The 115343-nt window shown below is 39.2% G+C and carries 107 protein-coding genes and 1 other RNA gene (1 of these 108 running past the window's edge); 68 read left to right on the forward strand and 40 right to left on the reverse strand.

Annotated elements, in window-relative coordinates; genetic code table 11:
• The first annotated feature begins 277 nt into the window (after positions 1 to 277).
• The 3 genes from cadB to pdxY all read left to right on the forward strand — a co-directional run bounded on the left by cadB (position 278) and on the right by pdxY (position 4814).
• Positions 278 to 1612, forward strand: coding sequence for a cadaverine/lysine antiporter (cadB, locus tag A6E03_RS03495; RefSeq protein WP_065593958.1), 1335 nt, complete (start codon positions 278 to 280; stop codon positions 1610 to 1612).
• A gap of 117 nt (positions 1613 to 1729) precedes the next feature.
• Positions 1730 to 3868 (forward strand): lysine decarboxylase CadA, encoded by a 2139-nt coding sequence (locus tag A6E03_RS03500; protein WP_065593957.1) that lies wholly within the window; start codon positions 1730 to 1732, stop codon positions 3866 to 3868.
• Between the two features lie 76 nt (positions 3869 to 3944).
• A complete protein-coding gene (gene pdxY, locus A6E03_RS03505) occupies positions 3945 to 4814 on the forward strand; it encodes a pyridoxal kinase PdxY (RefSeq protein WP_065593956.1) in 870 nt (289 codons plus the stop codon).
• A 96-nt stretch (positions 4815 to 4910) separates the two neighbouring features.
• On the opposite strand, the gene A6E03_RS03510 is transcribed toward pdxY, so the two are convergent.
• Together A6E03_RS03510 and A6E03_RS03515 are read right to left on the reverse strand one after the other, a co-directional pair.
• Complete coding sequence (locus tag A6E03_RS03510) at positions 4911 to 5984, reverse strand: hypothetical protein (RefSeq protein ID WP_065600178.1); 1074 nt, start codon at positions 5982 to 5984, stop codon at positions 4911 to 4913.
• The gene (locus A6E03_RS03515) at positions 5984 to 7033 is read right to left on the reverse strand and encodes a hypothetical protein (protein WP_065593954.1); all 1050 of its coding nucleotides are present in this window, start codon (positions 7031 to 7033) and stop codon (positions 5984 to 5986) included. Before A6E03_RS03515 ends, A6E03_RS03510 begins: the two co-directional genes overlap by 1 nt.
• Positions 7034 to 7440: 407 nt before the next feature.
• Between A6E03_RS03515 and A6E03_RS03520 the strand changes: the two genes are divergently transcribed.
• From A6E03_RS03520 to A6E03_RS03545, 6 genes are all read left to right on the forward strand, one after another.
• On the forward strand, positions 7441 to 8070 hold the full coding sequence (locus A6E03_RS03520; protein ID WP_065593953.1) for a magnesium transporter: 630 nt from the start codon (positions 7441 to 7443) through the stop codon (positions 8068 to 8070).
• A 209-nt stretch (positions 8071 to 8279) separates the two neighbouring features.
• Positions 8280 to 8828: an RNA polymerase sigma factor SigZ gene (gene sigZ / locus A6E03_RS03525; RefSeq protein ID WP_065600179.1), complete on the forward strand. Its 549-nt coding sequence runs from the start codon at positions 8280 to 8282 to the stop codon at positions 8826 to 8828.
• A 156-nt stretch (positions 8829 to 8984) separates the two neighbouring features.
• Positions 8985 to 10583: a glutamate--cysteine ligase gene (gene gshA, locus A6E03_RS03530; protein WP_065600180.1), complete on the forward strand. Its 1599-nt coding sequence runs from the start codon at positions 8985 to 8987 to the stop codon at positions 10581 to 10583.
• 4 nt (positions 10584 to 10587) lie between these two features.
• A complete protein-coding gene (locus A6E03_RS03535; RefSeq protein ID WP_065600181.1) occupies positions 10588 to 12387 on the forward strand; it encodes an ABC transporter ATP-binding protein in 1800 nt (599 codons plus the stop codon).
• Positions 12380 to 14197, forward strand: coding sequence for an ABC transporter ATP-binding protein (locus A6E03_RS03540; protein ID WP_065600182.1), 1818 nt, complete (start codon positions 12380 to 12382; stop codon positions 14195 to 14197). The genes A6E03_RS03535 and A6E03_RS03540 overlap by 8 nt, the downstream gene beginning before the upstream one ends.
• Positions 14198 to 14222: 25 nt before the next feature.
• Positions 14223 to 15683: a glutathione synthase gene (locus tag A6E03_RS03545; RefSeq protein ID WP_065600183.1), complete on the forward strand. Its 1461-nt coding sequence runs from the start codon at positions 14223 to 14225 to the stop codon at positions 15681 to 15683.
• Positions 15684 to 15863: 180 nt separating this feature from the next.
• Here the strand turns inward: A6E03_RS03545 and ssrA are convergent.
• Together ssrA and smpB are read right to left on the reverse strand one after the other, a co-directional pair.
• Positions 15864 to 16230: a transfer-messenger RNA gene (gene ssrA / locus A6E03_RS03550) on the reverse strand.
• Between the two features lie 73 nt (positions 16231 to 16303).
• The gene (gene smpB / locus A6E03_RS03555) at positions 16304 to 16789 is read right to left on the reverse strand and encodes an SsrA-binding protein SmpB (RefSeq protein ID WP_012550958.1); all 486 of its coding nucleotides are present in this window, start codon (positions 16787 to 16789) and stop codon (positions 16304 to 16306) included.
• A 99-nt stretch (positions 16790 to 16888) separates the two neighbouring features.
• Here smpB and A6E03_RS03560 point away from each other — a divergent pair, with 99 nt between their 5' ends.
• Together A6E03_RS03560 and A6E03_RS03565 are read left to right on the forward strand one after the other, a co-directional pair.
• Positions 16889 to 17329: an SRPBCC family protein gene (locus A6E03_RS03560; protein WP_065593946.1), complete on the forward strand. Its 441-nt coding sequence runs from the start codon at positions 16889 to 16891 to the stop codon at positions 17327 to 17329.
• The gene (locus A6E03_RS03565) at positions 17313 to 17624 is read left to right on the forward strand and encodes an RnfH family protein (RefSeq protein WP_065593945.1); all 312 of its coding nucleotides are present in this window, start codon (positions 17313 to 17315) and stop codon (positions 17622 to 17624) included. The genes A6E03_RS03560 and A6E03_RS03565 overlap by 17 nt, the downstream gene beginning before the upstream one ends.
• A gap of 76 nt (positions 17625 to 17700) precedes the next feature.
• Here A6E03_RS03565 and bamE read toward each other — a convergent pair whose 3' ends face one another.
• The 3 genes from bamE to nadK all read right to left on the reverse strand — a co-directional run bounded on the left by bamE (position 17701) and on the right by nadK (position 20949).
• Entirely contained in the window at positions 17701 to 18057 is a 357-nt protein-coding gene (bamE, locus tag A6E03_RS03570) for an outer membrane protein assembly factor BamE (RefSeq protein ID WP_065593944.1), read from the reverse strand.
• Positions 18058 to 18271: 214 nt separating this feature from the next.
• Positions 18272 to 19939 (reverse strand): DNA repair protein RecN, encoded by a 1668-nt coding sequence (gene recN / locus A6E03_RS03575; protein ID WP_065593943.1) that lies wholly within the window; start codon positions 19937 to 19939, stop codon positions 18272 to 18274.
• Between the two features lie 125 nt (positions 19940 to 20064).
• Positions 20065 to 20949, reverse strand: coding sequence for an NAD(+) kinase (gene nadK, locus A6E03_RS03580; protein WP_065593942.1), 885 nt, complete (start codon positions 20947 to 20949; stop codon positions 20065 to 20067).
• A gap of 176 nt (positions 20950 to 21125) precedes the next feature.
• Here nadK and grpE point away from each other — a divergent pair, with 176 nt between their 5' ends.
• From grpE to dnaJ, 4 genes are all read left to right on the forward strand, one after another.
• A complete protein-coding gene (grpE, locus tag A6E03_RS03585; protein ID WP_065593941.1) occupies positions 21126 to 21710 on the forward strand; it encodes a nucleotide exchange factor GrpE in 585 nt (194 codons plus the stop codon).
• Between the two features lie 218 nt (positions 21711 to 21928).
• On the forward strand, positions 21929 to 22888 hold the full coding sequence (locus tag A6E03_RS03590; protein ID WP_065600184.1) for a hypothetical protein: 960 nt from the start codon (positions 21929 to 21931) through the stop codon (positions 22886 to 22888).
• A 219-nt stretch (positions 22889 to 23107) separates the two neighbouring features.
• Positions 23108 to 25009 carry a molecular chaperone DnaK gene (gene dnaK, locus A6E03_RS03595; RefSeq protein ID WP_065600185.1) on the forward strand — a complete coding sequence of 634 codons (1902 nt, stop codon included), beginning with the start codon at positions 23108 to 23110 and terminating at the stop codon, positions 25007 to 25009.
• 499 nt (positions 25010 to 25508) lie between these two features.
• The gene (gene dnaJ, locus A6E03_RS03600) at positions 25509 to 26654 is read left to right on the forward strand and encodes a molecular chaperone DnaJ (RefSeq protein WP_065594244.1); all 1146 of its coding nucleotides are present in this window, start codon (positions 25509 to 25511) and stop codon (positions 26652 to 26654) included.
• Between the two features lie 66 nt (positions 26655 to 26720).
• On the opposite strand, the gene A6E03_RS03605 is transcribed toward dnaJ, so the two are convergent.
• From A6E03_RS03605 to A6E03_RS03620, 4 genes are all read right to left on the reverse strand, one after another.
• Positions 26721 to 27950, reverse strand: a complete 1230-nt coding sequence (locus A6E03_RS03605; protein ID WP_065600233.1) for a carbohydrate porin — start codon at positions 27948 to 27950, stop codon at positions 26721 to 26723.
• Between the two features lie 67 nt (positions 27951 to 28017).
• Positions 28018 to 28644: a DUF3299 domain-containing protein gene (locus A6E03_RS03610; RefSeq protein ID WP_060991698.1), complete on the reverse strand. Its 627-nt coding sequence runs from the start codon at positions 28642 to 28644 to the stop codon at positions 28018 to 28020.
• A gap of 59 nt (positions 28645 to 28703) precedes the next feature.
• A complete protein-coding gene (locus A6E03_RS03615) occupies positions 28704 to 30083 on the reverse strand; it encodes an amidohydrolase family protein (protein WP_065600186.1) in 1380 nt (459 codons plus the stop codon).
• 202 nt (positions 30084 to 30285) lie between these two features.
• On the reverse strand, positions 30286 to 31308 hold the full coding sequence (locus A6E03_RS03620) for an AraC family transcriptional regulator (protein ID WP_083201831.1): 1023 nt from the start codon (positions 31306 to 31308) through the stop codon (positions 30286 to 30288).
• A gap of 178 nt (positions 31309 to 31486) precedes the next feature.
• Here A6E03_RS03620 and A6E03_RS03625 point away from each other — a divergent pair, with 178 nt between their 5' ends.
• Positions 31487 to 32548: a DUF3541 domain-containing protein gene (locus A6E03_RS03625; RefSeq protein WP_255310580.1), complete on the forward strand. Its 1062-nt coding sequence runs from the start codon at positions 31487 to 31489 to the stop codon at positions 32546 to 32548.
• A gap of 86 nt (positions 32549 to 32634) precedes the next feature.
• On the opposite strand, the gene A6E03_RS03630 is transcribed toward A6E03_RS03625, so the two are convergent.
• From A6E03_RS03630 to rdgC, 3 genes are all read right to left on the reverse strand, one after another.
• Positions 32635 to 32889, reverse strand: coding sequence for a YfhL family 4Fe-4S dicluster ferredoxin (locus A6E03_RS03630; RefSeq protein ID WP_065600188.1), 255 nt, complete (start codon positions 32887 to 32889; stop codon positions 32635 to 32637).
• On the reverse strand, positions 32889 to 34280 hold the full coding sequence (gene yegQ / locus A6E03_RS03635; protein WP_065600189.1) for a tRNA 5-hydroxyuridine modification protein YegQ: 1392 nt from the start codon (positions 34278 to 34280) through the stop codon (positions 32889 to 32891). Before yegQ ends, A6E03_RS03630 begins: the two co-directional genes overlap by 1 nt.
• Positions 34281 to 34522: 242 nt before the next feature.
• Positions 34523 to 35434: a recombination-associated protein RdgC gene (rdgC, locus tag A6E03_RS03640; protein ID WP_176703445.1), complete on the reverse strand. Its 912-nt coding sequence runs from the start codon at positions 35432 to 35434 to the stop codon at positions 34523 to 34525.
• Between the two features lie 213 nt (positions 35435 to 35647).
• Between rdgC and phoB the strand changes: the two genes are divergently transcribed.
• From phoB to A6E03_RS03680, 8 genes are all read left to right on the forward strand, one after another.
• Entirely contained in the window at positions 35648 to 36340 is a 693-nt protein-coding gene (gene phoB / locus A6E03_RS03645; protein ID WP_065593935.1) for a phosphate regulon transcriptional regulator PhoB, read from the forward strand.
• A 28-nt stretch (positions 36341 to 36368) separates the two neighbouring features.
• On the forward strand, positions 36369 to 37667 hold the full coding sequence (gene phoR, locus A6E03_RS03650) for a phosphate regulon sensor histidine kinase PhoR (RefSeq protein ID WP_065593934.1): 1299 nt from the start codon (positions 36369 to 36371) through the stop codon (positions 37665 to 37667).
• Between the two features lie 58 nt (positions 37668 to 37725).
• Positions 37726 to 38664: a PstS family phosphate ABC transporter substrate-binding protein gene (locus A6E03_RS03655; protein WP_255310576.1), complete on the forward strand. Its 939-nt coding sequence runs from the start codon at positions 37726 to 37728 to the stop codon at positions 38662 to 38664.
• A gap of 73 nt (positions 38665 to 38737) precedes the next feature.
• The gene (locus A6E03_RS03660) at positions 38738 to 40951 is read left to right on the forward strand and encodes an ABC transporter permease subunit (RefSeq protein ID WP_065600192.1); all 2214 of its coding nucleotides are present in this window, start codon (positions 38738 to 38740) and stop codon (positions 40949 to 40951) included.
• A 24-nt stretch (positions 40952 to 40975) separates the two neighbouring features.
• Positions 40976 to 42499 carry a phosphate ABC transporter permease PstA gene (gene pstA / locus A6E03_RS03665; protein ID WP_065600193.1) on the forward strand — a complete coding sequence of 508 codons (1524 nt, stop codon included), beginning with the start codon at positions 40976 to 40978 and terminating at the stop codon, positions 42497 to 42499.
• 4 nt (positions 42500 to 42503) lie between these two features.
• On the forward strand, positions 42504 to 43322 hold the full coding sequence (pstB, locus tag A6E03_RS03670) for a phosphate ABC transporter ATP-binding protein PstB (protein ID WP_065600194.1): 819 nt from the start codon (positions 42504 to 42506) through the stop codon (positions 43320 to 43322).
• Positions 43323 to 43361: 39 nt separating this feature from the next.
• The gene (phoU, locus tag A6E03_RS03675; protein ID WP_065593929.1) at positions 43362 to 44060 is read left to right on the forward strand and encodes a phosphate signaling complex protein PhoU; all 699 of its coding nucleotides are present in this window, start codon (positions 43362 to 43364) and stop codon (positions 44058 to 44060) included.
• Between the two features lie 188 nt (positions 44061 to 44248).
• Entirely contained in the window at positions 44249 to 44809 is a 561-nt protein-coding gene (locus A6E03_RS03680; RefSeq protein ID WP_065600195.1) for a VC2662 family protein, read from the forward strand.
• Positions 44810 to 45096: 287 nt separating this feature from the next.
• Here the strand turns inward: A6E03_RS03680 and A6E03_RS03685 are convergent, their stop codons facing one another.
• The 3 genes from A6E03_RS03685 to A6E03_RS03695 all read right to left on the reverse strand — a co-directional run bounded on the left by A6E03_RS03685 (position 45097) and on the right by A6E03_RS03695 (position 47944).
• Positions 45097 to 45732 carry a hypothetical protein gene (locus A6E03_RS03685; RefSeq protein ID WP_065600196.1) on the reverse strand — a complete coding sequence of 212 codons (636 nt, stop codon included), beginning with the start codon at positions 45730 to 45732 and terminating at the stop codon, positions 45097 to 45099.
• Positions 45733 to 45814: 82 nt separating this feature from the next.
• A complete protein-coding gene (locus A6E03_RS20420) occupies positions 45815 to 46834 on the reverse strand; it encodes a hypothetical protein (RefSeq protein ID WP_065593926.1) in 1020 nt (339 codons plus the stop codon).
• A 186-nt stretch (positions 46835 to 47020) separates the two neighbouring features.
• Positions 47021 to 47944, reverse strand: a complete 924-nt coding sequence (locus A6E03_RS03695; RefSeq protein WP_065593925.1) for a LysR family transcriptional regulator — start codon at positions 47942 to 47944, stop codon at positions 47021 to 47023.
• A gap of 132 nt (positions 47945 to 48076) precedes the next feature.
• Here A6E03_RS03695 and A6E03_RS03700 point away from each other — a divergent pair, with 132 nt between their 5' ends.
• Positions 48077 to 48715: an AcfA family outer membrane beta-barrel protein gene (locus A6E03_RS03700; protein WP_065600197.1), complete on the forward strand. Its 639-nt coding sequence runs from the start codon at positions 48077 to 48079 to the stop codon at positions 48713 to 48715.
• Between the two features lie 40 nt (positions 48716 to 48755).
• Entirely contained in the window at positions 48756 to 49121 is a 366-nt protein-coding gene (locus A6E03_RS03705; protein ID WP_065593923.1) for a YgiW/YdeI family stress tolerance OB fold protein, read from the forward strand.
• 70 nt (positions 49122 to 49191) lie between these two features.
• Here A6E03_RS03705 and A6E03_RS03710 read toward each other — a convergent pair whose 3' ends face one another.
• Both A6E03_RS03710 and A6E03_RS03715 read right to left on the reverse strand, forming a co-directional pair.
• The gene (locus tag A6E03_RS03710) at positions 49192 to 49935 is read right to left on the reverse strand and encodes a copper homeostasis protein CutC (protein ID WP_065593922.1); all 744 of its coding nucleotides are present in this window, start codon (positions 49933 to 49935) and stop codon (positions 49192 to 49194) included.
• Between the two features lie 251 nt (positions 49936 to 50186).
• Positions 50187 to 50795: a peroxiredoxin C gene (locus A6E03_RS03715; RefSeq protein ID WP_065593921.1), complete on the reverse strand. Its 609-nt coding sequence runs from the start codon at positions 50793 to 50795 to the stop codon at positions 50187 to 50189.
• A gap of 130 nt (positions 50796 to 50925) precedes the next feature.
• Here A6E03_RS03715 and A6E03_RS03720 point away from each other — a divergent pair, with 130 nt between their 5' ends.
• The 3 genes from A6E03_RS03720 (at position 50926) to aceA (ending at position 55347) form a co-directional block, all read left to right on the forward strand.
• Positions 50926 to 51825, forward strand: a complete 900-nt coding sequence (locus A6E03_RS03720; RefSeq protein WP_065593920.1) for a hydrogen peroxide-inducible genes activator — start codon at positions 50926 to 50928, stop codon at positions 51823 to 51825.
• A 574-nt stretch (positions 51826 to 52399) separates the two neighbouring features.
• Complete coding sequence (aceB, locus tag A6E03_RS03725) at positions 52400 to 54004, forward strand: malate synthase A (protein ID WP_065593919.1); 1605 nt, start codon at positions 52400 to 52402, stop codon at positions 54002 to 54004.
• A gap of 14 nt (positions 54005 to 54018) precedes the next feature.
• Complete coding sequence (gene aceA / locus A6E03_RS03730) at positions 54019 to 55347, forward strand: isocitrate lyase (RefSeq protein ID WP_065593918.1); 1329 nt, start codon at positions 54019 to 54021, stop codon at positions 55345 to 55347.
• A 107-nt stretch (positions 55348 to 55454) separates the two neighbouring features.
• Here aceA and A6E03_RS03735 read toward each other — a convergent pair whose 3' ends face one another.
• A complete protein-coding gene (locus tag A6E03_RS03735) occupies positions 55455 to 55898 on the reverse strand; it encodes a CBS domain-containing protein (RefSeq protein ID WP_065593917.1) in 444 nt (147 codons plus the stop codon).
• A 244-nt stretch (positions 55899 to 56142) separates the two neighbouring features.
• On the opposite strand from A6E03_RS03735, the gene queA reads away from it, so the two are divergent.
• The 5 genes from queA to secF all read left to right on the forward strand — a co-directional run bounded on the left by queA (position 56143) and on the right by secF (position 61813).
• Positions 56143 to 57195: a tRNA preQ1(34) S-adenosylmethionine ribosyltransferase-isomerase QueA gene (gene queA, locus A6E03_RS03740; RefSeq protein ID WP_065593916.1), complete on the forward strand. Its 1053-nt coding sequence runs from the start codon at positions 56143 to 56145 to the stop codon at positions 57193 to 57195.
• Positions 57196 to 57383: 188 nt separating this feature from the next.
• Positions 57384 to 58511, forward strand: a complete 1128-nt coding sequence (gene tgt / locus A6E03_RS03745; protein WP_065593915.1) for a tRNA guanosine(34) transglycosylase Tgt — start codon at positions 57384 to 57386, stop codon at positions 58509 to 58511.
• 95 nt (positions 58512 to 58606) lie between these two features.
• Positions 58607 to 58939, forward strand: a complete 333-nt coding sequence (gene yajC / locus A6E03_RS03750; RefSeq protein WP_060991670.1) for a preprotein translocase subunit YajC — start codon at positions 58607 to 58609, stop codon at positions 58937 to 58939.
• A 53-nt stretch (positions 58940 to 58992) separates the two neighbouring features.
• On the forward strand, positions 58993 to 60849 hold the full coding sequence (gene secD, locus A6E03_RS03755) for a protein translocase subunit SecD (RefSeq protein WP_083190363.1): 1857 nt from the start codon (positions 58993 to 58995) through the stop codon (positions 60847 to 60849).
• A gap of 13 nt (positions 60850 to 60862) precedes the next feature.
• Complete coding sequence (gene secF, locus A6E03_RS03760; RefSeq protein WP_065593913.1) at positions 60863 to 61813, forward strand: protein translocase subunit SecF; 951 nt, start codon at positions 60863 to 60865, stop codon at positions 61811 to 61813.
• A gap of 73 nt (positions 61814 to 61886) precedes the next feature.
• On the opposite strand, the gene A6E03_RS03765 is transcribed toward secF, so the two are convergent.
• The 3 genes from A6E03_RS03765 to map all read right to left on the reverse strand — a co-directional run bounded on the left by A6E03_RS03765 (position 61887) and on the right by map (position 65895).
• A complete protein-coding gene (locus A6E03_RS03765; protein WP_065600198.1) occupies positions 61887 to 62267 on the reverse strand; it encodes a DUF3461 family protein in 381 nt (126 codons plus the stop codon).
• 123 nt (positions 62268 to 62390) lie between these two features.
• Entirely contained in the window at positions 62391 to 65012 is a 2622-nt protein-coding gene (gene glnD, locus A6E03_RS03770; protein WP_065600199.1) for a bifunctional uridylyltransferase/uridylyl-removing protein GlnD, read from the reverse strand.
• Between the two features lie 55 nt (positions 65013 to 65067).
• The gene (map, locus tag A6E03_RS03775; RefSeq protein WP_065600200.1) at positions 65068 to 65895 is read right to left on the reverse strand and encodes a type I methionyl aminopeptidase; all 828 of its coding nucleotides are present in this window, start codon (positions 65893 to 65895) and stop codon (positions 65068 to 65070) included.
• Positions 65896 to 66262: 367 nt separating this feature from the next.
• Between map and rpsB the strand changes: the two genes are divergently transcribed.
• The 21 genes from rpsB to A6E03_RS03880 all read left to right on the forward strand — a co-directional run bounded on the left by rpsB (position 66263) and on the right by A6E03_RS03880 (position 88880).
• Positions 66263 to 66994, forward strand: coding sequence for a 30S ribosomal protein S2 (gene rpsB, locus A6E03_RS03780; protein ID WP_065593909.1), 732 nt, complete (start codon positions 66263 to 66265; stop codon positions 66992 to 66994).
• A 133-nt stretch (positions 66995 to 67127) separates the two neighbouring features.
• Positions 67128 to 67976: a translation elongation factor Ts gene (gene tsf, locus A6E03_RS03785; protein ID WP_065593908.1), complete on the forward strand. Its 849-nt coding sequence runs from the start codon at positions 67128 to 67130 to the stop codon at positions 67974 to 67976.
• A gap of 184 nt (positions 67977 to 68160) precedes the next feature.
• Complete coding sequence (gene pyrH, locus A6E03_RS03790) at positions 68161 to 68892, forward strand: UMP kinase (RefSeq protein WP_065593907.1); 732 nt, start codon at positions 68161 to 68163, stop codon at positions 68890 to 68892.
• 35 nt (positions 68893 to 68927) lie between these two features.
• Positions 68928 to 69485, forward strand: coding sequence for a ribosome recycling factor (gene frr, locus A6E03_RS03795; protein ID WP_065593906.1), 558 nt, complete (start codon positions 68928 to 68930; stop codon positions 69483 to 69485).
• Between the two features lie 123 nt (positions 69486 to 69608).
• Positions 69609 to 70382, forward strand: a complete 774-nt coding sequence (locus tag A6E03_RS03800) for an isoprenyl transferase (RefSeq protein WP_065593905.1) — start codon at positions 69609 to 69611, stop codon at positions 70380 to 70382.
• A 3-nt stretch (positions 70383 to 70385) separates the two neighbouring features.
• Positions 70386 to 71225: a phosphatidate cytidylyltransferase gene (locus A6E03_RS03805; RefSeq protein ID WP_065593904.1), complete on the forward strand. Its 840-nt coding sequence runs from the start codon at positions 70386 to 70388 to the stop codon at positions 71223 to 71225.
• A gap of 101 nt (positions 71226 to 71326) precedes the next feature.
• Positions 71327 to 72529 carry a 1-deoxy-D-xylulose-5-phosphate reductoisomerase gene (ispC, locus tag A6E03_RS03810; RefSeq protein ID WP_065593903.1) on the forward strand — a complete coding sequence of 401 codons (1203 nt, stop codon included), beginning with the start codon at positions 71327 to 71329 and terminating at the stop codon, positions 72527 to 72529.
• Positions 72530 to 72531: 2 nt separating this feature from the next.
• Positions 72532 to 73890, forward strand: coding sequence for a sigma E protease regulator RseP (rseP, locus tag A6E03_RS03815; RefSeq protein WP_065593902.1), 1359 nt, complete (start codon positions 72532 to 72534; stop codon positions 73888 to 73890).
• 29 nt (positions 73891 to 73919) lie between these two features.
• Positions 73920 to 76349 carry an outer membrane protein assembly factor BamA gene (bamA, locus tag A6E03_RS03820; RefSeq protein ID WP_065593901.1) on the forward strand — a complete coding sequence of 810 codons (2430 nt, stop codon included), beginning with the start codon at positions 73920 to 73922 and terminating at the stop codon, positions 76347 to 76349.
• A 73-nt stretch (positions 76350 to 76422) separates the two neighbouring features.
• A complete protein-coding gene (locus tag A6E03_RS03825; RefSeq protein WP_065593900.1) occupies positions 76423 to 76938 on the forward strand; it encodes an OmpH family outer membrane protein in 516 nt (171 codons plus the stop codon).
• 8 nt (positions 76939 to 76946) lie between these two features.
• Complete coding sequence (gene lpxD / locus A6E03_RS03830; protein WP_065593899.1) at positions 76947 to 77966, forward strand: UDP-3-O-(3-hydroxymyristoyl)glucosamine N-acyltransferase; 1020 nt, start codon at positions 76947 to 76949, stop codon at positions 77964 to 77966.
• 127 nt (positions 77967 to 78093) lie between these two features.
• On the forward strand, positions 78094 to 78546 hold the full coding sequence (fabZ, locus tag A6E03_RS03835) for a 3-hydroxyacyl-ACP dehydratase FabZ (RefSeq protein WP_065593898.1): 453 nt from the start codon (positions 78094 to 78096) through the stop codon (positions 78544 to 78546).
• Positions 78547 to 78548: 2 nt separating this feature from the next.
• Complete coding sequence (lpxA, locus tag A6E03_RS03840) at positions 78549 to 79337, forward strand: acyl-ACP--UDP-N-acetylglucosamine O-acyltransferase (protein ID WP_065593897.1); 789 nt, start codon at positions 78549 to 78551, stop codon at positions 79335 to 79337.
• Between the two features lie 102 nt (positions 79338 to 79439).
• Entirely contained in the window at positions 79440 to 80600 is a 1161-nt protein-coding gene (gene lpxB, locus A6E03_RS03845; RefSeq protein ID WP_065593896.1) for a lipid-A-disaccharide synthase, read from the forward strand.
• Between the two features lie 4 nt (positions 80601 to 80604).
• A complete protein-coding gene (rnhB, locus tag A6E03_RS03850; protein WP_065593895.1) occupies positions 80605 to 81228 on the forward strand; it encodes a ribonuclease HII in 624 nt (207 codons plus the stop codon).
• Positions 81228 to 84707, forward strand: a complete 3480-nt coding sequence (dnaE, locus tag A6E03_RS03855) for a DNA polymerase III subunit alpha (protein WP_065593894.1) — start codon at positions 81228 to 81230, stop codon at positions 84705 to 84707. The genes rnhB and dnaE overlap by 1 nt, the downstream gene beginning before the upstream one ends.
• 51 nt (positions 84708 to 84758) lie before the next feature.
• On the forward strand, positions 84759 to 85718 hold the full coding sequence (accA, locus tag A6E03_RS03860; RefSeq protein ID WP_065593893.1) for an acetyl-CoA carboxylase carboxyl transferase subunit alpha: 960 nt from the start codon (positions 84759 to 84761) through the stop codon (positions 85716 to 85718).
• 73 nt (positions 85719 to 85791) lie between these two features.
• Positions 85792 to 87123, forward strand: a complete 1332-nt coding sequence (tilS, locus tag A6E03_RS03865; protein WP_065600201.1) for a tRNA lysidine(34) synthetase TilS — start codon at positions 85792 to 85794, stop codon at positions 87121 to 87123.
• A 58-nt stretch (positions 87124 to 87181) separates the two neighbouring features.
• Complete coding sequence (locus tag A6E03_RS03870; RefSeq protein ID WP_065593891.1) at positions 87182 to 87493, forward strand: cytochrome c; 312 nt, start codon at positions 87182 to 87184, stop codon at positions 87491 to 87493.
• A gap of 92 nt (positions 87494 to 87585) precedes the next feature.
• On the forward strand, positions 87586 to 87924 hold the full coding sequence (glnB, locus tag A6E03_RS03875) for a nitrogen regulatory protein P-II (RefSeq protein ID WP_065593890.1): 339 nt from the start codon (positions 87586 to 87588) through the stop codon (positions 87922 to 87924).
• 89 nt (positions 87925 to 88013) lie between these two features.
• Positions 88014 to 88880 (forward strand): endonuclease/exonuclease/phosphatase family protein, encoded by an 867-nt coding sequence (locus tag A6E03_RS03880; RefSeq protein ID WP_065593889.1) that lies wholly within the window; start codon positions 88014 to 88016, stop codon positions 88878 to 88880.
• Here the strand turns inward: A6E03_RS03880 and A6E03_RS03885 are convergent.
• The 3 genes from A6E03_RS03885 to gloB form a co-directional block, all read right to left on the reverse strand.
• A complete protein-coding gene (locus tag A6E03_RS03885) occupies positions 88861 to 89553 on the reverse strand; it encodes a YIP1 family protein (RefSeq protein WP_065600202.1) in 693 nt (230 codons plus the stop codon). The two genes, A6E03_RS03880 and A6E03_RS03885, sit on opposite strands and share 20 nt — an antisense overlap.
• Positions 89550 to 91097, reverse strand: a complete 1548-nt coding sequence (locus A6E03_RS03890) for a LysM peptidoglycan-binding domain-containing protein (protein ID WP_065600203.1) — start codon at positions 91095 to 91097, stop codon at positions 89550 to 89552. Before A6E03_RS03890 ends, A6E03_RS03885 begins: the two co-directional genes overlap by 4 nt.
• A 112-nt stretch (positions 91098 to 91209) precedes the next feature.
• Positions 91210 to 91968, reverse strand: a complete 759-nt coding sequence (gene gloB / locus A6E03_RS03895) for a hydroxyacylglutathione hydrolase (RefSeq protein WP_065593886.1) — start codon at positions 91966 to 91968, stop codon at positions 91210 to 91212.
• 44 nt (positions 91969 to 92012) lie between these two features.
• On the opposite strand from gloB, the gene A6E03_RS03900 reads away from it, so the two are divergent.
• Positions 92013 to 92753, forward strand: coding sequence for a methyltransferase domain-containing protein (locus A6E03_RS03900; RefSeq protein ID WP_176703446.1), 741 nt, complete (start codon positions 92013 to 92015; stop codon positions 92751 to 92753).
• Between the two features lie 15 nt (positions 92754 to 92768).
• On the opposite strand, the gene rnhA is transcribed toward A6E03_RS03900, so the two are convergent.
• Positions 92769 to 93242 (reverse strand): ribonuclease HI, encoded by a 474-nt coding sequence (gene rnhA / locus A6E03_RS03905; protein WP_105055290.1) that lies wholly within the window; start codon positions 93240 to 93242, stop codon positions 92769 to 92771.
• A 37-nt stretch (positions 93243 to 93279) separates the two neighbouring features.
• Between rnhA and dnaQ the strand changes: the two genes are divergently transcribed.
• From dnaQ to A6E03_RS03920, 3 genes are all read left to right on the forward strand, one after another.
• Entirely contained in the window at positions 93280 to 94008 is a 729-nt protein-coding gene (dnaQ, locus tag A6E03_RS03910) for a DNA polymerase III subunit epsilon (protein WP_065593884.1), read from the forward strand.
• 9 nt (positions 94009 to 94017) lie between these two features.
• Complete coding sequence (locus tag A6E03_RS03915) at positions 94018 to 95280, forward strand: TIGR03503 family protein (RefSeq protein ID WP_065600204.1); 1263 nt, start codon at positions 94018 to 94020, stop codon at positions 95278 to 95280.
• Positions 95281 to 95454: 174 nt separating this feature from the next.
• Positions 95455 to 95643: a hypothetical protein gene (locus A6E03_RS03920; protein ID WP_065600205.1), complete on the forward strand. Its 189-nt coding sequence runs from the start codon at positions 95455 to 95457 to the stop codon at positions 95641 to 95643.
• Positions 95644 to 95707: 64 nt separating this feature from the next.
• Here A6E03_RS03920 and fadE read toward each other — a convergent pair whose 3' ends face one another.
• Positions 95708 to 98155, reverse strand: a complete 2448-nt coding sequence (fadE, locus tag A6E03_RS03925; RefSeq protein WP_065593881.1) for an acyl-CoA dehydrogenase FadE — start codon at positions 98153 to 98155, stop codon at positions 95708 to 95710.
• Positions 98156 to 98509: 354 nt separating this feature from the next.
• On the opposite strand from fadE, the gene lpcA reads away from it, so the two are divergent.
• Positions 98510 to 99091 (forward strand): D-sedoheptulose 7-phosphate isomerase, encoded by a 582-nt coding sequence (lpcA, locus tag A6E03_RS03930; protein ID WP_045102705.1) that lies wholly within the window; start codon positions 98510 to 98512, stop codon positions 99089 to 99091.
• A gap of 75 nt (positions 99092 to 99166) precedes the next feature.
• Entirely contained in the window at positions 99167 to 99994 is an 828-nt protein-coding gene (locus A6E03_RS03935) for a class II glutamine amidotransferase (protein ID WP_065593879.1), read from the forward strand.
• 50 nt (positions 99995 to 100044) lie between these two features.
• Here the strand turns inward: A6E03_RS03935 and purN are convergent, their stop codons facing one another.
• Both purN and purM read right to left on the reverse strand, forming a co-directional pair.
• Positions 100045 to 100683, reverse strand: a complete 639-nt coding sequence (gene purN / locus A6E03_RS03940; protein WP_176703447.1) for a phosphoribosylglycinamide formyltransferase — start codon at positions 100681 to 100683, stop codon at positions 100045 to 100047.
• 130 nt (positions 100684 to 100813) lie between these two features.
• Entirely contained in the window at positions 100814 to 101854 is a 1041-nt protein-coding gene (purM, locus tag A6E03_RS03945) for a phosphoribosylformylglycinamidine cyclo-ligase (protein ID WP_065593877.1), read from the reverse strand.
• 225 nt (positions 101855 to 102079) lie between these two features.
• On the opposite strand from purM, the gene upp reads away from it, so the two are divergent.
• On the forward strand, positions 102080 to 102706 hold the full coding sequence (gene upp, locus A6E03_RS03950; RefSeq protein WP_012550882.1) for a uracil phosphoribosyltransferase: 627 nt from the start codon (positions 102080 to 102082) through the stop codon (positions 102704 to 102706).
• Between the two features lie 106 nt (positions 102707 to 102812).
• Here the strand turns inward: upp and A6E03_RS03955 are convergent, their stop codons facing one another.
• Positions 102813 to 104063 (reverse strand): uracil-xanthine permease family protein, encoded by a 1251-nt coding sequence (locus A6E03_RS03955; RefSeq protein ID WP_083190364.1) that lies wholly within the window; start codon positions 104061 to 104063, stop codon positions 102813 to 102815.
• Between the two features lie 205 nt (positions 104064 to 104268).
• Here A6E03_RS03955 and A6E03_RS03960 point away from each other — a divergent pair, with 205 nt between their 5' ends.
• The gene (locus A6E03_RS03960; protein WP_065600207.1) at positions 104269 to 105429 is read left to right on the forward strand and encodes a DUF2066 domain-containing protein; all 1161 of its coding nucleotides are present in this window, start codon (positions 104269 to 104271) and stop codon (positions 105427 to 105429) included.
• Between the two features lie 54 nt (positions 105430 to 105483).
• Here the strand turns inward: A6E03_RS03960 and A6E03_RS03965 are convergent, their stop codons facing one another.
• From A6E03_RS03965 to A6E03_RS03975, 3 genes are read right to left on the reverse strand one after another with little or no spacing between them, the layout of a single operon-like run.
• Positions 105484 to 105918, reverse strand: coding sequence for a DUF2069 domain-containing protein (locus tag A6E03_RS03965; RefSeq protein ID WP_065600208.1), 435 nt, complete (start codon positions 105916 to 105918; stop codon positions 105484 to 105486).
• A gap of 20 nt (positions 105919 to 105938) precedes the next feature.
• Positions 105939 to 106289 carry an arsenate reductase (glutaredoxin) gene (arsC, locus tag A6E03_RS03970; protein WP_065600209.1) on the reverse strand — a complete coding sequence of 117 codons (351 nt, stop codon included), beginning with the start codon at positions 106287 to 106289 and terminating at the stop codon, positions 105939 to 105941.
• Between the two features lie 15 nt (positions 106290 to 106304).
• A complete protein-coding gene (locus tag A6E03_RS03975; RefSeq protein WP_065593873.1) occupies positions 106305 to 107759 on the reverse strand; it encodes a M48 family metallopeptidase in 1455 nt (484 codons plus the stop codon).
• Between the two features lie 161 nt (positions 107760 to 107920).
• On the opposite strand from A6E03_RS03975, the gene A6E03_RS03980 reads away from it, so the two are divergent.
• Positions 107921 to 108142 (forward strand): sulfurtransferase TusA family protein, encoded by a 222-nt coding sequence (locus A6E03_RS03980; protein WP_065593872.1) that lies wholly within the window; start codon positions 107921 to 107923, stop codon positions 108140 to 108142.
• A gap of 8 nt (positions 108143 to 108150) precedes the next feature.
• Positions 108151 to 109218 (forward strand): AI-2E family transporter, encoded by a 1068-nt coding sequence (locus A6E03_RS03985; protein ID WP_065600210.1) that lies wholly within the window; start codon positions 108151 to 108153, stop codon positions 109216 to 109218.
• An 88-nt stretch (positions 109219 to 109306) separates the two neighbouring features.
• On the opposite strand, the gene bcp is transcribed toward A6E03_RS03985, so the two are convergent.
• Both bcp and A6E03_RS03995 read right to left on the reverse strand, forming a co-directional pair.
• Positions 109307 to 109774: a thioredoxin-dependent thiol peroxidase gene (gene bcp / locus A6E03_RS03990; protein WP_176703448.1), complete on the reverse strand. Its 468-nt coding sequence runs from the start codon at positions 109772 to 109774 to the stop codon at positions 109307 to 109309.
• A gap of 32 nt (positions 109775 to 109806) precedes the next feature.
• Positions 109807 to 110340 (reverse strand): glycine cleavage system protein R, encoded by a 534-nt coding sequence (locus tag A6E03_RS03995; protein ID WP_065600211.1) that lies wholly within the window; start codon positions 110338 to 110340, stop codon positions 109807 to 109809.
• Positions 110341 to 110614: 274 nt separating this feature from the next.
• On the opposite strand from A6E03_RS03995, the gene dapA reads away from it, so the two are divergent.
• Together dapA and bamC are read left to right on the forward strand one after the other, a co-directional pair.
• Positions 110615 to 111496, forward strand: a complete 882-nt coding sequence (gene dapA, locus A6E03_RS04000) for a 4-hydroxy-tetrahydrodipicolinate synthase (protein ID WP_065593868.1) — start codon at positions 110615 to 110617, stop codon at positions 111494 to 111496.
• A gap of 11 nt (positions 111497 to 111507) precedes the next feature.
• Positions 111508 to 112560, forward strand: a complete 1053-nt coding sequence (gene bamC / locus A6E03_RS04005) for an outer membrane protein assembly factor BamC (RefSeq protein ID WP_065593867.1) — start codon at positions 111508 to 111510, stop codon at positions 112558 to 112560.
• 49 nt (positions 112561 to 112609) lie between these two features.
• On the opposite strand, the gene A6E03_RS04010 is transcribed toward bamC, so the two are convergent.
• The 4 genes from A6E03_RS04010 to A6E03_RS04025 are packed head-to-tail and all read right to left on the reverse strand — an operon-like array spanning position 112610 to position 115089.
• Positions 112610 to 112828 carry a DUF2897 family protein gene (locus A6E03_RS04010; RefSeq protein WP_065600212.1) on the reverse strand — a complete coding sequence of 73 codons (219 nt, stop codon included), beginning with the start codon at positions 112826 to 112828 and terminating at the stop codon, positions 112610 to 112612.
• Positions 112829 to 112830: 2 nt separating this feature from the next.
• Positions 112831 to 113499: a M15 family metallopeptidase gene (locus A6E03_RS04015; protein WP_065600213.1), complete on the reverse strand. Its 669-nt coding sequence runs from the start codon at positions 113497 to 113499 to the stop codon at positions 112831 to 112833.
• Positions 113500 to 113557: 58 nt separating this feature from the next.
• Complete coding sequence (dapE, locus tag A6E03_RS04020) at positions 113558 to 114691, reverse strand: succinyl-diaminopimelate desuccinylase (protein ID WP_065600214.1); 1134 nt, start codon at positions 114689 to 114691, stop codon at positions 113558 to 113560.
• Between the two features lie 50 nt (positions 114692 to 114741).
• The gene (locus tag A6E03_RS04025; RefSeq protein ID WP_065594242.1) at positions 114742 to 115089 is read right to left on the reverse strand and encodes an ArsC family reductase; all 348 of its coding nucleotides are present in this window, start codon (positions 115087 to 115089) and stop codon (positions 114742 to 114744) included.
• A 189-nt stretch (positions 115090 to 115278) separates the two neighbouring features.
• Between A6E03_RS04025 and A6E03_RS04030 the strand changes: the two genes are divergently transcribed.
• Positions 115279 to 115343, forward strand: the 5' end (the start) of a protein-coding gene (locus A6E03_RS04030; RefSeq protein ID WP_065593863.1) for a type VI secretion system PAAR protein. It continues 220 nt past the right edge of the window; 65 of the gene's 285 nt are visible here — the first part of the coding sequence; its start codon is at positions 115279 to 115281; its stop codon lies beyond the right edge, outside the window.

Raw genomic sequence — 115343 nt, forward strand, 5'->3', positions numbered from 1 at the left:
AAATAATTAACGTAATGATAATTAAGTATTTTTTAAATTGTAGTTTGCGTTTTTTACTTTGCATCCTTATTTTTTTTATCATTATTTTATTGATAATTTTATCCTTATTTTTTTTCCATTCTTTGGGCGTAACCTTCATCTCAACATTCAAGCGAGATGTTGTTTATTTACCCCGATAGAGTTTGCATGACCTGTCCAGATAACACCTTGCCCCTTTAAATAAATAATTTCGTATTACGGGCTTAAATTGGTCCATTCGATAATTCCTGGAGATGTTATGGAATCGAATACAAAGAAAATTGGCTTAATAGCCTGTACGGGTGTTGTTGCCGGCAACATGATGGGGAGTGGTATTGCACTATTACCTTCTTCATTAGCAGCGGTTGGTTCAGTATCAATTTTTAGTTGGATTATCTGTTTAGTTGGTGCATTAAGTTTGGCGTTTGTTTTTGCCCGCTTAGCAACAAAGAATCCACAAGAAGGTGGCCCTATTGCTTATGCTGGTGAAGTATCTCCTGTATTTGGTTTCCAAACGGGTGTTCTTTACTACCACGCAAACTGGATTGGTAACTTAGCAATCGCCATTACTGGTGTTTCTTACTTATCTGTTTTCTTCCCTGCTTTGAATGACCCTATCCCTGCAGCTGCCGCGACGATTGCATCAGTATGGTTATTTACCCTAGTTAACTTACTAGGTGGTAGCTGGGTTAGTCGTCTTTGTACATTAGGTTTAGGTCTTATCCTTATTCCGGTTGTTGGTACAGGGGTTGCTGGTTGGACTCACTTCGATCCTGCTTTATATAGCCAAAACTGGAATGTCTCTTCAGGTACAAGTAGCCACGCTGTTATTAGTGCTGTGCTTATCTGTTTATGGTCGTTTGTTGGTGTTGAATCAGCAGCGGTATCATCTGGTATGGTTAAAAACCCAAAACGCACGGTTCCTCTAGCAACAATGCTTGGTACTGCGATTGCGGGTGTGATTTATATCCTATCAACTCAAGTAATCAGCGGTATGTTCCCAGCAGCAGAAGTGGCAGCATCAGGCGCACCATTTGCAATGGCGACCACTGAAATCTTCGGTAGCTGGTCAGCGCCATTTGTTGCTGCATTTACTGCTTTAGCATGTTTCACATCACTGGGTTCTTGGATGATGTTGGTTGGTGAAGCCGGCAAGCGTGCTGCTCACGATGGTAACTTCCCTAAAATTTACGGTGAAGTTGATAAAAACGGTGTAGCGAAAAAAGGCCTTGTACTTGCGTCGCTAAAAATGACAGCGCTAATGATTGTATTGACCGTATTCAGCTCTCAATCAGCACATACTGCTGACTTATTTAATCAGTTAACGACTGATGCCGTACTACTAACAATGCTTCCTTACTTCTATTCAAGCATTAACTTAATTCGATTCGAAGGTATGACAACACGCAGTGGCTTCACCATGTTCTTCTCTGGTATTGCTTGTGTGTTCTGCATGATTGCTCTTGCTGGTGCAGAAGGCGCAACACTGACTGCAACCTTCATCGTGTCACTTGTTATCTTAATGTTCTACGCAAAAAAAATGGGCTTGAAACAATCTGAGCAACACATCAGCACTGAAGCTACTGCCCATTAATATCACTCGATAGCGTGAACACGTAACGCTACCAACTTAATAAATTTACCCTCAGGCGCTCCACTACCTCACCATCAAAAAGATGGGGAGCGCCTTGTTTCGTCTTGGAGATATAAAATGAATATTTTTGCTATCCTAAACCACTCAGGTGTTTTCTTTAAAGAAGAGCCAGTACGCGAATTACATGCTTCTTTAGAAAAAGCAGGCTACAAAGTAGTTTACCCAGTAGACGCGCAAGATTTATACAAAATGGTCGAAATGAACCCACGAATTTGTGGTGTGTTATTTGACTGGGATAAATACTCACTAGACCTATGTACTGAAATTAATACCCTGAATGAAAAATTGCCTTTGTACGCATTTGCAAACCAACATTCAACATTAGACATTTCATTAACTGATTTACGTCTAAATCTTCATTTCTTCGAATATGCCCTAGACATGGCTGACGATATCGCGTTGAAAATCAATCAAGCGACCGAAGAATATAAAGACCAAATCATGCCTCCTTTTACTAAAGCGTTATTTAAATACGTTGAAGAAGGTAAATATACATTCTGTACTCCGGGTCACATGGGCGGCACCGCTTTCCAAAAAAGCCCTGCAGGCAGCATCTTCTATGATTTCTACGGTCCAAACGCATTTAAAGCGGATGTATCAATCTCAATGCCTGAACTAGGTTCATTGCTTGATCACTCAGGTCCCCATAAAGAAGCAGAAGAGTACATCGCTCGTACTTTTAATGCGGACAGCTCTTACATCGTAACGAACGGTACGTCTACCTCAAACAAAATTGTAGGTATGTTCTCTGCACCAGCAGGCAGCACTGTACTTATTGACCGTAACTGTCATAAATCTCTGACTCACATGATGATGATGAGTGATGTAACGCCTATTTACTTCCGTCCAACGCGTAACGCTTACGGCATCTTAGGTGGCATTCCACAAAGTGAATTCACTCGTGAAGTGATTGAGCAAAAAGTAGCAGCAACACCAAACGCAACAATGCCGGGTTATGCAGTTATTACTAACTCAACTTACGATGGTCTGTTGTACAACACTCAATACATCAAAGAAACGCTAGAAACTAAATTCATTCACTTCGACAGTGCTTGGGTTCCTTACACTAACTTCAACTCTATTTACGAAGGTAAATGTGGTATGAGTGGTGAAGCGATGCCAGGTAAAGTGTTCTATGAAACACAATCAACTCATAAATTATTGGCTGCGTTCTCTCAAGCATCAATGATCCACGTAAAAGGTGAGTTTGATAAAGAGTCGTTCAATGAAGCCTTTATGATGCACACATCAACATCACCTCAATACGGTATTGTTGCATCAACTGAAACCGCTGCGGCAATGATGCGTGGTAATACAGGTAAGAAACTGATCCAAGACTCAATTGATCGTGCGATTCGTTTCCGTAAAGAGATCAAACGTCTACAAGGCGAAAGTGAGAGCTGGTTCTTTGATGTATGGCAACCAGAAAACATCGATACAACAGAATGTTGGAAACTGGATCCTAAAGATACATGGCATGGTTTTAAAGACATCGATGATGACCACATGTACCTTGACCCAATCAAAGTAACGCTATTAACTCCAGGAATGAACGAAAATAGCGAAATGAGCGAAACAGGTATTCCTGCTTCTATTGTTGCTAAATACTTAGATGAACACGGTATCGTAGTCGAGAAAACAGGTCCATATAACCTATTGTTCTTATTCTCTATCGGTATTGATAAATCAAAAGCGATGCAACTGCTTCGTTCATTAACTGACTTTAAACGCGGTTTTGATCTAAACTTAACAGTGAAAAACTTCCTTCCTTCACTGTACAGAGAAGATCCAAGCTTCTACGAAGGCATGCGCATTCAAGAACTGGCACAAGGCATTCACGATCTAACTCGTCAATACCGTTTACCAGAACTGATGTTCAAAGCGTTTGATGTATTACCTGAACTAAAAGTAACACCACACGCAGCATGGCAAGAAGAGCTACGCGGTAATGTGGAAGAAGTGAAACTGGAAGAAATGGTTGGTCGCGTAAGTGCCAATATGATCCTTCCTTATCCTCCAGGTGTTCCACTAGTACTTCCTGGTGAAATGGTAACAACAGAGTCTCGTCCAGTACTTGATTTCTTAGAGATGCTATGTGCAATCGGTGCTCATTACCCAGGTTTTGAAACGGATATTCACGGTGTATATGCTCAAAAAGATGGCAGTTACACAGTGAAAGTATTAAAAGAAGATTAAGCCCTAGGGTTTTAAAGGATTATCGTTTATTTTAGGGCATGGAAGCCCTTACTCTACTTTAAATTATGGTGATGTTATGAAACGTATTCTTTCCATTCAGTCTCATGTTGTATTTGGTTGCGCAGGCAACAGTGCTGCGGTTTTTCCAATGCGACGAATGGGGATGGAAGTGTGGCCTATCAACACGGTACAGTTTTCAAATCACACGCAATATCAACAAGGCTGGAAGGGCATTGCAATGCCTGCTGGTCACATATCAGATTTAGTTGATGGTTTATCAGCAATTGAAGCAACTCACGTTTGTGATGCGGTATTAAGTGGTTACTTAGGATCAGCAGCGCAAGGTGAAGAAATCATCACAGCGGTACAGAAAATTAAACAAGACAATCCAAACGCAATTTACTTTTGTGATCCAGTAATGGGACACCCAGAAAAAGGCTGCATTGTTGCACCAGAAGTGGAAGTGTTTTTTAAAGAATCTGCATTAGCATCAGCGGATATTATTGCGCCAAACTTACTTGAATTAGAAAGTTTATCTGGCATGACTATCAACACCTTAGAGCAAGTGATTGAAGCGAATAATCAACTGCTTGAAAAAGGCGTTAAGATGGTAGTGGTAAAACACTTAAGTCGTGCGGGAATTAAAAAAGATCGTTTTGAAATGCTATTAACCACCAAAGAAGGCAGTTACCACGTTTCTCGTCCTTTATATGACTTTGATGCTAAGCGTCAGCCAGTAGGGGCAGGAGATTTAATTAGTGGCGTGATGCTTGCCAATTTAATGGCGGGTTACTCTCCAATTGATGCGTTTGAACGTACCAATGCTGCGGTTGATTCAGTAATGCAAGAAACCTTCAATCGTGGTGCGTATGAACTGCAACTTATCGCATCTCAAGAGCATTTCAATACGCCAGAAATCACGGTAAAAGCAGAGAAAGTCGCTTAATTACGCGAAGAAAAACAAGCAATAATACTCTACAATAAGTAAAAAATGCATGAGCCCGTTATTCTTTTCATTAAAGAATAACGGGCTTTTTTCGTTTTATTGCTGAGCAATGTCGTTTAAAAATTGAAGGCGCTCTTTTTCTTGTTCTGACATTTGATAGGGTTCATCACTTAAGCTTGAAATATCAAAAGATAAAATTGGGAAAACAGGTTTTCGGCTTGTGCCATAACGTGTTTTCTCTCCAGGAAAGTCAGACATTTTCTCAACCGTGATATTTCGCAGCTCAAACTCTGCTACATCATTTTTAAGCACTGAACTATGTGCTTTTAGTTGAAAGACAGCATCACCTTGTGAGAGTTTCCCTTTATTTGTTAAGGAAGCAATCGGCTTTCCATCTTGTTGAAATAAGTTGGCTCTAATTCGGTAGTTACCCGACTCTTTCACTTCAATGTTCAGCGGTAATATCATATCGCTTCCCGCAGAGTAGGGCGGCTCTATTGAGTTAACATAAGCCACTGGATTTGAAAATTGAATATCCGTAGTGAGCGTATCTTTACCATCTAAAAAAGAGATTACCGCTTTAATTCTAATCTCTTGAGGCCACTCTTTTTTAGGTGAAAACTCAGTAGTTAACTCTTGTGTGTATTGAGTTGTGAGAGTTTTTCGAGTTTCTGGGTCTAATAGCTCATACTCGATATGATCAACTGCGAGCTCTGAATTAAGAGTGACAGTAATAGACTCAGGGTAAGAAAATCGATATTTATCTAAAGAGAGGGAAGCTTTATGAGAACCATCTAACACAGGGATCTTAACTTCACTGAAATGATTGGGTTCAAGATAACTTTTATCGTTAGAAAGCAGTGGCGTTGAGTAAGAAGGATAAATAATATCTGCGGCGTAAGCTTTAGATAATAAGGCAAATTGTTTGGTTAACTCTTGTGGGAAAGCCTGAGGTATCTCATCTTGTTCTTGTGGAGGTGTAAGGTCTGTTTTTGTTTGCACTACTTCTTTTTTTAATTGCCTTTCTGAAGCTGTTTTTATTTTTTGGTGAGCTTTTACTGAAGGATGATCTCCTGCCATTGTTGGGGCTGAGTTATCCTGCATTATCCAATGAAAAGTGGTGGCTGAAGTCATCAACAACGCACCAATAAATAAAGCATTCTTATTCATCACAATAAATCACTAACCAGTTCAGACATGGTTTCATTTTTTGAGTTATCAACGTACCGATATGTATTGCCGCTTAACCAATAAGTAGAATCTGTCGTACTTACTTTAATGATTGTACCATCGAGCAGTGTTTTTTGTTGGCTTACTGCCGTTACTTTACCTTGATGTTTTGTGCCTATTAATCCGCTATGGCTGTAATCATCCCCCATTAATAGTGGGTAATGATAAGGCATAAAATTAGTCACCGCTTGTGGTTGGTTTTTTATTTCCCCATCAAAAGCGAGAGTTGTTGAACAGCTTGTAAATGAGCCAGATTGACTTGAACCACAAGAAGAATGACTTGATACCACGCCATCATCTTTCCCCGGTAAGAATCCACTGGTTGATCCTAAATAGTCACTGCCTTTACCGACAAAGCGAATGCGAGGAATACGGTTATCAGGTAAAGGGGCTAATTGGCGTGCATTGGTAATTTTTAAATCATTAAGTACGCCGGTATTTCCTGCACTAGGTGTTTCACCTAGCCATAATGACATTGCATATTTTAGCGGAGCATTTAATACGCCACTGCCTTCTGAGATATTAATCGCCATATCACCCAGCTCAGAACCACCGCCTGCACCAGCAAAATCAAAGGTCGCAATAATATTAAGAGGAGCTAACCCCGCATTGGTCAGCCAGTTTTCTTGATTGTCTAACAAATAGCGAGCGACCAGATCTCCAGTAGAATGAGTCACTAAAATACAGCCATTTTGACAGGTGTTATTTTCAGAAAGAGCTTTTAATTTTGGCCATACGTAATCGCTTGAAATTCTTCCTGCAACACGTTCGTGAGAAGGCCAGTCGATACGCTCATCGGCTTTAGCTAACCAAAAATCTTGCCAATAGGTTTTTCCATCAGCAACAACCGTATCATGATTGGGCTTGGTTTGAAGTTGACCTGCTTGAAAGCCGTGGATCAAGATTATTGGGTGTTCACCTAATGCAGCCAAACTAGAAAAAGAAGTCATAGCAGTAATGAATAAAAATAGACGTGAAAATAATTTCATAAGAGTTGGCTCTTTTTTAGTAATTATATTTATAGGGTAATTGCTCAACTAAACTTTCGCAAATAGGGATATCGATTGCGTTCTCATTTATGAGGTAGTGCGCATTGGTTTCTGATTATTTAATCAATTTATGGTCATTTTAATGATTTTTGCTGTATTTATCTCTGAATGTAAATGAAGAACATATTTGAAATACCTGCTTACACACCGCAATGGTATCTCTTTCTATTATTTGGTAAAATCCGCCCGTCTTTGAATGCAGTTTCGCTGCTATCCATTAACCCATCTTGTTTATACAAGGAAGCACATCATGAACACAAGTAAACAGGAACCCCCAAGTTGGTGGTTTAACTCTTTTTCTACATGATGATCTGAGGGTGATATGTCTTCAGATCTGGAGACGTATTATGGAATTTGTACAACAAAAAACAGACACCGAACATATTAAAACATCAGAAAATATGCATAAAGGTTCTGGTGTTGAAGATAGTAATATCAGCATAAAAAATGCATCAATTGGCGTGCTTTATAAGAAGCGCGTATTTTGGTTAGTACTGCTTGTTTTTGGTAATGTATTCTCAGGGGCAGGTATCGCTTACTTTGAAGAGATCATTACCTCTTATGTTACGTTGGTTTTTTTCTTACCTTTATTAATTGATAGCGGTGGTAACGCCGGATCTCAATCTGCAACCTTAATGGTTCGAGCGTTAGCTACCGGTGATATAAAACCAAATGACTGGGGTAAAATGCTTGGCAGAGAAGTATTTGTCGCTCTAGGGCTTGGTTTGAGTATGGCTGCTGCCGTTTACCTTTTAGGTTTATATCGCGGTGGCTATGAGGTTGCGATGGTGGTTGGCTTAAGCATGATAGCGATTGTGCTTATAGGTAGCTTAATTGGCACTATACTTCCTTTTGGTTTACATAAGCTCAATTTAGATCCCGCTTCTGCGAGTGCCCCAATGATTACCTCTATCGCTGATATTTCCGGCGTATTAATTTATTTTGCTATTGCTTCTGCGGTATTAGAGATAGGCTAACCACTCTCTTATTTAAAAATATTCGCTCATTGATGAATGGATTAAGACGTTAAAAAGCCCAATATCACTTTTGATGTTGGGCTTTTTTCCTATATAAGGTGTTATCGATTACAATGAGCTATCGGTAAGTATTTTATTTTGTATCAGTTCTAAAATTTGATTTTTCCTTTAGTGGTTAAACATATTCACTTATTTGAGGTTCCGTTTTTATGTTGTCAGAATGGCAAAATCACAAAGCGCAATTGCGTAATTACGTTTACAAACGAGTGGATGATGCAAGTGCGGTAGATGACATACTTCAAGATGTGTATATAAAAGCTAGCAGCAATTTGCATCAATTAAAATCTCAAGGTAGCTTGAAAGGATGGTTATATAAAATTGCCTACAACACGATCATGGATTTTTATCGTGATAAGTTGCCGTATGATGAGTTACCGGAAGATTTAGTCGCAGAAGATGAAGATACTGTAGAGGAGGCTCGTAAAGAATTGGCCGAATGTATACGCCCTTTAATTGATGACCTCCCAGAAAAATACAGTATTCCTTTGCGTTTAGCTGAACTAGAAGGGGTTCCTCAACAAGAGATTGCTGATAAGTTAGGGTTATCCTTGTCGGGGGCAAAAAGTCGAATTCAACGAGGTCGTGCTAAATTTCGCGAAAACTTAATGACCTGTTGTGATTTTGAACTCAATGATGGAGGATCTGTCACTGGCTACTCTTCTAAAAAAGGAAAAAGTTGTTCTTCGCAATTAAAATAATACGGCTCCTTTCCTGAAAATAAACGGTAAATAGTCACTCTATTTTCCGTTTATTTTATCCACTCTTTTTTATTCCTATTATTTGAAAAAATTTTGCGTCTTTTCTTCAGCTTCTGCGTCTTTGATCCGTTAAAACTATTTTTATGAAGATCATAAATGAAAAATACTGATGTGAAATACCTAGAATCTAATACGCTTTCTTTTTTAAATAACGAAAATGCCATGAGTACCTTGCATGACATTCGACGTGGAATTGAAAGAGAGTTGATCCGCACTACGCCTGAAAACCATATTTCAAACTTATCTCATCCAGAAGAATTGGGTTCGGCTTTAATGCACCCTTACATAACCACTGATTTTGCAGAAGCGCAATTAGAGTTAGTCACCCCAGCAATGACAGAAAGAAAGGCGACGTTTGATTCGTTAGCTTCTTTGCATCATTTTGTTGCGACTCAGTTGAGTGAAGATGAAATTATGTGGGGGGCAAGTATGCCACCTGAACTGCCAAGTGATGATGAGATTAACATTGCCGCGTATGGTTCATCGAACGCTGGGCAACATAAGGTGCGTTATCGTGAAGGGTTGGCAAACCGTTATGGAAAAAGAATGCAGTTAATTTCAGGTATTCATTATAACTTTTCATTCCCCGATTCATTTTGGGCAACGTTACACGCACACCTCGGCAGTGAATTGTCATTAAACGATTTTATTTCAGAACGTTATTTTCACTTGATCCGTAATGTTCTACGTAACGGTTGGATTATCCCTTATTTATTTGGTGCATCGCCAGCGGTAGACAAAAGCTACTTAGTCAATCAAGAACATCCTTTAGCGCTTTTTGATGAAGATACCTATTATTTTCCATGGGCGACCTCGCTACGTTTAAGTAATATGGGCTATAGCAGTAATGAGCAGTCTCTTTACCCAACGAGTTTTAATAGTAAACAAGAATATTTAACTGATTTATGTCATGCATTAACAACACCAAGCGCACGTTATGCTCACCTAAATGCCGATCAGCAATTAAATGGGTCCGTCTTACAATTAGAAAATGAATTGTATGGTTCAGTAAGACCTAAAATCGTTAATGATCAATTGCGTCCTTTATATGCAATGTGCCATCACGGCATTCAATACATTGAATTACGCAGTCTGGATAATAATCCACTATTACCATTAGGGATCAATGAAGAACAAAGTCATTTTCTAGATGCATTTCTTACCTATAACGCCTTAGCACCAAGCCCAGAATTAACCGATGATGAGCGAGTATTAATTGCCCGTCGTCAAGAGTTAGTAGCAACAGAAGGGCGAAAACATGGGCTATTATTACCAACGTTAGAAGGAGATATTAAGCTTAAAGATCTTGGTTCTGAATTACTTGATGCAATGATACCTGTTGCGACGTGGCTAGATAATGCGTTTGCTACACAAGAGCATAAGCAAGGTATTGAACGTGAACAGGCTAAGTTTGTAGATAGTAATTTAACGCCATCAGCACAACTGCTAGCAATGATGAAAGAGGAAAAACTCTCATATAAACGAGCAACACAGAGACTCTCAAAAGTGCATTTTAAACAGCATCAAGATACTAAGATTGATGATGAGGAAATGGGTAATTTAACTCGTTTAGTGACTGAGTCTTTAGTTAAACAACAACAAATTGAAGCACAGCAAGATATAAGTTTTGATGCGTTTATTCAGAAAAAAAACTATTTACAGTGTGACTGTGAAATAGAAGAGGCGGTAGCGTAACGTAATGAATATTTTGTGGAAATTGCGCGGTTACATCAAGATGTTTTCACGCCAATATATTATCGCCATTATCGCATTACAAGTGGTGGCGCTACTCAGTCTAATACCTTCTTGGTTAATAGGGAGGATCATCGATAGTATCAGTGCTAACCAATTAACCATGGCGTATTTATTGATGCATATTGGTGGTATTGCTCTCTCTGCAATTGCGATGTATGGCTTACGCTATGTATGGCAAAGTCAATTGTATGGGGCTTCTATTGCTATTGCGAAAGTGCTGCGTCGAGACTTATTTAAAAAGTTTTCAAGGTTGTCACCGTCATTTTATTCTCGTCGAAGTACGGGTGATTTAATGGCTCATGCCACTAATGATTTGAATGCGGTTGAAGAGGCAACAGGAATGGGGGTTATGACCTTAGTCGATTCCTTTATCGCCGGTTTGACTGTTATTTTTGGCATGATATTCATTGTGAGTGGTGAGCTTACTGCTGTTGCACTATTACCGTTTCCGTTATTGGTTTATATCACTAAACATTATGGTACTAATCTGCATAAAACATTTGGTCGCGCGCAAGCAAGTTTCGCTCATTTAAATGAAGAAGCGCGTGAAACTGTTTCTGGTATTCGTGCCGTTCGCTCTCATGATATTGGGCAGCGTCAAGAGCAGCGCTTTGGTAAAACACTGGATGAAACATTAGAAGCAAATTTTGCCGTTGCGAAAGTGGATGCCGCATTTGCACCAACTATCCAGTTAATTTACGGCTTATCGTTTGTAATTTCATTGGCTTATGGGGCGTGGTTAATTAGCCATGGACAGATCTCGGTGGGTTTGTTTACTACGTTTACGTTATACCTTGGGCAGTTATTAGGACCATTTCTGCAATTTGGTTGGCAGTTTAATGTTTTCCAGCGTGGCAGTACGTCGTGGAAACGCTTGGAAGCACTTTTTTCAGAAAAAGAAGAAGTGGTTGAAGGCACCGTTACATTACCAACTGATGCGAAAGCAACAGTAGACATAAATATAGTGTCATTCTCTTACCAAAATGCGAACTGTCGAGCATTAGAACACATTAATATGAAGGTGGCTGAAGGTGGTTTTGTTGGTATAACCGGACCAACCGGTAGTGGTAAGAGTACCTTACTACAATTGATCCTAAGACAGTTCGAGTTACAAAACTCATCAAGTATAAGTATTGATGGGCATCCTGTTGGATCATTAACGTTTCATTCATTACGCAGCAAGATGGCGTGGGTTCCGCAAAAGCCATTTCTTTTTTCAGGCTCTATTGCTGAAAATATCGCACTGGCTAAACCGGATGCAACAGAAGAGCAAATTAAACACGTTGCAGAGATGGCGGGAATTAAAAGCGAAATTGATGCGATGCCTGATGGGTTTAATACTCAACTACGAGAAGGAGGAAGTAATCTTTCTGGTGGGCAACGTCAGCGATTAACACTGGCAAGAGCTTTACTATCTGATGCGGATATTCTGTTGTTGGATGATCCATTCAGTGCGTTAGACATTAAAACTGAAGTGATTGTTCGTCGAAATCTAAAGGCAAATTACAGTCATAAAACCATGTTATTAGTAACTCAACGTTTACCTAATTTAATCGAAGCAGATCGGATCTTTGTATTAAATGAAGGGCAAATTGAAGAGCAAGGGTCACATCATGATCTATTGGCTAATCAAGGTTGGTATTCAATGGTTTACCAACGACAAAGTCAGCTAAACACCGTTATTGAAGATATCCCAAGTGAGAGTATTCAAGGGTCAAAATCAGAGGGGGGATCTCATGCGTGAAGACAATGCACAACAGCCTAGTGATACCTTCTTATTTAAGCGCTTATTAGCCTACTCTTTACCTCATAAAGCACGGTTCATTGTCGCCTTTATGATGCTAACGGTTGCGATAAGTGCTGAAATGGCGATTCCATGGCTAGCAAAGATTATCCTTGATGAGGTAATCGTACCGCAACAGTTTGAGTGGCCCCATCTGATTGGTCTTGTTAGTTTGGTGATGTTGTTTTATGTGATCTCGGCGTTATTTACGTATTTGCAAGCCGTATCATTCCGTCATAGTGCCTTGTTGGTGATTAATGATGTGAGAAAACAGCTGTTTAATCATGTGTTGAATTTCTCAATCAGCAGCTTTGATAAATTATCTGCCGGTAAATTGGTTTCTTATATTACCAATGATACGGAATCGATGCGTGATATGTTTGTTTCAACGATCCCTACGGTCATTCAAGGCAGCTTACGCATCATTGCGATATTTATTGCGATAGCGATTTTGGATTGGCGCTTGATGCTATTGAGCTTGGTATTGATCCCGATATTACTGACAACGATGCATTTGTATCGAAAAATCTCAATGCCAGTGTTTAATGGGATCCGAGAGCAAATCAGTAATATCAATGGGCGCATTAATGAATCGCTACAAGGAATGGCGCTGATCCAAGCGTTTAATCAAGAAAAAGCATTCAAAGAAAAATTTGAGCAAGAAAACCAACGTTGGTTTGAGTTTAGAACCAAATCAATCGCGATTGATAGTTTCATGCTGATCCCATTAACCCGTTTAGTGTCGAATCTAACGGCAGCAGGAATTGTGGCGTGGTTTGCTTATGGATCATTAACTACCGCAGTTGAAGTGGGTACGTTATACGCATTTTTGAACTACATCGAACGTTTCTTTGACCCGTTCCGTCAACTTTCAATGGAGCTACGTAAATTGCAGGTAGCAACGGTTGCATCAAAACGTGTATTTGAGTTATTGGATGAGCAATCAGAGCAGAACCGCTATCCACAAGAGCATGTTGAAATCTCAGCGCCGCATGACATTGAGTTTCGTCATGTTGATTTAAGTTATGACGAAGGTAATTTGGTCTTATCTGATGTGAATTTTGTCGCTAAAGGTGGGCAGTTTACAGCGATAGTTGGCCATACTGGTAGTGGCAAAAGCTCGGTAATTAATTTGTTGATGCGATTCTATCAACAGCAACAAGGCTCTATTTTAATTGGAGGCAAGCCGATTGAATCTTTACCTGAAGCCCAATTACGTAAATTATTTGGTTTGGTTTCTCAAGATCCAACGATTTTTAGTGGTTCAATAAAAGAAAATATCGATTTATCTCATGATAGGCCAAACGAAGAAAAAGTGATGTTAGCGGCGCAACAAGTTAACGCTGATCACTTTATTAAACGTCTTACTGATGGCTATGATCATCATCCTGGTCACGGTGGTGGTTCGTTTTCTGTGGGAGAGCGACAACTGTTAGCTCTCGCTCGCGCCTTATCACATGACCCAAGTGTTTTTCTTTTAGATGAGGCAACGGCCAACATTGATAGTGAGACGGAAGAGACAGTAAAAGCCGCATTAGAAAATATTCGAGATGGGAAAACGGTCATTATGGTCGCGCATCGATTATCGACCATTAAAAATGCCGACCAAATATTGGTAATGAATAAAGGGAAAGTCGTACAAAGTGGCAGCCATGATGAGCTTATTGTGCAAGCTGGAGATTATCGAGAGTTATATCTAACACAAAAAGCACAAGAAGAAGATGAACATCAGAACAGCACACTTGGTTTAGCTAGCATGACCGCTGCTTGAGTTATTGAATTTAAGAGTAATTAAAATGAATACAGAAAAAAAACCGTTTGTTTCTCAACAAATAATTGAAGACGCTTGTGAGTGGGCTATTATGCATGGTGTGGCTTTTCGACAAGCAGATAATACGGCAAGGCATTGTCCATTTAGTATCGCACCAATGACCATTGAGCGTGATGTATATAATCACTTACTCATGGTGACTCCACTGATCACTAAGTTGATTAATAACGTCTCTGAAGATCATGAATTTCTTCAAGCTTCATTAAGCAGCATGGCGAAAGCCGATCCGTTTTTTGGCTTGTTAATGTCATTGCATCAACAATTACATGGTGATGCTGGCAATAAACTTGTCGCAGAGCGTCAGCCATTATTATTGATGCGTACCGATTTTATGGATGACCGTCAGCACGGCGCAAAAGTAATTGAATTTAATGGAATTGCAGCAGGGATGGGGCCGTTTGGGCAGCGAGCAGCTGAGTTCCACTCTTTTATGAAGCACCAATGGCCAGAAACGTATAATCAATGGATTGAAGACCCTTCCGCTATTTCTGCAGATAACCACGGTTTGGAGCAATTGGCCTATGGTATTGCAACTACTGCGAGAGCGATTAAAACGGATTTTTCTGACCAAAGTAAACCCACGTTTTTAATGGTGATTCAGAAGAATGAAGATAACGTGTATGACCAACATTTACTTGAAATTGAACTGCAGAAACAAGGAATACGCACGGTAAGACGTACCTTTGAGCAGTTAAGTACTCAGCTTTCTAGTGGCGAAAATAAACGATTGTTACTTGAAAACGTAGGTGCTGTTGATGTTGTTTATTTACGTGCAGGTTATCAATATGAGGATTATTTCGCACCGGAATTAAATGAACCAGTGTGTTGCTATACATTGAGTCAAATTAGACTGTTTATCGAGCAGCATCATGTTGCCGTGAATGCCACGATCAGTCAGCAATTAGCGACCAGTAAATCAATGCAAATGTTATTAACCATGATGCCAGACACTGAATATACTCGTTGGGGATTAACACTTGAAGAGGCTCAATTAGTTAAAAGTGTACTGGCAGAGATGAAGCCGATTAATACGCAAACTATAGATTGGTTTACGACCGAAGCAGACCAAAATCAATGGGTATTAAAAAACCAAGGAGAAGGTGGTGGTCATTGTATCTTTGGTCAGGATATAGCGAAAAAATTAACTCAGTTAGCACCAGAAGAGTACGATGCATGGGCGTTAATGCAACGCTTGTATCCACATGAGCGAGATGCTCCTACCATTGCAGTACGTGATGGTGAGCAAACGTTAGTGAATGATTTAGTCAGTGAAATTGGATTATTTACTGCGTATTACAATGGTAAGCCGGTAACTGAGCTTAATGGTTATGCGGGGTATTTAATTCGCAGTAAACCTGCCAGTGAAAACGAAGGTGGGATCCACAGCGGTAAAGGCATTTTAGATTCATTGGTGTTAATTGATTAATAAGCTTTATTATTAGTACAAAGCCTGTTTATTGTTCAGTTCGGTCACGTTTAGAGTGTTGCTATCATTTCAAATAGGCAGTAAATAATCAAACACCGAGCACTTTGCTATGAGTGAACATTTTTTCTTTCAAGTACAAAAAAGCCCAACCTCTTTCGAAGTTGGGCTTTTCCAAACGTTTGGTGGAGCTGGGGGGATTTGAACCCCCGTCCGAGAACCGTTCACCGTTGGCGCTACATGTTTAGTCGATCTTTAATTTCACCGTAAAACTGCGAACCGACACGCTATCTTATGGCTAACCTGAATTATAATTCGAACTTCATCTCTCAGGTGGGAGAATCCATTCTAGTTCGTTTGGGTTTGATCCCCTGTTATTCCCCGTCTTACAAACGGAAGCTAGGGCAGGAGAGCTCCGAGCAGGTTATTAAGCTGCTAGTGCGTAGTTTTCGTCGTTTGCGACTATTTTTTTGCGGCTTTTTACGTGGCCAACCGCCCCACGACATGCTCCTAGGGTTTCAAAATTCCCGTCGAATCCTGAATCAGCCCCAAAGATTTGGTACTTGATGATACTAACAGAAAAACAGCGTCTGTCTAGTTAGTATCTATCTAACTGGTTGAAATTAACGCAAACTACTCTTCATAATTCGTGCTTTATCTCTGTTCCAGTCTTTTTCTTTTGAATCTGTACGTTTATCGTGCAGTTTTTTACCTTTTGCTACACCAACTTTAATTTTGGCCCAAGAGCGAACCCAATACATAGTTGTAGCAACAAGAGTCATCCCTTCACGGTTTACTCGACCGATAAGGTTATCAATTTCTTTACGGCTCATTAGAAGCTTACGAACACGAGTTGGGTTCGCTACAACGTGAGTCGATGCTGCTTGGAGTGGTGTGATGTTCATACCACTAATGAATATTTCGCCATCACGGACATAAACATAGCTTTCCGCGATATTAACTTTACCAGAACGAAGAGATTTAACTTCCCAGCCTTGGAGTTCAACCCCTGCTTCGATTTCATCTTCAATGAAATATTCGTGGCGAGCTTGCTTGTTCATAGCAATGGTATTACTGCCCGCTTTATCTTTTGATTTTTTCTTTGCCATAATGCCCACATTATACTGATAGAGAAGTGGTTTGACTATATATACTCAAGCTAATTCAAGATGGTATGATGCTTACCTCTATAATGTAAAGGATAATTTATGCCTCAGGTTAGCCGATCTGCATTAGTGCCGTTTAGCGCAAAGCAAATGTACGATTTAGTCAATGATGTTACTTCTTACCCTCAGTTTTTGCCAGGGTGCTCAGGTTCCAAGATTATAGAGCAAACGGAAAACGTAATGGTAGCATCTGTGGATGTTGCAAAAGCCGGCATAAAAAAGACATTTATAACCCAAAATACATTAATTGATTCTGAAATAATTGGGATGAACCTAGTCGATGGACCATTTAAATCTCTTACTGGTGGTTGGCATTTCACTGCGTTGGATGAAACGGCTTGTAAAGTAGAATTGAAACTAGAATTTGAGTTTTCCAGCGCATTGGTAGCGATGGCATTTGGTAAAGTATTTCAAGAACTCACCAGTAATATGGTGAATTCATTTACGCAAAGAGCGAAGCAGGTTTATGTTAGTAATGAATGAAATGATTCATGTTGAAGTGGTTTATGCCTTACCAACGGAACAAATTGTATTTAAATTAGCAGTAAAAGCAGAGCAAACAGTAGAAGAGATAATCAGACAATCTGGGGTATTAGAGCGTTACTCTGAGATAGATTTGGCTATAAATAAGGTTGGCGTATTTAGCCGTAATGTAAAATTAGATGCGACAATAAGAGATAAAGATCGGATTGAAATATATCGGCCTCTACTTGCGGATCCAAAAGAAATTAGACGAAAAAGAGCAGAGCAAGCGAAAAAAGAAGCTCGTAAAAAATAACGTTATTTTAAATTATAAAAAACCGGAAATCGTTTTACGATCTCCGGTTTTTTTGTTTGATAGCTTTGCTATAAAGTTAAAACTTTTCGAAAAAGCTATCACTCATAGGGAATTCACCTTCAAGACTGGTTAAATTACCATTGTCATCAAAGTGAACAATTAAATCCTTTTGGATTGAATCTTCATGGCCATGAGTAAAGAGGTAAATATAATACCAAGTATTTGGGTAGCCTGATTCAACAAGCATTGGAGAACCCATAACAAACTGTACTTGTTGTTTTGTCATACCAAATCGCAGTTTATCGACGGCTTCCTGTTCGACGTAGTTACCTTGGGCAATATCGATTCGATATACCAATGGCTCTAATAGCGAGCAACCACCCAGAAGCCCAACAGCAAGGGGTAGAGCAATGATCCATTTTTTGAATTGCATAATTCGTACAGCTTAGCCTTTAAAATAATTAAACAGATGATAAACAAGCTAGACTAATAAGTAAAAAGGTTAAGCTTGTTATGCTGTGTTTTGACCCTAAATTTTGAATCAAGTTGCATTCTATTCATAATTTAAAAGAAGGATGGAATAAAAACGCCAATATCAAAGACGACATTGGCGTTAATTAAGAGGTGAGATGAGTTACTATGAGTAATTAAGCCGCACTTAGTAACTCTTTTGCATTGGCAAGCGTGTGGTCTGTGATTTGTGTGCCGCCTAACAAACGGGCTAACTCTTCAATGCGCTCTTCTGTACTTAATGCTCGCATTTGAGTTTCCGTTTTACCTGAGTTGCTATTCTTGGTGACAAATAATTGATTATGTCCACAACCAGCCACTTGAGGTAAGTGAGTAACACAAAGAACTTGGGTCGATTCTCCAAGAGTTCGTAGCATTTTACCTACAACCGCGGCAGTTGGACCACTTATCCCTACATCTACTTCATCAAAAATTAAACTTGGGGTTTCTACTTTTTGAGCGGTGATAACTTGAATAGCTAAAGAAATACGTGATAGCTCACCACCAGAAGCAACTTTTGCTATTGGATGCAATGGCTGCCCTGGGTTAGTTGATACTTTAAAGCATAAGGTATCTATCCCAAGCGGTGATATTTTCGTTATGCCATCACTTTCAATTTGAATATCAAAAACGGCTTTTTCCATGCTTAATGTTTGCATGCTTTCTGTGATTTTATTATTTAATTCTTTTGCATAGCGTTGACGGCTTTTTGTTAACTTATATGCGGCGTCTAAAAAATGTTGTTTTAATTCTTCTACTTCTTGTTCTCGTTGTACTCGTTTTTCATCGGAACAATCAAGACGTTCATATTCGGCCAACAGTTGTTGGTGGTGTTCATATAGCTCTTCTGCAAGTACATGATGTTTTTTAGCCATAGACATTACTCGACTAAAACGTTCTTCTACATAAGCAATTTGTGCAGGATCTACATCAATACAATCCAAATAATTTTTAAGTTCATGGTTCGCTTCTTCAACTTGGATCATTGCTTCATTTAGCATTTCAGATAACGGTGCGAGTTGTGGATCTAATTGACCAAGTTGCAGAAGATGATTATTTGCATATTGAAGTAACTGTAATGCATTTACATCATCACTTTCATACAGTATAGAGCTGGCTTGTTGGCAATGCTCCACTAAGTCACCTGAATTAGAAAGACGTTTATGATCTTCTTCTAATTGGGTAAATTCTTCTTCACCTAGCGCTAGCTCATTGAGTTCTTTTATTTGATATTCGATCAGTTGTTTTTGTGCTTCATTTTGAAGGCTGTTTTTAATCATTTGTTTTAATGAATTATCAGCTTGTCGCCATGCTTGGTAACGGCTGCGTGTTTTATTCAATAAAGAGACATGACCAGCGTATTGATCTAGCATATTTAGCTGGTAATCAGGTTTCATTAATTCATGGTGAGCATGTTGGCCATGAATATTAATAAGCAAATGGCCTAATGTTTTTAATTGTGCAGCAGGTACAGGGCTACCATTAATAAAACCACGAGAGCGGCCTTCTTTGGTGATTACGCGGCGTAAAATACACTCATTGCCATCATAGAGCTCATTGTCTTCTAACCAACGTTTGGCATTCAGATTATTTTCTAATGTGAAGAGTACGGTAATCTCTGCTTTTTCTTCTCCTTGGCGAACCATGGAAGCTTCAGCGCGATCGCCTAAACATAGACCAAGAGCATCAATTGCAATCGATTTACCTGCACCTGTCTCACCGGTAATGGTGGTCATGCCTTTGGTTAAATCAAGCTCTAATGATTTTACAATTGCGAAATGAGTAATTTTAATATGTGCCAACATAAGCCATTCTCTGTGAAATTTAAACGCTAAAGTACTGTATAAAGAAACAGTATATACTGTTTCTTTATACAGTAAAGTTTAAATTAACTTTTTGTGAGCGGCTTATGTTTACTAATGACTAGAAACTAAAATAGTTTACTTGACCAACCTAGCTTGTTTCTAAGTACATGATAGTAGCTATAATCTTTAGGGTGAATAAGTTTTAACTTACTTGGGCTTTGGAATATATGCACTTCATCACCAGGGCTGACAGGTAATGAGACCTGCCCGTCACAACTCACTTCTAATGCACTACGATTTTCTGGTGAAATGAATAATTTTATGTGACGTTTACCTTCGACAACTAATGGTCGACTTGATAGGGTATGTGGGAACATAGGTACTATCGAGATGGCATTTAGGTTTGGTGATAGGATTGGACCACCACCAGAAAGAGAATAGGCCGTAGATCCTGTTGGGGTTGAAATGATCAGTCCATCAGAACGTTGAGAAAACGCAAAGCTGTCATCAATATAAACTTCAAACTCAATCATGTGAGCTACTTGGCCAGGGTGAAGCACGACTTCATTAAATGCGGTATTGTGGCTTTTAACTTGTCCGTGACGGTGAACCTCAGCTTCGAGTAAAAAACGTTCTTCTTTAACGAATTCACCGTTTAATACAGCTTGTAATGGTTCTTCAAAGTTATCTGGGTCAAGATCAGTTAAAAAGCCAAGATTGCCTCGATTAACACCGATGACTGAAATGTCAAAACGTGATAAAACACGAGCCGCGCCTAGCATATTGCCATCACCACCGACAACAATCGCAAGATCGGCTTGTTCGCCTAATTTTAATAGGTGGTTAAAGCGATCGTCAGGGATGTCAGGTAATGCTTCACGTAAACGGCTATCGATTAATACCGGATAATTTAACCCAGTAAGCCAATTATAGAGTGCTAAATGTGTTTTTACAGCACTTGGGTCTCTTGGTTTACCAATGATTGCGATAACGTTAAAGGCTGTTTTCATATCCACCATCCGTCATGAAATGGGCAACAAATGTTACAATTAGCACTATTATGCTTGAATCGCTTTATTTAGTCCCCATAATAATGACAAAGTTTTAATTTGCTTATAGAGCGATGCCTTGGTTTGTATTAAGATCGTTTTATATAGCTAATCATTAGCATTCTGGAGAAGCAGTAATGAACAACGAAGAAAACAAAGTTAACGAAGAAGCAGTAATGGAAGATCACATTGAAGCCGTTGGTACAGAGGCTGATGTCGAGTGGAATGAATCTGCAGAAGATAACCAAGAAGCAAAAATAGCGGAACTAGAAGCTGCATTACTTGCAAGCCAAGCGCAGCTTAAAGACCAACAAGATGCAGTTTTACGTGCCAAAGCAGAAGAGCAAAACGTTCGTCGTCGTGCTGAAGGCGATATTGATAAAGCGCGTAAATATGCGTTGAAAAAATTCGCAGGTGAACTACTTCCTGTTATCGATAATCTAGAGCGTGCTCTTGAGAATGGCGATAAAGAAAATGAAGCAGCAAAAGCGTTGCTTGAAGGTGTTGAATTAACACTACAAACGTTTATTTCCACGGTTGAAAAGTTTGGTTTAACAGTAATTAATCCTGTTGGAGAAGCATTTAACCCAGAGCTTCACCAAGCGATTGGTATGCAAGCAAGCCCAGATCATGAACCAAATACGGTTATGATTGTGATGCAGAAAGGCTACTCATTAAATGAGCAAGTTCTTCGTCCTGCAATGGTAATGGTTGCTCAATAACCACCATTTTAATTAAATGACAATGAAGTAAGCGAATTCAGCGATGAGTTCGCTTTTTTTTGTCTTTATTTTAAGATAGGCAGTCTTCTTTTCTAGAAAGTGTGTTGTAAATAAGGAATGGGGGTCAAGCTTTTAAATTTTATCACTTTTTCTATCGTTATTTATTTTGTTTTTTACTACATTTTACTCATCATGGATGAATGGTTAGGAACAAATAAATGGAAAAAAAATTGAACATTAAATCTCTTTTAGTTGGCGTGCTTTGTCTTTACACGCCATTAAGTTTTGCTGAGCATGTTGTGGCGTCTGAGACTTATACCTCAATGGCATTAGCAAATGATGCCAAATTATATAATGCACCAGAGACTTCTGCTTGGGCTCGTGGAGCGACTATTGTTCAAGGTATACCTCGTGGAGATGCTGCGCCGTCATATTGGGCTGATGAGATCATTGATAAAAGTATGACCACTTCTGATGCGTGGACGGGAATGACACAATGGTTCACGGTATTTGAGGCGCAGAAAAACACAGCAAAAAATGTTCGAGTTGTTATTGGTGATGCTGATATGTGGTTACTTCAATCGACTGATGGAAGCATGGATCCATTGACGGCTGAATGGGTCAATATTACTGTAAATCGAGCATCCGTCTCTTGGGCTGCCTATTACTCTCACAACATTATTAAATATATTGAAGATGTCCCATATCGCCGTTCTAGTGATGGCTTAAAAGAGTATCAATTGCATCCAGAACATTACCCATTGCATGGTGGAACCAGTAAAGTTGCTATTGATGGTGAAAATGTCCTTGCCGCGTTTGTACGAATGAAAGCATGGTTGGTTCCCGATAAACCACAAGGCAAGCAAGATATTAGTACGGCGAAAGTGTTAATCAGTACGGGAGCAGATTATTACCCAACGGTGAATACGTCGGTTTCTCATGGTGATTTATCTAATGCCAATTATTTACCGGGAGTTGGTGGTAGTCGTTTTCAATATTTAACCACTAAGCCTACTTGGTATTATATGGGAACGGTTGCGGATGAGGGGGTATTGATCGTTGATGATAATAGTCCGTATATTAAGGCTGGTGGAAAAACGTATTTAACAAAAGAAGAGTGGCAACAAAATCCACCGCCAATTGATTTTGACGTGATGAACGACAAAGGTGCTAACTAAGTTAATATAGTTAAAGAGTATTCTGGAAGATAAGCCTGGCATGATTGTTAGGCTTTTTTTTGCTTAGATGGAAATAAAATTGATTTTTTTTTATGATTTCCCTTGAATTGTGATTTCACGCCCTTATTTATTAGTCATAGAATGAATTATGGGATTCAGTCCCAACCTTTACTCAAGTTGTTTTGAGTAAATTTACATAGATAAATTGGAGATAACCTGATGGGTAAGATCATTGGTATTGACTTAGGTACTACTAACTCTTGTGTTGCTGTTCTAGATGGCGATACGCCACGTATTTTAGAGAATGCAGAAGGCGAACGCACAACTGCATCGGTAGTTGCATACACTGATGGCGAAACTCTTGTAGGTCAGCCAGCGAAGCGTCAAGCAATTACTAACCCACAAAATACATTATTTGCGATTAAGCGTCTGATCGGTCGTCGTTTTGAAGACGAAGAAGTTCAACGTGATATCGAAATTATGCCATACAAAATTATCAAAGCTGATAATGGCGATGCATGGGTTGAAGCGCGAGGCCAAAAAATGGCTGCTCCTCAAGTATCTGCTGAAATTCTTAAGAAAATGAAGAAAACAGCTGAAGATTTCCTAGGCGAAGAAGTGACTGGCGCAGTAGTAACTGTACCTGCTTACTTTAACGATGCTCAACGTCAAGCAACGAAAGATGCTGGTCGTATTGCGGGTCTTGATGTTAAACGTATCATCAACGAACCAACAGCAGCAGCACTAGCTTACGGTCTAGATAAAAAAGGCGGCGATCGCACTATCGCAGTATACGACCTTGGTGGTGGTACATTCGATATTTCTATCATTGAAATCGACAACGTTGATGGCGAGCAAACTTTCGAAGTTCTTGCTACAAACGGCGATACTCACCTAGGTGGTGAAGATTTCGATAACCGTATGATCAATTTCTTAGTTGACGAGTTCAAAAAAGAACAAGGTATTAACCTTAAAACTGATCCACTTGCTATGCAACGTGTTAAAGAAGCAGCAGAAAAAGCGAAGATTGAATTATCTTCAGCTCAACAAACTGACGTAAACCTTCCTTACGTTACTGCTGATGCAACTGGTCCTAAGCACATGAACGTTAAAGTTACCCGTGCAAAACTAGAATCTCTAGTTGAAGACTTAGTGGTTCGTACTCTTGAGCCTCTTAAAGTAGCTCTAGCGGATGCAGATTTATCTGTAAACGAAATCACTGACGTTATCCTAGTTGGTGGCCAAACGCGTATGCCTATGGTTCAAGCTAAAGTTGCTGAATTCTTCGGTAAAGAAGCGCGTCGTGACGTTAACCCTGATGAAGCAGTAGCAATGGGTGCTGCAGTTCAAGGTGGCGTATTGTCTGGTGATGTTAAAGATGTACTTCTTCTAGATGTAACTCCTCTGTCTTTCGGTATCGAAACGATGGGTGGTGTTATGACTAAACTAATCGAGAAGAACACAACTATCCCAACAAAAGCGGATCAAACGTTCTCTACTGCTGAAGATAACCAAAGTGCGGTAACAATTCACGTACTTCAAGGTGAGCGTAAGCAAGCGACATACAACAAATCTCTAGGTCAATTTAACCTAGAAGGTATCCAAGCTGCACCACGTGGCATGCCACAAATCGAAGTAACTTTCGATCTAGATGCTGATGGTATCCTAAACGTATCTGCTAAAGATAAATCGACTGGTAAAGAGCAGAAGATCACTATCCAAGCATCAGGTGGTCTAACTCCTGAAGAAATCGAAGCAATGGTACAAGAAGCAGAAGCAAATAAAGACGCGGACAAAAAGTTCGAAGAATTAGTTGTTGCTCGTAACCAAGCTGACCAAATGATCCACGGTACTAAGAAACAAATTGAAGAAGCAGGCGATGCACTTCCAGCTGACGAGAAAGAAAAAATCGAAGCAGCAATCAAAACACTAGAAGACGTTAAGTCAGGTGATGATAAAGAAGCAATCGATGCGAAAACTCAAGAGCTAATGCAAGCAGCACAAAAGCTAATGGAAATCGCTCAACAGAAAGCTCAAGCACAAGGTGCTGACGCAGGTGAGCAACCTAAGCAAGAAGATGATGTAGTAGACGCTGAGTTCGAAGAAGTAAAAGACAAGTAATTTCTTGTCGCTAGAAGGGTTAATTCCTACGTTAAAAGTACTCATTTGCGTTCGCGCTTTTGTTTGCCAAGAGATGGCGTGCTTTTTCCTTGGACTTAACACTTCTAGCTTAAAGAAATCATTGCCTTAGTCATTTAAGAAAAGAGCAAAAGCCCTATATCTTGAATGCTTCGAATGAAAAAATATATTGCGGGCGTTGGAGTTTTCTCTACCGCCCGCAAGTTTGTAATATCAACCTGAATAAGTAACTATTCAGATATTGCGTAGGAAAAATTGATTAGAACAAGGCATAAATTGTGTTAACTAGTATTCTAATTACATAATTTATAACGAAGTTATAATTAATTTTCACAAGCAAGAATGAGTCGGTACTTGTTTAGGTTGATATATTATTAAGGTCAATCTAGATAATCATTCTCGAACGTTGAACCTGATTATCTAGATTGAACTCATACTGATGGTGTCACTGCCGGCAGTATCAAAAATTGGTGACCAAAGCATGTCTAAACGTGATTTTTATGAAGTATTGGGCGTAAGCCGTGATGCTTCAGAGCGTGATATAAAGAAAGCCTATAAACGTCTAGCGATGAAGTTCCACCCTGACCGTAATCAAGGTGATGAAACAGCGCCAGAAAAGTTTAAAGAAGTAAAAGTTGCGTATGAGATCTTAACGGATGCTCAAAAGCGTTCAGCTTACGATCAATACGGTCATGCAGCCTTTGAACAAGGTGGTATGGGTGGCGGTGGCGGCTTTGGCGGCGGTCAAGGTGACTTTGGCGATATCTTTGGTGATGTGTTTGGTGACATCTTTGGTGGCGGCCGTCGTGGCGGTGGTCAACAACGTGCACAACGCGGTTCAGATTTACGTTACAACATGGAACTTACGCTAGAAGAAGCGGTTCGTGGTTGTGACAAAGAAATTGAAGTACCAACACTAGTGTCTTGTGACCCATGTGAAGGAACTGGCGCTAAGAAAGGCACATCTTCTTCAACTTGTAGCACTTGTCATGGTCATGGCCAAGTTCAAATGCGCCAAGGCTTCTTTGCTGTACAGCAGGCGTGTCCTACTTGTCACGGTAAAGGCAAGATCATTAAAGACCCATGTAATTCTTGTCATGGTGAAGGTCGAGTTCAAAAAACTAAAACGCTTAATGTTAAGATCCCATCAGGGGTTGATACTGGTGACCGTATTCGTCTATCTAATGAAGGTGAAGCGGGAGAGCACGGCGCTCCAGCAGGCGATCTATACGTACAAGTTCATGTAAAAGAACACAATATCTTTGATCGTGACGGTAACAACTTATACTGTGAAGTGCCAGTAAGCTTTACGATGGCTGCGTTAGGTGGTGAAGTTGAAGTCCCTACTCTTGATGGCCGTGTAAGCTTGAAAGTGCCTCTAGAAACACAAACGGGCCGTATGTTCCGTATGCGTGGTAAAGGCGTTAAAGGTGTTCGTACTCATAGTGCTGGTGATTTAATCGTTAAATTAATTGTTGAAACTCCAGTTAAATTAACGAAACGGCAAAGAGAGCTGCTTAAAGAATTCCAAGAATCTTTCGATGGGAAAGATGCGAAGAAGCATAATCCGAAATCAGAAGGTTTCTTATCTGGTGTTAAGAACTTCTTTGATGATTTGACGAAATAAGTAAATCATTAAATAAAAATAGCCATCACATATGATGGCTATTTTTTTATTTTTTTCGTGTAGGGATTAAATCACTATCCTGGCTCTTAAACCGATAATCCATGTACTACTTTCATTTGAAAAAGCAGGATCTTTAATGTATTGAAGATCAGGCGTTATCTGAATAAATTCATTTACTGCGATATTGTAATAAATTTCGGATGTAATCTGATCTGATTGCTTAACATTAAATACACCGGATAAATCTTCATTTACCTCACTCCAGTTTAGTGCAAACCCTAATGTATTTTTATCACTAAGTAAGCCAAAATAACCAAGTCCAGCAGTCAAGGATTTCTCATATAAAGCCACATCACCATTAGATATTCCACCTCGTAAGAAAGGCATTATCATTGGCGTTGCAAAGTAACTTGCGGAGAAGTTTACCCCTTGACCACCTTCTTGTTTTGCTGAGTTACTGTGTCGAGTATCTCCATCAAGATTCCAAAAAGTAACGTGAATATTATCGGTATAAATTTGCTCTTGAGATGATGTCCAACCAAGTTCAAATGAGCTAAACAATTTATGATCGTTAAATAAGGTATCAAAGCCCTCCATTGGGTCACTTGAATCACCTTTACCGTCTGCAAGGCCTGCTATAACATAAAGGTTTTCATTTAACATGTGCCCGGCAGCAATACCTAATATCCCGTCATCAGGTAAACCAATGGCACCGCCTCCCGTGCTAAAAGCGAGATTACTAAAACCAGTCCATGGGCTGGCTAGTGCATAAACATCAACATAATCAGTCGTATCTAAAAAACCGATCATGAATGAGGTTTTTCCATTATTAAGTTTTTGTTTCCAATATAAGTTAGTGAGGCGGGTACCTTGATCGCTGTATGCTGGTCCAATCATTCCGGCATAACCTAACCCGCTTCCGATGAATGAAAACTCTTTTGGAGATAAATCACTGTATGCATGTCGGTGTTCTATTTTCCAAACGAACCCGCCAGTGTTATTAGAGTCGATACCAATAAGATCCCAAGAACCATAAAAACGAGCGACGCCAGAGGAGGCATTGTTATCACCTCCTGATTGTGGATTATTCGCATGTAAAGCTAGAACTTGATAGTCCAAACCAAAAGTTAGGTTTTTCTGTTTGGCTAAATCATCTCGCCATGATTGTTTTTGGCGCTGATTTTCTTTGATGGTGTTATCAACAGTATCTGGACTTCCGAAATTAGTTTCTGCAAAAACGGAAGATGCACTGATTATACTTAGCAGACACAAACTATAGGGTGCATATATTTTCATAGACATTGTTATCATTCTCTAAACGTTAATAGGACTTCATATGACTATCTTTTTCTGGATGGCATAATTATTCGTAATAGCGCTCAATAAGATCGCCTTCCATTTTATAGCCCATAGTGAGCTTAGTTTTTCCATCAACGAGATAAACATCTTCTGTTTGTTTTTCGGCTTTTATTTTTCCTTCGACCCATACAGGATATTGAATATTCTCCACTTCAAACCCCTGAGGGTATGAGATGCGTACAATTTGGTTAGCTGGTGGAGGAGGTAAGTGAATACAAGCGCCTGCATAAGGGACGAGTAAGAAATCAGTACCTTTTAAACCATCGAATTCGATAGGAACGATAAATCCAGGCATACGCACTGTTTTTCCATCGATCTTATGGTTTAGTGTTTCCGCTTTTAATTGTTCAGAAGCCATAAAGCGTTTTCTTGCATCCAGTGCTTTTTTGGCATCAATGCCTTGAGACTTTAATGTATCAATAATCTTTTTTTGCTCATTCTGAGACGTTTCATCATTTTGATATTGAAGTTGTAGTATTTGAGCTAATAATTTTTTTTGTGAATTATTTACCGAAGGTAATGTCACGGTTTCTGTGTTTACTTCAGGTTTGAGTTGTTCCCAACCTAATTGCTGCGTTTCTGCATGAAGATAGAAAGACATCAATGATAATAACAGTAAAATTTTTTTCATAGGTATCCCTTAAAAGAGGCTGGCTATCCAGCCTCTGATACATAGGCAAGGGTGAATGGTTATAGTATGTTTTTGTAGATTTTTCCGTCTTTCATTATTAACTTCATCGCCTCAATACCATTTCGTTTTGGGGCATCAAACCATTTTTTGTTTGCACCAATAACACTAAGATCTTCAAGAGGATTTCCTTTAACTAAAAGTAAGTCAGCGTAAGCACCTTCTTCGATTACCCCTAATTTACCATCTATATATGGATCAAGAGTTTCCCCAGATAGCTTTACAATTTCGCCATTGACTGATGTCATTGAAATCAAGGTATAGAAATTACCAAAGAACTCACCACTTAAATAAATAGAGTGATCTGCTTGTTGTTCACAAGCGGCAACCCCACCGACACAGTCAACATGGAATCCTAGCTTTGGTTTTAGTTTTTTAACGTTTGGAATGTAATTTTTAAATGCAGCTTGGGCGGTTTTTGCTTTACGTGCAGAAGCAGGGTTTGAATTAATCGCTTCAATCTGCCCTAAGTAAGGTGAAAATGCTGTCATGTTAGTCGTCATGTACGCATCGTTTTGTTTCATTTGTTTGTTTACTTCCGCATCAAACATAAAGGCGTGTTCTAGCGTTTTTGTTCCGGCTTCTAAGTTACGAAGTAAAGACACTTTGCTGTAAGCATGAGATGCAACATAAGAGCCGTAAGCATTAGCCACTTCTACTGCGGCTTTTAATTCTTCTAACGAGTAGGCGTTTAGTTGCCATGGGTCAAACGAGGACGCTACGCCACCGCTCGACATTAATTTAAGTTGTGTCGCACCTTGCATGTAGTTTTGACGAGCACAGGCTTTAATTGCACCTTCATCATCGGCAGTACAAGACATACCAAGTCGCGCACCTGCAGATTGAGGTCCGTTAAAGGTTTCATTTGGGGTTGTGAAGTTTCTGAAGTCGGCGTGCGAACCTGTAGGCCCAATAAAAGCACCTGAAGGGTAGATCCTTGGACCTCTTAATTCTCCATTATCAATGGTTTTTTTTAGGCCAGCCCCCATTCCTCCCATATCTCGCCATGTAGTAAAGCCAGACATGAGTGCCGATTCAGCTCTAGCCGCTGAACGAGCCGCTAATTCTTCCCAATTACGATTATTTTCAATATCGGGTAGTGAAGAACCATTCATTTGAAGGTGACCATGACCTTCAATAAGCCCAGGCATTAATGTTAATCCTTGACCATCAATAACTACGGCATCAGCAGCATCGATATTCTTAGCTGATACTTTTGCTATTTTATTGTCGACAATTAAAACGTGATGATCTTGATAGAGTTTATTTTCCGTTCCATTAAAGACGTCAACATTAGTAAATAGTGTTGACGAAGCTTGCGCAGATAAGGCTATTGAACAAGATATTGCTATTGCAGATAGTTTTAAACCTACGTGTTTCATATATCACACCCTTAATTAGTTCTTCATAAGATAATGAAGCTTAATGTTCCCTATTAAATGTCAGTATTGAGGTTGTAGTTAATCTCACAGACTCATTAATTAAATAGATAAATTTAACCAACATTTAACAGTGTAGGATTGTATTGTAGATTTTTACAAATAATTAAAATGGCCATTTGGCGACATGCTTATCATTGATTAATTATTCATTTAAGGTCGTGCGAAACTTACTTGGCGTTATATTCATGGTTCGCTTGAAGGCGCGTGTAAAATGCGCTGAGTCTGAATAGCCCATCATGGAAGCTATTTGCATAATAGAAAGGTGTGGTGATTTTAATAGATAAATGGTTTTTTCTAAGATTATCTCTTCAATAACCTCGCTGTATATGACGCCTTCATTTTTTAGTCGGCGCTGTAATGTTCGAACATTCATACCTAAAATATCGGACGCGATTTTTATCGGTAACTTACCTGTAGATAGGTAAGGTGTTATTGCTAATTTAAAAGAATCTAAAAAATCATGAGAAGCTTGAGGAGAAGTAGAGACAAGAGGAGGAGTTAAGTTTTTTGTTAGAGACATAGGCATATTGATAATGTCATCTGGGATATAAAATGCAGTTACAGGTCTTTCTGTAAAAAAAATCGCGTTTTCTAAGCCTGGAATGAAGATAAATTTCTCGGCATTTTTACTTTGTATACCTATTTCTGATGGAGACCATTTCCCATTTGTTAGTAGAGTTAGTAGCTCATACATAAAAATAACAGAGAATATTTCAGCGTATTCAAACCACTCTTCATTAATGCCTTCTTTTTCTCTTACTAACCACCATTTTTCTCCTGCATATTGGGTATAAAGTTGACTATGGCTTGATCGTAGTTTTAAGTTTTGAGATAGCTCTTTTATGGCAGACTGGAATGAATCAGGTTGATTTAGCTGCTTAATAAATTGCGGGATGTAATAGGCTCGACATTGCTGAGAAATTAGTACGGTAAATTGATCTATTGGCATATTTTCACCTAATAGAAGAATAAGATTTTTAATGGTTGTTTCAGGTAAGTAGACGTAGTGTGTTTTGTTATTTTTTATATCATTAGGGATTAATGCTTTTCTTAATAATCTATAGAAGTTGTCGTCTAGATCTTTGCATAGGTTTAAGAAAAACATAACGTCATCATTATGAACGACAGGAATTTGTGTATTTGTTTTTCTATTCTTTTTATCCATTTAAAACCGCCCATTTTAGTCAATAAATTACGCCCATCTGACTTTCTCATGACTGTTCATTAAATTGAAGTTATTATTATGTAAGGAAATATATTTATAGAACCTGTAAAGCTATAGGGCACGGTAAATAATTGATGGAGCTAATATGTTTGTGTGTAGATTGAAAGCGTTACTATTAATGGTAGTCATTTTTATTGTGCCATTTGTTCAAGCTGAAATTATAGAAGGTGGAAAAACGGTTCCAAGTTTTGAGCAAGATGCCGCTTCTATCCGACATACCTATGAAACTCAACTCTATACCTTATCTGCATTTAAAGCGGGTCATTATGGATTACGTATGTATCGTCAAACGATGGACCCTAAATATTCAGCGGCAATTTGGTCTGATATGGCTCGAGTCGCAAGTCGACTTAACCAATTGTCTTCAGAAGTGCACACTCCTAAACAAATTGAGGCTTATTCACAAAAACGGTTAAGCATGTATGTTGATGATACTGATGTTCGCAGCATGTTACGTTACCAAGCAACTAAATCGATGCCAGAGTATTTATATCTTGGTGTTGATCTGCTTGGCTCAATGGCTCGTGCTGATGAATATGGCTTAAAGCATCGTAATGACAAACAGCTGCGAGAAATTATCCGTCGTTATGATTTTAAAAAATACGCGACAGATGACGCGATGATTAAAGCATGGGCAGCACAATTGGCGAATCAAGTTTATTGGTTGCGTCAATTGGGCGAACAAGATGTGGTTGATGATTTTGTAGAAGCATTTAAATTAGCCTATCCAGATGAGAAAGATGCAGCGCTTTCTAAGCAGCAATATGGCAATAAGATCTACGGATTAACTCATATTTTATTAGCGGATTCTAAGTATTATCAACGACCACTGAAAGAATCAGATCATCAATGGATATACGATTATTTACGAAATAATATTGATACGATTTTGGAAAAAACCAAAGAAGACATTATTTCAGAAGTTGGGATCACTTTCTTATTGGCTGGATTAGAGAATGATCCTGTTGTTTATAAAACACAAAAACACATCCAAGATGATATTAATCGCCCAAAAAATATGGTGCCATCAACGACTGAAGGTACAGATTTAACGGATGGTGAACATCGGAATGTATTGGCGATCATGTTACTTGATTGGCAAACACCGCATGAGGCACCAACTATCCAAAATCAACCTAAGATATTTATTGGTAAGCCGTATGGACTGATTAAAAAATAAGAAGAATCAGCGTTAAGATACAAAAATGCCCAATGACATTTAACTGTCATTGGGCATTTTTAGTGAAACAAGAAGAGCAATAAAAACTAGGCGAGACCTTGAAGTTTCACAAATTTTTCTAATAGCTGATCATCCGTTTCTACGTTGTTTGGATCTGAAATTACACAATTATTGATTGGGCAAACAGACTGGCATGTAGGGATATCGTAATGCCCCTTACATTCAGTGCACAGGTCTGGGTTAATCTCGTAGGTATTGTCACCCATGCTGATCGCTTCGTTTGGGCACTCAGGCTCGCACATATCACAATTGATGCATTTCTTATTGATCAATAACGCCATTACTTACTGCCGTGTGGATTGCGAGTATCTTCACCCGTGTGCAAGTTACGCATTAATAGACCGTATTCTAAATCTACGTTTGCAGGAACAGGGATGAACACAAAGTGACCATTTCCTTTCGCTGAATCAACGGCTTCACTCTTACGGTTTTCCATCATTTCTAGCGTGAAGGTTAAGTTACCTTGTGGCGTCATGATCTCAACTGAATCACCCACTAGGAATTTGTTTTTAACATCAACTTCTGCTAAATCGCCACGACGTTTTCCTGTGAATTCACCAACGAATTGCTGAGAATCAGAGATAGAGTAACCGTAATCGTAGTTTTGGTACGTATCATGTGTATGACGGCGTAAGAAACCTTCAGTGTAACCACGGTGAGCTAGGCTCTCTAGTGTACCCATTAGGCTTTCATCAAATGGCTTACCAGCAACCGCATCATCAATAGCCTTACGATATACTTGAGCAGTACGCGCACAGTAGTAGAAAGACTTAGTACGACCTTCGATTTTAAGCGAGTGAACACCCATCTTCGTTAGACGCTCTACGTGTTGGATAGCACGAAGATCTTTAGAGTTCATGATGTAAGTACCATGCTCGTCTTCAAATGCTGCCATTTTCTCTTCAGGGCGGTGTGCTTCAGAAAGAAGAACGACTTCATCCGTTGGTTTGCCTAAACCTAATGTATTGTCAGGACGTTCGTTTTGAACTTCTATGTCTTGGATCTCAACACCGGTAGGATTAACTTCAACGATTTGACCGTTTTCGTCTTCTTTTGCTTCTTCAGCTTTGTATTCCCAACGACATGCATTAGTACATGTACCTTGGTTAGGATCACGCTTGTTCATGTAACCAGACAACAAGCAGCGACCAGAGTACGCCATGCATAATGCACCGTGTACAAAAATTTCTAGTTCTGTATCAGGACAGTGTTCACGGATCTCTTCAATTTCTTCTAGTGATAATTCACGAGATAAGATCACACGCTCAACACCTTGAGTAGACCAGAATTTCACTGTCGCCCAGTTAACCGCGTTAGCTTGAACTGACAGGTGAATAACAACGTCAGGGAAAGCTTCACGAACCATCATGATTAAACCAGGATCAGACATGATTAAGGCATCTGGGCCCATTGCTACGATAGGGGTTAAATCACGAATAAAGGTTTTTAACTTTGAGTTATGTGGTTGGATATTACATACCACATACAGTTTTTTACCTTGCGCGTGCGCTTCGTTAATACCGATCTCTAGGTTTTCATGGTTGAATTCGTTGTTACGAACACGAAGGCTGTAACGTGGTTGGCCTGCATAAACTGCATCTGCACCGTAGGCAAACGCATAACGCATATTTTTAAGGCTGCCAGCTGGCGAAAGTAGTTCTGGTTTAAACATGATTGCTTCCCAATGTTGTATTCTGATCTCAGGTCAGGTCATATCTCATGGATATGAAGGAGGCCGGATTTTACATGGAAAGTGAGGGAAGTGCTAGGGATTAGCAAGATTGAACTTGTATTTTATAAGGGTATTGGTCTAGGAGCTATACGCTACGCTAACTAGACACTATAAGAGCGGGTAAGTATATTGCTTTTATAGTATCTAGACGCGAAGCGTTATAGTTAGCGAAGCGTATCGTTTTACTCTTTCTCTTCAATGCCACCAAGTGCTTTGAATAGATCAGGCAGTAGAGCATCAAGTTCTGAGCTCATTAACGAGAAATCCGCATCAAAACGAGCGGCTTTATCTTCAAAACCAATGTCTTCATTTTGATCTTTTACATCATCACTGAATTTTAGGCGTTTTAGTGATAAATCATCCGCAAGGATAAACTCTAAACGGTCTTGCCAAGTTAGCGCTAATTTAGTCACGACTTTGTTGGCATCAATATGAGCATGGATTTCATCACACACTAATTCTTGTTGCTTACAACGGATCACGCCGCCATCTTCTAAAATTGCTTTTAGTTCTGCTTCTTCACCCATCTCAAAACCTTGAGGAGTTGTGCCTGTTTTAACCCACTCTGTTAATGCATTTTCAATAGGTTGAGTTGAAGTAAGAGGAACAACAGGTAAGCTACCAATAGATTTACGAAGCAACGCTAATACATCTTCCGCTTTTTTGTAACTGCCCGCATCAACAATAATAAAACCAGATTCAGGCAAGATTAATGCGTAGGTTTGTTGATGCTTGCTGAATGCTCGTGGAAGCAGATCAATCACGATGTCATCTTTGATAGAGTCTTTCTCTTTTTTCTTAAGAGGGCGACCTTGTTCCAGTTCCATCGCATCAATTTTAGCGTTCATTGATTCTTTGATTACAGACGCAGGCAACATTTTTTCTTCTTTCTTGGCGCAGATAAGAATATTTTTGCTTGCTACGTGAGTCAGCATATCGCCATGGCGCCCCATTGCAGTTACCCAGCCAAATTTTTGCATGTCTTGGCTGCCACAAGGTGTGAAACGGAAATCGTTCAGTTGTTTTTCAAGTTGCTCAGGATTGAGATCAATCTCTTTAGTAAAACGATAAATTAAACAATTTTTAAACCACATCATGCTGCTGAATTCCTGTCTTTTTTAAGTGCGCTTATGATAGGAGATTTTGCCTCATTATGCTTGTAGAGTTTTCGGGATTTTAGGTAATTGTCCATAAGGTTGAAATTCAATGATGAAATTATGAACTTTTCTTTTCAATAGTCACAAAAGTGTCATAATTACCTTTAATAATAGCGGTATAAATTTTGTTGGCTAATTTAGGTAAAAATAATGTCTAGAAGGATACTTGTCGTAGAAGATGAAGCACCAATCCGTGAAATGCTGTGCTTTGTATTAGAGCAAAAAGGATATGAACCCATTGAAGCAGAAGATTATGACACTGCGCTTGGTTTACTTTGCGAACCTTACCCTGATTTAATTTTACTGGATTGGATGTTGCCAGGTGGCTCAGGCATCAACTTGATCAAGCATCTTAAACGTGATGAATTTACCAAAAAAATCCCTGTCGTTATGCTTACTGCTCGTGGTGAAGAAGAAGATAAAGTTCGAGGTCTTGAAGTCGGAGCGGATGACTACATTACCAAACCGTTTTCGCCAAAAGAATTAATGGCTCGTTTAAAAGCAGTTATTCGTCGAGTTTCTCCTACATCAGTTGAAGAACTGATTGATGTTCAAGGTTTAAAATTAGATCCAGTTTCCCATCGTGTTACAGCGAATGATAAAGCGTTAGATATGGGGCCTACTGAGTTTAAAATGCTGCATTTCTTTATGACGCATCAAGAGCGAGTGTATAGCCGTGAGCAGTTATTAAATAATGTGTGGGGCACAAATGTTTATGTCGAAGATCGCACCGTTGATGTTCATATTCGACGCCTCCGTAAAGCATTAGAAATTGAAGGTCATGACCGTTTGGTTCAAACCGTTCGTGGAGCGGGTTACCGTTTCTCAGTACAAGCGTCATAATTATTAATAGTAGCAAAAGGTAAGATACATGGTTGAACGTCTTTCATGGAAAAAGTTAGTCGGGGAGTTAGCTTTTTTCTACATACCTTGGATTATTGTCGGGTATTTGTTTGATGCTATATGGCCATTGTTGTTTCTTGCCTCGTTTATTCTGTTGATTTGGCATTTGCATAATCAAATTAAAATGTCTCGCTGGCTACATGAAGGGCGTAAAGCCACGCCGCCTTCTGCATCAGGCAGTTGGGAACCTATTTTTGATGAAACGTATCGCTTACAGAAAAGACATAAAAAACGTCGTAAAGAACTGTCTACGTTAATTCGTCGTTTTAGACAAGGCGCGGAAGCCCTTCCAGATGCCGTAGTGGTTTTTCGCCATGAAGGAAATATTGTTTGGTGTAATAGTCTAGCGCAATCATTACTTGGTTTTCGTTGGCCTGATGATTCAGGGCACCCAATAACAAATTTAATACGAACGCCTGATTTTGTTCAGTATCTAATCGCGCAGAATTTTGATATTCCCTTAGATATGCCATCACCAATTAATACGGATAAAACGCTTGAAATTCGTATAGTGCCGTACAGTGACGGTGAGTATTTAATGGTGGTACGTGATGTTACCCAAATTAAGCAATTAGAAGGAATGCGCCGTAATTTCTTTGCGAATGTTTCTCATGAACTACGTACGCCAATGACGGTATTGCGTGGGTATTTAGAAATGTCGGAAGACCCTGAAATGTTAGTTGGTCCGATGTGGAACCGAGCACATGGTGTTATGACTGGGCAACTTTCACGAATGGAAAGTTTGGTAGAGCAACTATTAACGTTATCTAAAATAGAAGCAGCCGCAACCTCTATGCTAGAAGATAGAGTAGATGTTCCCTCTATGTTAGACGCTTTAGAAAAAGAAGCGGTGGCATTAAGTGGTGAGCGAAACCATACCATTATTTTTAATGTTGATCGCGGGCTTAAAGTGCAAGGTGATGAAGACCAATTGCGCAGTGCTATTTCTAATTTAGTGTATAACGCTGTGAAGCATACGACTGATGGTGCAGACATTACGGTTGAATGGAAAAAAACAAAGTCAGGGGCAACATTAAATGTATCTGACTCAGGTCAAGGGATTGAACCACAACATATACCTCGCTTAACAGAGCGTTTTTATCGAGTAGATAAAGCTCGTTCAAGAGACACCGGGGGAAGTGGGTTAGGGTTAGCTATTGTAAAGCATGCACTTAGCCATCATGATTCACAATTAGAAATACAAAGTAAACTGGGAAAAGGAAGTACCTTCTCATTTGTTTTACCTACAAAATTGATTTTAAAATAAGGACATAATGAAAAACATACATAGTAAAATACGAAGATTGTCTCGGGTGCTCTTTCCTGTGGGATTTCTTTGGCTATGTATTACTCAAAGTGTTTTAGCCTACGGTGGAAAATTAGCTCATTATGAACGTGAATCTGGTATTTCGGGTAATTTATCCTCAATAGGTTCCGATACTCTTGCAAATATGATGACACTTTGGGCGGAAGATTTTCAACGTATTTATCCCAAAGTGAATATTCAAATTCAAGCATCTGGTTCCTCTACTGCTCCTCCGGCTCTTATTGAAAGTACAGCTCAATTTGGTCCTATGAGTCGAAAAATGCGGCAAAGTGAGAAAGCGGCATTTGAACGACAATTTGGTTACCCACCAACTGAAATCCGAGTCGCTATTGATGCACTCGGAATTTTTGTTCATCAAGACAACCCAATTAAAGGGCTTAATTTTATTCAACTTGATGCTATTTTTTCTGCCACATTACGATGCGGAGCATTAAAACCGATTAATCGCTGGGAAGATTTAGGCATAGAAACACGTTGGGCTACGCATCAAATTCAACTGTTTGGTCGTAATTCAGTGTCTGGTACTTATGGGTATTTTAAAAACAATGCGCTATGCGATGGTGATTTTAAAGTTAATGTCAATGAACAACCCGGCTCGGCCTCAGTAGTACAAGGCGTGTCAGCTTCATTAAATGGGATAGGTTATTCTGGCGTTGGTTATCAAATGTCAGGCGTTAAACTAATCCCAATTAGTAAAGATGGGAGTCATTATATAGAGCCAACAACGAATAATATAATCAGTGGTAAGTACCCTTTAGCTCGTTTTCTTTATATTTACATTAACAAATCCCCCACAGCGGATCTTAAGCCGTTAGAAGCTGAATTTATTCGTTATATGCTCTCTTCTGAAGGCCAAAAAAGAGTAGAGCAAGACGGATATATTGCATTGTCTGAGCGATTTGTTTTACAAGAATTATCCAAGTTAGATTTACATTAAATTGTCATTATAGTGTCACTCATATAATGAAATATAAAAAATATCCATAATTTAATACAGAGGTTGACCCATCATGGCATATGCCAAACCTAATCAGAGAGCTCGAGATAAACAACGTCGCGTTGTGGATCTGATTATGCGTATTTGGGTGAAATCCAGTGGCATTGGGATCATCGCAGCCCTTATGCTTATTTGTTTTTATCTACTAGCAGTGATTGCACCTATTTTCACTTCGGTAACTGTCGAACCTTCATCTGAATACGCCGTTTCTTATCCGGGTAATACCTTAGCAATTGGTTCTGATGAGCAAGGAAAAATGGCTTATCGAATTGACGATACTGGCCGTGTTCAGTTTATTGATCTCATTAATAAAAAATTAGTGAGTGAACAGCAGATCATTGAACATTCAACCACATTTACATCTACGATCGAAAGCCAAGATTGGTTTGCATTTGGAGATGATGAAGGCCGAGTACAGTTTGCTCAAATTGGATTTCAAACTAATTATTCCAAAGGAAACCGTCAGCTTATTCCGTTGGTCGAAAAATTCACTCCTTTCCCAAGTATTCAACTAGATGAAAAACAACAAGCGTTAACTCAATTGGCGTTAAGTTTAACCGCGACTGAAGGGGTTGTTTTAGCAAAAACACAAGATGAACGTTTGCTGGGAATTGAATTAGATAGTGTTGTTAATCAAATGACGGGAGAAACGGTCTGGAAGGCGGTACCTATTGAATTCGAGCAAGACAATGTAGATAAGATTAGTTCGTTACTTTCGATGGTAATTACGCCTAATAATGATTTTTTATATTTGTTATATCAACATGAGTTACAAGTTTGGAGCTTAAAAGATCATAAAGCGAGTTTACGTGAACGGATTACATTAATTGACTCAGCACAAAAATTAGTCTTACTTTCTGGGGCGCATTCAGTATTAGTGCAATTTGAAAATGGTGATTTATCACAATGGTTTGATACGATTAATAATGAAAAGCGGTCATTGACATTAATACGTACTTTTCACGTTGGTTCACCTATTTCACAATTAGCGCCAGAGGTATATCGCAAAGGAATTAGTATTATAGATACTGAGGGTAATTTAGCGTTAATCCATACCACGACAGAAAAAGCACTTTATCGTCAGCACGTGTTTAACGATGACGTATTAGCGGTAACTCAACCGCCTAATGCACAAAAACTTATCGTACTTACTAAAAGTGGATGGGAGTGCTTTGAGGTAACAAATCCTCATCCTGAAGTTAGTGTGCAATCTGTTTTTGGGAAAATGTGGTATGAAGGTTACCCCGAACCTGCTTATATTTGGCAATCAACAGCGGCAAATGATGATTTTGAATCTAAATTTAGTTTGATGCCTTTGGCTTTTGGTACATTAAAAGCGGCTTTCTATGCCTTGATTTTTGCAGGACCAATCGCGATTGGCAGTGCTATTTATACCGCTTACTTTATGTCTTCCAATGTTCGTCGATATGTAAAACCAACCATTGAAATAATGGAAGCGTTACCGACCGTTATTATCGGTTTACTTGCTGGGATTTGGTTAGCCCCAATTGTAGAAAATAACCTTGTTGCTGTGTTTAGTTTATTTGTATTCTTTCCATTAAGTATGATCATTATTGCTTTTATATGGCACATATTGCCGGCTCATATAATGAGAAGGTTGCCTAGGGGCCAGCATGCTATTTTACTTATCCCTGCATTAATTGGGATTGGGTACCTTACTTTTCAATATGGCTATTTGATTGAAAGTTGGTTATTTGATGGTGATTTACGACACTATCTTGGTGATAAAGGCGTTGGTTATGATCAGCGTAATGCATTGGTCGTTGGGATTGCGATGGGTGCTGCTATTATTCCAACGATTTATACCATTGCGGAAGATGCTATATTTTCTGTGCCAAAGCATTTGTCTGAAGGGTCATTAGCTCTCGGCGCGACACAATGGCAAACCTTAACTAAAGTCGTTTTACTTACTGCTAGTCCCGGTATTTTTTCTGCTGTGATGATGGGGTTGGGTCGTGCCGTAGGTGAAACCATGATCGTATTAATGGCAACAGGTAACACACCTATAATGGATGGCAATATTTTAGAGGGCATGAGAACGCTTGCTGCTAATATTGCGATAGAAATGCCTGAATCAGAAATGGGCAGTACTCACTTTAGAATGCTTTTCTTAGCGGCTTTCTTATTATTTGTCTTTACCTTTTTCGTTAACTCATTGGCAGAGTGGATACGCCAAGGGTTACGTGAAAAGTACCGTAGTTTATAGGTGAATATGAGATGAAGGTGAAGAATGAAGCGTTGGATTAAATCGGGTTCTCCTTGGATATGGTTAACGGCTGGTTCGGTAAGTATCAGCATGATTGCCGTACTTGGTATTTTATTACTGATAGGCTGGAAAGGGCTTTCTTATTTTTGGCCTACGCCATTGCAAGAGTGGCATACGATTGACGGTAAAGTTATCGTTGGTCAGTTATATGATGTAGAAAAACTACACGATACTAATACCGAAAAAAAAGAACGTTTAGTTATTAAAGTAGGAAACCGAGACATTAATGGTTTTGATTTTATTAATATTGGTAAAGATAAAATAAAATCCGTGAGTCAACCTGCTGAATTGGCCGTGGTGGATAGACTCCAACATGGTAAATATTTTGGAACGATTATTGAAACCTCAAACGGTCTTAAACTCAATAAATTGCAAGTGGAGTCATGGGTACGTAGTGAAAAAGCTAAAATAGAACTATTAGAACAAGAGCAGCATAAACTGTATCAATTACTTGATGCGTTACCAAAAAAGAATGCACTCAGTGATGAGAATAAAAAACGAGAAGAACAATTAAATGAACAAGCAAAAGCGATCTCGAATCAATTAAGTCATAGTTATTTAATACTGCAAGATAGCCAGGGTAAAAAGTATAAATTAAGCAGCGATAATGTAGTCGATATTTGGTTTCCTAATATGATGACGTTAAAAGAAAAAACAATGCATTGGTTTGAGGAGCTATACGATTTTATTAGTAACGATCCACGAGAAGCTAATTCTGAAGGCGGAGTGTTCCCCGCTATTTTTGGTACTATTTTATTAGTGTTACTCATGTCCGTTATCGTTATGCCATTAGGGGTTATTGCTGCGATTTATTTACATGAATACGCAAAGCCCAATATGCTGACAAGATTAATTCGTATCGCAGTGATAAACCTAGCGGGTGTACCTTCGATTGTTTATGGTGTATTTGGTTTAGGTTTCTTTGTTTATGTTGTTGGTGGCACACTTGACCAGCTTTTTTATTCAAATAAATTACCAACACCAACATTTGGTACACCTGGCTTATTATGGTCAGCACTGACTTTAGCTATTTTAACGCTGCCAGTTGTGATTGTTGCAACTGAAGAAGGACTTAGTCGGATCCCTAACTCGGTACGCCATGGTTCATTGGCATTAGGTGCGACACAGTTTGAAACCTTATGGAAGATTGTTTTACCGATGGCAAGCCCTGCGATAATGACCGGGTTAATTTTAGCCGTAGCAAGAGCCGCGGGTGAAGTCGCCCCTTTGATGCTCGTTGGGGTAGTTAAACTAGCGCCTTCTTTACCTGTTGATAATGTAGCGCCTTATTTGCATTTAGATCGTAAATTTATGCATCTTGGTTATCATATCTATGATGTAGGATTCCAAAGTCCAAATGTAGAAGCTGCTCGTCCTATCGTTTATGCCACGGCATTTTTGTTGGTTACCGTTATTGTTGGATTAAACTTAACTGCCATCGCTATTCGTAATAATTTACGAGAGAAATACCGAACATTGGAGTTGTAGCTATATGTATTCATTATCACCAGATCTCTCTTTTTTATCGCCAATAGACGTCAATGATTTATCGGATGAAAATACAGCAATAGAGATCAATAATCTCAGCTTGTATTATGATAAAACGTCCGCCTTATCGAATATTGAAATGCGTATACCTAAAGGGCAGGTAACTGCTTTTATTGGGCCGTCGGGTTGTGGTAAATCGACTTTATTGCGTTGCATTAATCGAATGAATGATTTGGTTGATAATTGCAAAATCAAAGGTTCAATAAAACTGTTTGGTGATGATATTTATCAACCAAACACAGACATACCTTCATTGCGTCGTCGTGTTGGAATGGTGTTTCAACGGCCAAATCCGTTTCCTAAATCAATATATGAGAACGTAGTTTACGGTTTACGTTTACAAGGGATTAAAGAAGCGCGAATATTAGATGAAGCAGTAGAAGATGCGCTGAAAGCAGCAGCGCTGTGGGATGAAGTAAAGCATCGCCTACATGAAAATGCATTTGGATTATCAGGTGGCCAGCAACAACGCTTAGTTATCGCTAGAGCGATTGCGATTGAACCAGAAGTACTTTTATTAGATGAACCGACATCAGCATTGGACCCTATTTCAACCTTAACCATTGAAGAACTTATCTACGAACTAAAAAGCAAATACACCGTAGTTATTGTTACTCACAATATGCAACAAGCTGCTCGAGTTAGTGACCACACCGCCTTTATTAATCAAGGTAAATTGGTTGAATACGGTAATGCGAATACTATTTTTACTTCTCCAGTGCATAAACAAACAGAAGATTACATTACAGGCCGTTATGGGTAATTAGCCTACAGTAGCCAACCAATAAGATAAGGATATACCATGCAACTTGGTCGACATATTTCAGGCCAATTTAACACCGAGCTTGAAGCCATTAGAACTCATGTATTAACTATGGGTGGAATGGTGGAACAGCAACTTACCTATGCATTAGAAGCATTGCATAATCACGATGCTGAATTAGCAAAGCGTGTCATGCATGAAGATCATAAAGTAAACGCCATGGAAGTTGCGATAGATGAAGCGTGCACGCGCATTATTGCAAAACGACAACCTACAGCGAGCGATTTACGTTTGGTAATGGCGATCATTAAAACAATCACTGATCTAGAACGTATCGGTGATGTTGCATCTCAAATCGCTAAAGTGTCATTAGAAAATTTCACAAGTAAACAGCATTCATTACTCGTTTCTCTTGAGTCATTAGGTCGTCAATCAGTAAAAATGATGCACACGGTATTAGATGCCTATGCTCGAATGGACGTAAAGGCCGCAACAGAAGCTTATAAGTTTGATGATAAAATAGATGCTGAATACGAAGCCGTTGTACGTCAATTAATGACTTATATGATGGAAGATCCAAGCTCAATTCCAAGTGTAATGAAGGTTATGTGGGCGGCTCGTGCTATTGAGCGTGTAGGAGATCGTTGCCAGAATATTTGTGAATATATTATCTATTTTGTCAAAGGAAAGGATGTACGTCATATCGGCGATCAAAATATTGATGATGTGATTAAATAAGTTGAGTGATACTTAACTCGAAATAAGCCTTTGACTTAAAAATAATAATCAAACAAATAAAATTTGAGCTATGCTGTATTTATCGCAACTAACGAGTATATTATGAGCTATTGCATTCATAATGCGATTGATAATACAAAAATAGATTCATTTAATAATCATAAATTATAGTAATAAAGGAATATATTATGAAGAAGATTTTAGTTGGTACTTGCGCGGCGTTATCTATGGTTTCATCGTTCGCTATGGCGGATAGTACTCCAGTGATGTTCTCATCTCTGAATGGTTTTAATGCACCAGCGGCAAGTGAAGTAAAAGGCGTTCGTTTAGCGGCTCTTCATGGTAAAACTGGCGATGTAACAGGTGTCGATTTTGCGCTTGGTATGTCTGAGAGTGATAACCTAACAGGTGTTAACTTCCCACTATTTATCGGTGCGAACAAAGTTAATGGCAACATGACTGGTGCATCTTTTGGTCTGTTTAACTGGCATATGGGTGATGATTTAGGTGCGAACCTAGGTTTTGTAAACATCACTAATAATGTTAAAGGTGCGAACCTATCAGCAGTTAACTATTCTGAAGGTTACACCATGGTTGATGTTGGCGTTGCAAACCTTTCAAACGATTCACACGTTCAAGTGGGTTTATTTAACATGACATCTGAAATTAAAGGTGTTCAAGTTGGTCTGATCAACTGTGCTGAAAATGGTTTCCTACCTTGTTTCCCAATCGTGAACTTTGCGATGTAATTTGGTTTCAAATTTAATTAAATAAAAATGGCGCTGCTTTATTATAAAGTAGCGCCATTTTTGTATCTGACCATTCTTGGTTTTCTTGTCATTTTATCAAAACTTATTAATGAGAAGGAAGATAGAGTGAATCATAAAAATAAAAAGCCCCTGCACCAAATTACTTATGTAGGGGAGAGAGTTACCAAAGGGTAATTATTTATCTTCTATCATTGATTTTATAGATATAAATAAAACGATCAGAGGAAGCGAAAGCATAATTAAAAAAGTCATAGTTTCTCCAAAGATTAAAATCGTAAGTTAAATCCAATTTCATAACTGTTTTCGGTTCTGGTTTTATCGCTAGGGCTTACTCTTGACTCACCAAAGGTATACTTCATATAAGGTTCTACCCATTTAGGCTTTAGGGTTAGTGTGACATCTTGGCTGTTGTAATAGCTTTTTGATCCAGTTAGTTCACGGTCATGAGTAAACGAATAACTAAAGTTACTCCATTGATTAATTGTGTAGCTAGCCCCAAGTGTATTTTTCCATTCTCTATCTGTGTCTAACCAATCAGAAAAAACAGATTCACGCCACTCGTGAGAAGTATTAGCGAAAACCATAATGTATTGAGTTAATGCTGTACCAGTAAATAGACCCGCATTATAAATATCAATGAAATCAGCTCGACCATAGCTAACAAATGCTTCGGTATAAAATTGACCAAGCATGACACCATAACCGGAACCTATTTCTAAATAACCCGTTGAATCAATGTCTGCAGTAAAACTGATTGCTTCCGTTGCTTGAAGATTGGCAGTAACGGTTCCTACCCATTCATCATTATTTTGAGAGAGTTGAACGCTTAAGTCTGGTTCATGATATTTCGCTGAAGCAGATAAAGAGGCAAAAAAAGATAACAATAAGAGTTTAAAGCGCATAATTAAGTACTCATCGTAAAAATAAAAAAGGAGTCACCAAAATAGCGACTCCTTTGCTTTATTTATCAAACTCTAGCTAATCTTATGAGCGTGTAGCTCTATCCTTGATAGCTTGCTTAATTTGCTGACGTTGCTCTTGAGATAGAGATCTTGCTTTATCTTTTAATTTGGTTTTTTGCTCTTCTGTTAGGTTAGGCTTTGCTGGAATCCAGTCATTGATAGCATCTGAAATAGTACCTTTAGCTGCGATTTTTAAATCTTCAATAGTTTCTCTTTCACCTGTAAGTAGGTAATAGCCTAGGGAGTTTCCTTGAAGATCCATTTCTATATTAACTATTTTTAACATAGTTAGTTTATTATCTTGAGACCATTCAACAGTCATATCTTTAGTTACACCCCAAGCTCTCTGTCTCATATCTTCATCAATAGCCCCTTTCCCTTCATTTGCGATGAAGGCAATAGCTAAGAATTTTTGTTCTTCTTCTGTAAGGAGTATCATTGCTTCTTTATATGCCTTCACAGTTTTAACTGAGACAGTTGTACTCTTATCTTCTTGACCTTGAATAATAATTCCTGCAGGAGTGTCAATTAAAGTAACCTCACTTTCACCGAGTGAGATGATTAGTTTGTTATCATCTTCAAATTGAAAATCAAAACCCAATCCAAATTCAGGATCTATTGCGGGTATAACTCCGTAATCAGGATCTATCGGGTGCTGAACATCGGTGACAATTAATCTTCCATTTACAATACTTAAGTTTACTTCTGCACCATGGTTACCATGAAAGATGATTGAATCACCTTCCTTTTGAATATAACCAACAGTGACGCCATTTACGTCTTTTACGTTATCGCCATCGGTTGTAAATGTTTGACCATTAATACGAATAAGAGTATCGGTTTCTTGACCTTTAATCATTGCAGCTTGATAAGTTCCCTCATCACCTTTGATTAGTGCTGCTTGAGCATTTTCACCTTCAAAATATTGAACATCAGCAATACCATCTTGTGGTGTTGGCCCGTTATTATCGCTTGAACCTGAAGACGAACAACCTGCTAGGAATGATGCAGCAACTAAAGATGCAATTAATTTAAGTTTCATATTGGTTTCTCTCTTAACGTAATGGTTGGCTTATTAGCCATAATTTTTGAAAGCATCAGTGCTTGTTGATGGCGTTCCTAGCCGATGAGAGAAGTATATGGAATGTACTAAAAAGCCTCTAATCCCTTAAAAGAATAGAGGCTTTAACGTTAAGTTATTAATGAGAGAGAAGAATGACCGTAATAACTACTGGTTATCAATGAGTAAGGATTGAAGAATTTTTTTTAACCACAACACGGTTGGGCTATTTCTATTTTTGTGGTGATAATAAGCACAAACCTTTGGGTTAATATCTTGATTATCAAATAGTATTTTAAGGCTTCGTAGCGGTCTATTATGTTCGATATCTAAGAATTTAGACGCAGGAAACATCATGTCAGAGTTATTAACGACATCAAGAACGGCTGATGGTAATTCAGATCTAAAACCAATTTTTGCTTCTAAACCTTTAATTTTTAATATTTTTTCAGCTAAAGATTGATGAGAATTCCAATCAACAGCGATAATGGTTGCAAGCTCGAAATGAAAACCATCTTTCACTTCAATACTATTTCCTTTATAAGGATGATCTTTTCTTACATAGCCAGTAAAACGATCTTGAGCAATTGGTTTTTGAATTAATTCTTTTGGTGCATGGCCTATTTCATAATTAAGGCCTAATTGAACTTCATCATTGATGATGTCGATCATTGTTGATTTAGACCAATTTAATAATTGCACTTGAACATTGGGAGCCTCAGCTCTGATTGCTTGAAATAACTTATTGGCAATGGCACTTAAAAGAAAAGGAGATAGCGCCAGTTTGATAACGCCTTCAAGTTTTTTAGGATCAAACTCATTACTTTCGTTTAATGTGGAAGAAAGTTCATCAAGTATTGGTGAGATGCTTTCAGCCAATTGATTTGCATATTCAGTCGCTCGAAGTCCATGATGGGTTTTTACAAATAACTCATCACCAAAATGATCTCGTAAACGCTGCAGAGCTTTACTGATAGCAGGCTGAGATACAAATAGGCGATCAGAGGCTTTTCGCATATTTCTTTCTTGATGAAGAACGATAAATGTTCTCAATAAGTTTAAATCTAATGTGGCGAATAGATCTTTTGCCATGGTGAATTATTTCCTTATAAAGTCTGAATTATTTAGTAACTCTTCACGCTTCCTTCACGATCTTCCCTCTATAGTACCCACATAACGAATTAAGACCAAGCTTAACCCCATGACTATAGGATTGTATTTATAATGAAAAAGTATCTATTTCTACTAATGGCAGCAACATCAACAACGGCATTTTCTGCACCATACGTAGGTTTAGAATATGGCGTAACAAACATGAATCACGATTACTCAACGACTTTTTCAGAGACTGCTGGAGATGTAACATTAACTCCTGATGATTCAAACTCTGCGTTTGGTGGCTTTGTTGGTTATCGTTTTAACGATTTTGGTTTAGAGTTAGGTTATAAGAAATTTGAGAGTGATGATTCTCGTAGTAAAACACTAAATTATAATCCACCAGTAGAAACTGAGCGCGAATGGAATGCTGATTTAGATGCGACTCAATTTACATTTAAACCAGTGTATTTTTATAATTTTAATGAGAAATTACAATTAAAAACCGGTCTAGGTTTAACGTATACCCAATATAAATACGACTCATCAGCATATACAGAAACAGAAAATGATTTAACAGATCAAGAGTCAATTTCTGATCATGAACACGGAGCATCTAAATCAGAAAGTGTATTTGGTGCTATCGCAAGCGTAGGTGTTGAGTACATGGTGATGCCAAGCTTAGCTTTAGGTGCATCAGCAAGCTATCAAGTAGATAGTATTGCTAATTCAACGTCGTTCATGTTGAGTTCAGCTTACTACTTTTAATATGTAGTTATAGAAGTTAATCATATTTGGAAATAATAAAATGAAAAAAATTGTATTAGTAAGTGCATTAGTATTGGCGTCAACAGGTGCGTTCGCAGCTCAAAACACTCAAGTAGCTAAAGGCGGATTTTCTGGCCCAAGCGCAGTGACTGTAAATACTGTTCAAATAGCTCAAGAAGCAAAAGATGATACTCCAGTAACACTAACAGGTTATATTGTTGCTTCATTAGGTGATGAAGAGTATCAATTTAAAGATGCAACAGGTGAGATGATTGTTGAGATTGATCACCGTGATTGGAATGGTATTGAAGCAACACCTGAAACAAAATTAGTGATTCAAGGTGAAGTAGATAAAGAGTGGAAACACACTGCAATTGACGTAAATACTGTGCAGTTAGCAAAATAACTTTTCTACAGACCCAAAAATAGAAAAGGCCAGAAGATAATCTCTGGCCTTTTTATTAGCATTTTTAAATTTATTTAATATTTTGTCTTACCGCATCGATTTTTTTAGCGTCAGTCACTGGGACAATAAAATCATCCAAATCTCCAGTTCCCATTTTAACGCCATCTAATACTAACTTCATTTTACTTGGACGAGTTGATTTTCCGGATAAGTGGATCTCAGTGATACCCGTCTTTTCAATTATCTCTTTCGCATTTTCAGCGGTGACACCAGCACCTGCTAATATTTCAAAGCGTCCATTAGCTAGTTTTACCATTTCAGATAGAACATCAATACCATCATAAGCATTTGCTGCTAGACCAGAGGTAAGTATGCGCTCACAACCTAGCTCTGCAATGTTTTCAATTGCTTTTTTATAATTAGAACATTGGTCAACAGCGCGATGAAAAGTCACACCCAAATCATTGTCATTGGCTATTTTCATTAAGCGAGTAGACAGCGGCATATCAATATCGCCATTAGCTTTTAATACGCCAAAAACTACCCCTTGTAAGCCGGCTAATTTTGCTGCATGAATATCCTCAATCATTGCCGAGATATCGTCGTTGTCATATAGAAAATCTCCTTGGCGAGGACGGATCATCGCATAAACAGGAATAGAGGAGATAGCTGCTGCTTTTTTCATGAAACCAAAGCTGGGAGTAAGCCCACCCAATGCAAGAGAGGAGCATAGTTCAATGCGATCTGCGCCACCATTAATAGCATTATGCAGTGATTCTAAGTTATCGATACAGACTTCAATTTTAATAGACATGATGGGTAAACAAAAATAATTGATAATAGAACAGTTTACGGGATATTTGATTTTGGATGTGTGAAGAGAGCGTCAGAATTACGAGCTAGAATAAAGAAAAAAGCCCTGAAGAAAACTTCAGGGCTTTTAGTATTAGGCAAACTTTCTGATTTTAGGCTACTGCGTTTATACGCTTTTAATATTCTAGCCACATGCACCGTTGAGCGTAGGTGCATTCGAGTACTTTGATGTAAAGTACTCTATGTCAGCAATTACTTGCTTAGGTCGTCAGCGTGTTCAGATAGGAATGCTGCAACACCTTGTGGAGATGCGTCCATACCTGCTTTGCCTTCTTCCCATTGTGCTGGACAAACTTCACCATTCTTCTCGTGGAAGTTTAGTGCGTCAACCATACGTAGCATTTCGTCGATGTTACGACCTAGTGGAAGATCGTTAACCACTTGGTGACGTACAAGGCCGTCAGAATCGATTAGGAAAGAACCACGGAAAGCAACACCAGCTTCTGGATGCTCAACGTCGTATGCTTTACAGATTTCGTGCTTAACGTCAGCAACTAGAGGGTATTTAACTGGACCAATACCGCCATCTTCGATAGCCGTGTTACGCCATGCGTTGTGAGAGAATTGTGAATCGATAGAGATACCGATTACTTCCGCGCCTTTAGCTTGGAAATCAGCTAGACGGTTGTCAAAAGCGATTAGCTCTGAAGGACAAACGAAAGTGAAGTCTAGTGGGTAGAAAAATACTACCGCAGTCTTACCTTTAGTGAATTCTTTGAAGTTGAAGCTATCAACGATCTCGCCGTTACCTAGAACAGCTGCAGCAGTAAAGTCTGGTGCTTGACGACCTACTAGTACCATTTTTGAATCTCCTAAAAATTAGATTTTCCAAACTTCATGTTTGGCTTTATGTTTCAACAGGACAAACTATAGTACAAAAGGTATGATTGAAAAAAGCGAATTAAATAGATGGATGTAATCGAGAAAAGCGATGACTAAATGGCCTTCATTAAAACAGTTACACTATTTTATTACCTTACATGAAACTCGCCATTTTGGTGAAGCAGCAGAAAAGTGCTTTGTGAGCCAATCAACATTAAGTAAAGGAATACAAAACCTTGAAGAGCTGATTGGTTGTCCATTGTATGAGCGTGATAAAAAAACATTAATATTTACCCCTATTGGGGAAAGGGTGGTGGCTCAAGGGAGAGAACTTTTAGCAAAAGGACAAGATTTAATAGAACTTGGGTCTTTGTGTCAGGGTGACACAATGCAAGGACAGCTTCGTGTTGGATGCATTCCTACGATAGCCCCTTTTTTATTATGTGATTTAGTACAAGAGGTAAATAAGAGTTACCCGCAGTTAACCTTATTATTAAGGGAAGATACAACAACGAACCTTTTAGCTGCACTAAGACAAGGGCAGTTAGATGTATTAATCCTTGCCTTGCCGGTTGATATAGCAGGAATGGACAGTTTAGTGGTTGGCTCTGATCCATTTAAAATGGTGATCAGTAAAGATCAAGTGAACTCAATTTCGACGCCTATTCGTTATGATGAGTTGCCTGATGAATTTGTTTTCTTATTAGAGAAAGAGCACTGTTTAACAGAACACGCGGTTTCTGCTTGTAAGTTAACGAGTAAAGAGAAAATAAACCCCTTTACAGCAACGAGCCTACACACACTCGTCCAAATGGTCGCGAATGGCTTGGGAACTACGTTTATTCCTCAAATGGCAATAAAGCATGGTTTGTTAGATAACCAAAACTTGGTTGTAGTTGAGCCGCCAGGTCAAGAAGCATCAAGAGATATAGGTTTAGTTTGGAGACCAAGTTCATCTCGCTTACAAGCTTTTCATCAGCTAGCGGATGTCGTAAAAGGCATATTATAGTTTTATGATCACATTTTAAGGCGCTTATTTATTTTTATAGATAGGCGCTTTCTACTTTTGAATAATAGGGTAATTAGTGACCACCTTCTCACTTCTTTATATTTATTTTAAAACAGATCTGACCAGTTAGTCCCCTTTCTTCTTGTTGTATATCGTCACTTTCTTATAGTCACTGGTTTAATTAAACGAACCTTTCTCTTTTTTTAATTCTATCCCCCTGTTTTCTTTGTGAAATTAAAACTGTGAATTTTACATGTTCAATTTTACAAGTTTAATTTGTGTAATTTTACTACGTTTTTATCAGATCATTTGCCTGTCAATTTGTTATCGAAATGTAAAAAATAAATTTTGACAATTATCTTTATAGAGCATTTACTCATAACTCGAGTTGCTTAGTTTTACGGACATATTATTGAAAATTCAAGGCAATGTTAGCCTTTAGTAGGGGTTGTAATTGATACGCTCTTTCGAGAATGTAATAGACGTAAGCAACAAGAACGACAAATAGGATGAAACATGAATACTAAATCGTAGTGTTTTAGTTACAAATGTAATTTTGCCGGAGGCGCAAACCATGACTGATACCATGACAACCACAGAAAAAAAAATATCCATTGTTGGCGCTGAGTTGCCACAAGTAAAAGAAGTGTTAAGCGCTGGGGCTGTCCGTTTTTTAACTCATGTGGTTGAAAAGTTTGCCCACCGAATTCCTGAGCTTTTAGACACACGCCAAGTGCGCCAACGAAAAATAGATGCAGGTCAATTGCCCGATTTTTTATCTGAGACTCGGTCTATTCGTGAATCAGAATGGAGCATTCAAGGGATTCCTGCCGATCTTCAAGACAGACGAGTAGAGATCACTGGACCGACTGATAGAAAAATGGTGATTAATGCTTTGAATGCCAATGTAAAAGTATTCATGGCAGATTTTGAAGATTCATTAGCTCCCTCATGGGAGGCGGTACTTGATGGACAGATTAATCTGAGAGATGCAATGAACGGCACTATTCAATACACCAATCCTCAAACTCAAAAGGTATATCAATTAAAACAAGATCCAGCGGTACTGATTTGCCGTGTCCGTGGTCTACACCTTCCTGAAAAACATGTGTTGTTTAATGGTGTTCCTATTCCTGGAGCTTTATTTGATTTTGCCCTTTATTTTTATCACAACTACCAAACGTCATTAAAGAAAGGCAGTGGACCTTATTTTTACCTACCAAAATTACAAGCCTACCAAGAAGCGGCGTGGTGGAGTGACGTATTCAGTTTTGCTGAGCGAGAATTTGGATTGAAACAAGGGACGATTAAAGCGACCGTTCTTATTGAAACCTTGCCAGCTGTATTTGAAATGGATGAAATTCTGTACAGCTTAAAAGAACACATTGTGGGACTGAATTGTGGTCGATGGGATTACATTTTTAGCTACATTAAAACACTTAAAAATCATCCTGACCGAGTTTTGCCAGATCGCCAAGTGGTGACGATGGAAAAACCGTTTCTAAATTCTTATTCACGTCTATTGATCAGAACATGTCACAGAAGAGGAGCATTTGCGATGGGAGGAATGGCCGCCTTTATTCCATCAAAAGATCCGGTAAAAAATGATTGGGTACTAAATAAAATTCAAACGGATAAATCATTAGAAGCGAATAATGGACATGATGGAACTTGGGTTGCTCACCCTGGTTTAGCTGACACAGCAAGAGCTGAATTTGATCACGTGTTAGGCGAGCGAACCAATCAGCTAGATATCAGTCGAGAAAATGATAACCCTATTACCGCCGAAGAATTATTAGCCCCTTGTGAAGGTGAAAGAACCGAAGAGGGAATGCGTCATAACATTCGTGTCGCGGTTCAATATATTGAAGCGTGGATCACCGGTAATGGGTGTGTCCCGATTTATGGATTAATGGAAGACGCCGCTACGGCAGAAATATCAAGAACGTCTATTTGGCAATGGATACAACATGGGAAAACATTAGATAACGGAGAAACAGTTACAGCCGATCTATTTAGAACCATGTTACTGGAAGAGATGAAAGTAATAGAAGAGGAGTTGGGAACTGAACGTTTTGATTCGGGCCAATTTACTCAAGCTGCAAAACTGATGGAGAAACTGACCACCAGCGATCAACTTACGGACTTTTTAACACTATCTGGCTATGAATATTTATAAGAGAGGGAACTATTATGACTACATTTAAACCGCAAACTCGCCAACAACAAATTGATGCACTAAAAAAAGATTGGGCTGATAACCCTCGTTGGAATGGAGTAACTCGTCCATACACAGCGGAAGAGGTAATTAACCTTCGTGGCTCTTTTGCACCAGAAAATACCATTGCTCAAAAAGGGGCTGATAGATTATGGTCGTTGGTGAATGGGTCATCTAAAAAAGGATACGTAAACTGTCTTGGTGCCTTAACTGGTGGGCAAGCCGTTCAGCAAGCAAAAGCGGGAATTGAAGCAATTTACCTTTCAGGCTGGCAGGTCGCTGCGGATAATAATACCGCATCAACCATGTACCCTGATCAATCATTGTATCCGGTAGATTCAGTGCCTTCAGTGGTTAAGCGTATTAATAATTCTTTCCGACGTGCAGATCAAATTCAATGGTCAACAGGAACACCCCCTGAAGAGGGCATTGATTATTTTCTGCCGATTGTGGCTGATGCAGAAGCGGGTTTTGGTGGCGTACTTAATGGTTATGAATTAATGCGTAACATGATTGAATCAGGTGCTGCAGGCGTTCACTTTGAAGATCAGTTAGCATCAGTGAAAAAATGTGGTCATATGGGTGGCAAAGTATTAGTACCAACTCAAGAAGCAGTACAAAAACTGGTTGCTGCGCGATTAGCTGCTGATGTAGCAGGAACAACAACACTCGTTATCGCAAGAACCGATGCCAATGCTGCGGATTTATTAACATCAGATTGTGATCCGTATGACCAAGAATTTATTGAAGGCGAGCGTACAGCTGAAGGTTTCTACAAAGTAACCGCAGGTATTGACCAAGCCATCTCTCGTGGTCTGGCGTATTCACCTTATGCTGATTTAGTATGGTGTGAAACGGCAACACCGTGTTTGGAAGAAGCTCGAAAGTTTGCGGAAGCGATTCATGCAGAATATCCAGACCAACTACTGGCGTATAACTGTTCGCCATCGTTTAACTGGGAGAAAAACCTCGATTCAGAAACGATTGCGAAGTTCCAACAAGAATTGGCTGATATGGGCTATAAATACCAATTTATTACTCTAGCTGGCATTCATAGTATGTGGTTTAACATGTTTGAACTTGCTCATTCTTATGCTCAAGGTGAAGGGATGCGTCATTATGTAGAAATGGTTCAACGTAAAGAGTTTGAATCGGCATCTAAAGGGTATACGTTCGTTGCGCATCAACAAGAAGTGGGCACAGGTTACTTTGATATTATGACTAATACCATTCAAGGTGGAAAATCGTCAGTAACCGCATTAACAGGGTCAACGGAAGAAGAGCAATTTAAAACTAATGCGTAGTGGTCTTACGTTAATTGAATAAATTCACATAATAATAAATAGGCAACTATCACGTTTAGGGAGAATGGAATCTCCCTTTCTTTTTTATTCGCATTGAACGTTACCGTTTATTCATCCACTTCCATAGGATCGACCTCTTCTTGCAATTCCAATAAGTTAATTGCGATCGTCACAAAGTCTGAATCAGTAATAATTCCCACCAATTTGCCATGGTGAACAACTGGCAAGCATCCCATTTTATGTTTTTGCATAAATAATGCGGCTGATTTCAATCCACCATATGGAGAAACACTCATGATGTTTTCATGCATTATATTATTGAGTGGAATATCTAAAGCGGATATTTCTTCCAGCGTCGGTTTTTCTAAACATGATGCTTGAGCGGATAATAAATCACGTTGTGTCACTAATCCAATCAATGCGTGTTCAGTATCTACAATAGGTATATGTCGAATACCGTGCTCGTCCATTAATGCTTTGGCATCTTCTAATGAATGTGAACGAAGCAGGGTGTGAGGGTGAGTGGTCATCATATCATTAACGGTAAACATAGCGTGCTCCTGCCATTTGAATATCCTAAATTAAATATAGAATGAGAATGAATAAAAAAGTGCGAACTAGCTAGAGGTTTGAAGAGATAAAAATATTGATGATACTTTCTCTGTTTGAAGTCAAATTCATTAATTTAAGTACGAATTTTTTTCAAAATTTGAGAGGTATATGGCTTCACCTCTTGCTATTGCTCTGAGCGTGAATATACTACTCTGTCTGCCATTTTTGATGAAGAAGTAAACCATGCAAGTATCCGATTTCCACTTTGAATTACCCGATGAACTTATTGCGCGTTACCCTCAACCTGAGCGTACGGCAAGTCGCCTATTACGATTAAATGGTAATAGCGGCGAATTAGTTGATGGTCAGTTTACTGATGTGCTTGATTTAGTGCAGAGCGGTGATCTTGTTGTTTTTAATAATACTCGTGTTATTCCTGCGCGTATGTTCGGTGTAAAAGCATCTGGTGGAAAACTGGAAGTTTTGGTTGAGCGTGTGCTTGATGAACATTCTGTATTAGCTCACGTTCGTTGTTCTAAATCGCCAAAACCAGGAAATCAATTGTGGTTAGGTGAGAATCAAGAATACGAAGCGGAGATGGTTGCTCGTCATGACACCTTGTTTGAAATTCGTTTCACTTCAGAAAAGAAAGTACTAGATATTTTGGATGAGATTGGTCACATGCCATTACCTCCTTATATCGATCGTCCTGATGAAGATGCAGATAAAGAGCGCTACCAAACGGTTTATAATGAAAAACCGGGTGCTGTTGCTGCTCCAACCGCTGGGTTACACTTTGATACAGACATTTTAGAAAAAATGAAAGCAAAAGGCGTAGAATTTGCTTACGTTACTCTTCATGTCGGTGCTGGTACATTCCAACCTGTTCGTGTTGATAATATTTTAGAACACCACATGCATTCTGAATACGCTGAAGTATCTCAAGAAGTCGTTGATGCGGTTAACGCAACAAAGGCGCGTGGTGGTCGTGTTATTTCTGTCGGCACAACGTCAGTGCGTTCTTTAGAAAGCGCTGCTCAACATGCGTTAAAACAAGGCACAGAGTTAGCCCCATTTTTTGATGATACAGAAATATTTATTTACCCAGGGTATGAATTCCAAGTTGTTGACGCATTAGTGACAAACTTCCATTTACCGGAGTCTACACTTATCATGCTTGTCAGTGCTTTTGCTGGCTATGAAAATACGATGAAAGCGTATGAGCAAGCGGTGAATAATCAATACCGTTTCTTTAGTTACGGTGATGCGATGTTTATTACAAAAAAAACAGCGTAACAAAGGTAAGCTAACGTACCATATAAATTCAAATTTCACTCACGGAACCAGTGAAATAGGAAAACTGGATGTTTTCAACTAGGTTGACAAAAGAACGATTGTTAACCTAGCGGTGCATCATTAAACCTATTTAGTGAATGCAAATTAAATACATTGTCAGATTGTTTCTCTGGCTTATTGGAGGTTTCGTGAAGTACGAACTACTCAAAAAACAAGGCCGCGCTCGTCGTGGTCAACTGCAATTCGACCGTGGTACGGTTGAAACTCCAGCATTTATGCCAGTAGGTACTTACGGTACTGTTAAAGGCATGACTCCAGAAGAAGTTAAAGATACTGGTGCTGAGATCTTACTAGGCAACACGTTCCATTTATGGTTACGTCCTGGTCAAGAAATCATGAAATTGCACGGTGATTTACATGACTTTATGAACTGGAAAGGTCCAATCCTAACCGATTCAGGCGGTTTCCAAGTATTCAGCCTTGGTAAAACACGTAAGATCACTGAAGAAGGCGTACATTTCCGTAGCCCGGTAAACGGTGATAAGATCTTTATGGATGCAGAGAAATCAATGCAAATCCAGTACGATCTTGGTTCTGACGTAGTTATGATTTTTGATGAATGTACGCCATATCCTGCAACGCATGATGAAGCACGCATTTCAATGGAACGTTCGATTCGTTGGGCTGACCGTAGTCGCAATGAATTTGATCGCCAAGAAAACCCGAATGCACTATTTGGTATCGTTCAAGGTGGTGTATACGAAGACTTACGTGATGTGTCTGTTGAAGCGCTAACGAAAATTGGTTTTGATGGTTATGCTGTTGGTGGCCTAGCAGTAGGTGAACCAAAAGAAGACATGCACCGCATTTTAGAGCATACATGTCCACAATTACCAGAAGATAAGCCACGATACCTAATGGGTGTTGGTAAACCAGAAGACTTGGTTGAAGGCGTTCGTCGCGGTATTGATATGTTTGATTGTGTTATGCCAACGCGAAATGCACGTAATGGTCACCTATTTGTAACTGGCGGTGTGATCAAGATCCGTAATGCGAAACATAAAATCGATACAACACCACTAGATCCTGAATGTGATTGTTATACTTGTCAGAATTACAGCAAGTCTTACTTACATCATTTAGATCGCTGTAATGAAATTTTAGGTGCACGTTTAAATACGATTCATAACTTACGTTATTACCAACGTATTATGGCGAGCATCCGTAAGGCTCTGGAAGAAGAACGTTTTGAGCAGTTCGTGGAAGAATTCTACGCACGTCGCGATCGTGAAGTTCCACCATTAAAAGACCTTTAAAAACAGAGTTATCACCCATATATCTAAAGGGATATGTGTATGGTCACATTTTAGAAACCGGAAATTAGAAACTAGATTAACGAGGACGTTATTAAATGAATTTTTTCTCTCAAGCTCATGCAGCTGGTGAAGCAGGGGCACAAGGCGGTGGCATGCAAATGTTTATCATGCTGGGTATGTTTGCTGTTATCTTTTACTTTATGATTTATCGCCCACAAGCGAAACGTCAAAAAGAGCACAAAAACCTAATGTCTTCTATGGGTAAGGGTGATGAAGTCCTTACTGCAGGCGGTTTAGTGGGTAAAATCACTAAGGCATCTGAAGAAAATGATTACATCGTAATTGAGCTAAACGCGAATAACGAAGTGACTATTAAAAAGGATTTTGTTTCAGCAGTTCTGCCAAAGGGCACGCTGAAATCATTATAAAAACTGTACCCTCTAACTTCGGTTAGGGGGTATTTTTCATTAAGGACATCGCTGTGCTAAACCGTTTCCCTTTATGGAAGTATTTGATGGTAGTCTCAGTACTACTGATTGCCGCGTTATACGCACTTCCAAACCTTTATGGTGAAGATCCAGCCGTTCAAATCACGGGTAGCCGTGGTACTGAGGTTCAAACCTCTACGCTGGATGTTGTCGCTGAAAATTTAAAAAACAACGACATTGCTTATAAGTCTATTGCATTCGAAAATGGCAGTGTACTTGTTCGCTTTAATGATACTGATTCTCAAATCAGTGCTCGAGATATTATCAATCAATCACTAGGTAAAGATTACGTAGTGGCACTAAACCTTGCAGCATTAACTCCTGATTGGCTAACTTCTATTGGTGCTGCTCCAATGAAGTTAGGTCTTGATCTTCGTGGCGGAGTGCACTTCTTAATGGAAGTGGATATGGATGCCGCAATGAGCAAACTCATTGGGCAACAACAAGAATCTTTCCGTACCGATTTACGTGAAGCAAAAATTCGTTATCGTGCGATTCGTGAATCAGGCAAAGATGCAGTTGAAGTTATTTTACGTGATGAAGATCAGTTAGCAGAAGCTAAAAAAATGCTGTCTGATACTCATCGTGATATGACGTTTGTTGATTCAGAAGTAAATGGTCAATTTAAGCTAGTTGCTAAGTTTACAGATCAACGTTTACAAGAGATCCGTAACTACGCAGTTGAGCAAAATATTACGATTATTCGTAACCGTGTTAACGAACTTGGTGTTGCTGAACCATTAGTTCAACGTCAAGGCGCTAGTCGTATTGTGGTTGAATTACCAGGTGTTCAAGATACCGCTCGTGCAAAAGAAATTTTAGGTGCAACAGCAACGCTTGAATTCCGTGAAGTCGATGATAAAGCGGATTTATCAGCAGCAGCTAGTGGCCGAGCACCTGCGGGCAGCGAAATTAAAGAAGATCGCGATGGTCGTCCTGTTGTTCTGAAAAAACGTATTATTCTGGGTGGAGCAAGCATTACTGATGCAAGCTCAAGCGCTGATGAATATGGTCGACCACAAGTCAACATCTCACTGGATAGTGAAGGTGGTAGTAAGATGACTGCATTTTCTCGTAAAAATATCGGCAAGCTAATGGCTACCGTATTTACAGAGTATAAAGACAGCGGTCGTCGCACACCTGAAGGTCGCGTTATTCTTGCTAAAACAGAAGAAGTGATTAACCAAGCAACCATTCAATCTGCATTGGGTCGTAGTTTCCGAATTACGGGTATCGACTCTCAGGCTGAAGCTCATAACCTTGCGTTACTACTTCGTGCTGGTGCTCTAATTGCACCTATCTCGATTGTTGAAGAGCGTACGATTGGTCCATCTATGGGTCAACAGAACATCGACATGGGTATTCAAGCATGTATCTGGGGTATGGTAGCTGTAATGCTATTCACTCTTGTTTATTACCGTGGTTTTGGTTTAGTCGCTAACTTGGCTCTTGCTGCTAACTTGGTGTTAATTATTGGCGTTATGTCAATGATCCCAGGCGCAACAATGACCTTACCTGGTATTGCAGGTATTGTCTTAACCGTTGGTATGGCCGTCGATGCAAACGTCCTTATTTTTGAACGTATTCGTGAAGAATTAAGAGACGGGCGTAATCCACAACAAGCAATCCATCAAGGTTATGCGAATGCATTTAGTACTATTGCCGATGCAAACATTACAACATTAATTACAGCAATTATTTTGTTTGCTGTTGGTACTGGTGCAATTAAAGGCTTCGCGGTAACGCTGTCTATTGGTATTTTGACTTCAATGTTTACGGCTATTGTCGGTACTCGTTGTATTATTAACTTAGTTTACGGCGGCAAGCGCGTAGACAAATTGTCGATCTAAGGGAATATTTGTCATGTTTCAAATAATGAAAGCAGAGAAAACGATCGACTTTATGCGTTGGTCTAAGCCTGCCTTTCTTTTCTCCATGCTGATGATTGTAGCCTCGCTTGCTACGCTATCAACAAAGTGGTTGAATTGGGGGTTAGATTTTACCGGTGGTACGCTAATTGAAGTGGGTTTTGAGCAGCCAGCTCAATTACAAGATATTCGTGGTGCATTAGAAGCAAAAGGCTTTGGAGATGCAACAGTACAAAACTTCGGTACTGCACGTGATGTTATTGTTCGTCTTCAACCTCGTGAAGGGATTAAAGGGGAAGAGTTAGGTAATCAAATCATTAGTGCAATTAAGGAAGGCACGGGTGATCAAGTTGAGATGCGTCGTATTGAGTTTGTTGGCCCTAATGTGGGTGATGAATTAACAGAGGCGGGTGGTTTAGCTATTCTGGTGTCTTTGTTATGTATCTTGGCTTACGTTTCTATTCGTTTCCAATGGCGTTTAGCTGCGGGTGCGGTATTAGCATTGGCCCATGATATTATCATTACGCTCGGTATCTTTTCATTCTTACAAATTGAAGTTGATTTAACGATTATCGCGGCACTACTAACGGTAGTGGGGTACTCCTTGAATGATACTATCGTTGTGTTTGACCGGATCCGTGAAAACTTCTTGAAGATGCGTAAAGGTGCTTCTGAAGAGATAATGAATGATTCAATTACCCAAACGTTGAGCCGAACATTGATTACATCAGCAACGACTTTGTTTGTGGTTATCGCATTGTTTGTTCAAGGCGGAGCAATGATTCATGGTTTTGCTTTAGCACTACTATTGGGTATTACTGTTGGTACGTATTCTTCTATCTACGTAGCTTCTGCATTGGCTCTTAAATTAGGTATTACACGTGAACACCTAATGCCAACACCTATCGATAAAGAAGGTGAGGAAGAATTTGAAGAAATGCCTTAATCGGTAATTTTAATATTCTGCTCATAAAAAATGGACCGTAATGGGTCCATTTTTTTATAGTTAAAAGTAGTATTTAAAGCTTATCTAAATCTCGTTCTATCTCTTCAATTTTACTCGCCACAACTTTTTCTAAATGGCGTAGATCGTTGAGTATTTTCTTTTTCACATCGGCAGGTGTTTCTTTTTCTGGACGTGTAATTTTATTTAACTCATCAATAATAAGAGTTAGGTTACGATTAATTTCGGTTGTTTCTTTATAACGGTGAGTACCACTATCGACTAAGACATTTTTTACTTGGCGTGGGTATTTAAACTTGACGCTTTTAGCAAATAATTCCCCTTTTTGCTTACCAAAGTAAATTTTTAATACATCTTTGTGGGCTTCTTGACGTAAAGAGTAACGTTCTATTTTTCCTGGTTCTGAAATTCCAAGGCTAACTAAGTGTGGGTACATGGTTTACTCCATTGTTATTATCTTGTTGTTTCAATCTTCATCTAAGATAAAGAGGATGACAAATAGCGTTAAACAAACTTGTGGTGTAGATCTGCTAAGTTTAAATATAGTTGTTTAAACCGCTTAATTTATTAAATTATCTACATTTTCAATGAGCGCTGCTTTTAGCTCGTCTTGTTTATCTTCATCAAGTCTTCCTCCTACGTCAGAGGTTAGAATGAAAAGATCTTCTGCACGTTCACCAATAGTGGTGATCTTTGCTGCGTGAAGATTTACACCTAAACGTGCAAAAGTTGCCCCGACGGTTGCTAGTAAACCTGGAGTATCTAATGCTACGAATTCCATCAAAGTGCGTTTCCCCGTTTTTGTTGGAAGAAATTCCATGCGAGTCTTAACGGTAAAATGCTGTAATTGACGTGGTGGACGACGAGTTTTAATGTGCGTTTCTTGAGTTTCGAGCTCCACTGCATACAGTTGATCGATTAAACGTTGCTGTCTATCTTCATCAATAGGGTCGTCATTTTGGTCAAGAACCATAAAGGTATCAACGGCATAGCCATCTTTGCTCGACATTATTTGTGCGTCATAGATAGTAATGCTTCGTCTATCAAGCTCTGCTGCAACAGTAGCAAAAAGATGCGCCTGGTCTTTGCTGTAAATGAAAATTTCAGTGCCACCGCGCGTTGCATTTTTACTGATAAGTATTAATGATTCTTCTTTATTTTTGTGCTGAAGAAGATTACTTGCATGCCATGTAATTTGCTGATGTGTGTGACGTAAAAAATAATCAGCTTTAAATCGACGCCATAAGTCTTCAACTTGCCATTGAGTAAAACCCTCGGCACGTAATTGAGCTGAAGCCATATGTTGATTGTGTCGAATACGATCACGCATATCTGGTGGATTTTCTAAACCACGGCGTAATGCTCGCTGAGTCGCATTATATAAATCCGCGATCAGTGAACGTTTCCAACTGTTCCATAGGTCTGGGTTTGTTGCACTAATATCAGCAACAGTAAGACATACTAAATAGTCTAAACGTTCTTCATCTCTAACTTGTTTTGCAAATTCAGTAATAACATCAGGGTCATAAATATCACGGCGTTGAGCGGTGACAGACATTAATAAATGGCTTTTAACTAACCAAGATACAAGGTTTGCTTCTGGTTTTGATAATCCATGATGGATACAAAATTCATAAGCATCAATAGCGCCGAGTTCTGAATGGTCACCACCGCGGCCTTTCGCTATATCATGGAAAATAGCCGCAATAATCAATAGCTCTTTTTTGTTTATTTTTGGGTACACTTCGCAACATATTGGGTGTTTTTGTCGATTTTCAGGGTTTGAAAATGTATTAATATGATTTAATAAACGCATACTGTGTTCATCAACGGTGTAGGCATGAAAAAGGTCAAACTGCATTTGGCCTACAATTTGACTCCATTGCGGCAAGTATGCAGAAAGTACACCTAATCGATGCATAACACTGAATGCTTTATGAAGTGCATTAGGGTGCTGGGTTAGGCGAATAAACTTATCTCTAGCTTCTGGAATTTCACATAAAAAGCGATTAAGCCTGCGGCGTGCGGTACGCAATTGGCGCATTGTCGGTGGGGCAACCCCTTCAATGGTTGAGTCATTTGCTATAAGTAAAAACATATCAAGGATGGTATCAGGACGAGCTTGAAATAATGCCGGTTTTCTTGCTTCAATTAAACGGCCGCGACGCTGAAAATCCTCATTAATAATAATGGCTTTTTCTTGTTCACCTTGATGGATAATGGCTTCGTCAAAAATCTTTAATAACATGCTATTAAGTTCGGCAACGCGGCGCAGTGTGCGATAAAATTCTTTCATCATACGTTCAACGCCACGATTTCCCTCACCAATAAAGCCTAAGCGTTCAGCCACTTGTGGTTGATGCCCAAAAGTAAGGCGATTGTCATAACGTTTAAGTTCAATATGTAAGGCAAAGCGAACGCGCCATAGGAATTCTTGGCATTCAAGCAATTCTCGATATTCAGCGTCCGTTAAAAAGCCAGCTTGGCTCATTTCTAAAAGAGAAGTTGCACCAAAATGACGTCGAGCAATCCAGCTTAATGTGTGGATATCTCGTAACCCTCCAGGGCTGGATTTTATGTCTGGTTCTAGGTTGTAAGTCGTATCATGATAGCGGCTATGACGCTTCTTCTGTTCATCAATTTTAGCTTGATAAAAAGCGTCACTAGGCCAGAAACTGTCAGAGTGAATACTGAGTTTTAGTTTATGAGCAAACTCTTTATCACCACAAATATAACGGGATTCTTGAAGGTTCGTTGCAACCGTTAGGTCACTTTTCCCTATTTCTATGCATTCATTTAAAGAGCGAACGCTATGGCCAACCTCTAATTTCAAATCCCAAAGTAAGGTGACAAATGCACTGACTTTTTGGCAAAAGGAATCACTCGGACTATCATTACTTAAAATTAATATATCGATATCAGATAAAGGATGAAGCTCACTACGACCATAGCCACCAACGGCAATTAATGTTGTTTTTGATAACTTTTCAAATTCAAAAAAACGCCACAACCGCGACAGTAGTTGATCAAAATAGAAAGATCGTTCAAAAACCAAATCAGAAACAGGCACGTTTTGCTGGAAAGATGTAATTTGGTGTTGAGATAAGAATGCGAGCTGTTGTTTTAATTCAGCAATTGTTAATTGTTGGTCGGATAAGGCAAGAGGAGATGTATAATTCATAGCAATCCCTGCTGATAAAAAAACAGAAGACCGAAGCCTTCTGTTTATTTCATTATTATTTGTTATTCATGTGTCTAGGAATACTTTCTTCAGCTCGAAGTGTTAGTACTTCACACCCTGTTTCAGTGACTAAAATAGTGTGCTCCCATTGAGCGGTATTTTTGCCGTCACCTGTATAAACTGTCCAACCATCATTGTCATCTTGTAGACAACCAAATTTACCTAAGTTAATCATTGGTTCGATAGTGAATGTCATACCGGCTTTTAGTACAGTACGATCATTATTCTTATAATGAACGACTTGTGGTTCTTCATGGAATTTAGAACCTATACCATGACCGCAGTAATCACGAACGATAGAGCATTTTGGTGTAGTGCCCTTGATGTACTTTTGAATAGCAGTACCAATTTCACCCAGTTTTACACCAGGTTTTACTTTTCGCATGCCTACATACAGACTTTCTTGTGCAATTAAGCATAAGCGTTTATCTGTTGAGCTAACGTCACCAATTAAAAACATCTTAGATGTATCGCCGTGGTAACCATCTTTGATTACTGTAATGTCGATATTAAGAATATCACCGTCTTTTAGTACTGCTGGTTTAGTAAAACCATTGTATTGCTCATCTTGTGTTGCCGGAATGCCGTGGCACACAATGTGATTGATTGAGGTACAAATAGATTTAGGAAAACCATGGTAGTTCAGTGGCGCAGGAATAGCACCTTGTACTTCAGTAATATGCTTGTGGCAAATTTGGTCAAGTTCTTCAGTTGTTACCCCAGCTTTTACGAAGGGTTCAATCATTTCAAGTACTTCTGCGGCTAATTGGCCGGCAACGCGCATTTTTTCAATTTCTGCAGCGCTTTTAATATTTACTGACATGGGCTTTTCTCTATCTAGAAATAAATCGTTCTGGTTAAACGATAATTGTTCTTAGTTTACCTAGGCTGTGTTTATCTTTCAATATGAAGAAGAATGAAAAATAATTCTTGTTTAAAAGGAATTCAGAATGATTTTTTTGAAAATAGTAGATTTTAACGGCGTTTTTATGGTATAAAGCGCGCCGGATTGGTTAACTATTGTTTGATGCAATGGTATGCCAAATCCAACATACTTTTATCTTAAATCACACACATATCGTCACGCAGTCTGGGGTGCTCAATTTTTTGATTATTTTAATCAATTGGTTAGGGTCGGATTATTAGCGGGATATGTGGAGGCCTAACCCCACTAACAGAGGAATTCTCAAATGGCAACTGTATCAATGCGCGATATGCTTAAAGCTGGTGTTCACTTCGGTCACCAAACTCGTTACTGGAACCCAAAAATGAAGCCATTCATCTTTGGTGCTCGTAATAAAGTTCATATCATCAACTTAGAAAAAACGGTACCAATGTTCAACGAAGCTTTAGCAGAACTTGCTAAAATCGGTAGCAAAAAAGGTAAAGTTCTTTTCGTTGGTACTAAGCGCGCTGCATCTGAAGCTGTTAAAGAAGCTGCAATCAACAGTGACCAGTACTACGTGAACAACCGTTGGTTAGGCGGCATGCTTACTAACTTTAAAACTGTTCGCCAGTCTATCAAGCGTTTAAAAGAATACGAAGTGCAAGCTCAAGACGGTACTTTCGAGCAAATCACTAAGAAAGAAGCGCTAATGCGTACGCGTAGCATGGAAAAACTAGAGAAATCTCTAGGCGGTATCAAAAACATGAACGGTCTTCCTGACGCGTTATTTGTTATCGATGCTGATCACGAGCACATTGCAGTTAAAGAAGCAAACAACCTAGGTATCCCAGTATTTGCTGTTGTTGATACTAACTCAAACCCAGATGGCGTTGACTACATTATCCCAGGTAACGATGACGCAATCCGCGCAATCCAACTTTACCTGAACGCTGCTGCTGATTCTGTAAAGTCTGGTCGTAACCAAGACGTTGCAGCTGCTGTAGCTGAAAAAGACGGTTTCGTAGAAGCTGAGTAATTTTCGACTCGTCGAATTATTATTTGCTCCTAGTGAGTCTTTTAGTTTCGTAGTAAACTAAAAATAGTTAGCAGGGGCCCAATTTGGCCCCTGATTTTTAACTTTTAAACCTATTTATATTGAGGAATTGAGAATGGCAACTGTAACTGCTGCTCTAGTTAAAGAACTTCGTGAACGTACTGCTGCTGGTATGATGGAATGTAAGAAAGCACTTGTTGAAGCTGAAGGCGACATCGAGTTAGCAATCGAAAACATGCGTAAATCTGGCGCAGCAAAAGCGGCTAAAAAAGCAGGCAACATCGCTGCTGAAGGCACAATCATCATTAAAGAAGAAGCTGGCGTAGCCGTTCTTCTTGAAGTTAACTGCCAAACTGATTTCGTAGCTAAAGATGGCGGCTTCCTAGCGTTCGCTAACGAAGTTGCAGAAGTAGCTTTAGCAGAACGTCTAAACGACATTACTGCTCTTCAAGCTAAATTTGAAGATGCTCGTATCGCTCTAGTTACTAAAATTGGCGAAAACATCAGCATCCGTCGCGTTCAACTAGTTGAAGGCGTTGCATTGGCTTCTTACCGTCACGGCGAGAAAATCGGTGTTGTTGTTGCTGGTGAAGGTGCTGCTGAAACGCTTAAGCACATCGCTATGCACGTTGCTGCTTCTAAGCCTGAATACGTTAACCCATCTGACGTACCTGCTGAAGTAGTAGAAAAAGAAAAAGCTGTTCAAGTTGAAATCGCTATGAACGAAGGCAAACCTCAAGAAATCGCTGAGAAAATGGTTATTGGCCGTATGAAGAAATTCACGGGCGAAGTTTCTCTAACAGGTCAAGCTTTCATCATGGAACCTAAGAAAACTGTTGCTGAAGTTCTTAAAGAGAACGGCGCATCAGTAACTAACTTCGTACGTTTAGAAGTTGGTGAAGGTATCGAGAAAGCTGTTGAAATGAGCTTTGCTGATGAAGTAGCAGCGGTACAAAAAGGTTAATCCTTACGTATTGTTGATAAAAAAGACCGTGGCTTTGCTGCGGTCTTTTTGTGAAAGCGAACTAAAATCGATTAAAAATGATATGAGATAATAGTTGTAACCACTTATTATTAATTTATGTAAATAAGATTAATGTTAAATGGCTACAGTTATTTCGACAACTCTTAGTGAAAAGGTAAGAACCATGACGACGAACCCGAAACCAGTATATCAGCGTATTCTATTGAAACTTAGTGGTGAAGCACTTCAAGGCGAAGAGGGTTTTGGTATTGACCCTGCAACACTTGAGCGTATGGCTCAAGAGATAAAAGAATTGATTGAACTTGGTGTTCAAGTAGGTGTTGTTATCGGTGGCGGTAATCTTTTCCGTGGTGCAGGTCTTGCTGAAGCCGGTATGAACCGTGTTGTAGGTGACCACATGGGTATGCTAGCAACGGTAATGAATGGCCTTGCTATGCGTGATGCGCTTCACCGTGCTTATGTAAATGCACGTGTAATGTCTGCTATCCCTCTAAAAGGCGTGTGTGATGATTACAATTGGGCTGACGCTATTGCTCAATTGCGTCAAGGTCGCGTAGTGATCTTTTCTGCGGGAACGGGTAACCCATTCTTTACTACCGATTCTGCTGCATGTTTACGTGGTATTGAAATTGAAGCTGACATCGTTTTAAAAGCGACAAAAGTAGATGGTGTGTTTACCGCTGATCCAGTATCTAACCCTGATGCAGAATTATATGATAAACTGGATTACAACACTGTTCTTGAAAAAGAATTAAAAGTTATGGACTTAGCTGCATTTACTCTTGCTCGTGACCACAAAATGCCAATTCGTGTATTCAATATGAATAAGCCGGGTGCATTACGTCGCGTAGTAATGGGTGAAGCTGAAGGTACTTTAATCAGCAGCGCTGAATAAGTAGTCCTGAATAAAATAACAATTAAGGTGAAGTTGTGATTAACGAAATTAAAAAAGACGCTCAAGAGCGCATGGAAAAAAGTGTAGAGTCACTGAGAAATAACCTGTTAAAAATTCGTACAGGTCGTGCACACCCAAGTCTTCTATCTGGTCTTTCTGTTGAGTATTACGGTGCAAGAACGCCGATCAATCAAGTTGCAAACATTATTGCTGAAGATTCTCGTACTCTTGCAATTACTGTTTTTGATAAAGAACTTGCAGGTCTTGTTGAAAAAGCGATCATGATGTCTGACCTTGGTTTAAACCCAATGTCTGCAGGTACGGTAATTCGTGTACCACTTCCACCATTAACAGAAGAGCGTCGTAAAGACCTTGTTAAGATTGTTCGTGGTGAAGCTGAAGGCGCTCGTGTTGCTGTTCGTAACATCCGTCGTGATGCTAATGGCGATCTAAAAGGTCTTCTTAAAGACAAAGAAATATCAGAAGATGATGATCGTAGAGCACAAGATGAGATTCAAAAACTGACAGATGCAGCAGTTAAGAGTGTTGATGACGTGCTTTCAGTTAAAGAAAAAGAGTTAATGGAAGTATAATTTACTTTTATTACTCATTGTTCAGGCTGATTTTTTTATTAATTTAATGATATGATATCAGCTGTGAACACGATAAGAAGCGCTATGTGTAGACATTAGCGCTTTTATTTTTAAGGGAGTTATATGGCCAGTCAAACTAACAGCGAGTTTTTATCATTTGAAGTACTGCCAAAACATATTGCGGTAATTATGGATGGTAATGGACGTTGGGCGAAAGCTCAGGGAAAACCTCGTGTATTTGGTCATAAAGCCGGTGTTGATGCGGTGAGAAAAACCATATCAGCAGCGAGTAAATTAAATATTAAAGCGATTACGCTTTTTGCTTTTAGTAGTGAAAACTGGCGCCGTCCCGAAGAAGAAGTTAGCGTTCTTATGGAGTTGTTTATCACGGTACTTTCTCGTGAGGTAAAACGTCTTCATAAAAATAATATTCAGTTACGTGTGATAGGTGATACTTCTCAGTTTAGCGCTCGTCTTCAAAAGAAAATTGTGGATGCGGAAGCATTAACCTGTGAAAATTCAGGTTTAGTGTTAAATGTTGCTGCAAATTATGGCGGCAAGTGGGATATTACTCAAGCTGTAAAACGACTTGCTTATCAAGTCGAACAAGGTAACTTACAGGCAAATGAAATTGACGAAGAAGCGATTGCTTCTAAGCTAACAATGTCAGATTTGCCTGATGTGGATTTGATGATAAGAACCAGTGGAGAATGCCGTATTAGCAACTTTATGTTGTGGCAAATGGCCTATGCTGAGTTCTATTTCACTGACCAATATTGGCCTGATTTTAATGAACAAAGCTTAGCTGATGCTGTTGCTTGGTTTGTAAGTCGAGAAAGACGATTTGGTTGTACGGGTGAGCAAATCCAAGCTCTAATGAACGAAAAGGATCGATAAAGTTTGAAACAGCGCATTATTACTGCTCTTATCTTAGCACCTCTAGTTATTGCCGGCATTTTCATGTTGCCAATGCAAGGTTTCTTAATTGCGATCACAGCAATTACTCTGGTTGGATTTTGGGAGTGGACTCAGTTTACTGAATCAAAATCACGTTACGTTGCTTTAATCCCTTCTGTAGCAGCCCTTGCTGCCTCTTTATTTTTACTTCCAACATCAACACTTGAATTGATGATTCCAAGTGATGGGCACCAAGCGATATTATTGATTGGTACTGTTTGGTGGTTAGTTGCATCAGGACTCGTTCTTACGTTTCCAAGCAGTAAGAAATTATGGCAAAACAATCTACTTTTAAAACACCTTTTTGGTTGGCTAACCATGATCCCATTTTTGTGGAGTATTTTACTATTACGAGCTGACAGTTATGTAATTGATAGCTTCTACGGTGCAAAATTAGTGTTGTTGGTTTGTTTATTGGTATGGGCTGCAGATAGTGGTGCTTACTTTGCGGGCAAAACTTTTGGTAAGCGTAAAATGTCACCAGCCGTAAGTCCAAATAAAACGATTGAAGGATTAATCGGTGGCGTAATTACCGCCATTATTGTCGGTTGGATTGGCGCAAGTGCATTTGATATCCGTTTTGACAGTACCGCTGCTATGCTAGGTATTTTTATTGCTACCATTATTATTTCTGTTCTGGGTGATCTTGTTGAAAGTATGTTCAAACGAGCATCTGGTATAAAAGACAGTGGAACAATCATTCCTGGTCATGGTGGTATTTTAGATCGTATTGATAGCTTAACTGCTGCATTCCCAGTGTTTGCTTTCTTGTACTTTCTGTAGTTAGTTTCTCTTCTATTTTGAAGAACTAAATCAACTTAATTTATACGGTAGATATTATAATCTACCGTTTTTCTATTCAATTTTCATTGTGGTCATTCATTATGCGCAAGTTAACCATTTTAGGTGCTACAGGCTCTATTGGTAGTAGTACACTTTCAGTCGCAAAACAAAATGCTGATAAATTTGATGTTGTTGCATTAGGTGCAGGAAGCAACGTTGAAAAAATGCTGGAGCTTTGTTGTGAATGGCAACCCAAATATGTGGCTATGGCAAGTGCAGACGCAGCAAATACATTGATCGGCAAACTTAAAGAACACCGTCTTAATGTTGAAGTCTTTTCTGGTGAAGAAGGACTTTGTCATATTGCTCAGCTTGATGAAATTGATACCGTAATGGCCGCAATTGTTGGTGCTGCTGGTTTATTACCAACGATGTCAGCAGTAAAAGCAGGAAAACGCATATTACTTGCGAATAAAGAAGCCTTAGTTATGTCTGGGCAGTTATTCATCGATGCCGTCGAAAAGTATGGGGCAGAATTACTTCCCGTCGACAGTGAACATAATGCCATATTTCAATGTCTTCCTGAACGTATTCAAACTAATTTAGGTCGTTGTGATTTAGATGCTAATGGTATTAGCTCTATTTTATTGACCGGTTCAGGTGGCCCATTTCGTTATACAAATATTTCAGAATTAGAGTCAGTTACTCCTGAAATGGCGATAGCGCACCCTAATTGGTCAATGGGGCCGAAGATCTCTGTTGATTCAGCAACAATGATGAACAAAGGGTTGGAGTATATTGAAGCTCGCTGGTTGTTTAACGCAAGTAAAGAACAATTGAAAGTTGTGATTCACCCACAATCTGTAATTCACTCTATGGTTCAGTACAAAGATGGTTCAGTCTTAGCGCAAATGGGGCTTCCTGATATGAGAACGCCTATCGCCTGTACTATGTCCTACCCTAAGCGAGTGAATGCAGGAGTGGAGCCGCTAGACTTTACCAAAATTGGTGAGTTTAGTTTTATCGCCCCTGATTTTTCCCGCTACCCATGTTTAAAATTAGCCATTGATGCTTGTTATTTAGGTCAACATGCAACAACAGGACTAAATGCCGCGAATGAACAATCGGTCGCTGCTTTTTTGAACGGACAGATTAAATTTACTGACATAGCTCGAATTAATGAGTTGGTTTTGGACAAAGTATGCGCAAACTTCCAAAACCTTGAGCTAGATAGCTTGGAAAGCCTGATTGACCTAGATAGAATGGCCCGTCATTATGCCGATGAGGCAATTAAAAAGGTTTAACTATGTCAGAACTTCTATGGAATTTAGCATCATTCATCATTGCATTGGGCATTCTTGTTGCCGTACATGAATACGGACACTTTTGGGTTGCACGCCGTTGTGGTGTAATTGTTGAAAAGTTTTCTATTGGTTTTGGTAAAGCGCTTTGGAGTAAAAAAGGCAAAGACGGCACTGAATACAGTATTTCCATGATCCCTCTTGGTGGTTATGTGAAAATGCTTGATGAGCGTGTTGACGATGTGCCTGAAGAGTTAAAAAAGCATGCATTTAATAATCGTCCTCTATGGCAGAGGAGCGCTATTGTTGCTGCGGGTCCAATCGCGAACTTTATTTTTGCCGTAATTGCATGCTGGCTTGCTTTTATGATCGGAGTAACAGCACTTAAGCCTGTTGTCGGTCATATTGAAAATAATTCTATCTTTTCTCAAGCAGGAATTGAATCTGGAGTGGAACTAAAAGCCATTTCAGGAATCAAAACTTCCGATTGGGAATCGGTAAACATGGCAATTGTTTCTCATATTGGTGATGAATCAATGACGGTAACCTACAGCGATAAAAATAATATTGGTGTAGATATTACTAAAAATCTTGATTTATCAGAGTGGGCATTTGACCCAGAAAAAGATTCACCGATGGTGTCATTAGGTTTTTTACCTTATCGTCCTAAATTGACGCTTAATATAGCGAATGTTAGTGCGAACAGCGCCGCCGAAAAATCAGGTTTACGTGCTGGAGATAGCTTAGCTTCGGTTAATGGAATTAAATTAACGGAATGGCAAGATATGGTGAATGCCATTCAAGCCAATCCAAATAAAACGATTGAACTAACCGTTCTTCGTGATGGTGTTGAAACTACGTTGGCATTAACGCCAGATAGTAAAGAAAATGCGAAAGGCAATGTGATCGGCTTTGCTGGTGTTTCACCAGTATTTGAGCAATGGCCTGAAGGCTATCGTTATGAAAAACAGTACGGCCCAATCATTGCGCTTGGAAAAGCGATTGAAAAAACAGGCAGTATTATTGATTTAACATTAACCATGACAAAAAAATTGTTCACGGGTGATGTTGCTTTAAACAACTTAAGTGGCCCAATCTCCATAGCAAAAGGAGCAGGGACAACCGCTGAGTATGGTTTAGTATCATTTTTAGGATTTTTAGCTTTAATTAGTGTTAATTTAGGTATTATTAATCTATTGCCTCTTCCGGTACTGGATGGCGGACATTTACTCTTTTTTGCTATTGAAGGCATTACACGTAAACCCGTATCGGAAAGAGTTCAGGAAATTGGTTATAAAGTAGGTACAGCAATGATCATGTCATTAATGGCTGTCGCTTTATTTAACGACTTTATGCGCCTTTAAGTAGTAGCAAGGGAATTATAAAACGTATTATGGCGATGAAAAAATTGTTGATTGCTACATTGCTCTTTAGCAGTGTAGCAGCGCAGAGCGCAGAAACTTTTGTGGTTGATGACATACGCTTTGAGGGATTACAGCGTGTAGCATTAGGTGCTGCATTACTTAAAACACCAGTTCGAGTTGGCGATTCAATGAGCCAGCAAGATGTATCACAAGTCATTCAAGCACTATTTGCTTCTGGTAACTTTGAAGATGTCAAAGTATACCGTGATGGTAATGCCTTACTGATCAAGGTTACGGAACGTCCAACGATTGCAAATATCTCTTTTTCTGGTAACAAAGCCATTAAAGAAGAGCAGATGCAGCAGAATTTAGAAGCCTCTTCTATTCGAGTTGGTGAAGCATTAGATCGAACAACATTAAGTAATATTGAAAAGGGCTTAGAAGACTTTTATTACAGTGTTGGTAAGTACAATGCAACTGTTCATGCCGTGGTGACGCCATTGCCTCGAAATCGTGCCGATCTTAAGTTTGTATTTACTGAAGGTGTGTCGGCTAAAATCCAGCAAATTAACTTTATTGGGAATGAAGTCTTTACTGATGAGCAGCTCCTCAGTCGCTTTAATCTTAATGTAGATATTGCATGGTGGAACTTTTTAGCGGATGAAAAATATCAAAAGCAAGTGCTTGCTGGTGATATAGAAGCCCTACGTTCATATTATCTTGACCGCGGTTATTTGAAATTCCAAGTCGACTCTACACAAGTTTCTATCTCTCCAGATAAGAAAGGGGTTTATATCGCCTTAACAGTGGATGAAGGCGCGGCTTACACGGTGAGTGGTGTTAAATTCCAAGGCGAATTGATCGGTAAAGAAGACGAGTTTAAAAAACTAGTTCCTTTTGAAGATGGTGAGGTTTACAACGGTTCTGCGGTTACTCGCTTAGAAGAGAATGTTAAGCGAATTTTAGGTGAAGCCGGTTATGCTTACCCTCAAGTTCGTACCATGCCAGAATTTGATGATGAAAACCAAACGGTATCATTAGTTATCAATGTAGAAGCTGGTAACCGTATTTACGTCCGTGATATCAAATTTGTGGGTAATACATCAACAAAAGATGAAGTATTGCGTCGTGAAATGCGTCAAATGGAAAGTGCTTGGTTAAACTCTAAATCGATTGAAACGGGTAAAAATCGTCTTAACCGTCTGGGGTTCTTTGAAACGGTTGATGTACAAACAGTGCGAGTTCCGGGTTCTGATGACCAAGTTGATCTGGTGTATTCAGTAAAAGAAGCAAACTCAGGCAGTGTTAACTTCGGTGTCGGTTATGGTACTGAATCAGGCGTGAGCTTCCAAGTCGGTCTGCAGCAAGATAACTTCGTTGGTTCTGGTAACCGCGTTGGTATCAATGCAATGATGAACGATTATCAAAAGAACATTAGCTTAGATTATCGTGATCCGTACTGGAACCTTGATGGTGTCAGTCTTGGTGGTAAGGTTTTCTATAATGAGTTTGAAGCGTCTGATGCGGGTATTGTCGATTATACCAACCAAAGTTATGGTGCCAGCCTAACGTGGGGCTTTCCGTTTGATGAGTTAAATTACTTCGAAATTGGTGTGGGATATACTCATAACAAAATCTCTAATCTAGAAGGGTATGTTCAAATTGATCAATATCTGACTTCTGTAGGTGATGCTTATGACGAAGGCGCTCAGCAATTAATAGTAAGCGACTTTGATGTGACGTTATCTTGGACTCGTAATAACTTGAACAAGGGTTACTTCCCGACAGCGGGTAACTATCAACGTGCGTCATATAAAATAACAACGCCGAATTCAGATTCACAGTTCTTTAAAGCACAATATGAAGTTCGCCAATATTTCCCATTAACGAAAAAGCATGAGTTTGCGCTATTGATGCGTGGTAAAGCTGGTTATGGTAATGGTTATGGTCAAACTGAAGGTAATGACAACCTGTATCCATTCTATGAGAACTTTTATGCAGGTGGCTTTACTACGTTGCGTGGCTTTGGTTCAAACTCTGCGGGCCCTAAAGCCGTTTATGCTCAAGGCTCAAATGGCGGTATAGGCAACAATACGTCTTATGCTGCAACAGATGACTCTGTTGGTGGTAATGCTACCGCGCTTGCGAGTATTGAGTTGATCGTCCCTACGCCATTTGCTAGTGAAGAAACACAAAGCCAAATTAGAACGAGTGTGTTCTTTGATATGGCGAGTGTTTGGGATACTGAGTTTGATTATAAAGAGCCAAAAGCAGGAATGGATGGAGCGCAGTATTATTATGATTACTCTGATCCGTCGAACTTTAGGTCGTCATATGGTGCAGCCTTGCAATGGATGTCTCCAATGGGACCTCTTGTATTCTCAGTTGCGAAACCCGTGAAAATTTATGAAGGTGATGACGAAGAATTCTTTAGTTTCACCATCGGTCGAACTTTCTAAGCATTGATAGCTCTAATAGAAAAGTGTTAATGTAAACTGGTTCAATTTAGCTCGATAATAATTAATTAAGGATATGATTTTGAAAAAGTTAGTAAAAGTAGCCGCTTTAGGCACAGTATTGTTAAGTGGTTCTTTTTTTGCTAATGCAGCAGAAGCCGCAACCAAAATTGGTTATGTAAATATGGCTCAGATCGTTCAGCAAATGCCGCAACGTGAAGCAATTTCAGAAAAGCTTCGTGCTGAATTTAAAGATCGCATTGATGAACTACGCAGTTTAGAGTCAAAGATTAAAGATAAAGTAGAAACGATTAAGCGTGATGGTGAACTTCTTGGTAATTCAGGTAAAACGAAGCTTGAGCGTGAAATCGCTTCTCTTCAATCTGATTACAAATTAAAAGCACAAGCATTAGATGAAGATAACCGTCGTCGTCAAGGTGAAGAGCGTCAGAAGTTGATCATGCAAGTTCAACAAACAGTAGAAAAAGTAGCAAATAAAGAAGGCTACGATATGGTTGTTGATGCACAAACATTACTTTGGGCAAAACCAGAAGACAACCTATCAGAACAAGTGATTAAAGCAATTAAATAAGGTTGAAGATGACTCGTATTACGCTTGCTGAATTGGCAAAAAAACTAGGTGCAACAGTCCACGGAAATGGTGATGTTGTTGTTCATTCTATCGCTTCGATGAGTAAAGCAAGTGAGGGAGATATTACTTTTCTTTCTGATGCTAAATATCGTAAGCAATTGGCTGGTTGCCAAGCATCAGCGGTGATTGTAAAGGAGGCAGAGGTTGAGTTCTGCCAATCTAATGCATTAATAATGCGAGACCCATATTTAGGCTTTGCGTTAGCAGCTCAAGCTTTAGATACGACACCAGCGCCAGCAAAAGATATTGCGCCATCAGCATTCATTGCTGATGATGCAATTATTGGTGAGGGTGTTGCTATCGGTCATCATGCAGTTATCGAATCAAAAGCGGTGATTGCAGATGGAGCAATTATTGGCTCTGGCTGTTTTATTGGTCAAGAAGCCAAAATTGGTAAAAATACTAAATTATGGGCAAACGTTTCTGTTTATCATCGAGTAGAAATTGGTGAGTCTTGCTTAATTCAATCAGGTACTGTTATTGGTTCTGATGGCTTTGGCTACGCAAATGACCGTGGTACATGGGTTAAAATCCCACAACTGGGTACTGTAATTATTGGCGATAATGTTGAGATTGGTGCTAATACGGCAATCGACCGTGGAGCTATTGATAATACCGTTATTGAAAGTAATGTAATTATTGATAACCAAATTCAAATTGCACATAACGTACAAGTCGGATCTGGTTCTGCTATGGCCGGTGGTACAATTGTCGCTGGCAGTACTAAAATTGGTAAGCACTGTATTATCGGTGGTGGTTCAGTGATTAATGGCCATATTGAAATTACGGATGGTGTTACCATTACAGGTATGGGAATGGTGATGAGAGGCATCAGCGAAAAAGGCATGTACTCATCAGGTATTCCACTGCAAACGAATAAAGAATGGCGTAAAACTGCGACTCGAGTTCATAAAATTGATGAAATGAATAAGCGACTAAAAGCAGTTGAAAAAAAGCTTGTTGATTAACTCTAGTTTTTACACATTCTAATTAATAACAATAGGTCTGCATTTTGCAGACCTTTGTCTATCTATTATTACTCGATTTGAGCTACACTATTACTCAGATACGATATTGTTTTATAGGAATATTATTTTGACTCGTGAAAATAAAACACTCAACATTACAGAAATCCAAGAGTTATTACCCCATCGTTACCCATTCCTATTGGTTGACCGAGTAACGGATTTCGAAGAAGAAAAATACTTGCACGCGATCAAGAATGTGTCTGTAAATGAGCCTCAATTTACTGGTCACTTCCCAAAAATGCCAATTTTCCCTGGTGTATTGATTCTTGAAGCAATGGCTCAAGCAACTGGTTTACTTGCATTTAAATCATTTGGTGCCCCTGCTGAGAATGAGCTTTACTATTTTGCTAGTATTGATAAGGCTAAATTCCGTAAGCCAGTCGTTCCTGGCGATCAACTAATTATCGAAGTTGAATTTATTAAAGACCGCCGAGGTATTGCATTATTTAATGGTGTAGCAAAAGTTGACGGTGCTGTAGTGTGTTCTGCTGAACTTAAGTGTGCAAGACGAGAGTTTTAATTATGATTCATGAAACTGCTAAAATTCATCCATCAGCTGTAATTGAAGGAAACGTAACCATTGGAGCTAATGTTTCCGTTGGTCCGTTTACTTATATTACTGGCAATGTGTCGATCGGTGACGGTACGGAAGTTATGTCGCACGTAGTCATCAAAGGTGATACGACAATAGGCAAAGATAACCGTATTTTTCCATTTTCAATCATTGGTGAAGAAAACCAAGATAAAAAATATGGTGGAGAAATTACTACTGTTGTTGTTGGTGATCGTAATGTGATTCGTGAAAGTGTTCAAATCCATCGTGGTACGACACAAGATAAAGCAACAACAGTGATTGGCGATGATAATCTACTGTGTGTGAATGCGCATATTGCTCATGATGTGATTGTTGGTAATCATACTCATATAGGTAACAATGCTATTTTAGGTGGCCATGTAACTGTGGGTGATTACGCTGGTGTTATGGCGTTATCAGCGATTCATCCTTTCTGTTCTATTGGCGCATACGCTTACGTCGGTGGTTGTTCTGCTGTCGTTCAAGATGTATTACCTTATGTTCTTGCCCAAGGTAACCATGCTTCACCTTTTGGTTTGAATTTAGTTGGCTTAAAGCGTAATGGATTTGAAAAAGCAGAAATACGCGGGTTGCAGAAAGCTTATAAAGAAATTTATCGTTTAGGTAAAACACTTGATGAAGCAAAACTTGTATTAGTTGAAATGGCAGAAGAGTTTACCTCAATAACGCCAATGCTAGATATGCTAAATAACTCAGAGCGTGGCATCATCCGTTAATGATTATCTTCATATAATTGAGAACATGATGTGTATAGAAAAAGATCGCTCTATTTGCGGTCTTTTTTTGCTTTAAGCAGAAATGAAAAATTAGGTATAAATATGGCACAAGTAAATAAACCATTACGAATAGGTATTGTCGCTGGTGAACTTTCTGGTGATACGCTAGGAGAAGGTTTTATCAAATCAGTAAAAGCACAATATCCTGATGCTGAATTTGTTGGGATTGGTGGGCCAAAAATGATAGCTCAAGGTTGTGAGTCATTATTTGATATGGAAGAACTAGCCGTAATGGGATTAGTGGAAGTATTGGGTCGTTTACCTCGCTTACTGAAAGTTAAAGCTGAGTTAGTGCGTTTTTTTACTCAAAATCCACCTGATGTGTTTATTGGTATTGATGCACCTGATTTTAATTTACGTTTAGAAAAAACGCTAAAAGAGAAAGGCATTAAAACGGTTCATTATGTTAGTCCATCGGTATGGGCCTGGCGTCCAAAGCGTATATTTAAAATTGATGCGGCCACTGATCTTGTTTTAGCATTCTTACCGTTTGAAAAAGCATTCTATGATAAATACAATGTTGCTTGTGAATTTATTGGTCATACGCTAGCGGATGCTATTCCTATGGAAAGCGATAAATCTTCTGCTCGTAAATTGTTAGGTTTAAAGCAAGATCGTAAATGGTTAGCCGTTTTACCAGGTAGCCGTGGCGGAGAAGTTGCATTAATTGCTAAGCCATTTATTGAAACTTGTCAGCGTGTACATAAGCAATATCCTGAAATGGGTTTTGTGGTTGCAGCTGTGAACGAAAAACGCAAAGAACAATTTGAAACTATTTGGAAAGACATTGCTCCCGAATTAGAATTTACCATTATTCAAGATACCGCTCGAAATGTAATGACAGCCGCTGATGCTGTATTATTAGCCTCTGGGACTGTAGCGCTTGAATGTATGCTAATTAAAAGGCCCATGGTAGTTGGCTATCAAGTAAATAAATTAACAGGATGGATTGCTCAAAAGCTTTCTATTACTGAATTTGTTTCTCTGCCTAATGTCTTGGCAGGGAAAGAATTAGTACAAGAATTTATTCAAGAAGAGTGTCACCCTGATTTTCTTTATCCGGCAATGGAAAAAGTCTTGAGCCAAGATAACAGTAAATTAATTGAAAAATTTACTGAAATGCATCAGTGGATCCAAAAGGATGCGGACAAGCAAGCCGCTAATGCCGTCTTACGTCTAATTAATAAAGAAACAGTAGAATAACGTTATGACAAAAAAAACAGACTCAAAAGAATTACCACCATTTGAATACCCTCAAGGTTATCAGCTTTTTGCAGGGGTTGATGAAGTTGGACGTGGACCATTAGTTGGTGCTGTTGTGACGGCTGCCGTTATTTTAGACCCTAATAATCCAATCGAAGGATTAACGGATTCTAAAAAACTGACGGATAAAAAACGTGATTTATTGTTTCCAGAAATCCAAGAAAAAGCATTAGCATGGTCACTAGGCCGCTGTGAAGCACATGAAATTGATGAATTGAATATCTTACAAGCTACGATGGTTGCAATGCAAAGAGCCATTGCAGGGTTGCCGATTACACCAGATTTTGCCTTAATTGATGGCAATAAAGTTCCTGATTTACCAATGGATAGTTTGGCGGTTGTTAAAGGTGATTTACGAGTTCAAGAGATCAGTGCTGCATCTATTATTGCAAAAGTAACTCGGGATAGAGAAATGGAAGTTCTAGATAAAGAATTTCCTCAATTTGGTTTTGCGAAGCATAAAGGTTACCCAACCAAGGCACATTTTGCTGCCATTGAAGAGCATGGTGTGATATCTGAGCATCGCCGTAGCTTTAAACCCGTGAAACGTGTGTTAGGAATAGAGTAATGTCTGACCCTAAATTTGTACACCTTAGAGTTCATAGTGATTTTTCGCTTGTTGATGGCCTTTCTAAAGTCCCACCATTAGTTAAGAAAGTTGCTGAGATGAACATGCCAGCCATGGGTTTAACTGATTTCACTAACTTATGTGGTTTGGTTAAGTATTATTTTGCAGCCCATGGCGCAGGTGTTAAACCGATTATTGGTGCAGATTTTACGGTTCAGTCAAAAGAATTTGGTAATGAGCTGTTTAACCTAACGGTCTTAGCAAAAAATAATGAAGGGTATAAAAACCTAACACTATTAATATCAAAAGCATACCTACGCGGTCACGTTCAACATACTCCTGTCATGGATAAAGAGTGGTTGATAGAGCATAAAGAAGGTTTAATTCTTCTTTCTGGTGGTAAGAATGGTGATGTAGGTAAAGCGCTGCTGAAAGGCAATAAAGAACTTGCTGATGAATGCGTTGAGTTTTATCAAACCTACTTTCCAGACCACTATTATCTTGAGTTAACTCGAACTGGTCGTACTGACGAAGAAAGCTACCTTCACTTTGCTGTAGAGCTCGCTGAAAAAGAAGGGTTGCCCGTTGTTGCAACCAATGATGTTCGCTTTATTAAAGCAGACGATTTTGATGCGCATGAGATTCGTGTAGCGATTCATGACGGCTTTACTCTCGTCGATCCTCGTCGACCAAGGCTTTATAGTGAACAGCAGTATTTACGCTCAGAAGAAGAGATGTGCGAACTTTTTGCTGACATTCCAGAAGCGTTAGAAAATAGTGTAGAGATAGCTAAACGTTGTAATGTAACTGTTCGCTTGGGTGAATACTTTCTTCCCAACTTCCCAACGGAAGGGATGAAAATTGAAGATTTCCTTGTAAAGAAATCTCAAGAAGGATTAGAAAGACGTTTAGCCTTTTTATTTCCAGATGAAAATATACGCCTAGAGCGTCGACCTGAATACGATGAACGTTTACAAATCGAACTCGACGTTATTAACCAAATGGGGTTCCCCGGTTATTTCTTGATCGTAATGGAATTTATCCAATGGTCAAAAGATAACTTAATTCCTGTTGGGCCTGGTCGAGGGTCAGGTGCGGGCTCACTTGTAGCTTATGCATTAGATATTACCGATCTTGATCCTCTCGAATATGACTTGTTATTTGAACGATTCTTGAATCCTGAACGTGTATCGATGCCCGATTTCGATATTGATTTCTGTATGGATAAGCGTGATCAAGTAATAGACCACGTTGCTGAAATGTATGGTCGTGATGCCGTATCTCAAATCATCACCTTTGGTACAATGGCAGCAAAAGCAGTAATTCGAGATGTAGGCCGTGTTCTTGGTCATCCTTATGGTTTTGTTGATCGTCTTTCAAAACTAATCCCGCCAGATCCTGGAATGACATTAGCAAAAGCATTTGATGCAGAGCCTCAACTTCCTGAACTGTATAATGGTGATGAAGAAGTTAAAGCCTTGATCGACATGTGCCGTATTTTGGAAGGCTGTACCCGAAATGCAGGTAAGCATGCGGGTGGTGTTGTTATTTCACCAACGACAATTACTGATTTCTCTCCTTTATATTGTGATGCGGATGGCAACTTCCCTGTAACTCAATTTGACAAAAATGACGTTGAAACGGCAGGTCTAGTTAAGTTTGATTTCTTGGGTTTAAGAACCTTAACTATTATTGATTGGGCTCTAGGCTTAATTAATCCTAAATTAGAAAAGCAAGGCAAAAAAGCGATACGAATAGAATCCATTCCTTTGAATGATCCTGCTGCGTTTAAACTGTTACAAAATTCAGAAACTACGGCGGTCTTCCAATTAGAATCGCGTGGAATGAAGGATTTGATCAAGCGATTACAACCAGATAGTTTTGAAGACATTATCGCATTGGTTGCACTTTTCCGCCCAGGCCCTCTGCAGTCAGGGATGGTGGATAACTTCATTGACCGTAAACATGGTCGTGAAGACGTGTCTTATCCTGATGTGAATTGGCAGCATGAGTCATTAAAGGAAACGCTAGAGCCAACGTACGGCATTATTTTATATCAAGAACAAGTAATGCAAATTGCACAGATCTTAGCCGGTTATACGCTGGGTGGCGCCGATATGCTTCGTCGTGCAATGGGTAAGAAAAAACCCGAAGAAATGGCAAAACAACGTGGTACTTTTAAAGATGGTGCCATTGCTAATGGGGTAGATGGCGAGTTGTCGATGAAAATCTTCGACTTGGTAGAAAAGTTTGCAGGGTATGGTTTTAACAAATCTCACTCAGCCGCTTATGCTTTAGTGTCTTACCAAACGTTATGGTTGAAAACGCATTACCCTGCCGAATTTATGGCGGCGGTAATGACCGCAGATATGGATAACACTGATAAGATCATCGGTCTTGTTGATGAATGTTTCCGTATGAAGCTAAAAGTGCTTCCACCAGATGTTAATGCTGGTTTATATCGTTTCAATGTCGATGAAGATGGCGCTATCGTTTATGGTATTGGTGCGATCAAAGGGGTTGGTGAGGCGCCTATTGAAAATATCATCGAGGCTCGTAATAAAGGCGGGCATTTCCGTGATTTATTTGATTTTTGCTCTCGAATTGACACAAAAAAAACCAATAAGCGTGTTGTGGAAAAACTGATCCGCTCTGGCGCATTAGATAGATTAGGCCCACACCGTGCCGCTCTGATGGCATCATTAGATGATGCAATGAAAGCGGCAGGGCAGCATCATCAAGCGGAATCATTTGGTCAGTCAGATATGTTTGGGGTATTAACTCAAGCCCCAGAAGAAGTAGAGCAAGCGTACACACACGTTCCAAGATGGCCAGAGAAAGTATGGCTTGAAGGAGAGAGGGAGACATTAGGTCTTTATTTAACCGGTCACCCCGTTAATGCGTATATTAAAGAGTTATCTCGATATACGACGTGGCGCTTGAATGATGCTCACGTAACTAGACGTGATCAAACCGTAACAGTTGCAGGTTTAGTTATTGCTGCTAGAGTAATGACCACAAAACGAGGCAGCCGTATCGGTTTAATGACATTGGATGACAGATCGGGCCGAATGGAGGTCATGTTATTCTCAGATGCGCTTGATCGATATGCAGATTTACTAGAAACTGACAAAATAGTGCTGGTTTCTGGACAGGTCAGCTTTGATGATTTCAATGGGGGGCTTAAAATGTCTGCCCGTGAAGTGATGTCATTGGGAGATGCACGAGAAAAATACGCTCGTGGATTATCAGTGTCTATTACGGAAGCACAAATAAACAATCAATTTTTTGAGCGCTTTAGTCAAATACTAGAGCCGAATCGGGCAGGGACTGTTCCGGTAAATGTCTATTATCAGCGAGCGAATGCTCGTGTTAAGTTGGTCTTAGGGACAGAGTGGCGAGTGACGCCAACAGACCAACTAATGGATGATTTGAAATCGTTGCTTGGCGAACAGCAAGTCGAGCTTGAGTTTAACTAGAATAAGTAAGGCTGCTAATTTGAGCGGCCTTGAACTAATAAGGATTCTTTAATGAGCCTAAATTTTCTTGAATTTGAAAAACCAATTGCAGAACTAGAAGCTAAAATTGAAGCGCTGCGTGATATTTCTCGCCGTGGTGGAGATAATACGCTCGATCTAGAAAAAGAAATTAAGCAATTAGAAGATAAATGTTTAGAGCTTAAAAAGAAAACATTTAGTAACTTAGGTGCGTGGGAAGTAGCACAACTTGCTCGTCATCCTGAGCGTCCATATGTACTAGACTACATCGAACATATGTTTACTGAGTTTGATGAATTAGCGGGCGATCGAGCTTTTGCTGATGATAAAGCGTTAGTGGGCGGTATGGCACGTTTAGATGGTCGTCCTGTGATGATTATTGGTCATCAAAAAGGGCGTGGTACAAAAGAAAAAGTATTACGTAACTTTGGGATGCCAAAGCCTGAAGGTTACCGTAAAGCAAAACGTTTAATGCAAATGGCTGAGCGTTTTAAAATGCCAATCATTACTTTCATTGATACAGCAGGTGCTTACCCAGGTGTTGGTGCGGAAGAGCGTGGTCAATCTGAAGCGATAGCAACGAACCTAAAAATCATGTCAGAGCTAAGCGTTCCTGTGATTTGTAATGTTGTTGGTGAAGGTGGTTCTGGTGGTGCATTGGCTATCGGCGTAGGTGACTATGTCAACATGCTTCAGTATTCTACTTATTCAGTAATTTCCCCAGAAGGTTGTGCATCAATCCTATGGCGTGATTCAGATAAAGCACCGCAAGCGGCTGAAGCGATGGGTCTTGTTGCTCCTCGCTTAAAAGAACTAGAGCTGATTGATACGATTATTGATGAGCCACTAGGTGGCGCACATCGTAATCATAAAGTTACGGCTGAAAACATTAAGGCTCGTTTGATTGAACAATTGAATGAACTTGAAGGTTTTGATGAAGAAGCACTGCTTGATCGTCGTTACCAACGTTTAATGAATTACGGTTACTGCTGATAATTTGTGTTAGATAGAGTAAAGTGAAAGCGAGCCAGAGTGCTCGCTTTTTTATTATCTGGATATATTGTTTATGCTTTATTCTCAATTCTCATCTCAATTAGATTCTTATCCTGTATCTAAGCCACATCTTATTGTCGCCTTAAGTGGTGGTATTGATTCTATGGTTCTACTTCGCCTTGCTTCTATCTACGCAAAAGAAAGAGGTTTTGAATGCATTGCTGTTCATGTGAATCACGGATTAAGTCAGCATGCATTTGATTGGGAAGAAGTGTGCCAAGTTCATTGTAATTCTTTATCAGTTGAGCTCTATATTGAGCGAGTACAGCTTACTGTTAGTGCTCAAGATAGCTTAGAAGAAGTCGCAAGAAAGGCTCGTTATCACGCATTAGAAAAGCATATGCAAATGAATAGTTTATTGTTAACCGGTCAGCATCAAGATGATCAGGTTGAAACTTTTTTTCTTGCATTAAAAAGAGGAAGTGGTCCTACGGGATTGTCTTCAATGCCGGCGGTAGCGCTCTTGCAAAAAGGTTATAAATGTCGTCCATTATTAGCCATGTCTCGAGCTAATATTGAGTTGTATGCTAAAGAGAACAGATTAAAATGGGTCGAAGATGAAAGTAATAAAGACACTCGGTTTGATCGAAATTTTTTACGTCACGATATCGTTCCTCATCTAACTGATCGTTGGCCAAGTTTTGCTTCTTCTGTTTCTCGTAGTGCTCAATTATGTGCAGAGCAAGAGATTTTGTTGACCGAATTACTGCAGCCAAAATTAATTGAATTTCAAGACAGTTATAGTGGAATAGCCATTTCACAATTAAATAGCGAATCAGAATTAGCTCGAAATATGTTATTACGCTTGTGGTTAAAGCAGTTCTCAATGCCTTTACCAAGTCAGGCTCAGCTAAAAATATTATGGACGGAGGTTGCAAAAGCAAAAGCGGATGCGAACCCTTCGTTGATGTTAGGTTTAATACAATTAAGACGCTTTCAAGATCGCTTATATTGTTTGCCTGTATATCAAGATCTGTCTTCTTGGAAGGGGGTGTTGAATTACACCGTAAATCTGCCTGATAACCTAGGAATGCTTACGTTGGGAGATAACAATAGGAATAGTCATCAAAGTGTAGGTGAGTCTACCTTGTTGCTAAGAGCTCCTTTAGAGAATGAAATAGTTGAAGTGCACTTTAATGTACAAGGGTTATCCCCTCATCCTGAAACCCGCGAACACAGCCGTAAAATGAAAAAACTGTATCAAGAATATGGGATCCCAAGTTGGCAGAGATCGCGACTACCTCTGATTTTTTATAATGGAGAGCTTGCAGCGGTTGCTGGGTTATTTGTATGTAAAGCATTTTCAGGTGAAGAGTGTGAGCTGATCTGGAAGAAATCAGACTAGAAATAGACTTTCAGTACGAACTTGTCAAAATGATAAAAAATATAAATGGAGCAATGGAATGAAAAAAATAATTGGGTTAGCAGTTATCGCATTAATGGTCTCAGCACCGACATTGGCAGCGGGTGATGCGGCTGCAGGGAAGGCTAAATCACTTATTTGTGCCTCTTGTCATGGCGCTGATGGCATTGCGGTTATTCCGGGATATCCTAATTTGAAAGGGCAGAATGCTCAATATATCGAATCGTCATTAAAAGCGTATAAAAACAAAGAACGTAATGGGGGTAATGCAGCAGTAATGCAGCCGATGGCTTCGATGTTAAATGATACCGACATAGCTAATTTAGCAGCTTATTATTCAACAATGAAATAACCATAAATTAAGTAATGCGATTCCTAGGTTGTATGTTCGCTTTAGCTCAAGGATAATAGAATAATAATTAATACGAATGTTAAAGGACTAATATGAAAAAGATTGAAGCGATCATTAAACCATTCAAGCTTGATGATGTGCGTGAAAGCCTTGCTGATGTTGGTATCACTGGCATGACAGTATCAGAAGTCAAAGGGTTTGGTCGTCAAAAAGGGCACACAGAACTGTACCGCGGTGCAGAATACATGGTCGATTTTTTACCGAAAGTAAAACTTGAAATTGTAGTTACTGACGATGTTGTAGATCAGTGTGTTGATGCCATTATTGAAACGGCTCAAACGGGTAAAATTGGTGATGGTAAAATATTTATCTCTGATGTTACTCGAGTCATTCGTATTCGTACCGGTGAAGAAGATGAAGACGCAATTTAATGCCCACATAAACATGAGTATCTGCTAATCTAGTTAGCATTATATTACTTATTTAAGGAAGGAGTGATGATTCACTCCTTTTTTTGTTTATGAAAAAGAAAACGCTATTTTTATCTGGTTCAGCTTTATTCGTTGGGTTAGTTCTTGCCGCTAAATCAATGGTATTTACCGTTCCTGTGGGGCCTGAATTTATTGAGCTTTCTAAAGTGGCATCTAATGATTCATTGACCTACCAATCTGGTTGTAGCCAATTTAAAACGTCAGATCCAATCGATCGTAATGGTCAACTGAATGTCTTAGTTTGGAATATTTATAAGCAACAAAAAGACGATTGGGAGGCAGCATTAAATACACTAACAGCCTCTTCTGATTTGGTTCTATTGCAAGAAGCCAGTTTAACGCCTGAATTAAAACAATTTGTAGTGGATAAATCGTATTCTGCTGAGCTAGTGCGAGCTTTTGATGTATTTGATACGAGTGCTGGGGTCTTAACGTTAGCAAAAGCATCTGCAGAAAAAGTGTGCGCTCATACTGCGATTGAACCGTGGTTACGTTTACCTAAATCAGCGCTTCTTTCTGAATATCCTTTATCAAATGGAGAAACGTTAATAGTCGTTAATATTCATGCTATTAATTTTACGTTAGGAACTGAGGATTATAAAAATCAAATTGAAGCGTTATCAACAGAAGTTAAGTCACATGACGGTCCTGTGATTATCGCGGGTGATTTTAATTCATGGAGTGAAGATAGGCTTACGACATTACAACAAGAAGTGAAGCAGTTAGATTTAAAAGAAGTCGTGTTTACGCCAGATGATCGTATGCGTTTTATTACAGGTTTACCATTAGACCATATTTTTTATCGTGGCTTAGAAACAAAAGAAGCGCACTCAATTAAGAGTAACGCTTCTGATCATAATCCATTGCAAGTTAGCTTTACCCTGAAAACGCAGTAATAAAGCCCCAGAGTGCAAAGCAAGCAACCCAAGGAAGGATTGCAATGATGAGAGCTTTTGAGCGATCTAAATCTGTCCACGCACCTAATGCGGCATAACTTAAAACGATATACCAAGGCATAAGCAGTGGGAAAGAACTCGCATAAGCTGACCAATGATCAGTCATTGGCAGTTTGATTAAACCATTTAAGCTGTTTAAATCGGCAGCGTAAGGCATGATGTTAGCGTGATTAAGTAGCAGGCTAGCATAACTTGCAATATCCCCTATTAATGCAGGAAACATTATGACAGTGCTACCAGCAACCCATTTGAAGTAACCGTGCTGGTATTGGCTCTGCTTGGTTGCAAGCTTAAACCATAATGCTAATAACAAAATAGTTGCTGTTCGGCCCATCACATCATTAATTACTTCACCGGCTAATAAAATTTCTTTAGTTAGCCATTCACCTTGAACTTGTCCGCCAACACTTTCTATTTGTGCGATTAAGGTAGTGGTAACCCATTCAAAATTGACGAGGTCAAAATAGGTTCCCCAAAATATGAATGGTGCGAAGATCAATAAAACATAAGGCAGCCAAGCCCATTTGCCATGTTCATATAATGCAGCAAAGCAATCGGCTGGAGAGAGAAAAATATCGACCAATAAAATTAATGGATTTGAAGAAGGTGTCATACGTTTACCTTAGTAACATCAACGTAAAGTTTTAATTTTTGTCCTGGCTTAATATAAGAGCCACGTTCGATGTTATTCCATTTCATAATATCTGTCACAGAGACACTGAATTTCTGTGCGATAGAACTTAGGTTGTCCCCTTGTCTGATTTGATAATGTACAGTTCGGATGATTGCGCCATCAGAACTGTTCTTCCAAATCACCAAGTTTTGACCAACGCGTAAAGAATCTTTTGGAGCCATTCCATTCCATTTTGCTAGATCTCGGTATGAAATCGAGTTGTCACGGGCAATGCTCCAGAGGCTTTCGCCGTCTTTAACTTTATGAGCTAGCTTGTATTTCCCTTTAGCTTTAGCTTGAGTCTTTTTTAAACGTTGTGGAGCACTTAACGCATACGTTTTATTACCTTGAGAAGCCGTTGGGATTAATAAATACTGCCCAACACGAATGCTCGAACCATTAATATCATTCGTTTGCTCGATGATCTTAGTTGTCGTGTTGTGTTTTACTGCTAATTGGCTAATGGTGTCACCAGGTTGTACTTTGTAGCGTACGACCTTCATGGTTTTATCACCATTTTTCTTTAGATTAGCATTAAATTGCGCTACGTTTTCTATAGGGAGTAATAGGTGGTAAGGGCCATCTGGAGACGTTGCCCATTGATTATAGGCTGGGTTATAGCCTTGTAGTTCAGTGATTGAAATCCCCGCAAACTCAGCCGCAATAGCAAGATCGAGTTGTTGTTTAGGGTCTACCATTTCAAGAACCGGTTTATTAGGGATCGGTGGAAGTTCTACACCGTATTTTTCATGATTTTTTATGATATCAGCAAGAGCAAGTAATTTAGGAACGTAACCACTGGTTTCTTCTGGTAAATCTAATGAAAAGAAATCGGTTGGCTTACCTAGCTTTCTATTCTTAGTCATGGCTCTTGATACTCGACCAGCGCCGCTGTTGTAAGATGCAATTGAATTTTGCCAGTCACCATCGAAGCGGCTATCAAAATATTCCATATAATCTAAAGCTGCGTTTGTTGCGGCTGGGACATCACGACGACCGTCATACCACCAATTTCGCTCTAATTTAAAGCGATCAGCAGTACCTGGAACGAATTGCCAGAGGCCAGCTGCACTGCCATGCGAATAAGCAAATGGGTCAAACGCACTTTCTACAACAGGGAGAAGCACTAATTCCATTGGTAAACCGCGTTTTTCTATTTCAACGGTAATCATATATAGAAAAGGCTGTGCTCGTTTGGCGACTGTGCGCAAGTGACTCGGATGCTTGATATACCAGTTGCGATAATAATCGACTGATTTATGATCTGGAATTGGCATTTCTAATTGCATTGCAATACGTTGCCAAACGTCTTCTTGTTCTTGTGGAGTCAGTGGTGGCTGCTCAACAGGTTCTATTTTAGAAGGCGTGGTGTCTGTTTTTGAAGGAGTCGTTACTATTGTTTCTGTCTGAGCTTGCTCTGGAGGAGGTGCGGTTTGGCAGCCTGCTAATAGCGCTAATCCAATCCAATGGAATTTCAGTTTCATTGTGTATTGCCTTCAGTTTGCTATGCCAATATCGCATAATGATATTGGCATTCATATTTTTTATTTGGTAAGGGATAATACGTTGCAACCACAGATCAAACAAGTTTCCTATTTAAAACTCATCTTTCCATCGTCTTAATGCGGTAAAGGTCTCAAGCTCGGTACTATTGACTACTTTATTTGCGACGGATTTTTTCACATTGGCTTCATTTGTTCGTAGAAATGGGTTAATTAATTTTTCACGCTGTAATGTGGATGGGATGGTTGATTTACCATTAGCTCTAAGACGCAATACTTTTTCTCTATATTGTTGTAAATAGTCGTTGTCGGGTTCGACAGCTAAAGCAAAAGCTAGATTTGATGCGGTATATTCATGGGCACAATACACTTCAGTTTCATCAGGTAGGGCGGCAATTTTTTGTAGTGAGTTGAACATTTGCTCGGCTGTGCCTTCAAATAACCGGCCGCAACCTGCAGAAAATAATGCATCACCGCAGAAAAGTTTTTCGTCTCCCACATAAGCAATATGGCCTCTAGTATGACCTTCAACACCAAGAACCATAAATTGTTCATCGAATAATTCAACAAAATCGCCATCATTTACTGGGTGAGTTAATGTTGGAATGGGTTCATTTTCTGGGCCAACCACATTAACATTAGGGAACTGTCGCACAAGTTCAGGTACCCCCCCAATATGGTCATTGTGGTGGTGAGTTATTAAAATCGCATCTAAAATAAAATTATGCGCTTTAATGCACTCTAAAACGGGTGTCGCATCACCGGGATCAACAACAACACAATGATTGTCATTGTTGTGAATTAACCAAATGTAATTATCATTAAATGCAGGTATGCTTTTTATTGATAGCATTAACCTTTCTCCAAATTTTGTAGCGTAAATAGGTAACGATATTGATTAAGCCAGCACTGCTTGATAAAAAAATTGTAAAACCGCATTCATGGTCTGATATCCCTCACGGAGAGTGGATAGGAGAGCTGATTCAATCACGTCTGGATGAATGGTGCCCTAAACTTTTTGGTTACCATATGCTTAAAATTGGTGGACTCAGTGCTGAACTAGATAGTCGCTTTTGTAACATTAAACACCAAGTTAACTTAGATAACAAAAGTTCGTTAAGAAATATTACGTCTGAATTGCCGAAATTGCCTTTTTTAGAAAAAAGTATCGATGCTTGTATACTTGCGCATCAGCTCGACTATTCATCCGATCCACACCAGCTATTAAGAGAAGTCGATAGAGTTCTAATTAATGATGGCTATGTTATCTTGACGGGGTTTAATCCAATGAGCGCAATAGGCTTAGCGAGTTTATTTCCGTGGAGGAAAAACAATCTACCGTGGAGTGGTCGAATGTTTACGCCGCACAGAATTAAAGATTGGCTTGGCGTATTAAATTTTGAGGTGGTCTATAGTGATTGCTTTGCACTAGCGCCTTTAACTCGTTATAGAACAGTATGGACATGGTTTGAAAATTTGGGTGGAGAGTCAGTAAAGCCGATTAGTGGGATTTATTTTATAGTGGCAAGAAAAAGGACTTACCCATTAAGGCCTATAAAGTCGGCATGGAAAAAGAAGCCGAAATTGGCTCCTATTTCAGTGGCACAGACCCATCAAGGTAAAACTGAGTCAAAATAACACTTTTTCATAAAACTAGCCGGGATAACCCGTATCATCTTGAGTCGGGTTTTCAGCTGCCGTTCTTGCTAATTCATCACACATTTCATTTTCACGATGACCAGCGTGGCCTTTTACCCAGCGCCAATCAACAGTGTGTCGTTCAGCCTCTGCGTCAAGTTGTTTCCAAAGATCGGCATTTACTACGGGCTTTTTATCTGCTTTTTTCCAGCCTCGTTTTTTCCAGCCATGGATCCATTGAGTAATTCCTTGGCGAACATATTGGCTGTCTGTCGTTAGCACCACAGAGCATGGTTCTTTTAAGTTACGCAGTGCTACCACTGCTGCAAGCATTTCCATGCGATTATTGGTGGTTTGATTAAACCCTTCTGAAAAGGTTTTTTCTGTGCCTTTATAGCGCATTACAATACCGTAACCACCAGGACCAGGGTTTCCTAAACAAGAACCATCTGTGAAAATTTCAACCTGCTTCATTATCTCTGTTATCATTAGAAGAATTTAGAAATAGTCTGACACAAATGAGCCTATGAATACTAGCGACAATTCCCCTAATCGAATTATTGTTCTCGATACAGAAACCACCGGTATGAACTTTTCTGGCGGGCCTGTTTATGAAGGTCACCGTATTGTTGAAATTGGTGCGGTTGAGATTATCAACCGAAAATTAACCGGTAATCACTTTCATGTGTACATCAAACCTGATCGACTTATTGATCTAGAAGCGATTGATGTTCATGGTATTACTGATGAGTTTCTGTATGACAAACCCGAATATAAAGAGATTCATGATGAGTTTTTAGCCTTTATTAAAGGGGCAGAGCTAGTTGCTCATAATGCCCCCTTTGATGTTGGCTTTATGGATTATGAATTCAGTAAAGTTAATAAGCTTATCGGCACAACGGATCAGTATTGTAAAATTACAGATACCTTGGCGATGGCCAAGAAAATATTTCCGGGTAAGCGGAATAACCTAGATATTTTATGTGAACGTTATGGCATAGATAATTCACATCGAACACTTCATGGCGCTTTACTCGATGCTGAGATTTTGGCCGATGTTTATCTGTTAATGACAGGTGGTCAAACAAGTTTAAGTTTTAATGCTGGAAATCAAACCGATTCTTCGGAAGAAAGTATTAAAAGATTGAATTCAGGAAGAAAAGGATTAAAGGTTTTACGTGCTACGGCCGATGAAATAGAAGCGCATGAAAAGCGTTTGGATATAGTTGGTGATGCCTGTTTGTGGCGTAGTTAGGAGTGTAGTATGTGGCGGTTATTGATGATTGTGTTGTTTGTCCCAATGCTTTCTTGGGCAAAGAGCACAGAAATGTCGTGGTTGGATAACCGTTTTCGTGTCGATCCTACAATTAAACAAGTATCGTTCTTGGTTTATAGAGAAAAAACATCACAAGCCGTAACCTTGGTTCGCCCTGATGGCACTAAATATTATGCTTGGGAACATCCTGAAAATGTTGCTTGGTATGAAGAAAATGGTATGGATATTATTTCGATAGAAAATCCTATGCCGGGACCTTGGCAAGCGATAGGTAAAATTACGCCTCAAAATAAGGTGAAGATTTTATCTAACCTGACATTGAATGTTGATTCTTTACCAACGAAATTGTATCAATCTGAAAGTTTGAAATTCACAGCTCGTTTATTACAAGATGGTAAGCCTCTAGTATTAAGAGATTTTTTGAATCGCATTAAATTAAATGTCACGTTTACTCCTTATTTAGCGAATGAAAAAAATTTAGTTAAAGAAGCTCGTCCATTAGCAGAGGTACTCGGTACTTTTGAAGATAATGGAGAGGGTCTTGATGAAATTGCTGCTGATGGCGTTTTTACTGTTAATTTACCAATAAATGTTAAACCGGGTAAATATTGGGTTCGGATCCAATCTCGTAATGGTGTGTTTTTAAGAACGGTAGAACAAGATGTATTAGTTTATCCTTCGCCAATTCGAGCTAGTTTTACTCAAGGTCGTAACGAAAATCAAAGCCATTCAATGAGCATTGATACTGAAGCTGGGACAATAAAGACAGGTTCACTCGCGGCTCATATAGAGCAGGTTAACCCAGATAAAATAACCTCAGTGACTCAAGCACAATCAGATCATGATGACGAAAAATTGTATTTTGACTTACCAAATAGTTATATACCGGGTAAAAATACCTGGACTGGTTGGATTTATGCCACAGATATGGCGACTGACCGTCCTCTAAAGTTTTTTCTGGGTAAACACAGTTATGGCGTGACTGAGCCGATTGATTTAAAAGCCGTTTATGAAGCAAGAATTAAAGCAGAAGTAGCACAGCGTAGAATTGAAGAGCAAGAGAAAGTAGAAGAAGAACGAGCAGATGCTCGTAAATGGTTCTGGATTTATGTTGCTGTTGGTAATCTATTAATTATTATTCTTATTTTTGCAGGGATCTTTGGTTGGAAAAAGATAAAGGCAGTTAAAGCACAAAAAGCAGCATCGCCTAAATCAGAAAAACTATCAATGCCACCACCTCCTAAAGTTTAATTTAAGTCTTTAATTGTTGAGTGAATTAACAATAAATCGCATTTATGTGGTTTATTGTTGTTAAATCTTAAATTTATTACGTTATTTATATAGGTAACGATTGCTTTTTTTATAAAGTTTGTATTTTATTTTTGTATTAAATATACTCTCGTCAATTATTGATAGGGGACTATTTTGGATAAGTATAGACTGGCGTTAGAAGAAACGTTTAACGATCTACTAATGAATAATAAAAAAGTGACCCTAAGTCACTTGATTGGTGGTGACTTACTAGGTGTTGATAATAACAGCATTGATTATCTATCCATCGAAGAGATTATTTACTTAAAGTTAGTGATACACTTAAATAAATCATTTCCCTAATCGCTTAAATTAAAAAAGGCCAGAGCAAATGCTCTGGCCTTTTTTATGGTGATTTAAATAATTCCTAAGCTATTTTACTGTGTTCAAAGTTATTCGTTTGCGGCTTTACGATAAGCTCACTTGGGTCGAAGTCCTCTACATTGATGGTCGCTAGTCGACTTTTCTCTGCTTTACGAAGTAGTAGAGCTTCTTTATCTGAAATGATATTTAGCTCTAAGCCAACTTTTGCAACACGATCTAATTGCATGAAGGGTAGACGTTGTTTTGATTCTTTACATACTCGGTCATAAATTGGCTCAGCAGTTAAGATATCAATTAACGCTTCTTCCATTTTTCCTACTGGATTAAATCGACTTGCTTCTAAGAACAACCCGCGACCAATTCGACTACGTGCACCTGATGGCTCTTGAAGGATACGAGCCAGTTTATGATCAAGTTTATCACTTGGGCGCTGGCGACGAAGTCCTGTTGGTAATAGAATTAATCGCATAGCACCTGCTACAAATCTATTTGGGAAATTTGACAATAGTCCGTCAATCGCTTGCTCTGCTTGATGCAGTGAATCTTGAACACTCCAATGAACTAACGCTAAATCTTCTTTTTGACGGCCTTCATCATCAAAACGTTTTAGAACCGATGTAGTTAAGTAAAGTTGACTTAAAATATCACCAAGACGCGCTGACATACGTTCGCGACGCTTTAAGCTACCACCCAATACAGCCATTGAAATATCAGACAATAAAGCTAAATTTGTACTGTAACGGTTTACTTGTTGGTAATAACGCTTTGTCTCATCATTAAATGGAGTTTTAGAACCGCGACCATCAGATAAACCAAACCATAAACTACGAACAAAGTTACTGATACCAAAGCCAATGTGACCAAAGACGGCCGCATCAAATTTATCAAGAGACGCTTGTTTATCTTCTAAGTAAGCCGCATCCATCTCTTCAAGAACATAAGGGTGACAACGAATAGCCCCTTGACCATAAATGATCATTGAACGAGTCAGTATGTTTGCCCCTTCAACAGTAATAGCAATCGGTGATCCTTGGTAACTACGCGCTAAGAAGTTTGAGCTACCTAAACAAATCCCTTTACCACCAGCGATGTCCATGCCATCAATAGCAATACGTTGTGCTCGGTGAGTACAGTGATATTTTACAATAGCTGAGATAACTGATGGTTTCTCACCTTGTACAATACCGGCAACCGTTAGTGCACTTGCTGCATCCATCATATAAGCATTACCTGCCATACGCGCTAATGGCTCTTCGATCCCTTCCATTTTACCAATGGGTAATTTGAATTGGCGACGAATTCGAGCATAAGCACCCGTAGCAAGCGCTGCGGTTTTTGCACCACCCGTTGCGTTAGATGGCAAGGTGATACCTCGACCCACTGACAGACACTCAACTAGCATACGCCAACCGTGACCGGCCATTTTTTCGCCGCCGATGATGTAATCAAGTGGAACAAATAAATCGTCACCTTGTGTTGGACCATTTTGAAATGGCACATTCATAGGGAAGTGGCGGCGTCCAATCTTAACGCCTTCTAAGTTTGTTGGAATAAGAGCACAAGTAATACCGAGGTTTTTCTTATCGCCTAATAAACCATCAGGATCTTGTAGTTTAAACGCCAAGCCTAAAACGGTAGCGACAGGGGCTAAGGTAATGTAACGTTTATTCCAAGTAAGACGCATACCAAGAACTTCTTTTCCTTCCCACATGCCTTTTGTGACGATACCAAAGTCAGGAATTGACCCAGCATCTGAACCAGCTTCTGGGCTTGTTAACGCAAAGCATGGGATCTCTTTACCTTCAGCTAAGCGAGGTAAGTAATGATTTTTTTGGTCTTCAGTGCCGTAATGTTGAAGAAGTTCACCAGGGCCTAATGAGTTAGGAACCCCTACGGTAATAGAAAGCACGCCAGAAACACTGGTTAGTTTTTGTAGAACAGAAGATTGTGCGTAAGCTGAGAATTCTAAACCACCGTATTTTTTCTTAATGATCATGGCAAAGAATTTATTATCTTTTAGGTATTGCCATACTTCTGGTGGCAAATCAGCAAGCTCATGAGTGACTTCATAATCATTGATCATTCGGCACACTTCGTTTACTGGGCCATCCATGAATGCTTGTTCTTCATCCGATAACGTATTTTTAGGAATATTATGAAGGAACTTCCAATCAGGATTTCCTTTAAACAGCTCAGCTTCCCACCAAACCGTACCGGCTTCAATTGCATCTTTTTCTGTTTTTGACATTTCAGGCATGACGCCTTTGAACATTTCTAATGCCTTATTACTGAAAATAGACTGACGAATTGAAGGGATGTTTAATGGCACTGCAATCACTAAGAAGACAGCCCATGTAATAGGACCAGCATAACCTAATCCTGAACTCACAGCTAAGATAGCCGCAGTGACAAGAGTGGCAGTACGTAGAGATTGTCGATGATAACTTAATGCAGCAAGTGCAATTAATGTTGTTAAAAGTGTCAGGGCCATGTAATTCTCCTTTTTCGGCGCTGCTCTGTTTGTAGAAACAGAGGGTATTACGAGACTCGGTCGTAACATTATTGTGTGATGCTATTCTGATAAGAGGTCTAACCAGTTAAGGTAATTGTAGTCTCTATGTTAACAAAAAGTAAATAACGTTAATGGTTAAAAAGTGATCCAGCTTGAGTAATTAATAAACAAATTTTATTTTTAAGTGAGTAACTTCTAATTTTTCTGGCTATTAATTGAGATATTTATGCTGTGTATAGAAGAAATATAGAGCGGATCTCTTTTAAAGATTTGGTGGTATAGGTACACTGAGATTAGCCCCTAATAGGGAAAATAATAAATAGAGAGAATCTTATGTCTTATCAAGATCTGATCCGTTCTGAATTAACAGAAGCCGCTCAAGTACTGAATGACTTTTTAGCTGACGATAAAAACCTTGCTCAAATCGAATTAGCGGCAAAAACCATTGCAGACTCTTTCAAGCAAGGCGGTAAAGTATTGTCTTGTGGTAACGGTGGTTCACATTGTGATGCAATGCATTTTGCTGAAGAATTAACAGGCCGTTATCGTGAAAATCGCCCGGGCTACCCAGGTATTGCGATTTCTGATCCTAGCCATTTATCGTGTGTGAGTAATGACTTTGGTTATGACCATGTATTTTCTCGTTACACTCAAGCGGTTGGCTCAAAAGGTGATGTATTATTTGGCTTATCGACGTCTGGTAATTCAGGTAATATTTTAAAAGCGATTGAAGCGGCAAAAGAAAAAGGCATGAAAACCATTGCTCTAACAGGTAAAGATGGTGGAAAAATGGCAGGTCTTGCTGATGTAGAGATCCGAGTTCCTCATTTTGGTTATGCTGATCGTATTCAAGAAATCCACATTAAAATCATCCATATTGTTATTCAATTAATTGAAAAAGAAATGGAAAAATAATTCATTATGCTGACCAATCTTAAAACCTCTGTGAATTAAGGTTGGTCAGGTTGCGAATAAAGGAGTAACGCAAGAATGTGTGAATTACTCGGAATGAGTGCCAATGTACCAACCGATATTTGCTTTAGTTTTAAAGGGTTGGTTCAGCGTGGCGGCAATACTGGCCCACATCGTGATGGTTGGGGGATTACTTTTTATGAAGGGAAAGGATTTCGTACATTTAAAGACCCAAAGCCGAGCTGCCACTCAAAAATAGCTAAACTTGTTCAAGATTATCCGATTAAGAGCAAAGCGGTAATTAGTCATATTCGCCAAGCAAACCGCGGTGAAGTGAATCTTGAAAATACCCATCCGTTTACGCGTGAATTGTGGGGGAGATATTGGACGTTTGCTCATAATGGTCAATTAACTAAATTTGATGAATTATCAACAGGGCGCTTTCGACCTGTTGGAGAGACAGACAGTGAACGTGCATTTTGTTGGTTATTAAATCAATTAGAAGATAAATATCCAGAGCCGCCTCAAGATATGATGTTAATGTTTGAGTTTGTGTCTGAATGTTGTGATCAGTTAAGAGAGTTAGGTGTCTTTAATATGTTATTGAGCGATGGTGAGTACGTTATGACTTACTGTTCGAACAATTTACATTGGATCACAAGGCGTGCGCCCTTTGGTCAAGCTTCATTAATTGATGAGGATGTTACAATTGATTTTCACAAAGAAACGACATTGAATGATGTTGTTTCAGTGATCGTGACACGGCCATTAACGGATAATGAAGAGTGGCGTAAAATGAAAGTTGGTGAGTATGCTCTATTTCATTTTGGTGAATTAACCGCAGGTAATCATGATACGGTGCCTGAAATGGCTCCACCGCCATCAGAATGCTCAATTAATTCATAAGCGATATGTATGAAAAATGCCCATCAATATCATATTGATGGGCATTTTTATTATTCAGTTTCTAATCCTGATAGGCCTAAGGCATCACCATCAAGTATGGCTTTTCCATCCTGCATGATTAATCGCTCTTCAACTAACCAATTTGCTACCATTGGATAAATAACATGCTCTTGAGCTTGGACTCGTGATGCGACGTCTTCAGCGTTATCGTCTTCAAAAATAGGCACTTTAGCTTGAAGGATCACTGGGCCCCCATCTAATTCAGGGGTTACGAAATGGACACTTGTTCCGTGTTCCTTATCACCGGAATCAATAGCACGTTGATGAGTATGTAATCCAGTGTATTTTGGTAGAAGAGAAGGGTGGATATTCAGCATTTTACCTTGGTACCGAAGTACAAAATATTCACTTAAGATACGCATAAAGCCAGCAAGGATGATGACGTCAGGTTTGTGAAGATCAATCAGTGTTGCTAATGCGCTATCATACTGCTCACGGTTCTCATATCCAGCAGCACTTAGGCAATGAACATTAATTCCAGCATTGAGTGCTCTGTGTAATCCGTAAGCGTCACTTTTATTTGAAATGACCGCAGAAATACGAGCGTTAGGGATCTTGTTACCACAAGCGTCAATAAAAGCTTGTAGGTTACTGCCACTGCCTGAAACTAATACAACAATATTTTTCATCATAACCGTCTTATTCTTTAAGTAATGAGAACTATTCGAACATAAATAATAGATATAAAAAAGGTGATCGAATAAGTGATCACCTTTCTCTTTATGCTTTATGAGCTAGCTCAAAGTTTATATAACCCGATTAACGGATCTCAACTTGTTCTTCGCCTTGCTTTGCAGTTGCAACCTCACCGATAACCCAAGCGTTTTCGCCTTCAGCATTCAGTAGAGCAACCGCTTGATCAGCTTGATCTTTTGGAAGAGCAATAATAAGACCTACACCACAGTTAAAGGTACGGTACATTTCGTATGTATCAACGTTTCCTTTTTCTTGTAGCCAATTAAAGATAGCAGGCCATTCCCAGCTCTTACCATCAACAACTGCTTTTGTGCCTTCAGGCAGTACGCGAGGAATATTTTCCCAGAAACCACCACCAGTAATATGAGAGATAGCATGAATATCATGCTCTGCTATCATTTTTAAGGCTGATTTAATGTAGATTTTTGTTGGTTCAATTAAATGGTCAGCAATGGTTCTACCATTTAATTCCTCATTAAGATCCGCGTTTGATACTTCAAGAATTTTGCGAATTAGTGAATAACCATTTGAGTGCGGACCACTAGAACCTACAGCGATTAGAGCATCACCTGCCGCGACTTTTGTGCCATCGATGATGTCTTCTTTTTCAACAACACCCACACAGAAGCCTGCAACATCGTAATCTTCACCTTCATACATGCCTGGCATTTCAGCAGTTTCACCACCGATTAGCGCACAACCTGCTTGAATACAGCCTTCACCGATCCCTGTTACTACTTCAGCAGCAACATCAATATCAAGTTTCCCAGTTGCATAATAATCAAGGAAGAACAGAGGTTCTCCACCTTGAACAATAAGGTCATTAACACACATAGCAACTAAATCGATACCAATGGTATCGTGCTTATTTAGGTCAAGAGCTAAACGTAACTTAGTACCAACGCCATCAGTACCAGAAACTAAAACAGGTTGTTTGTATTTAGTAGGAAGTTCACATAACGCACCAAAACCACCAATGCCACCCATTACTTCTGGGCGACGAGTACGTTTTACTACGCCTTTAATTCGATCAACAAGTGCATTACCAGCATCAATGTCTACACCAGCATCTTTGTAGCTAAGAGAAGTTTTGTTGTCGCTCACGGAGGTGTCCTCGCCATAGGTTGGATTTCAAAAATCCGCGCCATTCTAACAGCACAATGTAAAAAGGGAAACGTTTGCGTAAGAGTTTTTGCATAAATTTTGTAATAAAAAATAATAAATTCGGTAAACAACTTCTAGTGCAGTAATTTATTTTATGATAACGCCATTTTTCAATGGAAAAATATGTATAATTAGAAGGTTTGATTAATGTATTTGGAGTCAGAAATGAAAGTTGTTGAAGTAAAACACCCGCTAATAAAACATAAAATTGGTTTAATGCGCGAAGGCGATATCAGCACTAAGCGTTTTCGTGAATTAGCAACTGAAGTAGGTAGCTTGCTTACTTATGAAGCAACATCAGATTTTGAGACAGAAAAAGTAACTATCAATGGCTGGAATGGCCCTGTTGAAGTTGACCAAATTAAAGGTAAAAAAGTAACGGTAGTGCCAATCTTACGTGCAGGTCTTGGCATGATGGATGGCGTTCTTGAACACATCCCAAGTGCGCGTATCAGTGTTGTTGGTATTTACCGTGATGAAGAAACGTTAGAGCCAGTACCTTACTTTAACAAGTTAGCGTCTAACATCGATGAGCGTATTGCTTTAGTTGTTGATCCAATGCTAGCGACTGGCGGTTCTATGATCGCAACGCTTGATCTTTTAAAAGAGAAAGGCTGTAAGAACTTTAAAATTCTTGTTCTTGTTGCTGCTCCTGAAGGCATTGCGGCATTAGAAAAAGCGCATCCAGATGTTGAGCTTTATACTGCGGCTATCGATGAGAAATTGAATGATAAAGGTTACATCATTCCAGGCCTTGGCGATGCTGGTGATAAGATCTTCGGTACTAAGTAATAGGCACCATTGAGTCATTATATTTACTGAATGCTTTAAGCATTAAAAAAGGATTGATGGGTAACCATCAATCCTTTTTATTTGCCCTAGACCCTAGACCCTAGATTTATTTATCATCTTCCATCTGTGTATTATCGACAACATGGTTTTCACCTAAGTCATCAGGAAGAATTAAATTAAGGGCAATAGCCACGATCCCACAAAGACTCACGCCTTGTAAATTAAAATCGCCAATACCCACAGCCATACCACCAATACCAAATACTAGGGTAACGCCAACAATGGTTAAGTTACGTGCTTTATGTAAATCAACTTGGTTTTTAATCAGAGTATTCAGTCCAATCGTCGCGATTGAACCAAACAGTAAGATCATAATGCCCCCCATTACAGGGACAGGAATAGTTTGTAATATTGCGCCTAATTTACCCACAAGAGCCAAAACAATCGCACAGACGGCAGCCCATGTCATGATTACAGGGTTAAACGCTTTGGTTAGCATTACAGCACCAGTGACTTCACTGTAAGTTGTGTTTGGTGGCGCGCCAATAAGAGAAGCAGCCATGGTGGCAATACCATCACCCGTAATGGTGCGATGTAAGCCTGGCTTTTTAAGGTAATCTTTTCCGGTTACGTTTGAAATCGCTAGCATGTCACCCACGTGCTCAACCGCTGGTGCAATTGCCACCGGGATCATAAATAGAATGGCGTTAATATTAAACTCAGGATAAGTGAAATTAGGCAGAGCAAACCAAGCGGCTTGATATACCGGAGTAAAATCGACAATACCAAACATTAGACTTAATGAATAACCAACAATAATGCCAGAAAGGATAGGTAATAATTTAAAGAAACCTTTAGAAAAAACACTGATACCAATCGTAGTAAATAATGAAGCGCCAGCAATCCAAAATGCGATTTGTCCGTCAACTAACTGATAAGCGCCATCGCCCGTTTTTCCTAACGCCATATTAACCGCTGTTGGCGCTAAGCCTAGGCCGATCACCATAATGACAGGGCCAACAACAACAGGAGGCAGTAATTTATGAATAAAAGCGACGCCTCTAACTTTAATCACAGCGCCTAATGCAACATACACTAACCCTGCGACCATTAGTCCGCCCATGGTAGCTGGAATACCCCATGTTTGAGTTCCGTAGATAATTGGAGCAATAAAAGCGAAAGAAGAAGCGAGGAAGATAGGAACAGAGCGACGAGTAACTAATTGAAAGAGAAGGGTACCAACGCCAGCACCAAATAGAGCAACATTAGGATCTAAGCCAGTTAGGAGGGGAACAAGAACGAGTGCACCAAATGCAACGAACAACATTTGAAAGCCTTGGAACAAATTGTATAACATTTCCATTTCCAGTAATGAATTTGAGGGATTCTATCACTATTTAATTAATAAATATCTTGATTTAGCTCGTGAAAAAATAAAACTTTTTAAGAAAGTATCACTCTAATAGTTTGAAAGTTAGATCTGAGTCAATTCGAATCCTTGCTGAATAATGGGATAGCCCTTATTATCGCGGTAAATTATAAAAGTAATTATAGGTTGTTTGATGTTACGTATCTTGTGTTTATTAATGTGTATGATTGCGGGGCCAGTTTTTGCTCAGCAACAAACGGATCTTTATCATACTGAAGTGCAATTAACTGATGCTGAAAAAGCAGAAAGCTTGGCCAAAGAAGAGGGCTTAGTGAATGTATTGATCAAGGTCTCTGGTCAACAGTCAATTGCAGAGAATGAGGTGATAAAAAAAGCGCTAACACGAAGTGATCGCTATGTAACTCAAATGAGTTTTGTTGACTATGATGATGCCCCTCGTGGTATGAAGCTTGGTTATAACTCAAGTATGGTATTGAACCTATTAACTCAAGCCGAGCAAGGTGTGTGGGAAATGCCGCGTAAACCTGTGTTGGTTTGGGTTGTTAATGAATACAATTATCAGAGAAGTATCATTTGGGAACAATCAAACAATTCATTAATTACTCGTATTAAGAATGCTGCAAATGAACGTGGTTTGCCGGTTATGTTCCCAGTGGGTGATTTTGATGATGTAACATCTATTGAAATTCCAGACTTGTGGGGCAACTTTAAAAAGCCAATAGCAGATGCGAGTGAGCGTTATAATCCTCAAGCTATCTTAGTGGTTAAAGTTCGTGGTAATAGCTCAAGTTGGACATTGTTTGATACAACGCCTCAATACCTTGCGACGACATCTAAAAAGCCAATTGAAGGCCGATCGTCAGGTGCTGTTCAATTAGCCGATATGGTTAACGAAGTCAGTGATTATTTTGCTCAAACTTATACAAAAAACTTAGGTGCTGTTGCTAGTGATTCTGAGGTTGTATCGATTAAAGGAATTCATACCACAAGAGCTTTCTTTACTTTAGAGAAACTATTAAAGCAGATGAACTCAGTGGCTAGTGTTCAAGTTGATACAATTCAAGGTGATAAAGTCACTTATACATTAAATTTATTGGGTGACTATCAGCAATTTAATGATGAGCTATTAAGTAAAAATACTCGTATATCAGTCGTGCCCGAAGCACCTATCGTTAATCAGGAAATCAGTACTGAATTAACAGAAGAAGTTTCGCAAGACGTAATACCGGCTGAACTTAAAGAAGAGTCACCTGCGATAAAAGAGGATGCTTTAGTTGATGAACTTGAAATCAAACAACGCGTCATCCATCAGTATGAATTAAGCGTAAATTGATCCATTTCGATTAAATAAAAAAGGTGACTTAAGTGTCACCTTTTTTATGTCTAATTACTCACCCTCTGTGAATTTTGCTTTTTCTATTTTTTCTACTTCAGATAAAAGTTTCAGTTTTAAACCGAGTTCTTTGCCTCGAAGACGAGCGTAATAAATATTACCTATAAATGCACCGGAAGTAAGTATCACTTCAATCAGTGCAAAGTATCGTTCACCTTCATCAAGCCACAGAATGGTTAAACCATGCAAAAAATAAAACATTAAAATAAAGTTAGCCCATGCATGCGTGTAAGGCTTACCTTGAATGATCCCCTTTAGTGGAAAAAGCATTGGAATAATCCATGCCACCATAATGCCATATGGATTGATCAATGGATGGGGGGAGAGAGTACTATGCCAAAGAGCGACAAAGACAAGTAGTGCTAAGTTGCAAAATAGTGCAAGAAAACGATAGCGCTTTGTTTCTGCGCTCATTTCAACTGGATCCATGTTTAGCTTCCTGCTTAATGCTATAAAATCTCTAAAACTTGCTCTGGTGGGCGACCTATTTTTGCTTGGTTGTTGTTAACCACAATAGGGCGCTCAATCAATTTTGGTGTTTGTACCATCGCTTCAAAGAGCTGCTCGTCTGTCACTGAGCTATCTCCTAGATTTTGTTCTTTATATTCAGCTTCTTTTACTCTCATCATGTCACGAACAGAATCGAACCCTAATTGAGAGAATAGCGTTTTTAAGGCATCAACACTTGGTGTTTCTTCTAGGTACTTCACAACGCTTGGGGTCACGCCTTGAGCTTCTAATAGCGCTAATGTTTCACGGCTTTTTGAGCAACGAGGGTTATGATAAATAACAACAGACATATTTTTTCCTTTTGATTATAAGGCGCTAAAACGCTCTCGTGATAGGCGTAGCTGATCGATTCTTGCGTCGTATCTAGCTTGGTCTAAACTTCCAAACTCAACCAATTGGCTTGCTTGAGTATAATTATTGAGGGCTTTATTCCACATTCCTTTTAACGCATACATTTCTGCTCTTGCTGCTAATTCACCATTAGCGCTGCCATTGTCATTATAGGCTTTAGAAAGTAACTGCCAACCTGTAGGGTCATCTGGGTAATCATGGGTATAACGTTGTAAAACACGCACAGCCTCTGCCGGTTGATTGGATTCAGAAAGTGCATGAGCATAGTTAATTGTTAATACTGGATTGTTTGGTAATTGAACTAACCCGTTTTCTAAGCGTTTAATCGCTTGTTGATTTTTCTTGGTGTACAGATCTAAATCGGTAGCTGCATCAATATAAAATGTATTAAGAGGATCATCTCTTAATAGTTTGTCCATGATTGGTTGCGCTTTATCGTATTGTTTTGAATCAATATACACGAGTGCTTTGCCGTAATTGAGCGCTTGTTTTATATCGTTATTGTGAGTTTTTGATTTACGTGAAAACCAATCTAGAGCAGCATTACTGTCAATACCGGCAAAGCGCGCAACAATACGAGAGCGAGCAAGGTGATAGTGTAATGACGTATTTACTCTGCGCATTGGATATTGTTGCGCTCTTTCTCTACTGTCGGTAATACGAGACGTCGGTAATGGGTGAGTCAGTAGCATGGGTGGTGGTGTGCTTGCATAGCGATATTGATCGGCTAAACGAGAGAAGAATCGAGGCATAGCGGATACATCAAAGCCAGATTTAGCTAAAGTATCAATTCCAAATCTATCAGCCTCTTTTTCATTACTACGAGTATAGTTAATCGAACTTTGCATAGCACCAGCGGTAGTCGCGTGAATTGCGGCTATCCCAGCTTCTGGAACCGCAATGGCTAATAATAACGACCCAATAAGAGCGGCAACCGTTGCAGGGGATCGCCTCGCTTGGTCTTCCATACTACGGGCTAAGTGACGTTGGGTAATATGTGCAATTTCGTGTGCTACAACAGAAGCTAATTCACTTTCTGATTGAGCGTACAAAAATAATCCAGAGTGAAGTGCGACATAACCACCAAAAAAGGCAAAGGCGTTAATTTCTCTGTTGTTGATTAAGAAAAAATGGAAAGGGGTTTTTACATCACTCGCATTAGCGACTAATCGATGCCCTAGAGCTTGCACATATTCAGCTAAAACAGGATCATTAATAACAGGTTGGCTTGCTCGAAGCATACGCATATACGCATCACCGTAGATTAACTCTTGATCAATCGTTAGTGTTGATGCAGCTGTTGTCCCTATGTCTGGCAAATTTAAATCGTTATTTGCGTAAACAGGAAGAGTACTTGTCAATAATGAGGTGATCAGTAAACAACTGGCCAGTTTTTTTAATTTGAACATGTCGTTTTTACAAATCCTTTTCAATAACATTCTCTTATGGAGAGATAATAACGTAATCTAGATAATTAAGAGCATCAAATTTAGAATTGGTTTCTTTTTTGTAGTAATTATGTGATTTATACTCTTTCAATTAAAATCTATCATATATATAGAGCTGCTGAATGGAAACCCGAAGCTTAGATTTATCACAATATCGTTGTCCTATGTCGTTGCTATTAGCGAAACGAGCCAGTAAATCGTTAGCTAAGAATGAAATGTTACGGATCAAAGTTATCGACAAGGGATCTTTAACCGATATGATGTCATACTTTGAGCAGTATCTATTTGATATTCAATTAGAGCATACTGATACTTGCTCGCTTTTAACCATCAAGAAGAAGTAGAACCTAATATGTTAGATATGGTTACGCAGTGGTATAAACGCCGCTTTTCAGATCCTCATGCCGTTAGTCTCGTTGCGATTCTTATCGTTGGCTTTATCACTATCTACTTCTTTGGTCATTTAATTGCGCCATTATTAGTTGCCATTGTCCTCGCTTACTTACTTGAGTGGCCAGTCGCTAAATTGAATAAATTTGGATTGCCAAGAACCCTTTCTGTAATGCTTGTTATTATTCTTTTTATCAGTGTAATGCTAATGGCTGTATTTGGTTTAGTTCCAACGATTTGGAACCAAGTCGGTAACTTAATCAATGATGTACCATCCATGTTTAATGGGTTGCATAGTTTATTATCTAGTCTTCCTGGACGTTATCCTGAATTGATTCAACCTCAATCAGTTGAGACGTTATTAGAAACCATTCGTGGGAAAGTACTTGGAATGGGAGAGGTAGTGGTAAAAGGCTCTCTTTCTTCGTTAGTTAGTCTTGCCGCTTTGGGTGTTTATTTAATTCTTGTACCACTGCTTGTTTTCTTTTTACTTAAAGATAAAGAAGAAATGGTAGGAACAATGAGTAATATCCTGCCTAAAAATCGTCGTTTAGCGACAAAAGTATGGATTGAGATGAATGAACAGATAAGTAATTACATTAGAGGTAAGGTGGTCGAAATTCTGATTGTCGGTAGTGTAAGTTACATTACTTTCTTTATCATGGACTTACGCTATTCTTTATTGCTCGCCGTTATGGTCGGGTTTTCTGTATTAATCCCTTATATTGGTGCAGCTGCAGTCACGGTACCTATCGCCATCGTTGCTTTATTTCAATGGGGATTAACCCCCGATTTTTATTGGTTGATTGTTGCTTATGGGATTATTCAAGCACTTGATGGTAACGTTTTAGTGCCTGTTCTTTTTTCCGAAGCCGTTAATCTCCACCCAGTGGCTATCATTGTGTCGGTATTAGTATTTGGCGGGTTATGGGGTTTTTGGGGTGTATTCTTTGCTATTCCGTTAGCGACACTAGTGAAAGCCGTATGGAAAGCACTTCCTGCAACAGATGAAGTGTTTAATAAAGCATAAAAATAATTTAAGAAATAAAAAAAGGCGGGGCTTTTAATGAGCGCCGCCTTTTTATTTTGAGCTTTTAAAATGATTATTTTCGTTTAGCTTATTTATTGTTTAAATAATCCAATACGACTTCATGGTGAGTCTTTGTTTTGAATTTATTGAAGACGTGCTCAATAATACCTTCTTCATTAATTAAGAAGCTAATACGATGTAGTCCATCGTAAGTTTTACCCATGAATTTTTTCTCGCCCCAGACACCAAAAGCATCAGCAGCGGCATGATCTTCATCTGATAATAATGTGAAGTTTAACTTGTCACGCTCAATGAATTTACCTAAGCGTTTTACAGGGTCAATGCTAATACCAAGAGTGATTACGTTATGAGCATCTAATTCAGCTTTAATGTCACGAAGTCCTTGAGCTTGAACTGTGCAACCTGGAGTCATCGCTTTTGGGTAGAAATAGAATAAAACCTTTTTACCTTTTAAATCAGAAAGAGAAATAGACTCTCCATTTTGATCAAGTAGTGAAACGTTTGGCGCAGGAGTACCTGCTTCTAATGGTGTGATCATGATATTTCCTTTTGAATTACTTTTTATTATTAGATCGAGCTTTTATAAAAATTAATCTTACCGTTCACATTTAAGAGAGTACATAAAGCTTCAAACTCTTCTTGGATCTCCATGATGTGGCATTCTTGGGAAATCTCAGCCGTAATTTGAATTTGAAATGTATTTTGGTTCTCACCTCTTTTAAGTGTTTGAGCACTTAGGGTTTTTAAATCAATATCGCGATTGGCTAAAAAATCTGTAAATCTCTCAGTTAGGCCTGGGCGATCTTCTGATTCTACAAACGCATCAATAGTGTAGAAAATATCCTTTTCTTGATGAGGAGAGGTTCGCTTCATCATGGTTATTAAGTCGTGTTGTTGACCAAGTAAAGGTAAGGTATTTTCAATACGAGAAATCGCGTTCGCTGTGCCAGACAACAACATGATTAATGTAAACTCATTACCAAATGAGGCTATACGGCTATCTACGATATTGCAGTTTGACTCAGTGACAAGGCGAGTCACCTTATTCGATATACCAGGTCTGTCGGTACCGATTGCGGTAATTACAAGATGTTGAGGCATAAAAAACTCGTGGTTGAAAAAGATAAGCTCATACTAACACGCAAGTGATTGTGTGATAAGCAAGCAATAGTGAACAATCGTCAAAAAAAAGACTCTACAACATAGGCTCTTATGTAATATCCTTGAGGGATATTGAGTGAATGATTTTGCTCATTGCATAAGAAGATGAAAACCAGATAACACATCACGTTCAAGGACGATAACTCTTTGCAATGATATTAATGAATAACAAAATTATTTACACGTTCAGGCTAAGATAAAAAGGGAGAAGGATATGTTCTCAGGTAGCATTGTCGCATTAGTAACACCATTAGATACTGATGGTGAAGTAGATTACACCAGTTTAAAAAATCTTGTTGATTATCATATTGATGCAGGTACAAATGGCATTGTAGCTGTTGGTACTACTGGAGAGTCAGCGACATTAAGTGTAGAAGAGCATGTCAAGTTAGTGATGAAGACCCTTGAGTTTGCTGATGGTCGCATTCCTGTGATAGCTGGTACGGGAGCGAACGCAACTCATGAAGCCGTAACTTTTAGTAAATTATTTAGAGATTCAGGTGTTGCAGGCTGTCTTAGTGTGACGCCTTATTACAACAAACCAACGCAAGAAGGTTTGTATCTGCATTATAAAGCGATTTCTGAATCAACAGATGTGCCTCAAATTCTCTATAATGTACCAGGCCGTACCGCTGTCGATTTATTACCAGAAACGGTTGCTCGTTTGTCTGAATTTAAAAATATAGTCGCATTAAAAGATGCGACGGCTGATCTAGATAGAATTGCAATTACCCGTGAACTTTGTGGTGAAAACTTTATCCAACTAAGTGGTGATGATGCAACAGCACTTGATTTCGTAAAATTAGGTGGTCAAGGTGTTATCTCGGTGACTTCAAACGTAGCAGCAAAAGACATGGCAATGATGTTTGCTTTAGCGGCTCAAGGTAAATTTGAAGAAGCTGAAGTGATTAACCAGCGTCTAATGCCATTACATAATGATTTGTTTGTTGAAGCGAATCCAATGCCTGTTAAATGGGCAACTCATCGTTTAGGTATGATTACTCACCCTGATATTCGTTTACCATTAACCGAATTAAGTCTTTCTGCACAACCAGTCGTTGAACAAGCGTTAATTCGTGCTGGTGTGTTGAAGTAATAGGATTGAAAATGAAAGTGAACACTCGCTTTGTTGTTGGATCGTTAATGATCGCTGTTTTATCAGCGTGCTCAAACAGTCCAACAGAGCGTCGCCAAGCTAAACAAGATTTTAAATATTTAGAAACGGAACCGCTCGTTGAGTGGAAGCAGCCAGTAGAGGCTAAACCGGAATTTTATCCTCAATATGATATTCCAAAAGGGGAGTATGTTGGAGGGATTGGTAAAGATGTTGATATTCGTCCACCTCAACAAGTGCTTGAATTGATCCCTGGAGCTCGTGTTGAAGAAAATAATGGAGAGGTAACTGTCTGGCTGATTAAGGAAGAGGATGTCGATAGATTGTGGCAAACCGTCTTGTCAGTGATTGAAAAACGTGAGATTGGTTTACGTACACAAACGGATTCTGAACTAGAAACGGATTGGATTAAATGGAATTCAGAAGATGAAGACCATGAATTTGGTTCGCGTTATAAGATCAATAAATTTAATAAGAATAATCGTTCAGGTTTCCAAATATCGCTCATTGATTGGCAGGTAGATGGTACGCAAACGGAAGTAACAGAAGCAAATAAAGCACGATATAACATTTTGATGACCAATTTAGTTACGTCTGCTTATGATGCTCAATTACGTGAAGAAGCGCGTATCCGTGCTGAAGAGTTAGTGAAACGAATCCCTATATCAATGGGGCAAGACAGAAGTGGCCTCCCAATAATTATCGCTCGTGCGCCTTATGATATTTTCTGGGAACGTCTTGGTGAATTATTACCAATGATGGGGCTAGAAATTGAAGATAGAAACCGCTCTCAAGGTACGATTAAGGTGAAATATAAAGAACCTGATGATGAATACTGGGAAGAGATAGGTACTAAGCCGTTGGCTTTTGAAGGCAGTACTTATAACCTATTACTAGGTGATTTGGGTAACCGAACGTCTATTAATGTTACTGACGCCGCTGGAAAACCAGTAAACGAAGCAACACTTGATTCAGTTGTGCCTGTTTTAGCTGCGATGGTTGAAAAATCAAATAGCGCACCTAAAGTTGAGACGGAAGAAGAGTAAAGTTTAGCGTTAAATTAATAGCGTTTGTTAATAATTTAAGACGTTCACATTAGTGAACGTCTTTTTTTTCATCATTTTTTTCTGTTGTAATATTTTCTTTGCTTGAGGATGTGTCGCTTTCAAGTGATTCATGCTCATTTTCTTGTGAGCAAGGTTTTTTCTTTGGTTTGAACTTCATATTCGCTGTTGCTTTTAGGGCTGCAAGGTTACCAATAACGACACTTAAAACAATGACGATAATAACCCAAGGGTTCATTAACCATTCCATATTTATTCCTTATTAATATTAGTAATGTAGCGAACAAATAACGTATCTATGTGTTTAATAATAGTATCTTTTCCCGCTAATTCGATATTTTCCCATGAATCTAAAAGTACATCGGGCGTTAATTTTGTCATAAATAGTGAACTTTGAGCTTTGTGGCTTAAATGCCAAGGTTCAATAGCGACGCCTTTTCTATCTGCTTTATAAGGAAAAAAGAAACCATGTTTTTGCGCATTTTTTTGTAGCCATAGGCTAAAGGAGGCCTGGTGGCCAGTATTATATTCCCAAGGTTCCAATTGAAGCGCGGTGTTTTCAGGAAGGGCGTTTGATGCATAGACATCAAGGTCTGTTCCCCAGTGATGACGGCTTCCTCCAGGGAGTGCTGACCAACGCATAATGGCGTGGATCTTATCTATTTCACTCATATCATCAGTATTAAGTGGTTGTCCATCTTCACCTAAAATAGGACGGATCCCATTAAATTTATTATTCCAAATCATCAATTGGCGTTCAAAATCACGGAAGCTACTTGCAATGGTTAGGGTAAAACCTGAACTAAGTGCTGCTTGTGTTAATGCATGAAAAGAATCAACGCAATGACGATGAAGCTGACGGTTGGGGGTTACAAAAGAGAGGTGTTGAGTCGATAGACCTGTAAGTTCTGCTTTTTCCATAATTCACCACAATAAAAAAGAGAGGATCGAAACCCTCTCATCATATACCCAAAAATCATTAAGCAAATAGGTTATTAAGCACTTGTTGATACATATCAGTTAGCTTTTCTAGATCATCAACTTTAACGCATTCGTTCACTTTGTGAATCGTAGCATTTACAGGACCAAGTTCTATTACTTGAGACCCCATTTGAGCAATAAAACGCCCATCTGAAGTGCCCCCTGTGGTTAATAATTGAGGTTTTTGTTGGTTAACCGTATCAACCGCATCAACAACCGCAGTTAAAAGCTCACCGGTATCAGTTAAGAATGGAAGGCCATTGATGACCCAATGTAATTCATATTCTAAATTGTGTTTATTTAAGGTATCAATGACACGCTGTTGTAGGACTTCAACGGTAGATTCAGTGCTAAAACGAAAGTTAAACATGACCTCTACATCACCAGGTATTACGTTAGAAGCGCCAGTACCACCGTTGATGTTGGGAATTTGAAAACTTGTTGGTGGAAAGTAATCATTACCAGCGTCCCATTCGGTTGTGGCTAGTTCTGTTAATACTGGCATCGCTTGATGAATAGGGTTACGAGCAATATGTGGGTAAGCAACGTGACCTTGGATACCCTTTACAGTTAAGTTACCAGTAAGAGATCCACGGCGACCATTTTTGACTACATCGCCAACATATTCAGTGCTTGATGGCTCACCTACAATACACATATCAATGATTTCATTTCGATCTTTTAGAGTATCAACGACACGTGTTGTCCCATTAATAAATGGACCTTCTTCATCTGATGTTATTAAGAAAGAGATAGAGCCTTTGTGGTTAGGGTGCTCAGCAACAAAGCGCTCAACAGCAACAACCATACAAGCCAAAGAACCTTTCATATCAGCTGCACCACGAGCGTATAGCATGCCATCAATGATGGTTGGTTCAAATGGGTTCGTATTCCAGTGGTTTAATGAGCCTGTTGGTACAACATCGGTATGGCCAGCAAAAGTAAATAAAGGTGCTTCAGTGCCACGGCGAGCCCAAAAATTAGTGGTATCTTCAAAAACCATCACTTCTATTGTAAAACCAAGTGCTTCTAGTCGTTTTATCATAAGCTCTTGGCAACCAGCATCCTCAGGGGTAACGGATTGGCGGCTTAATAAATCTTTTGCAAGAGCTAACGTTGGGGTGTCAGGCATGGTGTATTCCTTTACTTTATCTTTTAATTAGACATCTAAATTTATGAATTTTAAACGGTAAATAGAGCTTCATATTGTGCAGGCTTAAACCCTAAATGGTATTCATTATTATGAATTAATACAGGACGTTTAATCATTGCCGGCATTTCTAGTAATAATGCAATCGCACTTTCTTCATTTAGATTGTTTTTTTGTTCATCGGTTAATTGGCGGTAGGTCGTGCCTCTTTTATTTACGACATTTTCCCAGCCAAGCTGTTTAACAAAAGTACTAACCATCTCTTTATCAATACCATCAGTGCGGTAGTCATGATAAGTAAAGTTAATTTCATTTGCGTCTAGCCATTTTTTACACTTTTTTATCGTATCGCAGTTTTTTATTCCGTAAATTGTAGTCATCACTTTCTTCATTATGTTATTAATTATTAACTCCTTTATAACGAGAATTGAACCAATACGCCAGTCTTGAGCATTATTTATCATTCTATTGATTATTATTTGAAGTGACTCGTCTTTTTCTTCAACGTATTATTTTTGTTTGTATGGAAAATATACACTTTGTTATCGATGTTAATAAGGGCATACATGATGGGGAATGCAGTAAAGATTGGAGATATAGGCAGTGCGCACGATGGTTTCCATCCAAGCCCTGT

Origin of the sequence: Aliivibrio sp. 1S128, from assembly GCF_001691065.1 — a bacterium.
Lineage (GTDB): Bacteria > Pseudomonadota > Gammaproteobacteria > Enterobacterales > Vibrionaceae > Aliivibrio.

Excerpts from the sequence above, each read along its gene's own strand:
- cadB (WP_065593958.1), top strand. The coding sequence starts at position 278 with ATGGAATCGAATACAAAGAAAATTGGCTTAATAGCCTGTACGGGTGTT.
- lpcA (WP_045102705.1), top strand. The coding sequence starts at position 98,510 with ATGTCTTATCAAGATCTGATCCGTTCTGAATTAACAGAAGCCGCTCAA.
- A6E03_RS04025 (WP_065594242.1), bottom strand. The coding sequence starts at position 115,089 with ATGACTACAATTTACGGAATAAAAAACTGCGATACGATAAAAAAGTGT.
- A6E03_RS03700 (WP_065600197.1), top strand. The coding sequence starts at position 48,077 with ATGAAAAAGTATCTATTTCTACTAATGGCAGCAACATCAACAACGGCA.
- rnhB (WP_065593895.1), top strand. The coding sequence starts at position 80,605 with ATGACAAAAAAAACAGACTCAAAAGAATTACCACCATTTGAATACCCT.
- rseP (WP_065593902.1), top strand. The coding sequence starts at position 72,532 with ATGTCAGAACTTCTATGGAATTTAGCATCATTCATCATTGCATTGGGC.
- A6E03_RS03735 (WP_065593917.1), bottom strand. The coding sequence starts at position 55,898 with ATGTTTACCGTTAATGATATGATGACCACTCACCCTCACACCCTGCTT.
- A6E03_RS03620 (WP_083201831.1), bottom strand. The coding sequence starts at position 31,308 with ATGGATAAAAAGAATAGAAAAACAAATACACAAATTCCTGTCGTTCAT.
- A6E03_RS03565 (WP_065593945.1), top strand. The coding sequence starts at position 17,313 with ATGTTAGTAATGAATGAAATGATTCATGTTGAAGTGGTTTATGCCTTA.
- A6E03_RS03615 (WP_065600186.1), bottom strand. The coding sequence starts at position 30,083 with ATGAAACACGTAGGTTTAAAACTATCTGCAATAGCAATATCTTGTTCA.
- A6E03_RS03985 (WP_065600210.1), top strand. The coding sequence starts at position 108,151 with ATGTTAGATATGGTTACGCAGTGGTATAAACGCCGCTTTTCAGATCCT.
- A6E03_RS04015 (WP_065600213.1), bottom strand. The coding sequence starts at position 113,499 with ATGGAAAAAGCAGAACTTACAGGTCTATCGACTCAACACCTCTCTTTT.
- pstA (WP_065600193.1), top strand. The coding sequence starts at position 40,976 with ATGAAGCGTTGGATTAAATCGGGTTCTCCTTGGATATGGTTAACGGCT.
- pyrH (WP_065593907.1), top strand. The coding sequence starts at position 68,161 with ATGACGACGAACCCGAAACCAGTATATCAGCGTATTCTATTGAAACTT.
- A6E03_RS03605 (WP_065600233.1), bottom strand. The coding sequence starts at position 27,950 with ATGAAAATATATGCACCCTATAGTTTGTGTCTGCTAAGTATAATCAGT.
- glnB (WP_065593890.1), top strand. The coding sequence starts at position 87,586 with ATGAAAAAGATTGAAGCGATCATTAAACCATTCAAGCTTGATGATGTG.
- dnaK (WP_065600185.1), top strand. The coding sequence starts at position 23,108 with ATGGGTAAGATCATTGGTATTGACTTAGGTACTACTAACTCTTGTGTT.
- dapA (WP_065593868.1), top strand. The coding sequence starts at position 110,615 with ATGTTCTCAGGTAGCATTGTCGCATTAGTAACACCATTAGATACTGAT.
- dnaE (WP_065593894.1), top strand. The coding sequence starts at position 81,228 with ATGTCTGACCCTAAATTTGTACACCTTAGAGTTCATAGTGATTTTTCG.
- A6E03_RS03715 (WP_065593921.1), bottom strand. The coding sequence starts at position 50,795 with ATGGTACTAGTAGGTCGTCAAGCACCAGACTTTACTGCTGCAGCTGTT.
- tsf (WP_065593908.1), top strand. The coding sequence starts at position 67,128 with ATGGCAACTGTAACTGCTGCTCTAGTTAAAGAACTTCGTGAACGTACT.
- nadK (WP_065593942.1), bottom strand. The coding sequence starts at position 20,949 with ATGAAAACAGCCTTTAACGTTATCGCAATCATTGGTAAACCAAGAGAC.
- purN (WP_176703447.1), bottom strand. The coding sequence starts at position 100,683 with ATGAAAAATATTGTTGTATTAGTTTCAGGCAGTGGCAGTAACCTACAA.
- yegQ (WP_065600189.1), bottom strand. The coding sequence starts at position 34,280 with ATGTTTAAACCAGAACTACTTTCGCCAGCTGGCAGCCTTAAAAATATG.
- phoU (WP_065593929.1), top strand. The coding sequence starts at position 43,362 with ATGCAACTTGGTCGACATATTTCAGGCCAATTTAACACCGAGCTTGAA.
- dnaJ (WP_065594244.1), top strand. The coding sequence starts at position 25,509 with ATGTCTAAACGTGATTTTTATGAAGTATTGGGCGTAAGCCGTGATGCT.
- ispC (WP_065593903.1), top strand. The coding sequence starts at position 71,327 with ATGCGCAAGTTAACCATTTTAGGTGCTACAGGCTCTATTGGTAGTAGT.
- lpxD (WP_065593899.1), top strand. The coding sequence starts at position 76,947 with ATGACTCGTATTACGCTTGCTGAATTGGCAAAAAAACTAGGTGCAACA.
- A6E03_RS03720 (WP_065593920.1), top strand. The coding sequence starts at position 50,926 with ATGACTAAATGGCCTTCATTAAAACAGTTACACTATTTTATTACCTTA.
- accA (WP_065593893.1), top strand. The coding sequence starts at position 84,759 with ATGAGCCTAAATTTTCTTGAATTTGAAAAACCAATTGCAGAACTAGAA.
- glnD (WP_065600199.1), bottom strand. The coding sequence starts at position 65,012 with ATGAATTATACATCTCCTCTTGCCTTATCCGACCAACAATTAACAATT.
- yajC (WP_060991670.1), top strand. The coding sequence starts at position 58,607 with ATGAATTTTTTCTCTCAAGCTCATGCAGCTGGTGAAGCAGGGGCACAA.
- A6E03_RS03695 (WP_065593925.1), bottom strand. The coding sequence starts at position 47,944 with ATGGCAAAAGATCTATTCGCCACATTAGATTTAAACTTATTGAGAACA.
- A6E03_RS03590 (WP_065600184.1), top strand. The coding sequence starts at position 21,929 with ATGGAAAAAAAATTGAACATTAAATCTCTTTTAGTTGGCGTGCTTTGT.
- A6E03_RS03630 (WP_065600188.1), bottom strand. The coding sequence starts at position 32,889 with ATGGCGTTATTGATCAATAAGAAATGCATCAATTGTGATATGTGCGAG.
- A6E03_RS03545 (WP_065600183.1), top strand. The coding sequence starts at position 14,223 with ATGAATACAGAAAAAAAACCGTTTGTTTCTCAACAAATAATTGAAGAC.
- lpxB (WP_065593896.1), top strand. The coding sequence starts at position 79,440 with ATGGCACAAGTAAATAAACCATTACGAATAGGTATTGTCGCTGGTGAA.
- lpxA (WP_065593897.1), top strand. The coding sequence starts at position 78,549 with ATGATTCATGAAACTGCTAAAATTCATCCATCAGCTGTAATTGAAGGA.
- A6E03_RS03870 (WP_065593891.1), top strand. The coding sequence starts at position 87,182 with ATGAAAAAAATAATTGGGTTAGCAGTTATCGCATTAATGGTCTCAGCA.
- A6E03_RS03540 (WP_065600182.1), top strand. The coding sequence starts at position 12,380 with ATGCGTGAAGACAATGCACAACAGCCTAGTGATACCTTCTTATTTAAG.
- grpE (WP_065593941.1), top strand. The coding sequence starts at position 21,126 with ATGAACAACGAAGAAAACAAAGTTAACGAAGAAGCAGTAATGGAAGAT.
- A6E03_RS03885 (WP_065600202.1), bottom strand. The coding sequence starts at position 89,553 with ATGACACCTTCTTCAAATCCATTAATTTTATTGGTCGATATTTTTCTC.
- A6E03_RS03995 (WP_065600211.1), bottom strand. The coding sequence starts at position 110,340 with ATGCCTCAACATCTTGTAATTACCGCAATCGGTACCGACAGACCTGGT.
- A6E03_RS03660 (WP_065600192.1), top strand. The coding sequence starts at position 38,738 with ATGGCATATGCCAAACCTAATCAGAGAGCTCGAGATAAACAACGTCGC.
- A6E03_RS03710 (WP_065593922.1), bottom strand. The coding sequence starts at position 49,935 with ATGTCTATTAAAATTGAAGTCTGTATCGATAACTTAGAATCACTGCAT.
- rpsB (WP_065593909.1), top strand. The coding sequence starts at position 66,263 with ATGGCAACTGTATCAATGCGCGATATGCTTAAAGCTGGTGTTCACTTC.
- fadE (WP_065593881.1), bottom strand. The coding sequence starts at position 98,155 with ATGGCCCTGACACTTTTAACAACATTAATTGCACTTGCTGCATTAAGT.
- A6E03_RS03685 (WP_065600196.1), bottom strand. The coding sequence starts at position 45,732 with ATGCGCTTTAAACTCTTATTGTTATCTTTTTTTGCCTCTTTATCTGCT.
- secF (WP_065593913.1), top strand. The coding sequence starts at position 60,863 with ATGTTTCAAATAATGAAAGCAGAGAAAACGATCGACTTTATGCGTTGG.
- sigZ (WP_065600179.1), top strand. The coding sequence starts at position 8,280 with ATGTTGTCAGAATGGCAAAATCACAAAGCGCAATTGCGTAATTACGTT.
- A6E03_RS03705 (WP_065593923.1), top strand. The coding sequence starts at position 48,756 with ATGAAAAAAATTGTATTAGTAAGTGCATTAGTATTGGCGTCAACAGGT.
- A6E03_RS03980 (WP_065593872.1), top strand. The coding sequence starts at position 107,921 with ATGGAAACCCGAAGCTTAGATTTATCACAATATCGTTGTCCTATGTCG.
- bamE (WP_065593944.1), bottom strand. The coding sequence starts at position 18,057 with ATGCAATTCAAAAAATGGATCATTGCTCTACCCCTTGCTGTTGGGCTT.
- A6E03_RS03535 (WP_065600181.1), top strand. The coding sequence starts at position 10,588 with ATGAATATTTTGTGGAAATTGCGCGGTTACATCAAGATGTTTTCACGC.
- aceA (WP_065593918.1), top strand. The coding sequence starts at position 54,019 with ATGACTACATTTAAACCGCAAACTCGCCAACAACAAATTGATGCACTA.
- pdxY (WP_065593956.1), top strand. The coding sequence starts at position 3,945 with ATGAAACGTATTCTTTCCATTCAGTCTCATGTTGTATTTGGTTGCGCA.
- A6E03_RS03890 (WP_065600203.1), bottom strand. The coding sequence starts at position 91,097 with ATGAAACTGAAATTCCATTGGATTGGATTAGCGCTATTAGCAGGCTGC.
- A6E03_RS03975 (WP_065593873.1), bottom strand. The coding sequence starts at position 107,759 with ATGTTCAAATTAAAAAAACTGGCCAGTTGTTTACTGATCACCTCATTA.
- recN (WP_065593943.1), bottom strand. The coding sequence starts at position 19,939 with ATGTTGGCACATATTAAAATTACTCATTTCGCAATTGTAAAATCATTA.
- A6E03_RS03800 (WP_065593905.1), top strand. The coding sequence starts at position 69,609 with ATGGCCAGTCAAACTAACAGCGAGTTTTTATCATTTGAAGTACTGCCA.
- gloB (WP_065593886.1), bottom strand. The coding sequence starts at position 91,968 with ATGCTATCAATAAAAAGCATACCTGCATTTAATGATAATTACATTTGG.
- arsC (WP_065600209.1), bottom strand. The coding sequence starts at position 106,289 with ATGTCTGTTGTTATTTATCATAACCCTCGTTGCTCAAAAAGCCGTGAA.
- tilS (WP_065600201.1), top strand. The coding sequence starts at position 85,792 with ATGCTTTATTCTCAATTCTCATCTCAATTAGATTCTTATCCTGTATCT.
- bamC (WP_065593867.1), top strand. The coding sequence starts at position 111,508 with ATGAAAGTGAACACTCGCTTTGTTGTTGGATCGTTAATGATCGCTGTT.
- A6E03_RS03680 (WP_065600195.1), top strand. The coding sequence starts at position 44,249 with ATGAAGAAGATTTTAGTTGGTACTTGCGCGGCGTTATCTATGGTTTCA.
- A6E03_RS03915 (WP_065600204.1), top strand. The coding sequence starts at position 94,018 with ATGTGGCGGTTATTGATGATTGTGTTGTTTGTCCCAATGCTTTCTTGG.
- A6E03_RS03500 (WP_065593957.1), top strand. The coding sequence starts at position 1,730 with ATGAATATTTTTGCTATCCTAAACCACTCAGGTGTTTTCTTTAAAGAA.
- A6E03_RS03935 (WP_065593879.1), top strand. The coding sequence starts at position 99,167 with ATGTGTGAATTACTCGGAATGAGTGCCAATGTACCAACCGATATTTGC.
- rdgC (WP_176703445.1), bottom strand. The coding sequence starts at position 35,434 with ATGTGGTTTAAAAATTGTTTAATTTATCGTTTTACTAAAGAGATTGAT.
- A6E03_RS03955 (WP_083190364.1), bottom strand. The coding sequence starts at position 104,063 with ATGTTATACAATTTGTTCCAAGGCTTTCAAATGTTGTTCGTTGCATTT.
- A6E03_RS03510 (WP_065600178.1), bottom strand. The coding sequence starts at position 5,984 with ATGAATAAGAATGCTTTATTTATTGGTGCGTTGTTGATGACTTCAGCC.
- aceB (WP_065593919.1), top strand. The coding sequence starts at position 52,400 with ATGACTGATACCATGACAACCACAGAAAAAAAAATATCCATTGTTGGC.
- A6E03_RS03610 (WP_060991698.1), bottom strand. The coding sequence starts at position 28,644 with ATGAAAAAAATTTTACTGTTATTATCATTGATGTCTTTCTATCTTCAT.
- dnaQ (WP_065593884.1), top strand. The coding sequence starts at position 93,280 with ATGAATACTAGCGACAATTCCCCTAATCGAATTATTGTTCTCGATACA.
- gshA (WP_065600180.1), top strand. The coding sequence starts at position 8,985 with ATGAAAAATACTGATGTGAAATACCTAGAATCTAATACGCTTTCTTTT.
- smpB (WP_012550958.1), bottom strand. The coding sequence starts at position 16,789 with ATGGCAAAGAAAAAATCAAAAGATAAAGCGGGCAGTAATACCATTGCT.
- A6E03_RS03880 (WP_065593889.1), top strand. The coding sequence starts at position 88,014 with ATGAAAAAGAAAACGCTATTTTTATCTGGTTCAGCTTTATTCGTTGGG.
- A6E03_RS03560 (WP_065593946.1), top strand. The coding sequence starts at position 16,889 with ATGCCTCAGGTTAGCCGATCTGCATTAGTGCCGTTTAGCGCAAAGCAA.
- A6E03_RS03825 (WP_065593900.1), top strand. The coding sequence starts at position 76,423 with ATGATTTTGAAAAAGTTAGTAAAAGTAGCCGCTTTAGGCACAGTATTG.
- rnhA (WP_105055290.1), bottom strand. The coding sequence starts at position 93,242 with ATGATAACAGAGATAATGAAGCAGGTTGAAATTTTCACAGATGGTTCT.
- A6E03_RS03515 (WP_065593954.1), bottom strand. The coding sequence starts at position 7,033 with ATGAAATTATTTTCACGTCTATTTTTATTCATTACTGCTATGACTTCT.
- A6E03_RS04010 (WP_065600212.1), bottom strand. The coding sequence starts at position 112,828 with ATGGAATGGTTAATGAACCCTTGGGTTATTATCGTCATTGTTTTAAGT.
- A6E03_RS03520 (WP_065593953.1), top strand. The coding sequence starts at position 7,441 with ATGGAATTTGTACAACAAAAAACAGACACCGAACATATTAAAACATCA.
- A6E03_RS03960 (WP_065600207.1), top strand. The coding sequence starts at position 104,269 with ATGTTACGTATCTTGTGTTTATTAATGTGTATGATTGCGGGGCCAGTT.
- phoB (WP_065593935.1), top strand. The coding sequence starts at position 35,648 with ATGTCTAGAAGGATACTTGTCGTAGAAGATGAAGCACCAATCCGTGAA.
- A6E03_RS03765 (WP_065600198.1), bottom strand. The coding sequence starts at position 62,267 with ATGTACCCACACTTAGTTAGCCTTGGAATTTCAGAACCAGGAAAAATA.
- queA (WP_065593916.1), top strand. The coding sequence starts at position 56,143 with ATGCAAGTATCCGATTTCCACTTTGAATTACCCGATGAACTTATTGCG.
- phoR (WP_065593934.1), top strand. The coding sequence starts at position 36,369 with ATGGTTGAACGTCTTTCATGGAAAAAGTTAGTCGGGGAGTTAGCTTTT.
- upp (WP_012550882.1), top strand. The coding sequence starts at position 102,080 with ATGAAAGTTGTTGAAGTAAAACACCCGCTAATAAAACATAAAATTGGT.
- A6E03_RS03965 (WP_065600208.1), bottom strand. The coding sequence starts at position 105,918 with ATGGATCCAGTTGAAATGAGCGCAGAAACAAAGCGCTATCGTTTTCTT.
- dapE (WP_065600214.1), bottom strand. The coding sequence starts at position 114,691 with ATGCCTGACACCCCAACGTTAGCTCTTGCAAAAGATTTATTAAGCCGC.
- map (WP_065600200.1), bottom strand. The coding sequence starts at position 65,895 with ATGTCAGTAAATATTAAAAGCGCTGCAGAAATTGAAAAAATGCGCGTT.
- A6E03_RS03625 (WP_255310580.1), top strand. The coding sequence starts at position 31,487 with ATGGTAGTCATTTTTATTGTGCCATTTGTTCAAGCTGAAATTATAGAA.
- bamA (WP_065593901.1), top strand. The coding sequence starts at position 73,920 with ATGGCGATGAAAAAATTGTTGATTGCTACATTGCTCTTTAGCAGTGTA.
- A6E03_RS20420 (WP_065593926.1), bottom strand. The coding sequence starts at position 46,834 with ATGAAACTTAAATTAATTGCATCTTTAGTTGCTGCATCATTCCTAGCA.
- pstB (WP_065600194.1), top strand. The coding sequence starts at position 42,504 with ATGTATTCATTATCACCAGATCTCTCTTTTTTATCGCCAATAGACGTC.